Here is a 115,343-nt window from a genome sequence, read left to right as displayed (position 1 = left end):
TGTGAAGGGCTGTCGAAGGCACGGTCGGGGAGATCGGCGGTGTTGATGAGATCTTCCGGGTAGTTCCAATAAGCATCCTGCGTCGCCGTGAAGTCGACCCCCCAGGTACGGAACCAGCGTTCAAAATGAATGGGAGCCGGTTCGCCCGGGTCCACAGCCTGTTTGGGTGCGATCGGCTGGAACACGTGGAAGGTGCTGTAGTTGCGAATGGTCCACGGCACGAAGGGGAGTGCGGTCAGGACAACGCACAGCGTCGCAGGCTGCAGACGCTGCAATAGAGGCTTGTGCCTGCCTCCCATGAGAAGTACGGGCAGGAGGGCGACCGCGAGCAGTCCTTCGTCTGGTCGCAGCAGGACACTGCAGGATAAGGCAAACGCCAGTGGAACAACCCAGCGTGTGCGACGGTCGTCAAGCCAGTGCTGAAGCAGATAAAACGCCAGCGCGAGGAAGAAGAGCGTGAAGGTCTCGGTGAGCGGGGCGACCGCGTAGTTGGCAGTGAACGGGCAGAGGCAGGCAAGTGCCAGCGCTGCCAGGCCGCAGGCGGTTCCACCGATCTTTCGAGCCATGATGGCAACGATGCAGCAGGTAGCGAGGTCTGCGGCAATCTGTAGCCACAGCAGTGGCAGAAAGCTGCGCAGCGTGCCGGGCGTGGCGTGGAGAAAACGGTCAAAGAGCCACGAAAGTGCAGCCAGTATGGACGGATAGCCGGGAAGACGGATCAACGTGGCCCGTATCTGCACACCCTCAGTCAGGCCATAGATGTGGTGGTGCAGCCAGTTGAGCGCAATGTCTTGATAAAGAATCGAGTCGGCAGCAAGGAACGCGTGTTTTTGCAGGAAATAGAAGCGCAGCAGGAACCCGCAAGCGAGAAGGAATGCCGCAACGAGACCGCGGTGGCGCTGCTTGTCCGAAATGTCTGTCAGCGCGGCGTGCATCGCTTTGCATCATAACGGTTATCTTCTGCGGAAAGAGTCCATTACGGGCGCGCAGTTTTTCGCAAGGATGGATACCATAACGAATGGATATGGCAGAACCAGGTACGCGAGAACAGAAGCCGATTTTTTACGATGAGAAACGACGCCGGTGGAAGCGGCTGCGGCGAGTTCTGGACATCTCCGCGGCCGTCGGACTACTGACGTTCATCGTGTTCGTGCTGGGCGTGATCCGGATGCGGCCCCTGCCTGAGCTATTGCTGGAGCCGGCGAAACACAATTATCGCGCGCAGAACTCGCGGAACATCCTGTCCGATGACAAGGCAAAGAAGGTGCGTTCGGCGCACCGCAAAACAGACCGTAACGCTTCCGACATTACGCTGAACTCGGATGAAGGTCTGCGTGCCGCGTTCTACGTCGAATGGGACCCGGCCAGTTACAGTTCGCTGAAGGCTCATGCCAAACAGCTCGACATGGTGTTCGCGGACTGGCTCCACGTCATTACGCCAGATGGCAAACTGACCGGCTACAACAGCGAGTTTCAGAAGTTTGACGTAATCGATTCGTCCGGCGTGCATCCGGTGGACATTGGCCGCAAGGTAGAGCGGACGTTGACAGCCGCCGCATCGGGTACAGAGTTGTTCCCGATGGTCAGCAACTCCGTCATTAATGCGGACTTCTCGGATACCGTTGGGGCGTTTCTTGAGAGCCCTACCGCACGCCAGCATTTTCTGGATCAGTTGATGCGGTTTGTGACGTCGAATCCGCGCTATCGCGGTATTTCGTTCGACTTTGAAAGCATGCCTGCTGAGGCACAGCCCGGCTATCGGCAACTGATCAGCGACGCCTACATCGCTCTTCACGTGCGGGGCCTGAAGTTGTATATCAATACCCCTGTTGCCGACGATGACTGGGACCTGAAGTACATGGCCGCGCACTCTGACGGACTGTTGCTGATGAACTATGACCAGCATCAATCGGAGAGCGAGGCCGGACCGATTGCAGGACAGGACTGGTTTGTGAAAAACCTGCAGGATGTCCTAAAGCAGGTGCCAAAGGACAAAATCATCGTCGACATCGGTAGCTATGGCTATGACTGGATTACGACGTTGCCGTCCGCAGATCAGCCAGCGAAGAAGGGCCATCGCGCGAAGAAAACCGGGCCGGTAAAGCCGGAGTTGGTGCGCGTCGATAACATGTCCTTGCAGGGGATATGGCAAACAGCATCCGACTCAGGGTCATATGTCGATCTGGATGATGCGTCGCTGAATCCACACATCACTTACGACGATGAAGATCAGCACCAGCGTCATCAGGTTTGGTTCCTTGATGGTGTAACGATCTTGAACGAGATGCGCGCGGCACGACGGCTTGGACTGCAGACATTCTCATTGTGGCGATTGGGATCGGAAGATCAGTCACTATGGAAGATCTGGGATCAGCCGATGCGATCGAATCCGTTGGTTGAGCTTGCCGATGTTGCACCGGGATACGACCTGGATATTGAAGGCATGGGCGACATCATGCACGTCTCTGGCAGGCCGAAGAACGGCCGCCGCACGATGACGATCGACGATGACTCCAAGCTTGTCGACAGCGAGACGTTGACGAGTTATCCGCTTTCGTATTCGGTGGATTACTTTGGCTATCACCCAAAGAAGCTGGTGATTTCTTTCGACGATGGTCCCGATCCTGTATGGACGCCGCGCATTCTCGATGTGCTGAACAAGTACGGCGTAAAGGGCGTCTTCTTCATGATTGGAGAAGAAGCGGATAACAACGTCGGCGTGATGCAACGCGTGTATCGCGAAGGTCACGAAATCGGCAATCACACATTCACGCATCCCGATATCTCGGCCATTAGCAATCGCGAAGTAGACGTGCAGATGAATCTGACGGAGCGGTTGTTTGCTGCAAAGCTCGGCGTGCAGCCCCTGTACTTCCGTCCGCCCTATGACATCGACGAGCAGCCGGATACCAATGATCAGGCCGCGCCGATGGAGCGCGTGCAGGCTCGTGGCTACATTGTGGTGGGCAACAAGATTGACACAAATGATTGGCAGGAGACACCAAAGAAGACACCGCAAGAGGTTGTCGACAGTGTGCTCCAGCAACTGGATGACATGAAGGATCGCCCGGATAAGGCGGGTTCCATCATCCTGATGCATGACGGTGGTGGTGATCGTTCTGTGACGGTGGCGTCGCTGCCGCTGTTGATTACGACTCTGCGTGCGAAGGGCTATGAATTTGTCACTGTGGCAGATCTTGTAGGCAAGAGCCGTGAGCAGGTGATGCCGCCCATTAAGGGATGGCGCAACAAGTTCCTGGCGCAGGTGGATTCGCTGGCTTTCTTCGGGCTGGCAACGTTCAATCATTTCGTCGTTGCTGTCTTCTTCATTGGCGACATCCTAATGAGCGGTCGCCTCATCATCATCGGTCTCTTCGCCATCATTGATCGCTTCCGTCGCAGGAAGAACTTTGCGGGGCCGGACTATCAGCCTCGCGTTGCCGTGTTGATTCCTGCGTACAACGAAGAGAAGGTGATTGTTCGCACCATCCGCAGCGTGATGATGAGCACGTACAAGAACCTGCACATCATCGTGATTGATGACGGATCAAAAGATCGCACGGCAGAGATCGCGCGCGAAGCGTACCCCGAGGACATTGCCAGCGGACGTTTGACCGTAGTGAAGAAGGAAAATGCGGGCAAAGCAGAGGCTCTCAACTATGCGCTGCAAAACTATGTTCACGAAGAAATCTACGTGGGCATCGATGCAGACACAGTAATTGCACACGATGCCATCGCACGGTTGGTTCCTCACTTTGCTAATCCGCAGATCGGCGCGGTGGCAGGCAATGCGAAGGTAGGCAATCGCGTCAACCTGTGGACGCGCTGGCAGGCGCTCGAATACATTACCAGCCAAAACTTTGAGCGCCGTGCATTGGATCTGTTCGATGTCGTTGTCGTTGTGCCAGGGGCCATCGGTGCATGGCGCACAGAGGCGGTTCACAAGGGCGGCGGTTATCACTCCAACACCGTTGCGGAAGATGCTGATCTGACGATGATCCTGCTGGAGCAGGGGCTTAGCGTGATCTACGAGGACCGCGCACTGGCATTTACGGAAGCTCCAATCAACATGAATGGGTTGATGCGGCAGCGTTTCCGCTGGTCGTTTGGCATCATGCAGGCGGTGTTCAAGCACATTGGTGCGGTTACCAAGCGTCGTGCGATGGGGCTGTTTGCTTTGCCAAACATCATCATCTTTCAGATTCTGTTGCCGCTCGTGTCACCGTTGATTGACCTGATGTTTGTCGCCAGCTTCCTGAAGTTTCTCTATGACCACCATTTCCATCCGGAATCGGCTTCAAGCGCCAGTTTTGTGAAGCTGCTGTACTTCTTTCTGGCGTTTATGGTGATTGATTTCTCAGCGTCGGCGTTGGCCTTCCTGCTGGAGAGGAAGCATCCTGCCAGCAAAGGCGATATGTGGCTGCTGATGCATATCTGGATCCAGAGATTTACGTATCGCCAGGTGTTCAGCGTGGTGCTGTTCAAGACGATCAAGCGTGTGATCGATGGCCGCCCCTTCAGTTGGGACAAACTGGAGCGCACCGCGCAGATGAGCAAATCAACAGACCAGATGCTGAATGGTGCGCCGTCGCCAAAGTAGCGCGCACGTATAACGGTCTTTTGCAAAAGGATAAAATGGAATTATGGCAACGAATGCAATTCCCACCGTGCGCGAGCCTCAGGCTCCGCTGAAGACCTTCGTCAATGAGGCTTTCCAGAACTTCACAGACTCCGATGTGAAGGCAAACATGCAGGAAGCGCTGCGCCTGGTGGAAGGTGAACTGGGTAAGGAGTACCCGCTCATCCTCGGCGGTGAACGAGTGTATGCCGCGGAGAAGATTGTCTCTACTAATCCCGCGAAGCCCGCGCAGAAAATTGGCGTCCACCAGGAAGCAGAGCTGGCGCATGTGGAGCAGGCTGTTGCTGCTGGTGAGAAGGCGTTCAAGACGTGGAGCCGCGTGCCGGTACAGCAGCGTGTCCAGTTGTTGCTGGATATTTCGATGCTGGTACAGCAGCGCAAGAACGAACTCTGCGCATGGTTGACGTATGAGGTCGGCAAGAACTGGGCTGAGGCAGATGCCGACGTGGCCGAGTGCATCGACTTTTTGGAGTTTTACGCGCGCGAGGCGCTGAAGCTGGACCGCGCAACCACGCCCATCCAGTTTCCTGGAGAGAAGAACACGCTGCGTTACATTCCGGTGGGTGTTGGAGCGGTGATTCCACCGTGGAACTTCCCGCTGGCCATCATGGCTGGCATGACCATGGCTGCTGTCGTCAGCGGCAACACCGTGGTGCTGAAGCCCTCGCCCGATGCGGGCACCATCGCTTCACGCTTCTTTGCGTTGCTGGAAGAGGCGGGCATGCCGGAAGGCGTGGTGAACCTATGTCAGGGCACGGGCGACCGCGTTGGCGCCGCTCTCGTTGCTAACCCGAAGATTCGCTTCATCGCCTTTACCGGCTCGAAGAAGGTGGGGCTCATCGTGCATGAGACCGCCGCGAAGACGCAGCCAGGACAGCACTTCATCAAGCGCACGATTCTGGAGATGGGTGGCAAGGACGCCATTCTCGTCGATGCGGATGCGGACATCGACGCAGCGGTAGAAGGCGTTGTGGCCAGCGCATTCGGCTTCAGCGGCCAAAAGTGTTCGGCGTGTTCGCGCGCGGTGGTGGATGCTCGTATTTACGACGTTTTCTGCGACCGTCTCGTGGAACGCGTGGAGAAGATCAAAGTTGGCGATCCGGTAGAGAACTTCGCAATGGGCCCGGTTGTGAACAAGATCGCGTTTGATCGCGTGTTGAATGCCATTGAGACCGGCAAGACGGAAGGCCGGCTACTGACTGGTGGCGAGGCGTTTGCGAACGAAACAGGTGGCTATTATGTGAAGCCGACCGTATTTGCGGACATTGCCCCGAACGCACGCATTGCGCAGGAAGAGATCTTCGGACCTGTGCTGGCGGTGATCAAGTCTCAGAACTTTGATGAAGCGCTGGATATCGTCAACGGCACAGAATACGGCCTAACTGGCGCGATCTACTCCATGTCGCGCGAGCGGCTGGACCGCGCTGCAAAGGAATTCCACGTAGGCAACCTGTACCTGAATCGCAAGTGCACCGGAGCCATGGTGGGCGCGCATCCGTTCGGCGGATTCAACATGAGCGGAACAGATTCCAAGGCGGGTGGAGGCGATTACCTTCTTCTATTCACGCAGGCGAAGTCGATTGCGGAGAAGCAGGGTGTCATTGACGAGTCAGACCAGATGTCGAAGCCAAACGGCATTTAGCTCTGCTTCCGAGTCATACAAGGGGCATGGCGATTCGTCATGCCCCTTTGTTATGCAGGGAAGTGCAAATGAAGGAGGCGAGCGCCGAAGCACTCGCCTCCTTAAAATTCCGATTGGGGAATTGGTTACGCGTTGGTGCGTGCAACCTCGCGCAGACGGGCAGCCTTGCCACGCAGACCGCGCAGGTAGAACAGCTTGGCGCGACGCACTTCGTACGAACGAATCTTCTCAACCTTGTCGACAACCTTCGAGTTGAAGGGGAAGATACGCTCAACACCCTGACCGAAGCTCATCTTACGGACGGTAAAGGACCCCTGAGGTCCGTTCTTGCGAGCGATGCACATGCCCTCAAACGCCTGAAGACGCTCTTTGTCGCCTTCTTTGATCTTGACCTGCACGCGAACGGTGTCACCCGGCGCAAACTCCGGAAGGTCGGTACGCTCCAGCTTAGCTGCGAGCTTCTGCATGATGGGATGAATGGACATGATGCCTGAATTCCTTACTTAGTAATCGTTTACCAGTGTACCGCAAAAATCTGGAAAAGTGGGCATAAATCGCGTGTGCGTTGGTGCATTCGCGTTGCAGCTTTCGTCAATTCTCACGCAATGTTGCGAGGAATCGCCTGTCGTCCGGTGATAGAGCCGCAGTTTCCAGAAGATCCGGTCGATTCGCGGCCGTTTTGCGCAATGCCTGCTGCCGACGCCATTTGCGGATAGCGGTGTGGTCGCCGCCTGCCAAAACCTCGGGAATGGTGATGCCGCGAAACTCGGCGGGACGCGTGTAGTGCGGGTAATCGAGAAGCCCCGCTGAAGGCGACATGGCCAGTGGCGGAGCGTCTTCGGCCTGTTCGCTGTCATGCGCGTGGCCGAAGCTTTCATAATGCGCGGAATCGGGATTACCGAGTACGCCTGGTAGCAACCGGACGACCGAGTCCACGATGACCGCCGCACCCAGTTCGCCGCCGGAAAGCACGTAATCGCCAATGGAGATTTCGCGGTCGCAGTAAAGCGCATTCACGCGTTCGTCCACGCCTTCGTAACGCCCGCAGATCAGCACAAGGCGATCCAGAGACTTCAGTTCCTGGGCAACAGACTGGGTGAATGGGCGACCCTGGGCCGAGAGCAGGACCACGGACTCTTTCTGCGTGTCGCGATTTGGCTTTGGGGTAATGCCGAGGGATTCAATGGCTTCGCTTAGCGGTTCTGGCTTTAAAACCATCCCTTCGCCCCCGCCAAAGGGGCGGTCATCTACGGTGCGATGCCGATCGTGGGTGAAGCTCCGCAGATCGATGCAGTTTACCGAGGCAATCCCGGCGGACAGTGCCCGCGCCACCACGCCATAACGCAGTGTGCTTTCCAGGAAAGCAGGGAAGATCGTCACAATGTCGACTTGCAGGGCCATGATGGAGTCGCTATTCCTCAGCGTAAACGGAGGCGCTAGCCGTTCATCTCCAGCAGGCCATCCGGCAGGTTCATTTCGATTTTGCGAGCCGTTGTGTCAATGCTGGCGACAAAGGCGTTGGCGAACGGTATCAGTACTTCGTCTCCATTGGCACGCTCCACCACGAAGAGGGCCGCGGCATCTTCAATGCGCTTCCCAGTGGGATCCTGCGGGAAGTGCATGTCAACGACGGTGCCCACCATATCGCCATGGTGCACCATCTGGCAGCCGATCAAATCGCTCACGTAATAGTTTCCATCTGTGAGTGTAAGTCGCTGATCTGAAGATATTTCAATTGTTGCATTCAGTAGTTTTTCGGCATCGGAAATGGAATCGACACCGCGCAGTTTCAGCACGATGCGTCCAGCACTTCGCCCCGTGGGGAGCCACGAGTCTTCCACCACGGTGGGTTGAGGCTCACCCTCTGGAAGGCGAAGGAAGATATTGGGATATTGGCGAAAATGATCCGGAAAGTCCGTTTTCAGGTCGGCCAGTACTTCGCCTCGCCGTCCCTGCGGACGTACCACGCGCGCGAGCGTGCTCCATTCCACTGCCATAGGCCCTGCCTTACTCCGACTGCACGTCCAGGCTGTAGCGATGCTGTGCCTTACTTCCGGCGGCGCTGAGGATGGTTCGCAGCGACCTTGCCGTACGCCCTTGCTTGCCTATGACCTTGCCCAAATCGTCTGGATGAACGAAGAGGCGGATAACGGTTTCGGATTCAAAAGCTTCTGATTCTACCCGCAGGTTTTCCGGGTGGTCTACTAGGGCTTTCGCAATCCCGGTAAGAAGCTCAGAGATGTGGTTCACAGATTCAGGGGAGGAATGGTCCGTCATACGTACCTTGGAAGGGAATGAGATTTCACACCCGCTCAGCAACCATACACTACGCCGGGCAGCGAGACTCTTCCGAACTTAGATGATCCTGTACCGCCAGAAGTGACTGAAATAAGACAGCCGCGGAACTATGCAGGATATTGAGCGCATAGGACCGCGGCCCGAGGTTGAACGTCCTTACAGTGGTTTAAGCAGCCACTGCTTCGGTCGCCGGCGCGTTCTTGACGAGCTTCGCAACAATATCCGACATCTGGGCGCCAACGCCGGTCCAGTAGTCGATGCGGTCGCGCTTCAGGCTGACCGTTGCGGGTTCGGTACGCGGGTTGTAGGTACCAACCACTTCGATGGAACGGCCATTGCGGGCGCGGTCCTTTTCGATCACAACGATGCGGTAGTAGGGCTGCTTACGCGCTCCAACGCGCGCCAAACGAATCATGACCACTTGGTTACTTCCTCACTCACAAACAATGTCTTGGTGATGGCCGGTGCACAGGGCAGCGGAAATTGCGCAATGTCTGCCACCGACGGCGGTGCGCGCAACACATTCCAACCTATCTATTGTGGGCTATTGGGGCTAAAAATACAAGAAGGGGATGGGTAAGATCCTCCATAAACCGTCATTCCGATATCTTTTCACGTTGCTGAACACGGGCTTCTTGGCCCCTGCACGTTAAAAAATCGCGGATGAGGCCGAAGCAGCAACCTGCCAGAGTCGTTAGAAGGTATTCACCGTTATAGCGAAACCCATCGAGTATTCTTCCTGCGAAGGATGCCAGACGATTCGTCTTTCCGCGCCGTAAGTGCGTCCGAAGACTGTACTATGCGTCCATATCGATAGAGCACGGCATCCCACCTACTACCCGGAGGGCCGCACCATGCACCGCGAATACCACGTCGACTACTCCCAGTCCCTGGGGCGTTCCATGGAGTGGCTGGTCTTTGGGCAGGATGGTTTGCCGGTGATTGTTTTTCCTACCTCCCGTGGCCGGTTTTACGAATTTGAAGATCAGGGAATGGTAGGTGCGCTGGAGAGCAAGATCAATCGCGGCCAAATTCAACTATGGTGCGCTGATTCGGTCAACCACGAGAGCTGGTTTTCCGACGGTGCTGAGGGAAGTTGGTGTGTTGCACGGCATCTGCAGTATGAGCATCACATTTTGGACGAACTGCTTCCGTACATCCGGACGCGCAATCGGAACAAGATGCTGGCGGCGATGGGATGCTCCTTCGGCGGGTTTCACAGCATGAGCATGGCTCTGCGCCATCCGGACAAGATCAATGCGGCGCTGTCCATGGGCGGTGCGTTTGATGTTGGTCGCTTCCTCCACGGCTACTATTGCGACGACCTGTACTTCACGCTGCCTATGGATTTTCTTCCAAACCTGCACGATCACTGGTATCTGGATCGCTATCGTCACAACACTTATATTCTGGCGACAGGACACCACGACCAGTACTGGAATGACAATGAGCGCCTGGCAGCAATCATGCGTAACAAGGACGTTCCTGTGCGGTTGGATGTGTGGGGAGACAACACGGGGCACGACTGGCCGTGGTGGCGCCGGATGGTGCAAACCTACGTCTGAAGCGTTGTTGGCGATGTGTGCTTCAATGTTCCACACAAAGGAACGTTCATGCCGCGCGCGCTCAAATACCTTGCAGCATTTATTGTCATGCCTCTACTGGCGCAGAAGCCTTCCACTGACACGCCAACTCTAAAGACAGCAGCACGACTTGTTCTGGTCGACGTTGTGGTTACCGATCACAACGGCAAGGTGGTTCATGGCCTGAAGGCAACGGATTTTCGCCTGACGGAAGACAATGCGCCACAGGTGCCACGTAACTTTGAAGAACACGTCGCTGGTTCATCGGATCAGGTGGCCAGGATTCAGATGCCCCCCGGCATGTTCACAAACTTCACGACGACACCGCCGGATAACGTAACCAACATCCTGCTGATTGACCGCCTCAATACCGATCAGATCGATCAAGTCCATCTGCACCGGCAATTAGTGACGTTTCTGAAAGGGGCCACTAACGGCACGCGCATCGGCATTTTCGTTCTCGGATCGCAGCTTTCCATGTTGCAGGGACCTATAACGGACCTGACAAAACTGCGCGCCGTGATGCAGTCCGCTAGAACAAGGGAAACAATCCTGAAGCCCGACCAACTGCACGACTCCTTTGCTGACCAGATGGAGAATATGGGTGCATCTCCGGCGGTCGTGGCATCACTGCGACAGTTTGAAGCTCAAACGAATGCGAATCAGTTGGATCTTCGCGTGAAGTTGACACTGGCAGCTATGAACCAGTTGGGCCGCTATCTCTCTGGCCTACCAGGACGTAAGAATCTGGTATGGCTCTCGGGCTCGTTCCCACTGAATGTCTTTCCCAGCAGTATTCAGTTACCCGACAATCCCTTCGTTACCATGGCAAACTACGAATCCGAACTTCGTAAGACAACCAGTCTGCTGGCGCAGGCACAGGTCGCAGTCTACCCAGTGGGTGCCGCTGGGCTGCGTGTATCACCTGTCTTTGAAGCAGAGAACAACAAGAGCTATGCGAATCGCTTGCATAGCTCTCAACCCAGCCGCGCTGCAATCGATAATTCGGATTTTCAGGCGACCATTGTTGCCGAAAACGACACGATGAACCAAATGGCAGAATCCACCGGAGGACGGGCCTTTCACGACACGAATGGTCTTGCCGAGGCTGTCGCTTCCGCGCTCACAGATGGCGCCGATTACTACACGCTGACGTACACCCCGACGAATACAAAGACTGATGGTGGCTATCGCAAGATCAAGCTACAGCTTGCGAATTCCGCCTACACGTTGCGTTACCGGCGTGGCTACTTTGCGTCATCTACCAACGTTGCGGCACAAACTTCTGCGGCCATGCTTGGAGCAACTTCACTTGGTGCACCTGAACCGACGGAGATATTCCTGAAGTCGGCGGTCTTCCCGGCTAGTGCAGGCAATCCGGAAGAAGCTGAGGCAGCTCCCCACAATCTTCTGGCAGCCAATGTTGCCGGCCCATTCCAGCGCTACACGATCGACACCATTGTGAACCCCACTGACTTGGCGTTCGAACACGGCGACGACGATAACGTCCGCGCCAGCTTTGATGTTGCCGTGCTTGTATACAGTGCCGAGGGCGTGTTGATGAATCACTTGATCAACCAGCTTCACGCGTCTGCCACGCAGCAGGAGTTGCAGAAGGACATGCAGCAGGGGATCCAGTTTCACGAGGAGATCAGTGTTCCCGCCAAGGGAGATTATTTTCTGCGCATTGTGGTGCATGACGTCGCAACGGACAAGATGGGCGCGATCGAAGTACCAATCGATAGCGTCCGCACACTTACTCCGTTACATGCTGCGGAAAAATAAGAAATCGCCAGTAAGCAGAGCGCTTACTGGCGAGTCATCTTCCGTGAGCGAATTACTTCGCTGTCTTCAACACCACGACACTTGCGATCGGGTCGATTGCGTTCGCTGGTAGTGTCACGTCCACCGAGTCACCGTTCTGCTTGAACGTGAGCGGCTTCTTCGTCGCAAGCAGATAGGCGCCAGTGACCTTGCGCGGCATCTTGTCCAGGTGCAGCGTGGTGCCGGGCCACTTGAAGATTTCTATGTAGACCTTGTCAGCCTTGGTGGTAGAGCGCCATTCCCACGACGGAATCCACTTGGGCTGCTTGGTCTTCTCGTTGATCTCCGTTTTGCTGAAGCTACCTGCTTCCGGCCCGAAGAGTGTGGGCGAGGTGCCATAGATGGCTTCGCCATTCACGCTCATCCACTTGCCCACTTGTTGCAGGCGTTCTACTTCTGCAGAAGGAACAATGCCATGCGAGTCTGGTCCAATGTTCAGCAGGTAATTGCCGCCCTTGCTGGCGATATCGACCAGATTGCGCACCAGCGTTTCGGTGGACTTGAAGTTGTTGTCGTACGACTTGTAGCCCCATGTGTCGTTCATGGTCATGCACGATTCCCAGTCGCGACCGGGATATCCCTGCGGCGGAATGAACTGTTCGGGTGTTTCCGTATCACCTTGATACTTTCCTCCAAGGCGGTTGTTCCAGATCAGTTTCGGGTATTTGTTAAGAAGCTTAACGATCTCCGCGGAACGCTCCGGCGTCATCGCATCTCCAGGAGTGTCAAACCACACAACTACGGGATAGTCCTTGTAATTCGTCAGCAGTTCCGTCAACTGCGGAATGGCTTTCTTGTGCAGGTATTCATCAAAGCTGCCATCCTGCGCCTTGTCCCAATGATGTGTCTTGGGGTCGTGTCCGGGACGCATCGACGCTCCACCACCGGGCGCTGTCCAGTCCTGCGACTGCGAATAATAGAAGCCGAGCTTCACACCCTGCTTGCGGCACTCTTCTGCGAGTTCTTTCAATGGATCGCGATGGAATGGAGTGGCGGCAACGATGTTGAAGGGATCGGCCTTGGAGTCGAACATCGCGAAGCCATCATGATGCTTTGATGTGATGACGATGTATTTCATGCCTGCGGCTTTTGCCAGCGCGACGATGTCGTGTGCGTTGAAGCCCGTGGGATTGAATTGTGACGCGAGCGCCTTGTAATCAGCTACCGGGATGCTGGCGTTGTTCATGATCCATTCGCCAATGCCGGGAATCTGTTTGCCATTCCACGTGCCTGCGGGGATGGAGTATAGGCCCCAGTGAATAAACATGCCGAAGCGTGCGTCGCGCCACCATGCCATGCGTGCATCGCGTTGTGCGGGCGTTTCCGTGTCCTGGATGGCCTTTACAGGATGGTTCACACTTGCGGTGTCGATTCGCGATCCTTCAAGCTGTGCCTGTGCACACACACTCAAAGCTGCTACACATCCCGCTGCAACCACTGACTTCCAACGCATCATTCTGACCGTTCTCCCTGGCATCAAGCTTGAGGTTCGCAACGGCAAAAGCCAGCGTGCAAACCCCGGAGGATTGTAATGCGCACCTGCAGGAACTGACAGTTGTTTCAAATTACAGGGCGCGGTCTGCTTGATGCAGAGGATTTGAGATGCACAGAGACGCGTCCTTGACGAGGAATAGGGTATTTGCAACGAGCGTGCGTACAGAAGCGCGCCTCGCATTCCTGACCACTGCCTTGGCGATTTCGCTCTTTGTGTCATGTGCCGGGGCGCAGCAGGTCGGCCACTACATCGGTGGGTTTACTGGCCTGGACAATGGCACATCCGCGCCCCCGGGATTTTATGCGGCGGGATTCGGGCTTGTAGAACCGGTGAGCAGCATCAAGGGGCCCAATGGCAATACCGTGTTGAAGCCGGACATTAATGTGGGCGGAGCGATTGCTGCGTATAGCTATATATCGCAGAAGAAAATATTGGGCGGCGAGTATGGCGTGGCCTTCATGGTGCCCGTGCTCAATACTCGCTTCAACTCGAACTTGTTTGATAAATCGGCGCAGTCGGCCGGTGTCTCCGATATCTTGTTTGAGCCAGTGAACCTTGGATGGGCGAAGGGTGCTGCAAACTACACGCTGAACTATGCCTTTTATGCACCCACGGGAGACTTTGATCCAAGTTCCCCGCTGAATCCAGGACTGGGCTTCTGGGAGCATCAGGTTTCGGGCGGCATGTCTATCAGTCTGGATAAGAAGAAACTGTGGAATGCATCTGCGCTTACCATCTGGGAATTCAATCATTCGAAGCTGGGTGAAGATTTAAAGCCTGGGCCGATTTTCAATGGCGAATATAGTTTTGGCCATCGGTTTTTCAAGTACCAGATGAATGCTGGATTCGTTGGCTACGCTTCGCAGAAACTATCGGCTGATACGGGGTCTGCGGTGAGTCCTCTGACGCGAGGCTATCGCGATCGTGGATTCGGTGCGGGGGGTGAATGGAAGTTCACTGATATCAAACACCGCCTAGCTTATGACGTCCGCTTTGAACAGCAGTATGGCATGCAGCTACGAACATCCGGACGTATTGTCGTTTTCAGCATCACGTATCTCAAACTGACACCGCCAAGACCTTCCAAGTAGTCCATCGCAACAACCCTATTTCGGATTAGCCTCCTGCACTCGTTGACTGTGCAGGAGGCGGTTTTGTCTTTGCAGTAGAAAGGTTGATGTTCCAGCAACGCGATAGAGTCGTACATGCATCACTTGGACAGGAGTAGGCAGTGAAGTTGTTGGCGATGGTTGCGTTGGGAATGGTTACGCTGGCTCATGCACAGCAGCAGGCAGGCGCTTCCGGTGGTATTGCCGTGGCTCCTGTGCCGCAATCTTCTACTGCGATTCCAGTTCCGGAGAGCGCAGCACCCTACTCACATTCTTTCCGCATTCGTTTGCTGGATGGCCGCAACGGTAGTCCTATTGCGGGCGGACACGTCAAGCTGTGGTACGACGAACCGTCCGGCAACGGATACATCCTGGCGACCAATGGGCGTGGCGTTGCTCTGATGCCGGCTCCGATTGGAGAGCCCGTGCGCATCCTTGTGCGTAGCGATGGTGCAGTAGATTGCCGGCGTGCTCAACGCTATGGTCCGCCGGTTGGCTACAACCTTGCCGATATCGCGGCGAAGGGAATTGCTGCAGAGAATACCTGTGGTGATGCCGCTACGCGCGCAACTCCTGGTGAACTGATTTTGTTCGTTCGAGCAGAACGATGGTACGAAAAGCTGAATCAGAATCCCCGAGTCGATGTGCCCTGAAAGAACTCCTCTTGCGTTGGATTGCCGGGAATTTGATCGCGGGCTCCGCAATAGCGACGCCGATTTCGCGCACACCGAGATGGTTTGGATACCAAACTAATTTCTTTTGGGACTGCGAGCGATCTGCTTCGACGTAGACGCATACGACGTTTTGAAGGCTCCTATCTATGTCGTCGAGCATTCGTTTATGCAGTGAAATCAACCACATGCGCATCTGCAGCGGCGGGTGAGTGGTGACGGAATGTGCTCGCAAAAGAGCGAAACTTCACTGCGGGCAGAACGCCAGTTTGTAAGGAAAGTGAACTTTCCAGAAAATTTTTTAGAAATCCCTCTCCACGAATCGCCGGATTCACGCTATTGTGATTACACATCGACATACAAATCAGCCGTCCTGTGTGTCGGAGTCCGCTTCAAACACAGGTTTTCTTTGCAAACGCAGAGCCGCGTTGGCTTCACCGACGTGTACCTCCGATTCGAACACCGCAGTTCACCCTGAGGAGAGTCGTAAATGGATTTGAAGAACTTCGCTTCCGCCCAGCAGTACTTTTCCCGTCGTTCGTTCATGCGTAACGCGGGTATCGCATCGGCTGCAGCTGCAGCGATGCCGTCCTTTGCAAAAGCCATGAGCCAGCAGGCTGCCGCACAGGCTCCGGTAGATGGCCCGAACGGCCGTCAGCGTGGTGGCATGCGCATGCCGATGGCTGCTGACACCGTCATCATTTCCTCTAACGAGAATCCGCTTGGACCGGCTCCCGTCGCGTTGGAAGCGATCGGTGCTGCTGCCAAGAAGGGTGGCCGCTATGACCGTGAATACTCTTCTGCAATGACGAAGGCCATCAGCGATCAGTTCCAGCTCAAGCCCGGTTACGTTCGCGTGTACCCAGGTTCGGGTGGTCCGCTGGATCTCGCACTGTATTCCAACATCGGTCCGGATAAGCCGCTCGTTGTGGGCGATCCTTCGTATGAGCAGGGCTTCCGCGCTGCAGCGACTTGTAAAGCCAAGTGTCATATGATCCCGCTCGACAAGACGACTTACAAGTATGACGTGAAGGCGATGCTCGCTGCCGACCCCAAGCCCGGCGCCTACTACATCGTGAATCCCAACAATCCCACCGGCACCATCACTCCGAAGGAAGACATCGCCTGGCTGGTAAAGAACAAGCCTGCGGGTTCCGTCGTGATCGTGGATGAGGCCTACCACCACTTCTCCAATCAGGATTCGGTACTCGATCTGGTCGCGCAGGATCAGGACATTATCGTGCTGCGCACGTTCTCCAAGATCTACGGTATGGCTGGCGTTCGCGCAGGCTTCGCCTTCGGTCGTCCTGACCTGCTGGCACGCTTCGAGAATGTCACCGTTAACAATCGCCAGATTGGTTCCATCTCGCTGACCTCGGCCTCCGCTGCCGCAGCCAGCCTGACCGATCCGAACCTGGTGCCGCTGCGTCGCAAGATCAACCGCGACGTACTGGACGACACCCTGGCGTTCCTCCAGAAGAACAACTACACCTTTGTACCGGGTGCCCAGGCCAATATGTTCATGGTGGACGTGAAGCGGCCGGGTATGGAAGTGCAGAAGATGATGATGCAGGAGAAGGTGGCGATCGGTCGTGTATGGCCCATCATGCCTACTTACGTTCGCGTCACCGTTGGCACACCGGACGAGATGAAGAAGTTCCAGGTGGCGTTCCACAAGGTGATGAACGAACCGACAGTCGCGCATGCGATGCTGCATGAGTACGACATTCCGCACGAGCTTGATCGTGCGTAACCCTGCTACTTGCAGGTGATAAGAAGAAGCCCCGACGATTGCAGCGTCGGGGCTTCTTCTTTTGTTCGGTAGTAGGAAGGATCACCCGGTGGGTGGCCCTTTGTAATGGGGGAGGGGTGTGGGGTTGCCGCCGTGTCAAGTGGGCTTATTAGCGCACCTTGATGGATGAGCGGAGGGTGAAGCTGACCACGCTCTCTGCGGGGATGGTGACATCACGGCTTCCGGTATAGGCTCCGGCTGCTGTGCCTGCACCCGCACCTGCCAGACCACCGATGAGGGCACCTTTGCCACCACCGGCCAGACCGCCGATGAGGGCGCCTGCGCCTGCGCCGCCACCGATGAAGCCGGCAGAGCGTTTGCCGCGACCCTTAGCCACAGCAACGTACTCGCTGGTCTGGACGCTGTGGTTGCCGATGGCAGTCAGAGCGATGCCGAGGTTACCCTCGCCCTTGATGCGGCCACGGCCCTTGGCGCTGGTGATCTCGCCCTTGACCGCTGTTCCGCGCGGGAAGGCCGTAACACCCTTGACGACGATGGCGCTGTTGAGGGAGCCGGAGAACGGCGTTCCTACTCCACCGCTATGTTCTGCCGAGAGGGACTCGGTGGTGCGGATGGTCACGGTGATGCCGGAGGGGACTATCAGTGGTGCGGGTTCCGGTGGAGGTGCAGGTGCCGCTGCAACCGCCGGAGCGGCTGGTGTTGCTACCGGAGCGACGGGCGTCGTGGCGACAGGCGCGGGCACCGGAACTGCGGCGGGTGTGGTGGCTGTAGCCGGCGCTGGTGTTCCGGTGGATGGGTTCACCGGTGTACCGGTTGCCGGGGAGATGGGAGCGCTGCCGTTGCCCACCGCTACGACGGTGGAACCTACGGGCAGGGGTTTACCGGGAGGAATGACCTGTGTGGTGCCGTCGGGCAGGCGGACTGTGGTTGCGCCAGTTGCACTGGCATCGTTCGAATGGCAGCCCGCAAGCAGGCCGATGGAAAGTGTGGCACAGAGTGCAAAGGAACGAACAGATGCTGGCATCCGGATGGACCTCCTGAACCAACCGCTTCGTGCTGGGGGATAGCGCGGTGTCAATACCGTGAGATGCATACTGGCGGTTCGTGTCGCCTCTAAGCTGCAGGATTTCCACTCATCGGAGACAACCCGCTGGTTTCTATGGAGATTGCAGGAGCGTGTGAAGCACCGTGCTCAGCCTCCGTTGAAGGATGGGAGTCTCGTGGTGGAAGCTTGCGATGCCATGCGGAAACACGAATGCCGCGAACCATTCGGTATCGCGGCATCAGTTTCCTGGTACGAGTTGCGAAGTAGAGTTAGATCTTGGCTTCGCGGTAGGAAACGTGCTTGCGCACGACCGGATCGTACTTCTTGAACTCCAGCTTAGCGCTGGTGGTCTTGGGGTTCTTGCTGGTGGTGTAGAAGTGACCGGTGCCAGCGGAGGAGACGAGCTTGATGAGGGTACGCATGTTTGTGTCTTATCCCTTCGCCTGGAGCAGAGCGGCGTCAGCGCCGATCTTGTTAATGATGCGCAGACCACGCGCGGACACGCGCATACGCACAAACTTCTTCTCTGAAGGAACCCAAATGCGCTTCCACTGCAGGTTCGGCTCCCAGCGACGACGCGTCTTGTTATTCGCGTGCGACACTTTGTTTCCGCTCATCGGACGCTTGCCGGTGATGGGGCATACCTTTGCCATGACGATCTCCTGATGCCGGGTCCGATGTTTCAGACCAACCCTACGATTATGTCAGATTTTGACCAGATTTGCACGGAATTCTGCGATGAAGTTTGTGGAATCTGATTGGGTGCGTGGTATACCCACCCCCTCCCCCTTGTTTTCTAAAATCGTCTTTCTATTGGGGTTACGGATTGGGTGGCTGTAAAATCGTCTGCCCATTGGGTTTAGAGGCAAAATCGTCTTTCTAAACGAGTTAGGGCCGCGCTCGGCGCGGCCCCTTTCTCTTCTGTTTCTATTCTAGTCGTTCGGCGGAAATACCATGCCAACTGTATTTCTTTTGGTTTGTTGGGGTTGAGTCGGTTTGGGGCTTGACAGCCATTTCCGGCACCGCTACAACTTCGATCCGCCATCCACGGGGATGCTGGCACCAGTGATCCAGCGAGCAGCGTCAGAGGCCAGGAAGGCGACTACGTCGGCTACGTCTTCCGGTTTGCCGATGCGTTTGAGCGCCTGCATTTGGAGGGTGATCTCTCTTCCGGCTTCTGTCTTTGTAAAGTTCGACATATCCGTGTCGATCACACCCGGCGCTACGGCATTGACGCGAATGCCCTGTGGGCCCAGCATGGCAGCCCAATTCTTCACCAGGGTTTCGAGTGCTCCCTTGGTGGAGGCGTAGGCGAGGATCGAAGGCTTGTCCGGTGCGAGATTGCCGACGACCTCGCGAGCCACGACGGAAGTGATGGCGATGACACTTGAACCTTCGCGAAGGAACGGGAGCAGTTGCTGGACGAGCAGAAATGGTCCGCGAACGTTTGTCGCAAAGAGAGCGTCAAGATCCTCTGCGCTGTAGTCGGCGATGCGTGCCGCCTTGCTGATACCCGCGTTCAAAACCACGATGTCGAGGTGGCCTTCGGTGAGTGAACCCACCTGCGTTGCAATCTGGGCTGCTCCGCTAGGCGTAGCCAGGTCCGATGCCAAGGCCTCCGCCTGTCCGCCTTTGGAACGGATGGCTGCGACAACCGATTCGGCTTCCTGTGCGGACCGACCGTAGTGAACGAGAACGCGCGCGCCAGCCTCAGCGAGGGCAATGGCTGTGGCGCGTCCGATTCCTCTTGAAGCGCCTGTTACGAGAGCAACCTTGTTCTTCAATATCATTTGCGATTCCGTTGAAACAGTTCAGCGGCCTCCAGACTCGATGCCTGATGAGGCCGCTGTTTACTAAGCGTTGGTACCACCATCTACGGTCAAATTCGCTCCGGTGATGTAGGACGATTCCGAACTGGCGACAAATGCGACGAGAGCTGCGACCTCGTCCACATGTCCGTAGCGCTTGAGACCTGTGACAGCGATCTGAGGTGTTGCCCAGTCGCCATCTGCGGGATTGAGATCGGTGTCGATGGGGCCGGGCTGCACGTTGTTGACGGTGATACCGCGCGTACCAACCTCTCGCGATAAGCTTTGCGCGAACATTTTCACGGCGCCCTTTGTTGCTGCATACGCAGCCAGCCCAGGCGTGAGGTTTCGCTCTCCGACACACGAGCCGACCATGATGATGCGGCCGTTGTCATTCATGCGTTTCAATGCTGCCTGGGTGGTGACGAAGACGCCGCGGATATTGAGGTTGATGACATGTTCCATCTCTTCCAGCGATGTCTCTTCGAATGGCTTCGGGATTGCCGTGCCGGCGTTGTTGACGAGGATGTCGAGCTTGCCGAGTTCGCTTACTGCTTTTTCAACCGCTGCCACGCTTGCTTCGGGATTGACTGCGTCTGCCTGAATTGCGATGGCCTTTCCGCCTGCGTCCTGAATCGCTTTGACCACGACAGCAGCCGCGTTCGCGTCCTTTGCGTAGGTGATGGCTACGCTGGCTCCATCGGAAGCGAGACGTTTGGCAATTGCAGCGCCGATGCCGCGTGATCCGCCTGTGACCAGCGCGATCTTTCCTTCAAGAGAATGAGGCATGTTCCTTACCTTTCTGATAACCCGTGATGTCCTTCAAGATCAGGAGAAAGCGAGAGACCCTGAGTTTCAGGGGCAAGACCGCCATTATCCAAGGACCTGTTTTGCAAAAATAGCGCCGAAACGTCGCCAGAGGAATTGCTTTGTAGGCTGAGGGGCTATGCTTTTTGTGCAGAGGTGGCACTTGGAACTGAGACATCTCCGATACTTCGTTGCGGTGGCAGAAGCGCGAAGTCTGAAGCTGGCAGCCGAAAACAAGCTGAACACAACACAGCCTTCGCTTAGCCGCCAGATTCGTGACCTGGAAGAGGAGGTCGGCGCTTCGCTTTTTGTAAGAGGATCGAAGGGCGTTGAGCTAACTCCGGCGGGCCGAGTGTTTCTGGACCATGCGCGCGTAATGCTTTCGCAGGCTGAAGTCGCGGTGCAATCGGCGCGGCAAATTGCCTATCCGACGAAGCCGTCGTTTGCTTTGGGATTCATGATTGGCCATGACACCACGTGGTTACCGGGTGCGCTCAGGCTTCTTCGGGATGATCTGCCGAATATTCATATCGTGATTTCGACACAGAACTCTCCACAGCTTGCCACCGCTCTTTTACACGGCGGGATTGACGTGGCGTTTCTACGCAGAGAAGACGGCAGCGATGACCTGGCTTTCAGAACTTTGGTGGATGAGCCATTCGAAGTTTTTCTACCTGCAGATCATCCTCTTGCGGCCAAGAGCGCGGTCAGTCTCGCGGATATTGCGAATCAAACATTTATCAGTGTTTCCGGGACCGCTCTCAGCATCTCAGGCAAACAGCCTGCTCTACGTCGCGCGATTGATCGATTCATGCATGAGAATGACATGGAGATACGGCCCAGCCATGAGGTCGACAATCTGGGTGGCGTGGTGTCGCTGATTGCGTCGACCCGTGGCATTGCTCTGCTGCCCGTGTATGCGAAGACCTTTCTTCCTGATGCGGTGACGACTCGCCCGCTGGAGGGAAGCGGCCCCAAAATCGATCTTTCGATCGGTTATCGCAAAGCGAATCCGTCTCCCATTCTGAAAGTGTTCCTGTCGCGCTTGAATGAACTAACGGCCGACGTCGCAGCGCAGGCCAGAGTCGACAGGTAATGATCAGGCGATGGTGAGGCGGGGGTGAGCGGTTCAGGGAATTGTTCGTTCTTCTCCCAAGAACCGCTCGTGTGTTTATTCGTGTGATCCGGCGAATGCCGTGTGCATTTCGTGCAGTTTGGTTTCGTCGGCTGGGCTGAGCTTCATGGGTCCCAACTGAATGTCGACACGGTCGATTTTGCCAGTGAAGGGGTATGGCGGTTTATAGGTATCTGTCACCGGTGAGCCGGTGTCGGAGCCGACACCGAATGTGTCGATACCGAAGCGGCCAGCTACCGTGTTCTCAATGCGCGTTTTGCCGACGACTTTCTTGTTGATGGCAATCGTTACTTCGCCGCCTTTGCCGAGACCGCCTCCGTCATAAGCGAACTCCATGGTGACCGTGGATTTGCCAACTGGCAGTGGAATACTTGATACGAGATTGGTTCGTACTCGCTCGAAGTAGTTGTAGTGGTAGACGAGCCTGCCCTTTTGTACATACAGCGCGAAGCCCGCTGATTTACCGCCTTCCGCTACGATGACACCTTCGCCGCCTCTTGCTGGCATCTCGATGACAGCAGTGATGCGATGGGAGCGATTCTTCGTGTTGGGCGCAGCCGTTTCAGGAAGACGCGATGCGTTGGCGTAATAAGTGAACTTTGTTCGGTTTGGATCGGCGCCGCCGGGCGAGGGCTTGGGAACAGACAGGCGCTCTGCACCGCGATCGTCGAACGGATAGACATGGTTCTTGCGGGCCTCTTCGTCGAAGATTTTCTTCATCTTCGCGAGCCTTGCGGGATATCGGGCTGCGAGGTCGTTGGCTTCGCTGTAATCTTCGTCGAGGTTGTAGAGTTCCCAGCGATCCTTCTCCCAATGACCCGGCGCTACGTCCTGTCGCCATGGCAGCGTGTGTTGCGCGCAGGCGATCCATCCTTTGTCGTAGATGGCGCGGTTGGTGAAGATTTCGAAGTACTGGCGTTCGCGCACGGGCTTCGCGTCTGGGCTAGCGAAGGTGGACGCGATGGAAACACCGTCCATTGGTTTCTGTTTTACGCCATCGACTGATTTGGGTTGAGGGATGCCAGCTACATTGAGAATCGTTGGCACCACGTCGATGAGGTGTGTGAACTGGGTTCGTACTCCTCCGTGGTCTTTGATCTTTGCTGGCCACGCTACGACCATTGGGTTGCGCGATCCACCCAAGTGCGATGCGACCTGTTTCACCCACTGGAATGGTGCGTTGCCAGACCATGCCCATCCGAGCGGATAGTGCGGTTCGGTGTCGGGGCCACCGATGTCTTTGAGGATTTTCATGTTCTCTTGAAGGCTGGAAGGTATGCCGTTGAGGTTCATCACCTCATTCACGGTTCCGGAGAAGCCGCCTTCTGAGCTGGCGCCGTTATCACCCACGATGAAGAAGATCAGCGTGTTATCGGCATCCGGTAATTCCTGCACTGCCTTGAGCAATCGTCCGCACTCGTGATCAGTGAAGGAGAGGTAACCGGCGTAGTTTTCCATGAATGCGGCGTAGAGTTTCTTCTCGTTTTTGGAGAGCGAATCCCATGGCTCGACCCACTCGGGGCGCGGGGTGAGTTCGGTATCGGGCGGGATGACGCCTAGTTTGAGTTGGCGTTTATACGTTGCTTCGCGCACTGCGTCCCAGCCCGCGTCGAACTTGCCTTTGAACTTGGCCTTCCACTCTTTGGGCGAGTGATGTGGTGCGTGGGCGGCGCCGGGTGCGAAATAGCAGAAGAATGGCTTCTGCGGTGCGACTGATTTTCCGTAGTGGATCCAGTTGATAGCGCGGTCCGTCATGTCGGTGAGGAAGTGATAGCCCTCTTCGGGTGACTTGCCCGGTTCTACGGCGACTGTGTTTTCGAACAGCACGGGGTAGTACTGATTCGTTTCGCCGCCGATGAAGCCATAGAAGTAATCGAACCCCATGCCGGTGGGCCAGCGATCGAATGGTCCGGCGACGCTACTCTCCCAGTCGGGGGTGTTGTGATTCTTGCCGAACCAGCCGGTGTTATAGCCGTTGCCCTTGAGGAGTGCGCCTACTGTGGCAGTGCTCTTCGGGATCATGTTGTTGTAGCTGGGAAAGCCCGTAGCCCACTCTGCGAGAAAACCGACGCCGCAGTTGTGATGGTTGCGCCCTGTGAGGAGTGCAGCGCGTGATGGTCCGCAGATGGCGGTTGTGTGGAAGCGGTTGTAGCGAAGACCACGAGAGGCCAGCCTGTCGAGTGAAGGCGTAGGAACCGGACCGCCGAATGTGCTGACCTGGCCAAAGCCTACGTCGTCAAGAAGGATGACGAGCACGTTAGGCGCGCCATCCGGTGGCTTAGGTACCTGCGGCCAATCCGGTATGGAGTTGACATAGGTCTTGGCGACAACGCCTTTGAACTTCGATTCAGGTAAGGGAAGAGAGGACCGGTCGACCTGATCCTTCGTTGCGGTGCGTTTACGGGCGACGCTTTTTTTCTTGGCAACTGCCATGACTAAGATCCCTTTCGTTTGGACTGAATCGCCGCTTGATTTCTAAACGGTTGCCTTGGGTTTGAGTTCGATGGTGACCTTGTCGATCTTGCCGGTGAAGACGAATGGCAACTCGTAGGTGAAGTCGACCGGCGAGCCGATGTCGCAGCCGACGTCGAGACCTTCTCCAAGCGAGAACTGCATGGGGACGGTCTTTTCAAGACGGCCTTCGGCGATCTTCTTGCCGTTGGCTGACATGGTGATCTTGCCTCCCTTGCCGATGCCGCCGCCGTCGTATGCGAAGTCAACGACCAACTTTGTTTTGCCTTTTGGCAATGGGGCCTTCGCGGTGAAGGTTGGGCGATCGAGAGAGAGGAAGTTGTAGACAAAGGTGGGGACATTGTCGCGAAGGTAGAGGCCGTAGCCGCCTTCGAGTCCTCCGTGGGTAACAACCATGCCGTTCGTCTTGTCGCCGGTGAGTTCCACGTCGGCAGTGATCGTCCAGGATTTGTTGAGCATGGGTGGCGATGCCGCGTCGGGCAGACCGATGGTGCCGGGGTAGTAGGTCATGGTGGTGCGTCCGGCGATCAGGCTGGGTCTACCCATCGCTTCGGAGTTGAACCGCTCTGTGGCTCGCCAATCCAGCGGAAGGACGCTGTATTTGGCAGCTTCTACCCACCACAGATCCTGTAGTTGGCGCAGCTTTTCAGGGTATTTCTTGGCGAGATCGTTTGCCTGGGAGAAGTCCTCATCGAGCTTATAGAGCTCCCATGGAGCTGTATCAGGATCCCAGTTAGGACGATTCGATTCCCAGGGAACGAATGAAGGTGATGATGCGATCCAACCATCGTGATAGAGACCACGATTGCAGCCGATTTCAAAGTATTGCGTTTTATGGTGGCTTGGAGCCTTTGCATCTTCAAATGTGAAGGCGAAGCTGACACCTTCGATTGGTTTTTGCGCAACGCCATTCAGCTCGCGTGGTGCGGTGATTCCGCAGACCTCATAGAGCGTTGGCACGATGTCGATCACGTGTGTGAATTGCGAGCGCACACCGCCTTTATCCTTGATGCGGTCGGGCCAGGAGATGATCATGGGATTGCGCGTGCCCCCAAAGTGGCTGGCCACCTGCTTGGTCCATTGGAACGGCGCGTTCATGGCGTGCGCCCATGCTGCCGGGAAGTGGTTGAAGTGCTTGGGGCCACCGAGCTCGTCAATGACCTTGATGTTGTCCTGCCATTTTTCTGAGAAGCCATTGAAGAACAGGTTCTCGCAGAGTGAGCCATCGAGGCCGCCTTCGGCGCTGGCTCCGTTATCGCCTGCGATGTAAATGATGATGGTGTTGTCGCTGCCGGGCAGTGCTTTTACGGCGTCAACGATGCGGCCTAGTTCGTAGTCGCACTGAGCGCCGTAACCAGCGAAGACCTCCATCATGCGTGCGTAGAGGCGTTTCTGATCGGCATTGAGAGAGCTCCATGCGGGAAGGCCTTTGGAGCGTTCGGTGAGTTTGGTGTCCTTGGGGACGACACCGAGTTTCTTCTGGCGTTCGAGTGTTTGTTCGCGGTACTTATCCCATCCTTCATCGAACTTGCCTTTGAATTTATCGATCCACTCTTTGGGTGCGTGATGCGGAGCGTGAGTGGCGCCGGGTGCGACGTAGAGGAAGAAGGGGCGGCTTGGCGCAATGCTTGTGGCCTGTCGAACCCAAGCGATGGACTTATCTGCGATGTCTACGGTGAGGTGGTAGTCGGGATCGGTGGAGCGAGGGACGAGATTGCGATTCTCGTACAGGATGGGGTCCCAGTGATTCATGTCTCCGGCGTTGAAGCCGTAGAAGTAATCGAAGCCGTGCCCGTTGGCCCAGCGATCAAATGGCCCGGCGGCGCTGGTGTCCCATGGCGGCGTGTTGTGATTCTTGCCGATCCATGCGGTCATATAGCCGTTCTGGCGCAGGACTTCACCGATGGTGCCGCAAGACTTTGGCAGGATGCAGGTGTAGCCGTCGTAGCCGGTGGCGATCTCAGTGATGCCCGCGAAAGCTGCGTCGTGATGATTGCGGCCCGTGATGATGGAGGCGCGCGTGGGACTGCAGAGAGCCGTGGTGTGGAAGCAGTTGTAGCGCAGTCCTTCACCGGCGAGGCGATCCATGGTGGGCGAGGGGATGCCGCCGCCGAAGGTACTGAATTCACCGAAGCCGCAATCGTCAATGAGGATGAGAAGGATGTTTGGAGCGCCTTCCGGAGCTTGTACAGGCTTGGGGAATTTGGCCGGATCGGAGTCGAGATAGGTGCGGCCAATCTCGCCGGGGAAATGAAAGTCAGGTCGTGGAAGGATGTTGGGGGTGCCTACAGCAGCCGGTTCAGGAGTTGCGCTCGCTTGCGTCTTCGATTTCGCCATGGGTTTCCGTCGTCCCTTCACGGAAACGCTAGTGCGCGCTGTTTCAACCAACAACTGATGGTTTTTACAGGTGGCGGCTCAAAGCGCGATAGTTGTTCTGAGAGGCTTGAAGTAGAAGTTTTAGTTCGCCAATCGTTCGAAAACGCCATGAACAACGCGGTCGCAACGCGTGGCGTGGAACTGGAATGCGCTGCGGACACGATTGTCTGCAAGGTCAGACAGTCCCTGACGCAGAGCCGCACGAGCACGATGCAAGCGGACTTTGACGTTGTCTTCTGTGATGGACAGTGCGTGGGCAGTTTCGGTCGTATCCATGCCTTCGACTTCTCTCATCATGAAGACGACGCGATTTCCGTCGGGCAACGCGTCGACAAGGGTTTCCAGCAAGCGAAGCATTTCCGCGTGGATCGCCGCCTGCTCTGGCGTGGGCTGGGAGGCAGGAAATCGATCCATGCTGTCGTCTCCTTCGTTGAGTTCCTCGAATCGAGTTACGCCTCTGAGTCGTCCGAGTGCTTCGTTCACAGCAATGCGCGTTAACCATGCACCAAAGGCAGCTTGCCCACGGTACTGGGAGAGGTGCTCGTAGGCCCGGACGTAGGCATCCTGCATGATGTCTTCTGACTGCGTGTCATTGCGCACGATACCGCGCACGATGCGATAGACCCTTTGATTGTGGCGGCGCATCAGGATCTCAAAGAGCGCGGTTTCACCCGCCAGCACGCGAGTTACAACCTCTTCGTCGCTGATGGAAATGTTTGCGAGCAATGAAACGGGTGTTGCCGGCGTCATTCGAACATGCTCCCTATCCCTAACGATGGACGAGGTGAGGAAAGGTTACATCCAGAGAGGAAGAAATAAATTCTTTCGATAATGCGTAACCGATGCGCTCTTCGCGACTCATCAGGACAGCGGCAAGAATTTATTTTGCCGGGGAGAGTGGTTATGACAGTACGTATCGTTCTAGCAGGCGTGCTTGCGGGAGTTACGGCAACACTGGGAGCATCGGCGCGTGCGCAGGCTCCTACCGATCCACAGATTGTTGGCATTGTTCTGGCGGCCAACCAGATTGACATTGATGCCGGGAATGCTGCGCTGGCGAAGGCTCATAGCCCTGAGGTGAAGGCGTTCGCACAACAGATGGTGACGGATCATTCTGCTTTGCAGAAGTCAGTCAAAGAATTAGGCGCGAAGCTGCATGTTGTACCGGCACCCAGCCCAACCGCAGCTTCGCTGAAGAGCCAGGCCGCGACTACGGCTGCACGTTTGAAAACGCTTCATGGTGATGCGTACGACAAGGCCTATATCGACAACGAAGTGGCGTATCACCAGGCGGTGATTGATGCCGTCAGCAACGTGCTGATTCCGAATGCGCAGAATGCAGAACTAAAGAATGCGCTTGTGGGCGCAGCGCCCGCTTTTCAAGGACATCTGAAGCACGCGCAGATGATCCAGACCTCGCTGCACTAAGGCAATTCTTATGCGACAGCATGTTTCTCTGCTTGCTTCACTCCTGCTTTGTCTGCGAGCTGGTTCCATGGCGGCGGAGCTTCGCGCTCAGCCCGCTGCTGTGGAACCGCACGCGACGCATCGAGTGGAAATCAATCGCTTCGCGTTCCAGGCGCTTTCCACCTCAGTTGACGTGGACGACACGGTCGTTTGGGTGAATAGCGACATTGTTCCGCATACTGTGACCGACCAGGGTGGCGCTTTTGACTCTGGCACGCTTGCCCCTGGCGCTTCATGGAAGCTGGTGGCGAAAACACCCGGCACTTTTCACTACCTGTGTACGCTTCATCCCAACATGGCTGGGACTTTGATTGTTCGTCCGAAGAAGCCGACAGATAAGTGAAGCAGATTCTGCGAGTGGCTATGGATCAGGCGCCGGGGAGGCGGATGATGAGGGCCACGAGAGTGGCTCCGCCGAGCATGCTGAGGAGTTGCAGGAGGACGCCGCTGAGGGTGGCTTCGCTGGCGAGTTCCGGCATGAGGTTGACCATGGCGATGTAGACGAAGCTGGCGGCGCTGATGGGGAGTAGCCAGTCTGTTGCGGAGACTGCTCCGCCCAGCTGCAGATGGCCTGCCGCGAGGACGAGCGCTACGCCGAGCAGGGCTGCGATGCCAACGATGGTGATGAGGCGGATGGCGCGGCCTCGGCCTACCTTGAGGTGCGTGAGCAAGGCGTAGTCGCCCATGCGATGCGGGACTTCATGCAAGGTGATGGCGACGGCGGTGAGCCAGCCGATGCGTCGGCCGGTGTGGAAGGCAGCGGCGACGGCTACGCCATCGACGAAGCTGTGGAGTGTGCCGCCGAAGATGAGTGAGAGCGGGCGCGAGCCGTGGTGATGGTGCGGGCCGCAATCGGATTCGCCTGCGGCGGGTGTTTCTACCGGGTGGCCTGTGAGCGTGGCGAAGATGCGCTCGAAGCAGAACATGGCGAAGAGCGTTCCTGCGAAGACGAGCCAGAGCGCGGGCGTGTTCCCGAGCGTCGCAATGGAGTCCGGAAGGATGTGTAGCAATGCTGTCGCAAGAAGAACGCCGACCGCTAGCGAGACGAGGTAAGGCAGGCCGCGATCGAGCAGTCGATGGCGCGCGCTGAGCCACAGGGCCGCGGCGATGGCGATGGCCTGAATGGCGGCGACTGCGATTGCTGCTTCCAAAAAACTTTCCTTTCGTACTTGCGTCTGAGTTTCTGTTGTTCAGGCTGATGGCGCGGATCTTCGTTCTGCTTAAGCGTTGTGCTTAAGAATGTTGCCCTTTCGGTTCTATCACGCAGGGAGGGATGGGAGGTCCGAGGGGGACTTCCAATGGATGATTTCGCCGTCAGGAAGTTGCAGGGAAGTGACGGGGGCGGTGCCTCGCAGGGCGTTGCAGAGTGCGATGGATGTGGCGTTGCGCAGGTCGTTGAGGGTGAGTGTGCGTTCAGCGATCTGGCCGGTGGCGATGAGTTGTTCGCGATAGACGCCGGGGAGTACGCCGCTGCGGAGCGGTGGTGTGAACCAGCGGTCGTCAATCTTTGCGAGCAACGTCGCGATGCAGGTTTCTGTGACTTCGCCTGCGGTGTTGAGGAAGAGTGTGTCGTGGAAGCCGTTGGTGAGCGCGGCTTCGAGCTCCGGCTGGTACTCGGGGCGGAAGTTGGTCTTGTGGCGCAGGTGTGGGCTGTCTGCGCGTGTTTGTTGGTGGCTTAGGCGAAGGCGCAGTTCCTGCGGCCATGATGGTGCTTCGGCGATGGTGATTTCTGCTTCGCCGTTGCGGTGCAGTAGGAGACGCACGCGTTGCGGTGTTGCTTTATTGATTGCTGCGTGGATGGAGGCTTCGATTTGCTTTGTGTCGCATGTGAAGCCGAGCGCTTCTGCTGAGGATTGCAGGCGTTGCAGATGATGTTGCAACAGCGGGACGCTTCCGTTCTCTGCGCGCATGGTTTCGATGAGTTGGATGGGCTGCGAGGCGCGTTGCACGAAGGAGGCCTTGAGCAGCATCTCGCGGTACTCGGAGGTGGCTGTGGAGTCAGCGACGATGCCTCCGCCTGCGCCGAGTGTGAGTGTGTTGTCTTCGAGAACGGCGGTGCGGATGGCGATGTTGAAGCAGGCGCTGCGGTCGGGCGCGAAATAGCCGATGGCTCCGGTGTAGACGCCGCGTGGGTATGCTTCGAGTTGTTGAATGAGCTCGACGGTGTGGCGCTTGGGGGCGCCGGTGATGGAGCCTCCGGGGAAGAGTGCGCGGAAGACTTCGTACCACGGTGTGTCTGCGGATAACTGGCCGCGGATGGTGGAGGTCATCTGATGGACCGTGGAGAGGCTTTCGACGTCGAAGAGACTGGCTGCGTGGACGCTGCCGATGCGACAGATGCGGTTCATGTCGTTGCGCAGGAGGTCGACGATCATGACGTGTTCTGCGCGGTTCTTTTCGTCGTGTTGCAGGGCTTCTGCGAGGGCGTGATCTTCTGCTGGATTCGCGCTGCGCGGTGATGTGCCCTTCATGGGGCGGGTGGCGATGTTGCCTGCGGCGTCGACGTTGAAGAAGAGTTCGGGTGAGAAGGAGAGGATGGTGCTGTTGGGGCGCAGGTTGAGGATGGCGCCGAAGCTGCATGGCTGCTGCGCGTGCAGGGCGTCGTACACCTGCTGCGGTGTGTGGGGGCAGGGCGTGGTGAGCGGCGTGGTGAAGTTGACCTGGTAGGTGTCGCCGGCGGCGATCCATTGCTGGATGCGGTCGATGGCGGGAGTGTATTGCGCTGGCGTGATGGTGGGCATCAGCGCGAGTTGTAGCGGCTGTGTTTGTGGTGTTGTTTCAGGTTCGTGGTGTGCGGTGTGATCGAAGGTTTGCGGCTGGCGATAGATGCCGAAGATGGCCACGGGGCCTGATGTTGCGCGCGCGGGGAGTTGGAGGAAGTGTGCGCCTGCTTCGTAGGCCATCCATCCGGCTACCCAGTAGCCGTTTTGCGATGCGTCTTCGATGGCTGCGAAGAGTGCGGGGAGATCATTTGGCGCGTTGGCCGTGAGGATCTCGAAGGGGTCTTCAAAGAGCAGGGATGTGTGCTCAGTTGCGGAGGGCAACGAGGATTCGAGCAGGATGCTTCCGGGATTTGCGAACGCACGGGTGCGCCACGCAGAGGGAAGTGGCGACCACGGATTTGAAGATGCGGACACCTCTTCAGTGTCTCGCAGATGCGGCTAGTTGCGGCGGTGGCGGGTGATGAACATGGCGCGCGCGGTGTGGCCTGCTTCGCAGGTGTAACGACGGCGGCGGACGCCGTCGAGCCATGCGACATCGCCGGATTCGAGTGTGCGCGTTTCGTTTTCTGATACGAGCGTGAGGCGGCCTTCCATGACGAGTGTGAACTCGATGCCTTCGAAGAGGCGCGGCTGGAATGACACTTCCTCTTCCAGTGCGCGGAAATCGGCGATGCAGGGGCTCATGCTGGAGTCGGAGATGAGGGCGGAAAGGCTGTCCGTGACGAAGTTTGCGGTGGCGTTGGCGTTGCGCTGCAGACGCACACGTTCCTGTCGGCGAAGGATGCGGAAGGTGATGGGGGCATCGTCATGGAAGAAGTAGGAGAGGTCCTTCTGGAATGCCATAGCGATGCGGGCGAGGTTGCGTACGGTGGGAACCACGCGGCCGGTTTCAAGCTGAGAGAGGAAGGATGCAGAGAGGTCTGTCTTTTTTCCGAGTTCCACCAGGCCCATGGAGCGTTTCATGCGCAGACGCCGGATGCGCTCGCCCAGGGATTTCTGCTCAATGACTGCTTCTGCCTGTTCGGGCTCCACTACGTCGAATTCAGCGGATTGTTTATCCTCATCGACATTCATAAAGTGTTCGATGGCGTGCAAACGACAGAAGCTGCCTGAAAATGGCAGCTTCTGTCGTTTGCATTGAGAAAGAGGATGAAAATTTAGAAATCGTCTTCGAAGGCAACCTCGCCGCCGACTGCGGTCTGGTATGCGGAGACGCGGCGCTCGAAGAAGTTGGTGAGCTCCTGCACGTCCTGCAGTTCCATGAATGAGAACGGATTCTTCGTTTTGAAGTGCGGCTCGATGCCGAGGCGAACGAGGCGGGAGTCAGCCACGTAGCCGAGGTAGGCACGCATGTCACGCACGGAGAGACCGGCGACGCCACCCGAGAGCAGGTCTTCGGCAAACTGCGCTTCGGCGTCGATGGCTTCGGCCATCATCTCGCGGATCTGGTCTTCCAGCTGGGCATCCCAGAGATCGGGTTCCTGTTCGCGGACGACGCGGACGACTTCGAAGGCGAATTCGATGTGGCAGCTTTCGTCGCGGAAGACCCAGTTGGTGCCCGATGCGAGGCCGTGGAGCAAGCCCTTCGAGCGGAAGAAGTAGACGTATGCGAACGCTGCGAAGAAGAACAGGCCCTCGATGCAGGCAGCGAAGCAGATGAGGTTCAGCAGAAAGTTGCGGCGGTCGGCCTTGGTTTCCAGATGATCCAACTGCTGGATGCTGTCCATCCACTTCATGCAGAAGTCGGCTTTTTTGTTGATGGACGGGATGTTTTCAACGGCGGCGAAGGCTTCGGCGCGCTCGTTGGGGTCGGGAACGTAGTTGTCGAGCAGCGTGAGGTAGAACTGCACGTGCACGGCCTCTTCGTAGAGCTGGCGCGAGAGATACAGGCGCGCTTCCGGCGAGTTGATGTGCTTGTAGAGGTTGAGCACAAGGTTGTTCGACACGATGGAGTCGCCGGTGGCGAAGAAAGCGACGAGACGCTTGATCGTGTGGATTTCCGCAGGCGTGATCTTGGCGCGCAGATCGACCAGGTCGGTGGAGAAGTCCACTTCTTCTACGGTCCACGTGTTCTTGATGCCATCGCGGAACATGTCGTAGAACTGCGGGTACTTCATGGGGCGAAGCGTGAGGCATAGGCCCGGATCGAGGATGGTGTCGGGAACGGCAACGGATGATCCGTGCGTGAGGGTTTCGGTGGACATCGGTGGTTCTCCTAGTACTTCGTACTGTTCTCGACATTGCTTCGCAATGTGTCGTCGGCTGAGTGTGTCTCGTGGCCGATGGAAGTTTTCGGGCTGAGTTGAAGGAATGCAGGTCCTTCGACTTCACTGCGCTCCGCTTAAGATGGCGAACTAAAGAGGAGGCGCTCCGGTCGAAAGAACGGAGCGCCTTCGGATTACTGGCAGGCTTCGCAGCTCTCAGGGTTTTCGAGAGAGCAGGCGATGGCAGCGGAGGCGTCCAGCGGCTGCTGTTCCGGTGTGGGCACCGGGACGTTCTGCAACTGCTGCGACGGCGTGGCTGCGACCATGGAGCCCTTCTGCACGGTGGCCTTGGCAATCTTCGTTGCCGGGCGCGAGCGCAGGTAGTAGGTGGTCTTGAGGCCCTTCTTCCAGGCGTGCATGTACATGGAGGAGAGGCGGCCGATGTTGGGCGACTCGCTGAAAAGGTTCAGCGACTGCGCCTGATCGATGTAGGCGTTGCGGGCTGCGGCCATATCAATGAGCGAACGCATGGGGACTTCCCAGACGGTGCGGTAGATGGCCTTGAGCTCGTCGGTGAGTTCTTCGATGTTCTGGACGGAACCCTCGCTCATCTTGAGCTTCATGCGCATCTCTTCATTCCACATGCCAAGTGCTTTGAGCTCGTTGATGAGATAGCGGTTCACCTGCAGGAACTCGCCTGAGAGGGTTTCGCGCTTGAAGAGGTTGCTGATCTGCGGCTCGATGCACTCGTAGCAGCCGACGATGGAAGCGATGGTGGCGGTGGGGGCAATCGCGATGACCAGCGAGTTGCGCACACCTGCTTTCAGGATGCGCTCACGGAGCGCGTCCCAACGTGCCGGTTCAGAGGGCGTGACCTTCCAGAGATCAAACTGGAACTGGCCGTGGGCGAGACGGGTTTCGTCGAAGCTGGCGTGCGCGCCGTTCTTTTCAGCAAGCTCCGTGGTGGCCAGCATGGCGTAGTAGTAGATCTCTTCCTGAATCTTCGTGGACAGCGCCTGTGCTTCGGGCGAGTCGAAGGGAAGACGCATCTGGAAGAAGACGTCCTGCAGACCCATGACACCGAGACCCACAGGGCGCCAACGGCTGTTTGCCTTGGCGGCCTGCTGCACAGGGTAGAAGTTGATGTCGATGACGCGGTCCAGCATGGGCACGGCAATGCGTACGGTGTTGGCCAGCTTTTCGAAGTCGAAGACGACGTTGTTGTTTTCGTCGAGCTTGACGTGGCGGCCCAGGTTGACGGAACCCAGGTTGCAGACCGCGGTTTCGTCCTTGCTGGTGACTTCCGTGATCTCTGTGCAGAGGTTCGACAGATGGATCACGTTGCCGGGTGCGCCGGTCTGGTTGTTCTTGACGTTGCAGGCGTCCTTGAAGGTCATCCAGCCGTTGCCGGTTTCCGCGAGCGAACGCATCATGCGGGCGTAAAGGTCGCGTGCCTTCACCTGGCGGTGGTAGATCTTGCCTTCTTCTGCCTGCAGGTAAGCCTGCTCAAACTCTTCGCCGTAGAGATCGGGGAAGTTGGGAACGAGCTTGGGGTCGAAGAGCGACCACATGCCATCCTCGTCCACGCGCTTCATGAAGAGGTCGGGGATCCAGTTGGCGGTATTCAGGTTGTAGGTGCGGCGGGAAAGATCGCCGGTGTTTTCGCGGAGTTCGAGGAAGCTCTCAATGTCAGCGTGCCACGGCTCCAGGTAGACGCAGCATGCGCCCTTGCGCTTGCCGCCCTGGTTAACGGCAGCGACGGACGAGTCCAGCGTGCGCAGCCATGGGATGATGCCGTTGCTGAGGCCGTTGGTAGCGCGGATAAGCGAACCTTCGCTGCGGACGCGGTGGAAGGCGAGGCCGATGCCGCCGGAGAACTTGGACAACAGAGCGACGTCCTTATAGGAGTCGTAGATGGATTCCAGCGAGTCCTGCGGGGAATCGTGCAGGTAGCAGCTGGACATCTGCGGATGCTTGGTGCCGCTGTTGAACAGCGTGGGCGACGACGGCATGTAGTCATGCGCGGCGATGAGCTGATAGAACTCGATGGCTTCGTGCGGCGTTCCGGCCAGACCACAGGCTACGCGCAGGAAGAAGTGCTGCGGCGTTTCAATGACCTTGCGCGAGAGGGGATCGCGGAGCAGGTAGCGGTCATATACGGTGCGCAGGCCGAAGTATTCGAAACGGTCCGAGAAGTTCTCATCGATGGCGTGGTTCAGCTTGCGAGCGTGGACGGAGACGAACTCTGCCACGGCCGGGCCAACGACGCCCTGCTGGAAACCGTACTCGATGGACTGCGAGAAGGAGTGCAGGTTCTGCCCGGCGACTTCCTTCAGGATGGTGGCCAGGAGCAGGCGCGCGGCCAGCTTGGAGTACTGCGGCTCTTCCGCGATGAGCGATGCCGCGGTGTCAATGGAGATGGCGTCCAGCTCGCGCGTGGTGGCGCCGTCGTACAGGCCGCCGATGGTCTTGGAGGCGATGCGCATGGCATCGACGTGCGGCAGGCTCTGCGACGAACGCTGCACAGCACGGACGATCTTGTTTACGTCGACGGCTTCAAGCGAGCCGTTGCGCTTCTTCACGTGCATGACAGGGGTTTCGTCACGGACGGGGAATCCGGGAGTGATGTCAGAGAGGCTTGTTTGTGCCGTTGTCGCCAATGGGGGCTCCTTGCTTTTGCGCCCGCAGGGGCGCCGTTCTGGGTCGCGTTTTTGGGGGCTCGCGACTCCTGTATTTCGTGGGCGAAAGAGGCTTCCGCCGCCTCTTCCATTTTACGCTTTCTTTTCGCCAGGCGCGCAGCTCATTGGGCATACGAGGGTGACGTCACATCTGAAGTAGGAACACTGTAGCTTGCCCAGAGGGTGTGCGCAAGCACAAGATGTAGGGCAGAGGTGCAGGTCGTCGGCGGGCTCTTGTGGTTCTGGAAAGGTTGCCCAAACAGCCACCGAAATTTCACTTTACGCCTGTGCGAGGTGGAAATGGTGGTGGGAAATTAGGCTTGATTTTTTTAGCGATTGGGGTGTGGATTTCTGCAGAAAGTATTCAGGGCACTCTCTTGCGAAAGTGCCCTGAATGCCGCTGGTGATTGAGCCGGAGCGCTACTGAACGTCGCTGACTTTACCGCCGGTGAAGATGATCTTCATGTCGGGATACTTGTAAATCTTCTTTGCGCCAAGGTCGATGATCTGGCTGGGCGCACCCAGGATTGCAGTGACTTGATCGGGCGTCTGTCCGAGTCCAATGGTCGGAGCGGCGGCGGCAGGAGCGGCAGCTGGCGCAACCACTGCATTGCCAACGACTGTGCCTGTGGTTGTGGAAACAGCACAATGCGGTTCGCACGAGCGGGCCACCGTGCCGGAATCGCGTGCGCGGACCTGATCGGCTTGATTCACGGACAGAACGGCTTCAATCAGTTTGGAGGCATCGTCCGGAGACATGTGAGCAATGGTTCCGGAGGGGAGCTTGAACGCCAACGTGGTGGAGTAGCGCTTGGAAGTGCGGTATTGACCGTATCCGCTGCCAAATGTGGCCAGAACAGCGTCGGTCGTCAAAATCGTGACCTTCAGCGAATCCTCTTTGGAGTCCGCGCTGTCATTGATTTTGGTGATGTACACCTTCTGGCCCGGCTGCAGAATCTGCAGGTTCGAGCTCTTGAGAAAGCCGAGGCCCTTGGACCGCTGCTTCACCTGTCCATCGACGACCGGATTCTCAAACGTGATCATTGTGGGGTAGGGCTCGGCATTGATGCCGTCGGCCTCAATCGTCAATACAGTTCCAGGATTTGCGACGACTCCCTGGGAGTTGATTTCGGAGAGGCGGTACTTCTGCTTCAGCGCTGAGACAAGTGTGTCTTGTGCGAAGGAAGCAGGTGCCAGGCTTAATGCGAGTGCCAGGACTGAGAGAGCTTTTCCATAAGTGACTTTATTGGCGTACGACTGGGACATGGGGGACTTTTAACTCCTGCCAGATTTTTTTTGATCTTGTCGAAGGGGCAAAACTCCCCCAATGTATCAAAGGCGCTCCTTGCGGATGGTGTTCCTTAAAGGCATGACGTGAAATGGCGACTCGCGATGCGTAATCGAAAACGCGATTGGTGCGGAAGAGATGCCTTCTTTTTGGGACCACAAGAATGAGGAATGCGGATCGTTACCTTGCTTGGTTCGTCCAAATTGCATAGGTACAGGCGCGAAGGGGCCTCTGCATCCTAGATTGGTAACGTGAGGGTTTTCTTCCGATCCGGTTCTGCTCTGGCCGCTGTTGCGGTTTTGTCTTTGCCTTTGGTGTTTGCTGACGCGGTGCACGCCGCGGCGCAGAAGAAAAAGGCAACGCATTCGACTGCCTCGTCGACGCACAGCACTGCGAAAAGCAGTGCCACTGCCAAGAGCAAGTCCACAACGAGTCATGCGAAGAGCAGCAAGGCCTCGAGTAGCCATGCGTTGAAGAGCGGAACGCATGCGAAGACGACCCGTGTGGTTTCGGAACCGACGGTCCAGTCGAAGTCATTGCATACGGCATTTGTTGAGAGTTCGACGTTGCGGCCGATGGCGCAACAACTTGCGGCGGGACGTTCGACAGCGGCGTTTGCAGGTGTGCAGAACTATGCGGCTGCGCATCCGGGCGAGGGTGCTGCTGCGGCTTACCTGGCGATGGGGCATGCGTATGCCGCGGATCGTCACTATGGCGATTCGGTGACCGCGTACAAGCAGGCAGCGGCGCAGGGAAGTGCGCTGCGTGATTACGCTGACTACCTGGCGGCGCAGGCGGCATTGAACAATCGTGATGCTTCTACAGCCATTACTCTGCTGACCAACTTTGCGCAGAAGTATCCGGCGAGCATTTTTGTGGCGAGTGCGCCGGTGGCGCTGGCGAATGCCTACCTCTTAAATAACGATGCGAATAACGCGTTGCGGTCGTTGGCGATCCTGATGGGACAGCCGAAGGCGCAGAGTGCCGACTACTTGATTACCGAGGCGAAGGCGCACCAGATGGCAGGCGATACGGCTGCTGCGGTGTCGATCTATCGGCAGATTTTTGTTCGTTTGCCGTTTTCGCCTGAGGCGCAGCAGTCGCGCGTGGCGTTGCAGCAGCTGAATGCTGGACCGACCGCGGGCGAGCGCAAGCTGCATGCGGATGCGCTGTTCAATGCAAAGCGCTATGGCGAGGCTGGCGCGGAGTATGACGCGATCAAGAATGATCCATCGCTGTCGCAGGCGGATCGTGATGCGCTGGATATCTACGGTGCGATTTGCGATTTGAAGTTGAAGCATCTGTCGCGACGTGAGGCGGAGAAGCTGCCGGACACGGGCGATGATAGTGCGGCGTTGAAGCTGTATATCCTGGCGGAGATTTCGCGTAACGAAGGCGATACCGCGGGACACGCGTCGATTCTGCAGCAGATGGAACAGCGGTTTCCGAAGAGCCGCTGGCTGGAAGAGGCGCTGTATTCCGGCGGCAATATGTATCTGATCAAACGCGACTCGACGCAAGCGATTGCGCATTACGGGAAGCTGTTTGAGATGTTCCCGAACAGCACGTATGCGCCGAGTGCGCACTGGCGTTCGGCGTGGTTGAACTATCGCCAACGGAATTACTCCGAAGCGGCGCGGTTGATGGATGAGCAGATCATGCGCTTCCCGCTGGGGCAGGAGGTGCCGACCGCGCTGTATTGGCGCGGCCGTTTGCTCCGCGATGTGGAGAAGAATCCGGCACAGGCTGCGAACTACTTCACTGTGCTCTCGAACACGTATCGCAACTACTATTACGCGAACCTGGCGCGGCAGCAGTTGCAGCAGATGGGAGCGCAGACACAGACGGCTCCTGCGGATGCGCTGGGTTATGTGAAGACACCACCTGCGCCAACGCTGGTGGATGCGCTGCCGGAGAATGATCCGCATCTGATCAAGGCTCGGCTGCTGGCGAATGCGGCGTTGAACGAATACATCGGGCCTGAGATTCAGGCGAGCGGCACGGCGTCGCAATGGGGCGCACTGGCAGAGGCGGAGATCTACTCCAGCTACGGCGAGAATGTGCGTGCGTTGCAGGCGGTGAAGCGTAGTGGTTCTGGTCTGTATACGTTGCCAGTAAGCGAAGTACCGAATGCGTATTGGACGTTGCTGTTCCCGCGTCCTTACTGGAGTGACCTGACGGCGAATGCTGAGGCGCAGGGGCTTGATCCTTATCTGGTGGCTTCGCTGATCCGGCAGGAGAGCGAGTTTAACCCCGGTGCGATTTCGCGTGCGAATGCGATGGGGTTGATGCAGTTGCTGCCGGGCGTTGGCAAGCAGGAGGCGAAGCGTGCGGGAATTAAGAAGTTCACCGCGCCGATGCTGCTGAATCCGTCGACCAATCTGAAGCTGGGCACGATGAATTTGCGCGAAGTACTGGGTCGCTGGAACAACACGCCGGAGTATGCGCTGGCTGCATATAACGCTGGCGATGTGCCTGTGCGGAACTGGGTGGGTGAAGGGAATTACAAGGACCTGCCGGAGTTTGTGGAGTCGATTCCGTATACAGAAACGCGTGAGTATGTGCAGAGTATCCTGCGCAACCGCGAGTTGTATCGGCAGCTTTATCGGTAGCGTTTCCGAAAGGTGTAGGACAGGTCTTAAGGTTCCTGAAACGTTTCAGGAACCTTTTTTGCCACAAATGGCGAAAAACTGACAGATTTCTACACCCGACCTGTTGCAAAGCTTTCCGAAAATCTGTTTATATTCCGTGGTCCAACCATCATGACTGGAAGCGGTTCCGAATTCGGAATCCTTTCCATGATGGGAAGCGCTTCCGGAGGAAACACCCAGATGACGAATCGGTCACGTATCCCTATTGCTGCATGTGTGCTGTCGTTGGCATGCACGCTCTCTGCTTCTGCCCAGCTGAGTACCGCGACTCTTTCCGGTACGGTGGTGGATGCGGACGGCGCCGTTGTACCTAATGCTTCGATCACGTTGACGAACACGCAGACGAACTTCACACGTACCTTTCAGACGAAGGCCGACGGTAGCTACCGCCAGGAATTCCTTCCGGTGGGTTCGTACAAGATCGTCGTCAATGCTCCAGGCTTCAAAACGCTGGAACAGACTGGCGTGACGCTGAGCGTGCTGGAGTCTGCGGAACTGAAGCTGACCGTTACGGCTGGTGGCGGTGCAGAGACAGTGGAAGTAACAGCGGATACGCCGCTGGTGAATCTGGCGAACTCTACGCTGGGCAACACAGTGGAGAATCGCGAGATTGATAACCTGCCGCTGATCAACCGCGATGTGACTCGTCTGCTGCAGTTGGTGCCGGGTGTACAGAACGTGCAGACGGTGAACAGCCTGGGCTTCCAGGAATTGCACGTGATCGTGAACGGCGCGCCGGACAGCATTGTTGGCCAGACCTCGTACTACCTGGATGGCACGCTGAATATGACTGGCCTGCGTAATACGGGTAACCAGGTGCCGAACCCGGATGCGATCAACCAGTTCAACGTGGTGACGAATAACTACAGCGCGCAGCTTGGGCGCTATTCGTCTGCCGTGGTGAGCATCGTGACCAAGGGCGGTACGAACAAGTTTCATGGTTCCGTGTTCGAGTTCTTCCGCGATCGTAATTTCAATGCGAATGCGCACAACTCGAATGTGAAGAACGCCTATAACCAACACCGTTTCGGTGCTACTTTGGGCGGACCGATTCGGCGGGATAAAGACTTCTTCTTTGCGAGCTTCGGCGGATTCCGCTTTATCCAGAGCGCGGGTTACACCGGGAGTCTTCCAAGCGATGCACAGATGGCCGGTGACTTCTCAGAAAATCTTCCGACTGCTGCTGAGCAGGCGAGCTGCACGGCGACGCCGACTGCCGCCGCGAATACAGCGATTCACTTCCTGGTTTGTCGCCCAACGATCTTCTCTCCGACGACGGGTGCGGCATCCGCAACCTCTACGCCTTATGCGGGCAACAAGCTGCCCGGTGTGGACGCGACAGCAGTTAACATCGTTAAGTTTTTGAAGGCGAATCTGCCTGCGCAGCAGCCCGCACAGTTCGGCGATACCCGCTACACCTACCGCACGCGGTCCCCGTTGCCGGAGCAAAACGAAGAGTACCTGGGCAAGACGGATCATCAGCTTACACAGGCGCATCGCCTGACGCTGTCGTACTTCCTGTTGAACTATCGCGTACGCGTTGTTCCCAGTACGTTTGCACAGATCTGGTCGTATTCGAATTACACGAATAGACAGCAGAATGCGAGCATCAGCGATACGTGGACAGTGAGCAACCGCTCTGTGAACCAGTTCTGGGTGACGTATACGCGGCAGTACGGCGGACGTACCGCGGTACCGGCGTCTACGCTGGCCGATTTTGGTTCCGACCTTGGTGTAGTAGGAACGCCCTCGCGGCCGAATATCTCGGTCGCTGGTGTGGAAGCATTCACGCTGGGTCAATCCATTACGGGGCCCAAGGCTGGTGCGAACGTGTACGGCATTCGTGACGTATTCAGCACCACGCGTGGCAAGCACTCGCTGTATCTGGGTGGCGAAGCAGGATTGGAAAAGGACTTCCAGCAGACGTTGCTGAACAACTACGGAACGTTCTCGTTCGCTACATCGCCGGGCCAGCGTACGGGCAATGCAACGTCAGATTTTGTGGCGGGCATTCCTTCGGGCATGGGGCAGGACACGCCGCTGTATGCCAACGCGAGCTGGTACAGCTATGGGTTGTTCGCGCAGGATGATTGGAAGATCATTCCGAATCTAACGGTGAATCTTGGCGTTCGGTATGACTTCCAGCAAGCGCCAACCGATCCGCAGCGGATGCAGACGAACTTTACACCGGGTGTGCAGTCGCACGCGTTTAATGCAAGCATCCTGGGTAAGCCGGGATCGAACCTTGCTCCTGTCGGTATGTTGTTCCCGGGCGATCCGGGCGTGCCGAAGGGCGGTGTGTTCTCGCCGATGAACCATGTGTCGCCGCGTGTTGGATTTGCGTACGACCCATTGGGCAATGGCAAGACGGTGTTCCATGGAGCGGCGGGTCTGTTCTTTGGCGGTATCTCCGGCAACATGTGGGAGTACCCATCGAACTATGCTCCGTACGCCGTGCGTAACAGCGGCTATGCAAAGGTGAACTCACTGACGCATCCGTATCAGAACGATCCGACGGAATTCCCAACAGGCACGAATCCGTATCCTGGCCTGGTGTTCAATTACGCAACCAAGACAGCGACCTTCCTGCCGCTGAACCAGGTCGTGGCGTTTGATCCGAACTTCCGCTGGCCGTATGCGATGCAGGTGAACTTTGGTGTGCAGCACCAGTTGCTGCGCAACACTGCAGTATCCATCAACTTTGTGGGTTCGTATAACCGCAAATCGCCCATCTACAACGACATTAACGGGCCGGTGTTCAACATCAATGCGGCGGGTGCCAGCGGCGCAAGCTGCACGAATCTGGCGCAGACCTGCGGCTATGCCAATACCAGTGGCACGGTGAACAACCGTCGTCCTCTGAATGCCATGTATGGCGCTTCTGCAGCGAGCCCGATCTACAGCAACGTGTGGATCATTCGTTCGAACCAGAATTCTAATTACAACGGCTTGCAGGTGTCTGTGGAGCAGCGGATTGTGAAGCACATCAGTGCTCGCGGTTACTACTCGTGGAGCAAGACGCTACAGTCGAACTTCCTGGACAGCACAGGTAGTACAAACGGCATCTTTGTGGATTCGAACTATCCACAGCTGGAGTATCGTCAGCGTTCGGATCAGGATCGTCGCCACATGATGACTGCATCGTTTGTATGGGAGCCGGACTACTTCAGCAGCTATAACTTCTTCGTCCGCAATGCGCTTAATGGGTGGAAGATTACGGCGATCTGGACGGCGAATAGTGGTCAGCCTTTCACCATCACTACCGGTGTGGACAACTACTTCTCCGGCAACGGCAATAACCGTCCTAGCGTTGTTGCGGGCAAAGTGGAGCGCGTGTTGCCGAACAACGGATCACGTGTGGCTGCGATGAACCAGTGGTTCGATACGAGCGCGTATTGCACTGCGGGTGTGAACGGCTGTCCGGGCGTTGGGCCGCTGAACCTGCTGGGTAATACACGTCCGTATACGCTGGATGCACCGGGGTATCGGAATGTGGATGCTTCGCTGTTTCGCGACTTCAGCATCTATCATGAGCTGCGCTTCCAGCTACGCGGTGAGTTCCGCAACGTGTTTAACCTGACCAACCTCGGCACACCAACGGCTACCATGAACAACGCGAACTTTGGCAAGGTTACCGGAACTGGTGGTGATAACCGCATCATTCAGATCGGTGGTCGAATCCTGTTCTAAGACCTACTTACCCTTACAAACGGGAGCGGCATGTCAGTGGATGACATGCCGCTCTTTTGTCTTCGACTAAGGCATTCATTGCGTGATCGGGCAGCCGCAATCGATGTGACAGGTTTTTCCAGTGGGGGATTCAGGTGGAGGCATTACGGCGAAGTTCGCACGTCGAAAGCGAATCGCTCTCTATGCATGTTGTCAGGGCAACAGATGCGCAAAAAAAGCGTGGGGAGTGCAACGCATTGCACGTTGCTCTCCCCACGCGCGGTGAAACCTATTCAACCGTAACGCTCTTTGCGAGGTTTCTCGGTTGATCGACGTCGCAACCCCGCTTGACCGCGATATGGTACGCGAGCAGCTGCAACGGAATGACTTCAAGTAATGGCAGTAATACTTCGCGAGCCTGCGGCACGTAGATGGTGTGCTCGACCAGCTTCGCGATTTCGTTATCGCCCTCTGCGGCGATTGCGATCACACGCCCCCCGCGTGCGGTCACTTCCTGGATATTGCTCAGGGTCTTTTCGTACTTCAGTACGCTTGACGGGTCGTGGATGTCCTTGGTGGCTACGCAGACGACTGGCAACGTCTCATCGACGAGGGCGTTGGGCCCGTGCTTCATCTCACCTGCCGGATAGCCTTCTGCGTGGACGTAGCTGATTTCCTTCAGCTTTAATGCACCTTCCAAAGCGATGGGGTAGTGAATGCCACGTCCGAGGAAGAGGAAGTCGCTTGCGTCGGCAAAGATCTCCGCAAGAGATTCGCAGACGGGTTGGCAGGAACGCAGCGCGCTCTCCATGAGTGCAGGCAGCTGCTGCAGATCGTGCGAGAGTGTTTGGATTTCTTCCGCGGTCATGGTGCCGCGGCTTTGCGCTGCGTACAGGCTGAATGCAAGCAGTGCCGCGAGTTGTGCGGTGAATGCCTTGGTGCTGGCCACACCGATTTCCGGTCCGGCATTGGTGGTGATGGTGCCGACGGCTTTGCGAGTGAGAGCAGCGCCAACCACGTTGCAGATGGCCACGGTCTGCGCGCCCTTTGACATCATCTCTGCCTGTGCGGCCAGCGTATCCGCAGTTTCTCCGGACTGACTGATGAGCAGACCGATGTCACTGCCGCTTACGAGCGGATCGCGATAGCGAAATTCGCTGGCGTAATCCACTTCCACAGGGATGCGGGCCATACGTTCCAATAGGAATTTTGCAGCGAGACCTGCATGCCAGCTTGTACCGCAGGATGCGATGAGGATGCGCTGCGCCGATTGGAATGTCTCGGGGCTTATGTTGATCTCTGGTAATTCAATGACACCCGATGCGTTGCAGAGTCGACCTGCGAGCGTGTCGCGCACGGCACGCGGCTGCTCGTAAATCTCTTTCAGCATGAAGTGGGCGTAGCCATTCTTCTCTGCCTGTGCCGGATCCCACGTGATGTGCTGCGGCGATCGGACAATGGGCTTTCCTTCAAAGTCCGTGAAGCGGACACCGGACTTCGTTAGAACGGCAAGATCTCCGTCCTGAAGGAAGACGATTTCGCGCGTGTAATGGAGGATGCCGGGTACGTCAGAAGCGAGGAAGTATTCGTTGTCGCCAAAGCCAACGATGGCGGGCGGTCCACTTCTGGCGGCGACCAGTTTGCCTGGGTCTTCATGCGAGATGACGCCAATGGCGAAGGCACCGGTGAGTTTGAGGACGGCGCGACGCACCGCTTCTTCCAGCGGGATGTCTACATCCTCGTTGCATCGCGCGTTGGTGTTTTCCTCTTCGATGAGATGAGCGATGATCTCCGTGTCGGTCTCCGTAAGGAAGACGTGACCCTGCGCGGATAATTCTTCTTTCAGCGCACGATAGTTCTCGATGATCCCGTTATGGACCACGACCAACGAGCCCGTGCAGTCACGGTGCGGGTGGGCGTTTGTTTCCGACGGCCTGCCGTGCGTTGCCCAGCGCGTGTGACCGATGCCGTAGTCGCCACGCAGAGGATCATCTGCCAAGAGAGCTTCAAGGTTGCGTAGCTTGCCCGAAGCGCGCCGGATGGAGAGTCCACTCTCCCCTCCACCCAGCGCGATGCCAGCCGAGTCGTAACCGCGATATTCCAGACGCTTCAGTCCATTCAGGATGACTGGAACTACTGGTTTGGTGCCGATGTAACCCACGATTCCGCACATAGCTGGGATGCCTTTCGTTCAAGAAGTCACTGAGGAGTTAGCCCACCATACGGTACTGGGCGGACTTGGTAATGGCTGAAGCTTCCTGCTCCAGGAACCATCCCACTGTCTTTGCCAGGCCGTCTTTGAAACTGTGAATCGGTTCATACCCGAGCGTCTTGCGCGACAGGGTAAGATCCGCCTCCGAATGCAATACATCGCCCAGACGCGGCGCGGTGTAGAGAGGCGCCTTCTTGAAGGAGAGATAGTGCGCCATGAGGTCGTAGGTCTGGTTCAGGGAATGGCTCTGGCCCGTACCGACGTTGAATACGCGTCCTGCTACATCTGTTGCCGGAGCCATGCATGCCAGCATGTTGGCCGATACGACATTGTCGATGTACGTGAAGTCGCGGCTCTGGTGTCCGTCACCGAAGATGAGCGGCGTGTTGCCCTTCAGAATTTCAGAAGCGAACTTCGCAATGACGCCAGAGTACGGTGAGTCAGAACCCTGCCGCGGTCCGAAGACATTGAAGTAACGCAGGCAGACGCCTTCCAGTCCATATACGTGCCAGAAGCTCTTCACGTAATACTCGCCGGCCAGTTTCTGGGCCGCGTAGGGCGAGAGAGGCGACGGGATCATGTCCTCGTTCTTCGGATGCGACGACTTGTCGCCATACGCGGAAGAGGATGCAGCATAGACGACACGCTTGACGCCTGCATCGCGCGCGGCGATGAGAACGCTCAGGGTTCCGTCTACATTGGCAACATGCGTGACCTGCGGCTCACGGATGGAGCGTGGCACGGAAGCCAACGCTGCCTGATGGAGAACATAGTCGACGCCTCGGCAGCATTCGCGTAGCCGAAGGGTCTCGTTGATGTCGATCACGCGGAAGTCGATGTCTCGAATGATGTCATCCAGATTATGGACATCGCCGCCCACTAGATTGTCGATGCCAATTACTTCATGGCCTTGCTGCAACACGTGGTGGGCTAGAGAGGAACCGATAAATCCGGCGACTCCCGTAATTAGATAACGTGCCATCCTCATGCACTCCTTAAGCGTGTGTTGACTGGTTCGCACTTACGCAATTGCATTTGCCATGCCATTGGAGAAACAGGGGGTGGCGCGGCGCATCTGCATGTAAAGTCCCAATGAATTGCAGGAAAGCGCCGGATTATGGCTCCCAGGGAGGTTGCGTAACCGCTGAAGTCGACTGCCGACGCGCGCGAAAAGTATGCAAACCCTTGCATTGTGTGATCCCCATCGGCAGGACGGTGCAACGGCCATATCTGCCTGAATTTCGCCGAAAACCCGCCCATCCGCGCGATTCCTGATCTGGCCGCCGACGTGCAACAGCATGGGGCAAGGTGGTCTACACCTGCGAAATGGGGGACAAGAATGGAACCGGTACGGATGCTGAATTTGCAGAGGCAGTACGCTTCACTGCGCGATCAAATCGGAGTGGCGATGGAGAGTGTGCTGCAGAATCAGCACTTCATTCTTGGTCCGGAGGTCGCTGCTCTGGAAAAGGAAATGGCCGAGTACTGCAATGTGGGCTATGCAGTGGGCGTTGCGTCGGGAACCGATGCGCTTCTGCTTTCGCTCAAAGCTGCAGGCGTTGGCCCTGGCGATGAGGTCATTGTTCCGGCGTTTACCTTCGTTGCTACTTCGGACACGGTAGGCCTGTTGGGTGCTACCCCGGTGTTTGCCGACATTGACCCGATCACCTACACGATGAACCCCGAGCAGCTGGAGTCGCTGGTGACGCCGGCAACCAAAGCGGTGGTCGCTGTTCATCTGTATGGTCAGGCAGCGGACATCACTGCAATCAGCGCATTTGCCACGAAGCACGGCCTGGCTCTTCTGGGTGACACGGCTCAGGCTTTGGGCGCGCGTTATGAAGGTGATCCGGTCTGCTCGTTCGGCGATTATGGCTGCATCTCGTTCTTCCCGAGCAAGAACCTTGGCGCGTATGGCGATGGTGGCATGATTGTTACGGGCGATGCGGAAAAGGCTCAGTACCTTCGCATGGCTCGTGCACACGGCAGCGCCAAGAAGTATCGCAGCGAATTTCTGGGATGGAACAGCCGCCTGGATGAGCTGCAGGCCGCGCTGCTGCGCGTGAAGCTGCCTCATCTGGATACATGGAACGCTAAGCGTGCCGACCGTGCTGCACGCTACAGCGAAGGTCTTGTGGATGTGGAAGAGATTGTTCTGCCGCAGGCCGCTCCTGGCCGCACCCATGTTTTCCATCAGTACACGATTCGCGTCCAGCAGCGTGATGCAGTGCAGCAGTTCCTGAAGGAGCAGGGCATTGAATCGGCTGTTCACTATCCGATTCCGCTGCACCGTCAGCCGATGTACGCGGAGCTTGGCTATGAAGAAGGATCGTTGCCGGAGGCAGAACGCGCCGCTCGCGAAGTTCTTTCGCTGCCGATCTATCCGGAACTGCGCGACGACGAGGTTGATCGCGTTGTGAACGCACTCAAGCAGGCAGTCAGCACTCTGAAGCCAGAGGCTACGCCGGTGGTTGCGGAACTCGTTTAGGAGACGACCATGAAGATAAGCGGAAAGGCCCTCCCACCGAGGGCCGCCCTTCTTCTCACGTTTGATTTTGTGGTGCTGGTAATCGTGGCACCGCTGCTGTTCGTTTTGCCTTTGGTGGCAGTAGAGCCCAATCGCTCTCCTGGCAGTCTTGTGCTTGGCCTATTGCGGCTGATGGCTGCCGGGCTTTTGTGCCAGATGATTCTGTACTACCACGAGCTCTATAACCTCAATGTGGTTCGCATGGGGCGCGACACACTGGTGCAGGTGATGCGCGCTTTCGGCGTTCTGTTCCTGCTGCTTGCTGTTGTCTCGCTGCTCATTCCTGTTGCCAGGCCCGTGCTCTCGCGCACGGTAATGTTCGCGGGGATTGTTGCTGCGGTCACACTGGTGTCCAGGCGGCTGGCACTTCCGCGAAAGCGCGAGCAGGTTCTGATTGTTGGTGCAGGTGATGAAGCGGGCGAACTGCAAGGAGTGATCGCTTCCAGTCCCGAATGGAATATGGAAGTGGCGCGTATTACGCTTCCGTCGCAACTGCGTTCCGCGTTGGACACTACGAAGAACGGTACGGAACATTTCGATCGCGTCATCGTAGCAAACGCGCAGGCGCAGTCGGATGCCAACTTGTCGCTTCTTCTTGATCTGAAGATGGCGGGCCATTTCGTTGAAGATGCGCAAACGTTCTTCGAGCGGGCGACAGGGCGTGTGCGTGTGGATCAACTGCGTGCGCAGGACTGTATCTTCAGCGAACACTTTGTAAATCGTGCGACCAAGCGACTGACGAAACGGTTCCTGGATGTGGCGCTGGCCGGTTCGTTGCTGCTGCTGGCGTCGCCTGTGATGCTTGTTACGGCGCTTCTCATTCGTTTGAGAAACGACGGTCCCATTTTCTTCCGGCAGCAGAGGATCGGACTCTTTGGCCGTCCGTTCAGCATTCTGAAGTTCCGAAGCATGGCGCCTGTGAAAACGGGAGAGCAAACTGGCTGGGCCGGTGAAGAGACAAACCGCATCACGACGCTGGGACGTCATCTGCGGAAGTATCGTATCGACGAACTGCCGCAGCTACTGAATGTTCTGAAGGGTGAGATGAGCCTGATTGGGCCTCGGCCTGAGCAGCCTCATCTGTGCTCGATCCTGGAAGACCATATCCCGTTCTATCAGCATCGTCATTCCGTATTGCCGGGACTGACTGGATGGGCGCAGGTTCGGTATCACTACGGATCAAACATTGAAGAGTCGCGGCGCAAAGTGGAGTACGACCTCTTCTATGTAAAACATCTTTCTATCTGGCTGGACTTTGCCATCGTGCTTGAGACGGTAAAGGTAGTTTTGGTAGGAAGAGGGGCTATCTAAAAAAGGGGCGACAAACTTCGTCGCCCCAGCGACTCCAAGATCGCTATTGATATGCACCCACGGAAGGCCGCGAGCCGCGTGCATTTCCGAGGATGTCGAACGGTGACATGATCGACGTTGTTCCGGCGCCGCTTGCGGGTGACAAGCCCAGCAAGGAGTAGATCGCCGACAACAAGGGATTCAACGTGATGGGAGCGGAGTCCCACGAGGGAGCGGCACCGGCACCATACCAGAGGTTGTTGCTACCACTGACGTTGGTCGATCCTTTCTCAATGTAGGGCTGCGAGGATGACGGCTGAGAGCAGATGTTGTTTGTGAGGTGCATACCAGCACCACTCAGAACAACTCCGAAGCAGCCATTCTGGTTGCCAAGGGTATATGCGCCAGCGTTCACGACGGTGTTGTTGTAGACCTCGACGTTGCCGCTGCTGCCGCCGCCGGCAGGATCCGTATTGATAGCGATGCCTGCTTCATTCGCGACACCGTAGGGGTTCGATGCGAGCGCAGCATTCGATACGACGTTGTTGTAGACCTCGACGGTACCCAGAGAAGGATTCACCGAAGCCAACGCAATGCCGTCGCAGTAAGAGTTGGTGACGATGTTGTCGTGGACGTGAAGGTCATACTCGTTGTTGCCGAGTGTTGCGTGGAACATGATGCCGCGGCAGTAACCCTTGAAGTTCTGACCGACATTGTTCCAACCCACATCTGCGTGGTTCACGTTGCTGGAGAAGTAGACAGCGTGGTAGGTCTTGTCGACGTTACCGCCCGTGTCGTGCACGTTGTTGCCCTGGAATACCCATGTCTCGGTGGGATCGGTGGTTTCACCCAGGACGCAGGCTGTGCCACCTACGCCAGACGGAGGAGCCGGGCAGGAGATGCTGTTGTTGATGATGCGGACGTCGCCCGCCTCAGCATCGATTGCCGAAACCTGTCCGACGATGTTGAGGTTTGCGATGGTGACGAAGTTAGCCCATCCGTGCACGCCATTGGTGATGGAAGAGCTACCCACGGTCACGGTGCCGCCGGGATAACCCACGATGGAAAGCTGGCTGGTAGCGGATGAACCGCCTCTGTCCGTGGAGATTGCTGCCTTGTATCCACGGCCGTCGTCGAAGGTGACGTCGGTTCCGGGTTCCAGGTAGATCACGGTGTTCTGCGATGGCGACCTGGAATCGTTCGAAGTTGCGGAATTGAACGCCGCACGCCAGGTCTTGAACGGCGATGTAAACGAACCGCTGTTGGAGTCAGAACCATTTGGAGAGACGAAGAGGATTGTCGTCGGCGTAACGGTGAAGGGCACTCCGTTGGATTGCAGACCGTTGACTGTTGCGACGACTTGTCCTGTGGTTGCGGACGAACCGAGTTGAGCGATGATCTGCGTGTCACTCCACGAGCACAGCGCGCAATTGGTAACGATAGAACCGTTGCCGATTGTGACGTTGCTGGATCCCTGGCTGGAACCGAAGTTGGCGCCGAAGATTCGAACGTATACGCCGTTTCCGTTGTCGCCGCCTGTACCGCTGCCAACGTTGAGATCGGTGTAATTAATGTGCGGTGCTCCCGAGGGAGTGTTTGAGGGGGCTGAATTCACAACGGCAGTGACATTCGCTGTTGTGGTGTTGGCTGGGGAACTGGAATCGGACGCTTTGATGGAAAGAGTGAACGATCCAGCAGTTGTCGGAGTGCCAGTGAGAGTGCAATTGTTCAGTGTCAATCCAGCGGGAGCCGAGCCGCTGGCAAGCGAGCAGGTGTACGGCGCGGTGCCTCCGCTTACGCTGATTGTTCCGGTGTAGGCCGTTCCAACTGTGGCCGCCGGGGGAGCAAAGAGTGTGAGCGTAACTGTCGGCGCGGCGTTGATGGTTACCGTGATGTTTCCAGACGTAGAGACGGGAGTTGAGGAAGAGTCTGATACACCAATTCCCAGTGTGTAGGTTCCTGCTGTTGTCGGAGTTCCCATGAGAGCGCATCCGCTCAGGGTGAGGCCAGGAACTGTGCCGCTGGTGAGCGAGCAGGTGTAAGGCGCGGTGCCGCCACGTACGCCGATTGTGCCGCTGTACGTGGTGCCTACCGTTCCTGCCGCAGGAGAGGTCAAGGTCAGTGCGACAGCTGCATTGACTCGGACCACGATGTTGCCTGTTGTCGAGATTGGCGTTGCGGAGGAGTCTGATGCCCTGATCGACAGTGAGTAGCGTCCTGATGTTGTGGGTGTACCTGCCAGGGCGCAGCCGTTCATCGTGAGGCCTGCAGGAAGTGTGCCGCTGGCCAGCGAGCACGTATAGGGTGCAGTGCCGCCGCTAACGCCGATGGTTCCGGTGTATGTGGAGCCAACGGTGGCTGTGGGAGGTGATGTAAGCGTGAGTTGACCAGCCGCAGGATTTACCACGAAGGAAAGCGTTGATGTCCTGCTATTCGGAGTGGCACTGGAATCCTTCGCATTAACTGTGATTGAGAAGGTGCCGGATGCCGAAGGAGTTCCAGTCAGAGCGCAGTTGTTCTGTGTGATTCCTGCAGGCAGATTGCCGCCGGTGATCGTGCACGTGTAAGGCGCAGTGCCACCGCTTACGCCGATGATGCCGCTGTAGGTAGTGCCCTGTGTTGCTGCGGCAGGAGCAGTCAGAGTCAACGTGACGGGTGCGGCATTAACCTGGACCAAGATGGTGCTGGTCGTGGAAATGGGCGTGGCGGAGGAGTCTGTTGCCTTGATCCCAAGCGAATAGCTTCCTGCCGTTGTGGGTGTACCCGAGAGGTAGCATCCATTGAGGGCGAGCCCTGCAGGAACTGTACCGCTCACGAGTGAACATCTGTACGGTGCCGTACCACCGGTGACGTCGATTCTTCCGCCGTACGACGTACCAACGGTTGCGGCCGCTGGTGCTGTGAGGTTGAGCTGACCCGCTGCGGCGTTCACTACGAACGACAGAGTCCCTGTCCTGGTGTTCGCGGGGTTGGCGGAATCCGTTGCCCTGACTGCGAACGAGAAGGTACCCGATGCCGTGGGAGTTCCTGTCAGAGAGCAGTTATTCTGCGTGATGCCTGCTGGAAGAGCTCCGCCAATGAGCGCGCACGTGTAAGGCGCGGTGCCACCACTTACGCCGATGGTGCTGCTGTAGGACACCCCAACCGTTCCTGGTGCAGGAGAGGTCAATACCAATGTGACCGGGGCGGCGCTGACTGTAACGACGACGTTTCCTGTTGTGGAGATGGGCGTCGAGGAAGAGTCCGAAGCCCTGATTCCGAGCGAATAGCTTCCCGCTCTTGTTGGTGTTCCGGTCAGGGTGCATCCATTTAGAGCGAGCCCGGCAGGAAGTGTACCGCTGGCGATCGAGCAGCTATAGGGTGCAGTGCCGCCGGTGACACCGATTGCGCCGCTATAAGCCTTTCCGACAGTTGCTGCCGCGGGTGATGAGATGTTGAGTTGCGGGGCGGCGTTCACCGCCATGTAGAGCGTCCCGGTACGGGTATTTGCAGGACTGCTGGAGTCGGTGGCTCTGACTGCGAAGGAGAAGTTGCCCGATGTCGTGGGGGTTCCCCTCAGAGCACAGTTGTTCTGCGCGATGCCCGCTGGCAGAGCTCCGCCAATGAGCGAGCATGTGTAAGGCGCAGTGCCACCGCTCACACCGATGGTGCCACTGTAGGCCATTCCAACCGTTCCCGCGGCCGGGGAAGAGATCACCAGCGAGGCTGCAGCGGAATCAACTGTAACCACGATGCTTCCAGTTGTGGTCGTGCCGGAAGAGTCCGATACCTTGACCCCAAGAGGATAGCTGCCCTCCGTTGTGGGGATGCCTCTGAGGGCGCAGCCGTTTAGGCTTAGTCCGTTGGGCAATGTTCCGCTGGTGATTGAACAGGTATAAGGCGCGGTTCCACCGGTAATGCCGATGGCTGCGTTGTAGGTCGCACCAACGGTTGCTGCCGGAGGTGATGCGAGAGTTAGTGGTCCCGCGGTGCCGCCGACGACCAGGGAAAACGTTGCCGTCGCGGTGTTCGCAGGATTGCTGGAGTCAGTAGCGTTGACTCGAATCGGGAAGGTACCCGGTGCCGAAGGCGTTCCTGTCAGAGCGCAGTTGTTTTGAGTGATGCCTGCCGGCAGTGACCCGTTGATCAGCGAGCAGGTATATGGACCTTTGCCTCCGCTGACTGAGATGGAGGAGTTGTAGGGGACACCGGCCGTAGCGGATGCTGGAGGCCCGATCGTAAGCTCTGTGGCTGCATCGACGATGTTGACAACGATGGTTGCGGTAAACGAATTCGAGGGAGAAGCAGCGTCCGTCGCGGTGACGTCAAATGGATAGCTGCCTGCAGTGGTAGGCATACCCGTGAGGACGCATCCATTCAGAACAAGACCGTCCGGGAGGAGTCCGCCAGCAACGGAACAGTTATACGGAGCTGTACCGCCTGACACGCCGATAGTTCCGGTGTAAGCGGTCCCCACAGTGCCCGCACCAGGTGCGCTGATTGTCAGTGGCGTAGAAGGAGCACCGCTATCGAGGATGAGAAGTGTTAGAGGTACGGAACTGCTTGAGCCGGCGCTATCGGTGATCTGTGCCGTAAAGTTGGCGGTGCCAGCGGCGGTGGGCGTTCCGCTTATCACTCCGTCGCCGCTAAGCGCGATCCCCGCAGGCAAAGAACCGGAGGCGATGGTCCAGGTATATGGAGTCGTCCCACCATTGGCAGTCAATACCGCGCTATAAGCGAGGTTGACGATGCCCACATCGAGCGACGACGTCGTGATATTGACAGAGGAAGTTTGCGAACTGGCGAGTACTCGAACGGTGGTCTGGACCGTCGTGGCTGTGCCGGCGACACTGGCATCGGTCGCCTGGAAGGTCACAGGATAGTCGCCCGCAGTGGTTGGTGTTCCAGAGATCAGACCGCTCGATGCATTGAACTGCATACCGGCGGGAAGGGCGCCCGATGAAAGCGCCATATGTGTTGGGCTCGATCCACCGCTGGTCGATACGGTTGCTGTGTACGCAGTGTTGACGGTGGCATTCTTAAGCGATGCATTGACTTTGAGCGCAGGGTTGACGGTTGCCTCAAACTTGCCTGTAGTGTCATCCGTCGCCGCTGTCACGTGGATCTGCGACTGAACCGTCGCGGGAGCGGTATAGGTGATGGAGTTAAGGCTTGGCTCGATAGTTCCGCAGTTCGCCCCATTGCACCCGATACCGCTCAGCGTCCACTTGGACGAATGTGTGGTGGCTTGCGGAATCTGAACCGTTTGGCCGGCGTTCATTGTGACGGAGGTGCTCGAAGCGGTGGCGACTACGCCATACCCTGATCCGCATCCACTCACCAACCCAAATGAAGCAAAAAACATGGCCAGAAGAGCTACTTTTGCGACTGGCCTAACCAAAACGAGCTGCAAAAAATGGTTGGAGGTACTGCGAACGTGCATATTGCTGACTCCGTCTTTTCAAACGCGAAATGACTCTTGACTCGCGGCAAAGCGAGACCGGGACATCTTGGATCGATATGATCGTGTGCAACAAATTGCAATTTCGGAGCCTTTTCTTCCAGGCTCTCTAAGTTGTTGATTTCGCGTACAACTCACGCGAAATAAGGAATTTATTTCTATCCGGGGAGGAAAAAATTCCTTGGCGATGCGGTTGTTTAGGATGGCGGCCTACGTGCAATGAGTTGGTTGGGGGACATATTTGATCTCAGATTTTCAGACAGATTGCGCCAGGTATAAAGCTTCTGGCGAATCCGGACGCCGAATGGCTCTCAATCCGGCGGTATGGTGCCTTCTCTGGTATCGACTAGGGAGATGGATTTATGCGCCTCGAAAGGCCCGGGTCCTTTGGTTGCCACTGAAGGTGATTCACGTACTCGGCTCAAGCTTCATTGAGGCGTTCCTACAGATGCGCCTGAATGTACAGGCACAGATTGGGCCGGGGTTGCTGATAGCGCATTGTGGAGGTATTACTCTCCACCCGGATGTCGTGATTGGTAGCAACTGCGATCTGGCGCACCACGTGACCCTGGGTACCCGAGGCGTCGGCTCGCGTGGGGTGCCGCGGCTGGGAAATAACGTATACGTGGGAACGGGCGCTGTACTCATCGGTCCTATCGTGATCGGTGACGGCGCACGGATCGCTGCCAATTCGCTTGTGACCCGTGACGTTCCCGCGGGAGCCACGGTCATGGGGGTGCCCGCCGAGATCGTGAAGCGACGTCCGCCATCCGACGCACAAATTAAGGAAGAGTGCCTGATCGATGCCTGACGAACGTCCGCTCCTGCTCTTTGTCGCGCCATACTTTGCTCCGGGGTATCACGGCGGCGTGGTTCAGATTTACCTGGGGTTGCTGCGACAGTTCAAGGGCTTCCGCATTGTCGTGGTTGCAGACAACTGGAAGGTGGATCCTGAGACGGCACACGCCTGGGATGGCATGGCTGTGGAGACCCTCGGCTTTTCGGTGGAGCGGATGGATGCGTTTGAGTTTCATCTGCCGCAGAACGCGCGTTCGCCTCTTGCGAAGGCATGTCTGTTGCTACCGTCGCTGGCACGGTTTTTTGTGCGAGGCAGAAGGCAGTGGAAGGCGCTCTGCAGAAAGTACTCACCGTCCGTCATCGTCTGCGGAGGTACTTACTCTGCCGGTTGGCTGATGCCGGCAAATCCGTCCCGTTCACTTCTGGTGAACTATGTTCATGGTGAAGAACTCACAATGCAGGTGGCTCCTGCGTTTCTGCAACCGATCATGCGTGCCTATCAAAGGCGTAGTTTGCGCGATGCCGATATGAATATCGCTGTGAGTCGCTACACGGCAGACCTGATTGCGCGTATCTCCGATCGCGTGACTGTATTGCCGAACTTTATCGACCATGATCGTTTCTATGTATCCGGACGGCGAGAAGAAATTCGCAGCCGTTATGGATGGAACGACAAGAAGGTGTTGCTGACGGTAGCGAGGCTTGAACCCAGAAAGGGAATTGATCAGGCCTTGCGAGCGCTTGCTCGGTTAAAACAGAGCGGCGATTTGCAAAGTGATTGGCGCTATGTGATTGCGGGTAAGGGATCGGAGTTGGGAGCACTTCAACGTCTGATCAGCGAGCTGCAGCTTGAAGATGTGGTGGAGTTTCTAGGTTTCGTCTCTGACGAAGATCTGCCGGGATGCTATGAAGCCGCTGACGTTTTCCTGCAACCCAATCGCAATCTGAACGGAGATACGGAAGGCTTTGGGGTGGTCTTTCTTGAAGCTGCGGCTTGTGGCCTGCCTGTTATTGGTGGCGTAGCTGGAGGCACAGGTGATGCGATCGATCATGGTCGCAATGGACTGCTTGTCGATGGTGAATCGGTCTCTCAAATTGCAGACGCGATTGCGCTTCTAATGTCTGACGACGAATTGCGAAACCGATTCCACGTGCATGGACTGGAATGGGCGTCGCGTTTCGATGTTGAAAAGGGACGCGCCGGCTTCGAGAAGATACTGCTGCAGCTCCTGCAGCAGAGCGATAGGTCGCAGGTAGCCTCTTAAAAGGCTCCGATGCTATCGGGGATTTTGGAAGTTCGCGCACGTCCATCCAATGTCCAGTTCAATGCAGTGGGGACGCCTCGATGCAGCGCCGGGCTAGCGTCTGAGAGACGAAAATCTCCGCTGGCGGGATTGCGCAGCATAGGATTCACAAGCTGAAAACCTTCCGGAAGATGCGATCGTGCATCCTTTCCTGGCTGCAGCCACCAGACCAGATTTGCTTGTGCTTGAAACGGCACTGGTCTGCTGTTGGGAGAGAAAAGCGGGACACTGCCGTCGAGAACGATGATGTTATTTCGTAGCCTGATAGCCTGTCTCGTCGATCCGCCGGCTAAAGCGATGGCGCCGGAATCTGTGTTGCGTCTTCCTCCGCAACGAAACATGGTGTTGTTGTAGACATCGACAACTCCACTGCTTGTGGGGCCGGCGTTCGAGCCACCTTGTATATAAATGCAAGCGTAGTTTGCGCTGCCATCCTGAGGATCAGGACCCTGGCCGGTGTTGTAGAGAAGATTGTTGAATACCTCAACGGGGCCGGCAGAGGGATTGATCGTTGCGAGGTTGATGCCGTCGCAAGCGGTGTCGTGAATCACGTTGTCATGAATGTGTATGTCGTACTGATTAAGTCCGGTGCCGGGATCGGTCGGTGTGGAATGAAATTGCAGGCCGCGGCATCCGCGCACGTTTGCGATTGTGTTCCATCCGACGTCGATGTGATTGCTGTCAGTGCTGAAATAGACGCCGTGATACACCTTCGTTGTTCTTGGCAAGCCTACGTCATGGACATTGTTCCCTAGAAATGCAACGTCAGAGACCTGCGACATTTCGACGCAGCCTGTTGGGCCGAATCCACGCGGGCAGGTGAAGTCGTTACCCACAACCCGCCAGTCCTTGGAGTCGGTAATGTCCATCGCCTCTTGGTTGCCAACGAAATGTAAACCTGCGATTACCCAGTGATCAGAGGTTCTCTCGACATTCGGAGTTCTGGCTGCGATGTGTGGGCCATCGACTGAACCGATTGTTACGTTGGCACCAGGGTAAGCAACGATCGCAATGGGGCTGTCTTTGCGGCCACTGCTCATGATGTTCCATGACGATTCGTAACGATCAAGTGCATTTACGGAGACGCCATCGCGGAGATAAAGAATGTCTCCCGCATGGAGCTTGTCGACTGCAGACCGAAGTGTTTCACCCTTTCTTTCTGGATAGAAATGGATGTGTCCTGCTCGGACCGAAATGTGAAGTTCGTTCGATGCGCCCCTGTCTGTGTGAACAACGACGGGGCCGGACTGAGAGCGGCTCGACAATTGGAAGGTGAGCGTGCGCTCAGACCAGATGGGATAAGCGAATGCGCGCTCTCCACCAATGGTGATGTAGCCTGCTCCGCGCTTGTCGCCGAAGCCGCTTCCATAGAGCGTGATGAATGCGCCTTGATCTGACTCGCCGCCTGTGGCGGGCGCGCTGGTCAGGTCGCTATAGGAGATGTGCGGCGGCACCTGCTCTGCGCCTGCTCGTGTTGTGGCGAAGCAGAGAAGTGGCAATAAAAGAGCCAGTGCTCTACAACGAACCCGCCAATAGTGGCCGTAGAAATAGCGCGTATTCCAGATAGCTTTCATCGAATGTTCCTTCTGGCGACAAGACAGATCCGTCCCACACGTTGACCCGGGGAATTGCCAATGGCTCATTTTCCTTGCGCCATAGTCCGGACACTGTCGTAAATCCGTAGTGGTATCCGCATTTGGCCGTTAATTCTCGGACACGGTTATCTGTGAAGCCGTTTGGATACGCAATCCAGTGCCGCTCAGTGTGTTCCGGAATCATATGCTGCTGAAGCGCGGTGGAAGAAGTGGTAAGTTCCGAAGCGACTTCATCGGACGTCAACTGCGTGAGTAAAGCATGTGTTGCAGTGTGCGATCCGATCGTATGACCCGCGCGTGTCAAGGTACGCATCTCGTCCCAGGTCATAAGCCGCTCCAGAGGGTCTGGTTGGCGAGTGTTCATGGCGAGACTTCTTTCAGCATCATCGATGGCTGCACGAATCGTCTCAGGTTCAAACTGCTTTAACCAGGTAAGGAGTTCCTCTTCTCGAACAGGACCGGCGGGTAAAGGAGTGCCGTCAGCATCGACAAGGTGTGAGAACAGGTCCTGCAATGAGATTTGGTTCTTCGAATCATGGAGGGCACGAATGAATCCCAAGGCTTTTTCGGGCCAGAAAGGCTGCGTGCGGCCAGCATAGTTAGTCACAGCAAAAAAGCAGGCGGACATTCCAAACTGGGCCAGAAGAGGAGCGGCGATGGCGAGGTTGTCGAACCATCCGTCATCGAAGGTGATCATTACCCGCGGACGTGTGTCCGATGCTTCCGGTCGATCGATGTCGCCAGGCTTCACGCAGACTGCATGTTCGCTGAGATAGGTGAGCAGGCTGCGGAATGCACTCTCGCGGATGACCATGCCGCGGGGCGAGCGACAGGATTCCATTGCATCGTCCGGCATGACACGATGCAACATCAATACGAGCGTGGCTCCTGACGCGCCTACCTTCTTACGCGCAGACTTCAAACTGCCGGATTTGCTCAGCGATTTGAGAAAAGCGTGCCGCAGTGTTTGACGTGAGCTCATTCCCATATCAACCTGCGTGCGATGTTTCGCGTTGTGGCTTCCACACGGCGTAGCGTTGTCCGCGCATGAACTTTACAGCTCCCCAGAGGGCTGCAGCATTCATCACGCAGAAGTACATCGGCAATGAAAATGCCTTCTTCTTTTGCAATGCGGGGATGGCTGCTGCCAAGGCGGCCGTGCCGTAGAACGCAAGTTGGAGCGCGAGAAGAATGCCGTAGGCCATGGATGCTCGCAGCATCCATGATGATGCGAGCATGCCTACCAAGAAGAGTGGAACGGCGTATCGCAGCAGTTTGTGAGAGAGAAGCTGTAGCGCAATCCACGGGTGCTTCCAGGGAGCGAGCAACTGTCGCACGCTTGAAAGGCCTGTCAGAGCACGCGCAACGACTCGGACGCGCATGGAAAATTCTTTGCCCGCATTGTGTCCCACATCTTCGCGTGCCAGGGCCCGTGGCTCAAACTTCACCTTGGCACCCTGCAGCAACACATGCATTGGTTCTACGAGGTCGCTGATGATGCCGGGCTCAAGTGGCGTATACAGGTTTCTGCGCACTGCATAGATGCATCCGCAGCATCCGGTAAGGCTTCCTGCGGCGGACTGCATTTCACGGATGCGATTGTCATATCCGGCGTAAGCACGCGAACCTTCGCCCACGGATGAGCTGTTGAGGTCAAAGTAGGTATATCTACCTGAAACGGCACCAACATTCGGATCGGCAAGTGATCCCGCTATGTATTGCAATGCGTCTGGGTGGTACTCGGTCGTGGCGTCAGAGAAGACGATAATTTCTCCTCTTGCACTTCGCACGGCCACGTTTTGCGCATTCGTCTTACCAGCTTGTTGTGGCACGACGATGAGCTCTACGCCTTCCGGAGCGAAGAAGCGGACGATGTCTTCGGTCTCATCTGTCGATCCGTCAGAAGCGACGAGGATCTGAAGCTTGTCCTTCGGATAGTTCAATTCGAGGCATTGGAGAAGTTTTCTTCCAATATTGGCAGCCTCGTTATGCGCGCAGATAAGGAGCGTCAATGTGGGTGCGGTGGATGGAGGTACGGCGCGGTGTTTCTTGAAGCGTGTCACGATCCAAAGCAGCGTTGGATAACCAATGTAGGCGTAACCGATGGCAGTTACACATATCCAGAAGGCAATGGACCAAGGCGATATTTCCGACACACTAAGTAGCGAGAAGGGCATCGTACACCTCCACATGTTGCGAAACCATTGCCTGAATCGAGAATCGTTTCTCTACAAGCTCGCGGGCGGTGTTTCCCATGTATGCCCTGTGTGTGCGGTCATTCAGTAGCGCGATGATGTGGTCTGCGGCGGCCTGGTGGTCTTCGTTGGGAACCAGGTAACCTGTTACTCCGTCGACAACCGCCTCTGAGGTTCCACCCACATCCGTCGCCACAACTGGAAGTCGGGCCGCCATCGCTTCAATCACGACGTTTGGAAATCCTTCCGAACGGGAAAGCAGCGCGAATACGTGGGAGTCGTGAAGTAAGCCGGGGATGTCTTCTACGCGGCCTAGGAAGCGGACGCAATCATCCAGGTTTGATTCGCGGACCATGTCACGCAACTGCTGCAGATGTTCCTGATCCGTCCAGTCGCCCGCAACGGCAAACATGGCCTTGGGATTCTGGCGATGGACAATTGCAGCCGCCTTGATGAAGACGTCGACGCCCTTCCATGGATTAATGTTTGCAACAGTTGTGACAAGAAGTGCATCTTCCGGAAATGCGTGGGCAATCCGCAACTCTGACGTGTGTGCAGACAGCTCGTAGCGCTCGAGTGCGACACCGTTGTGCACGATGGACACCTTCTTCGCGGTAATGCCGTCCTGTTCACGGTGCCAGCGTGCCACTTTTTCTGAAACTGCAAAAACATGGCTGTAGAGCGGGGTCAGCAGCCGATAGAGCAGGTTGTGCTTTGCCGTCCGCAGAATTCCCATATCTCGGCGGCTGGAACAGATGGTGGTTACGCCGGCGAGGCGACTCGCGATGGCACCAAAGAGATCGGCGCTCTCGAAGTACGTCTGTACAAGGCATACGTTGCGCTCGCGGAGCAAATCGCGCAGCTTGCCGAGGGTTTTCAGGCCCTGTAATGAGAGGCAGGAGCGCGTGGGCAGCACCACGATCTCGTCGAAGAGTTTGTAAGCTTCGGGGCTGGGATTGTCCCGCAGCGTGACCACGGTGACCTTGTATCCACGCTCGGGAAGGGAGCGTGCCAGAGCGAACATCATGCGCTCGGCACCGCCCAGTTCCGTGAGCTGATCAATGATGAACATCACCGATCGCGATTGTGTGGATACGGGTTTCATACTGCATCTCCATGGACCAGTGGCGGATTTGGCGTATGCCAGGAATGGCGCTTCTTCGCCTTTTGCTTCACTTGTTCCGTGACTACCGGCGCCTTCACACTAGCAATTGAAATGCCACACAGTGTGCACCCGAGAAGGATCCAAAGGTTGGAATCAACCTGAATGAACATCCACCGGTCGCCAAAGAAATTGACGATGGCAGCCGTCAATATCAGGCATGCAAAGCCTAGGCCCACCAACGAGAGAAAGGAATCTCTTGCGCGGCTGAATAGTTGCAGCCCGGTCCGAGCGAACAGGAGCAGCTGCACGAGGAAGAGCAGGAGCCCGGCCAGTCCCGTTTCTACCAGCATTTTGAGATAGAAGTTATGCGTGTCTTTATAAGAGCCGACGCGGCCCATCAATGCGTAGGTCAGGAACCCGGTGCCTACAACTGGATTGGCCTTGAACATATTGATCGCGTCTGTCCAGAGCATTACGCGCTCCTGTGCGGATGCGTCCAATGCTGCGTCTTGTCCCGCGTCTGGCTTGGTATAGGTCATGGCAATGCGCTCCTGCACTGCGAGCGGCAGGATGGCTTGCCAGGAGACAACGAGCAGAAGAATCGGTATGAAAAGCCATCGAATCTTGACGACTGCCAGGAAACAGAGGACTAACGCCAAAGCGAGGTAGGCTTCGCGCGAGTAAGAGAACAGAATGCAGGTAGTATTTGCGGCGACCACGAGGATAATGCCAGCGCGTACCAGTGTCTTGCCTTTGAGCGCGAGCAGCGGTAGCAGAAACGCCGTTGCCTCTACGAGATATGAGGCTAGTCCGTTCTCACCTGCATATCCTAGGGGACCGGCATCGCGCGTCTCTTCGGCGTAGTGCGAAAAGTCACGTCCGGCTGCGCCCTTCAGATAACTGAAATCTACGGCGAGTGCTGTTACGCAGCAGAGTGCAATGATGATGGCGATTTGCTTGCGTGTGCGGATGGTTCTGGTGACAGCGACTACGAGCATCGGCATTACGATGAAGTTCTTGTAATCCACAAGACGCACGTCGTTAAACCAGATGGGGAATCCTCCGCCCAAATAGAAGGCGCCGCGCCATAAGGATAGATAGTAGAACCCGCACATCAATCCAAGGAAGGCGAGAACAGAAGTTCGTTTTATCAAGGGCGCTTGCGGACGAAGGACACTGCCAAGCAAAGTGCAGATGATTAAGATGTCTACGATGTTCGATCCGAGAGGGAACGCGTGCAGGTGATAACGCGTCGTCTGCAACGGCAGCAGCACCGAAAGCAGATAAATCCCGAACTCGGACTTCCACAGGATTGTAGCGAGTGCACCCGCAACAACAGCGGAGTACATTGCGATTGCGCGTATGCTTGTGAGCGCGCCGGGCGAGGTCGACTCCAAAATCATTCCGCACCTCCTTCGCCTGTCGCTGCGGTCGAAGGAACACGCAACGGTGAGATTGTGCCAATGGGCAGCTTTGCAATGACCTTTTTAACGGCCTTGCGGAAGTCCGAAGACATGATGAAAAAGCATCCGGCAAAGATTGCGCTATACGCTGCCGCACGGCCCAGTAGCTGCGCGATGAGCAACTGCGAATGGATGAAAGTTGGCAGTGGGTACGCGCACAGAAGTGCTACGACTCCACTGATGGCAAGTGCCGGATTCACATGCAGAGGCAGAATGTCTCGGTTCACGACGATCAGTGTTCCGACCATGACCGCGTAGCTGAGGAACGTAGCGGCTGCCGCTCCCATCAATCCGTAGCGAGGAATCCAGGCGAAGTTGGCTGCGATGTTTACGGCGGCGGCGACGACGACAATGATTGCAAGCAGGGTGGTGCGCTTCTGCAACACCAGACCTACGTTGAAGAAGATGTGCAGCGCATAGACCATCAGCGCAGGCACGAGTACCTTGAGCAGTCCTTCCGCACCGGCGAAGCGAGTGGACGCGAGGAAGACAAGGGCGTCGCCTGCGCAGAGCGTTGATAGCCCGGTGATGAAGAGCGCGATCACCACGAACCATGAGAGCGACATGGAGAGGAAGCGTGATGTCGCTTCTTTACCCTCTTCGTTCCAGAGGCGCATATAGATAGGGAAGAGCGCCAGGTTCAGAGGAGTCATGACGACATCCTGCAGATATCCCGAGATGCTATAAGCCGCGGAGTACAGGCCCAGCGAATGATCGCCCATATAACGCTGGACGATGATGCGATCTGCTGAGTCCAGAACGAGGCTGGAGAGTTCGTATGCGATGAGAGGCATGCCGAACTTCAGGCTGGTACGGATGAGATCCCAATCGATGGCGGTGGGGTGAATCAGGCCCCGGCGGAGCACGTCGCCCAGTTGAACTGCAACTACGATGGCTTCAGCCGTCATGGTTGCGAGTACCACAGGGAATGCGCGATGTTGGCCTGCCAAAGCGAGCGCGATGAGGCCGACCATCGTTGTGACCTTTGTCATAACTTCAACGATGGTGTGAAGACGGCTTCTGCCTTCGTTGCGCAGGAAGCTGAGAAGCATCGACTGCAGCGTGCGAAGTACGACTGCGACTGGAGCGAGCAGGAGGCAGTGAAAGAGCTGGATGTCTCTACGCAGCTCCGAGCTGCTAAAGAGTACGGCCATGTAAATCGCGGAGAAGAGCAGCGATGTGATAGTCGGTCCAATGAGCAGTGTCGAGTAGAATCTGCGCTGTCCTGCAACGTCCGACTTTGATGCGTCGTAAAAACGCGCTGCGGAATACTGGAGGCCACACTTCGATAGGACGACAAGCAACAGCACCAGTCGGAATGTTAGTGACAGAATGCCGTATTGTTCGACTGGAAGAACTCTTGTGAGCAATGGAAACGTAACGAATCCAAGGAGGATTAACGATCCTCGACCCACAAGATAATTTCCGATGTCTCGGATGAAGTCTGGCTTACGACTCATTGCTGTCCCCCGTTGGCGTTCGGGAAGCAACCGACACCGTGCATCGCCGGGTCACGCAACACCAGATAGTTGGGCGACTCATAGATCACCTGGAAGCGCGGGTCGACCGGAGCCGTTGCCAACAGTTGGCGATAGGCAGTTTCGTATTCAGCGGCTGCGTTGATATGTGCCCAGTCCTTATCGAGTACCAGGTACTCATAGACCGGGTGGTGGTACTGATACAGCCGATGTGTCTGATATAGGCAATCGCGATTAGCAACTGCGGGAAGCATATAGCGCGGAGCGGCGAGCGATGCATCCGAAGGAATCATTGCTGCGACCTTGTGTGCCTCTGCGTCCCATGGCTGTTTAGAGATTTCGTCGAACTGTGCCTTTCCAGTAGCAAAGGCGAGCGTAGCGACGGTCAGTGCTAGCGTGATCAGCGGAGCTACGCGCGAGCTGCTGAGGCGAAGCCGCGAGAGGCTTGCCAACTTGCTCTTGCTGTTGGTGGAGAAGAGAAGCGCAGCGATGAACAGTACCGTAGCGGGTACTACCGAGTATTGAGCATAGATAACAGTCGTGATGCACTTACCTGCGCCAGCGAGAAGGTTGATGGCCAGGAAGGGGAATGATGCGATGACGAGCGAACTGCCGAACGGAAGAAGGAGTCCGGTGGGCGTCAGAAGCTGTTTGAGATAGACGATGTTATTGCGTGTCAGAACGGTCGTCTGCGGGCTGCTGCACACGTGGGTGAGCATCTCTGTGGGGGTTGCGCCCAGGTGGCTGAAGCATGCGTCGGTGACGAATGATGCTCCGTTCAATGCGTGTGGGAGCACAACCTTATAGGAGAGAACACCCCATACGAGGCCTGCGATCAGCGGCAATGCAATCCAGCGCATCGACTTACGCTGAACCAGCGCAACGACGGCGAGGCACACGGCGAAGAGCGCCAGATCTTCTCGCACCGCCAGGGTGAAGAAGAATGCAATCGTGAAGGGACGGAACTTGCCTTCGAGGTAGTAAAGGATCGTGAACAGCACGGGCAGTGCGACGAAGCTTAGGGGATAGAAGTCAAAGACGGACTGATAAAAGATCACCGGCACGAGCAGGAAGGCCACTGCCCAGATGCGGGCCGCCCGATCCGTGGATGACAACTTCGCAATGCGGAACACGGGATAGGCACACGCGACCATTGTGATGTTGCGAAGGACCAACAGAGTGATCGGGCTCTGGAAGATTGCGTAGAACGGTAGGAACAGGAACATGATGGGCGAGTTATGCCCAGCGAAATCCGTTGTGACAGGGTGCGAATAGAGCACGTCCTGCAGCAGGGAGCCCCAGAAGAGGTGTCCGTGCAGTGTGGTGTGCATGATCTGGCCGAAGTAAGCGAGGTCCTGGCCAACGTATCCGAACACCAAGTACTTCTTGACTGCGAAATAGGTGAGACCGGCCAGCAGCACGGCTGCTTCAAGAATGGGCCAGCTTGTGTTGCGAGGTGTTTCCTCGTCCTGCGAGTCGGCTTCCTTAAGACTGTCGCGGAAGAGCGCGGCCCACAGACCGATAAAGATCGCGAGCAATATTGCCGAACGCACAAAGGGCGGGCGAACTCTGGCTGCGTATTCCGGAACAAAGAAGAGAAGGAAAACAAAGACTGCTGCACAGCGCGCGAGTTCGCGCTGCAGTGCTGGAGATGTTGTCTTACGAAAGACCAGGGAGAGAGAAGGACTATACGCGAGCAGTGTGAATGCCACAGCGAAAACGATTGCAGTTAGCAACGCACCAAGGGTGTGCATGGGGCGAAGAAAAGCCAGCCAGATCCAGATGCTGAGTGAAGCGGCGCCCAGGGCGACCGGCAATGTGATTGCCGGTCGCTTCGGGAACTGGTTCGTTTCAGCTTGGATGTAATCTGTCGCGATAGTCGAGGTCGACATTGTTCTAGGGACCCTTACTGTTGAACAACTACATTGCTGAAGGAGATGGGCTGCGAGGAGACATCGAGTGCGATACCACCCGAAGTCAAGGTGCCGTCCGTTGCCGAAATGATCAGAGTGTTGTCGTAGTACACCCGGATCTGATTGCCAACGAATTGCAGGCGAATGGTGTGCTTGTTTGTGTCGAGCAACATGGTGGGGGATTGTCCCACAAGAGCCAGACCGTCGGAGTCGATTGCCCATGCCGTGGAGCGCAGGAGCTTGATCGTGTTGTCACCCGGATAGAGCCAAACAGCGTAGGATGCGCCAGTCGTGAGGTTTACACGACCGCGGAGACCGCCCGGATAGTTTGAGGTATTGGTGAGTTTGACGTCTGCCGATACTGTGTAATCCGTCCAGGTCTGGCTACCCGCATATTGCTGCGTGTGGCCGTTGCCGTTGTAGTTGAAGGCTCCGTTCGACACGCTCCAGTTTGAAGCCATGCCGAGCGGCGACGCTGTCCACTGCGACGAACCAGAAGCGAACTGATCCTGGAACAATAGATTGCCAATGTTGAGTGTCACAGGAACGGTGACAGGAGTAGTGGCATTCGTTGAGCTCAGGGTAACGTTGCCCATGACCGTTCCCACTGCCAGAGCCGCTGTGGATGGCGTCAGGGTCAACGTTCCAGCAGCAGATGAAGAAGAGGGTGAGGGCGTGAGCCAGGAAACATTGCTGGTAGCAGTCCACGGCAGCGCTCCGGTACCCGAGTTTTGAACGGATACAGTTGCGGCAGTGGGCGACGATCCAACGGGACTAAAGAGATAGAGAGAAGAGGGGACAGCATTGATGACTGCGCTCGGTGAAGCCGAGACCGTCAGCGTTACGGGAATTTGTACTGGGCTGCCACTCGATGGTGTCAGTGTCAGGGTTCCCGTGTAGGTGCCCGCGCTCAGGGTTGCAGCGCTGGCAGTGACTGAAACTGTGGCCGGTGTAGCGGTTCCGGACACCGGCGCCGCGGTCAGCCATGCCGCGTTGGTTGACGCGGTCCATGACAGGCTGGACGTGGACGTGAGGTTGACACTCTGTGCCGTTGCGGTTGCACCCGGTACGGCGCTGAAGGTCAACGATGTGGGCGATGCTGCCAGGGTTGCTGCCAGGCTGCTTGCATTGGAGACAACCACCGAGTTGTAAGAGACAACCTGGTTGGAAGGATCCAGTGCTACGAGGCCGGAAGTATAGGTGGAGTCGGTTGCGGTGAACAGCTGCACACCATCTCGCGATACGGTCAGGTTGCTGCCCTTCATCGAGAGTAGATAGGTATGTGCATTTGCATCGAAGACCAACGAGTTGTAGGTGCCGATCAGCGTGTAGCCGTTCGAGATGTTCCAGTTCACTACCTTGTACAGGTTGACTGTGTGGTCGGAAGGATAGAACCAGAGTGCATAGCCCGATCCGTCGACTGGGTTTACGCGAGCGCGGAAACCACCAGGATAGTTTGAGACCGGCATCGTCATGTTGACCGACAGGTCGTAGTCAGTCCAGGCTGCGCTGCCCGCATAGATGGGCGCCACGCCGGCTCCGTTATATTTCAGAGCGGAACCAGTGCTGGACCAGTTGGTGAGACCGCCGAGGGGCGAGATCGTCCACGAGTTCAGGTTAGAGGTGGAGATGGTGACCGGAGCAGCCGTGACCGTGAATGTGACCGGGATCAGGAGGGTCAGTGCTGGCGACGTCGACTTGATGGTGATCGTGCCGCTGTAGCTGCCCGCCGTGAGCGAACCAGCCTTGACGGAAGCGCTGACCGTTCCAGGCGTACCACCGCTTGCAGGTGTCACGGTCAACCATGACGCGCTCGAGGTGGCAGTCCAATTCACATTCGTGGTGCTTGGGTTGGTGATGGAGACGGTCTGTGCTGCTGATGCGGTTGTAGTACCAACCTGCTGCGTGAAGGCGAGCGAAGCTGGGCTTCCTACCAGCGAGGCGTTGGTCGGGATGACCGTCAGCGTTACGGTTACGGTGTAGGGGCTGTAAGCGGCTGTCGTGGAGCTGACGGTGATGGTGCCGGTATACGTGCCCGCTGCCAGGCTGTTGCTGCTCACCTTAACCGTTACAGTCGCGCCCGATGAGCCGCTGGTCGGTGTGGTGGTGAGCCACGATGCGTTGCTGGTTGCGGTCCAGGTGTAGGTTCCCGAACCCAGGTTTGTTACGGTGACCGTCTTCGAAGCAGGAGAGGTTCCGACGCTTGTCGAGAAGCTCAGCGATTCCGGCGATACCTGCATCGTCGGCGGTGCCTGATTGGTGAAGGTATACGTGCCGCCATTGCTGAATCCGGGAACGGAAAGCAGCGTTCCTTCATCGTCGCCGTAGAAGATGTAGCTCTTCGTGGCGATGAGGTTTCCGTCTGCATCCGTAGCGGCTCCAGTGAAGGTCAGGCTGACGGTGGAAGGTGTAACCGTACCGCTCTTCAGCAGGGAGTGGTTACGTGCACGGAGGTAGTCACCCATGCCGTCCATGAACTGGTGGGTGCCCTTGTTGGTCTTGAACCAGGTGGAGAGCTGCGAGATGAAGCTCTGACGATCAGCGACCGTTGATTGATCAAGGTTGTTGCCGTCATGTGTGTAGATCTGAACAGGCTCCATGCCCGACCAGAAATGCCACATGTAGTACTCCCATTGATTCAAGCTCTGAGCCACGGTATAACCGTTGGTCGAGCTCGGCCACAGTGCGTCTGGGCGCGTGAAGCGTCCTGCCATTTGTCCAACCTGTGTGGCAAAACCGAAAAAGGTCTGTGCAGGTTTTCCAGCAACGCTGTGAACTACGACGTCATCGGCGTAGAAGAAAGGAAATGTCTCGTCGTAATCGACCGGATATACGGGAGGTTGCTCATATATCCGGAATGGTCCGAGTGGGGTTCGTCCCGCTACCGTCTTCGGATAGTCAAAGTAATATGTCCCTGCAGCTTGCGGAGAGGTGATGTAACGGATGTTCAGGCTGTTGTACATTTCATAGCCTGTGTTATCCGAGATATCCCAGTAGTGAGCAACCATGGAGCGGCTCAGCTTCGGGAAGGTATCTGTTCCACCCGAACCAGCCTTCCAGCTGAGAGCAGATGCCACGTTTGCTTGCCACTGTGCGTCTGTGGTTGGAACGGTCAGGTTCCAGTACATGTCGCCACCGGAGCCATAATCCAAGCCGTGGATCGATGCATGGAGGTTGTTTGCGTTGATGGCGGTGATCATCGGCGCACGGTCGGTGTCTCCAGTTGCGACGGAGCTAACCTGCAGATTGAGCTGGGGCATCCATGGGCCGCCCGTGCCATCCGAAGCGACCGTGCCTGTCAGGCTCGTGTTCCACATATCGGGAATGCGGGACATGACGCCAACTTCGTTGTCATCCATCTGAATTGCAGCGATGCGAGGATAGCCACGCAGCACGAAGGGCTTACGAGCCGCCCAAACGACGCTGCGCCAGAACAAATCATCGATGCCCTGCACAAATCCGAAACGGTCGGCATGCATGTAGTCGTAGGTCGTAAAGTCTACGATTCTGCCGCGGCCGTAAGTCGATGTGAGGATCAGCGGATCCGTTCCGAGTTCCGCAACAACGGTTCCAGTTGCACCAGTCAGGAGCGTCGCGTTGGACGCGATCGTGGTCACGCCGTTGCCGTGATAGTTGTAGGTGATGTCGCCAGGATCATCATTCAGCCAATGCCGTTGCAGTGCAGCGATGTAGTGGGCCTGAGCTCCCCCCACCTGCACTGCCGCGGGAATGGTGATGCTGGTCTGAGCTTGACCCAGCGTTGCACCGGTAGCGTGAAACAGGGTCTGAATATGGGTCTGGGTGCCGATGCCGGTGTCGCTATCCAGGTTCATGAAGCCCGTACCGTTTGCCACAGCAGCAACGATTGCGTTCTGCCATGCAACGCTGGGGTTCAGTCCGTTGTGACCAGCGATGATGAGCTGCGAGGCCGAGAGGTCGATTGCAGCCGTCGTGCTGACGTCAACGACCTTATACGGCACCTGAAGGTGGACGAGGTATCTCTCCGGACCCATCTGATAAGTACCGGGAGTAGTGGTGTTGGTGTTGTATCCGGTTGTGTTCGAGGAATTCACCAGAACAACAACGGTTAGATCCTGGCTTTGGGCCAATGCAGACGGAGGTAGAAGAAAGATGCCCGTCAGCAAAAGACTGCTGAGAAGCACTAAGTAGAGATTACGAAGACTTCTGTGAAGGTTCATATAGGTTTCCTTGCAAGAAATAATTAATTCAGGCGTTACTTTTGTCCGTATGAATCTGAAAGCAGTGCATCGTTGTAAATCACAAAGTTCAGGCGTTCGCCCATTCGTTCCGCCGCGCGTTCCAACATCGCACGCGGTGTTCCGCGCTCGCGCACAACCATCAGCGCGAGATCTACTTTGGGTAGGATTTCTTCCACGTCTGATACGCCAACCACCGGCGGACCATCGATGACTACCCAGGAGAAAGTCTGATTTGCCCACCGAATCAGTTCAGTGAGCTTTTTGGAACGTAGTAGACGAATAGGACGTGCGGCAGGCTTATCGACTCCCAGATAGAACAGTGGAAGCTCATGCAAGCGGCGCACAGCGGCATGCCCAGAGACATCGCCCAGCAAAACATCGTTCAAATCGTACGGGGGATTCTCTGGAAGGTAACGGTGCAATGCAGGACGGCGAAGATCGAGCTCCAATAACAACGTGCTGTGCCCCGCTTCCGCGAGGGCCCATGCAAGATTGTTTGCATTCGTGGTCTTACCGTCGCCGATTCCCGGGCTGGTAAGTAACACGCTTCCGCCTGCAGGGCGCAGGTTGCTTAGACGGCGCTGCATCAAGCGAAACTGCTCTGCGGCCGTCCCGTATGGATCGATGTGAAATACGGAATACTGCTGTGTGCTGTCGGCTCCGTCGCCCTCCAACAGGGGAATACTATCCAGATATTCTTCATCATCGACGTGGATATACTCCTGCGATAGCTGAGCAATCTCGGCTTCGTCGATTAACTTCAATTCGCGACGTGTGTGCGTCACAGATTCATGCTTGAGGGACAGCGAAATCATTATTGACCTCCCAGCAGAAAGCGCGCTTGTGGAAGGCTCCTGCGGATCGTGGGAACGGTTTGCATTCCCGGTGTGGTTCCCAGCAAAGGAATTTCAGGCAGACAATCCCGTAGTTCGTTTTCCGACTTGACAGTGTTATCGAGGGTTTCAGCGAGGAGCGCTATTCCAATTCCCGCAGCGATCGCGAAGAAAAAGGCGCCTAGAAGCAAGGGAATACGCTTCGGCCCGATTGGAGCGTCGGGAACACGCGCCTGGTCCAGCATGGTGAAGTTTCCACTCTGCTGTTCCTGTTCGAGCTGCGCGGCCATTTGTGCGGAGTAGGTTTTCTCCAGAAGTGCCCGGTAGTGATCGCGCGCAGTACCGTAGTCGCGAAGGAGCTGCGAGATCTCTTGTTCGTGCACGGGTGCAGAGTCGATCCTGGACTGATAGCGGCCGATGGAGCTCTGAATCTTGCGCTGTTCGTCCTGCAGCCGGTTGCGGTCGCGATGGATCAGTTGTAACCGAGGATTGGCACTGGTTGCTGAATCGGCGGTTGCGGTTGCCGATGGAGCGGGATCGGATGGCAACGCAGCGATTTGCGCGTCGAGAGCGCGAATCTCAGCTTCTTTGCGGCCTACATCAGGGAAGCTATCCGTGTAGTGCTTGTGCAGTTCAGCCAGGTCCGTCTGCGCTGCGTATCTGTCCGATGTAAGCTTCTGACGCATCGATGACGACGTAACCGGAGCGGAGGAGCGCTGGGGGCTTGTGTCTGGCAACGAGGAAGTGAGGAGCGCTTCGTGATCGAGACGGCTCTGTGCTTCTGTGTTTGCTTGCAGTTCCACTTGGAGGCGGGACAGCGTCTGCATGTTTGCATCAAGCTGATCAGGAAGCTCTCCGAGGTGCTTCATCTTGTAACTACGGAGCTGCTCCTCAAGGTCATCTAACTGAGACTTCGTTGTCGATAACTCATTGGCGAGAAATGTTGTCGTAGCTTTTGCTTCCTGCTCGCGGTCTTTGAGGTTCCACGATATGAAGGATGCAGCAAGACGATTCGCAACTGTCGATACTTCTTGTGCGGACTCACCGGTATAGCTGAGTGTGAATGCGCTCAGGCCTTCCGCGTTGTGTTTCAGCTCAATGCCGATGTTCTTCCGCATGCGCGCGATCAGTTCGTCGCGGCTCACCTTCTCCCTTAGTTTGGGGAAGAGGTGAAGTTCATCCATGATGGTTTCCAGACGCGATGAACTGAGAATCTGCTGGCTCAAAGTATTCAGGCGTTCACTGGCATCCATGGTCGCGATACTGTTCACGTACTTATCCGAAACACGCTGCGGGTTCACCAGAATCTGTGTGGAAGCCTGGTAGACATCGGGCATGCTCATCACATAGGTCACTCCTGCCGCCAATACGACGACGGCGACGAAGATGATGAGTCGATAGCGATAACGAATTGCACTCAGTAGCGTGTAAACCGCAGCGAGTGGTGATGCTTTGCGCTCATCGGCCATAGCGTCCTCCATTTTGTTTGTTCCAGTTAAAGGCCACGAAGAAGACCGTGCGTGAAAGATCCGCTACGGGAGTCGCGCCTACAGGAACCGTGCTTGCTGCTGAGCGCTCAAAGTGACGTGCAGTGAATGTCCATTCCGCATTGTTTGAAATGGGACGATGAAGTTCGACGGAAACGAAGTAACCACTCAGATCGTTGTTCTGAGCCGTTACAACTCCGCTGTGATAACTGGTGTATCCGCCATTTAAGGCAGCAGTGAATTGCCGCGGATTGCCCACCTGCATTCCACCGAATCCAGAAGTCTCCCACAGGGAGCCCGCGACGTCTCCATTGCCACGCTTACGGCTGGTTCCAACGTAAGCGCGACGACCACGATAGCCCTCTGCCGATAGCACCACCTGGTATTGATAGCTGCCGGTGCATTGCGAGGCTCCAAAGGCAGGGCCCGCGCCACCGTCGAGTTTGACGGAGTTCGTCAATTGCAACGTAGCGAATCCCAGAACCGTTGACGTTGTGCAGCTTCCGTTGCCGTAGTATTGCTGCACGCCGTCTGCGCGCACACCGACCAGGAAGGCTTCGCTGAGATACTTGCGAACGGAACCCGTCACGTCATACTGGCGCGTGGATGGAGCAGCACCCAGGAAGTTCTGAAAGCCTAAGTTGGCACCGAGAGAAACAGCCGAAGTCTCCGACGTCTGGTGGTCAACAATTGCTGATACATATTGGCGCAGTGTGTTTCCGGAAATGACGCCGGCAAGAACGCTGTTGTTATCAATGGCTGTCGTGTTTACGGCAGCAAGGCTCAAAGAGCTGCTTGCGCGTGCAGCGTCTGCGCCGTAACCGTTCGCAGCATTCACTCCCCACGTGGTTCTGCGCGAAGGCGAGTGGGTGAGATTCAGCGTTGTCCATTGATACTGCTGCATATCCAGACCGCTGCCTGGAAACAACTGGAACGTGGCGTCGTGGCGCAACGAAAAGTAACTCGTGCGGCTTCTGGAAGCCATGCCGAGTGTTCCCTGAAGGCTGGTGAATTGCGACGACACATTGGGAATGTTGTTTACGGCTGTATCGTAGCCATAGCTGCCGGCCACGCCAACATTCAGATCGGAACGTTCACCCATGGCGACGTTGGAGCTGATCCAGGATGGCTTCAGTTCCTGCGACTCCACCTGCGTGCCGCTTGTCGCCGGAGACTGACTTGTATTCTGTCCCAACAGCGAGAGGGGAGTGCAGAGCAGAGCGCTCATCGCAACGAGCATGTGCCTGGAAGTAATCATGGGATCACCACTGTGTCACCGGGATTCAAAATCACGTCGCTGCGGCCATCTTTGGATTGCGTCATGGCTTTGTAGTTCAGGAGTTGTTGATCGCGCTTATTGTTTGCGCGGATCACCTGAATCTTCTTTTTCGAAGCAAACTCTGTAAGGCCGCCTGCCTGTGCAATCAGCTGCAGCACTGTGATGGGCGTATTGAGTGGGTATGCACCGGGACGAGCTATTTCGCCCGTGATATAGACCATGCGGCTGTGGATCTCAGTAACTGTGACCGTCACGCGCGGTTCAACCACCATGGACTGGAGACGGCTCTGAACCATCTCTTCAACCTGCGATGGCTCTTTGCCGATGACCTGAAGGTCGCCCAAAAGGGGAAGGGAGATCTTGCCGTCAGGACGAACGACAACGACCTGGCTGAGTTCCTTCTCTTTCCATACCTGCACGTTCAACACATCACCGCTGCCGATGGTGTATGCAGTGGTTGCTGCTGAAGAACGAGTGTCCGGCAATCCTGAGGTCGACACCGCCGACTTCGTCACATTCGCCGTGGCCTGCTGGCCGCTGCAGCAAACTGTGCAGAGCAGGAGCAGCGGTATACGTAGTGCGCTCCATATTGTTTTCCGCATCGAATCCATAGCCCTTTCCTTCCCACCCCTGGGAGATGCAACCGGAGAGCCAAAGTCAGATAGCGTGAATATGGCCAATTCAGGGCTTTCTTGCTGTGTGTAGGGAATGAACAAGAAAAAGATGTGCAACTGACTGCACACTTCCTTTCATAGGTTTGGCACTAGTTCCCGATAGACGGAAAGTGTCTGTTTTGCGATTCTGTCCCAGCTTGTGTAGAGCCCCTGATTTTGTGCAGATCCAGCAGCCAATGTTCGATATAAGGAGTTGGTTTCTCCACCGCTATTCAGGCCCAACAGAAGGGTTTGGAGCGCTTCGGTCAGGGAGTCCACGTCGCCCGGTGAAACCAGAAGCGCGTTTTCTTTATGCCGGAGGAATTGACGGAACGGCGGCAGATCGGATGCGATGATGGGTTTTCGGTAGGTCAACCCGGTAAGAAGTGCACCGCTTGTCGTGATCGCCCGATAGGGATAGACGAGAGCATCTGACGCCTGAAAAAAGAGCGGCAACTCGGCGGTTGTGATGTAACGAATCTCGCTGCGAATGGTGTCGGGGTGCTGTTTCGCAGCTGCGTTCACCTGAGTCGCTTCCGTTGCTGGACCCGTCCCGGCAATCAATAGCAATGGCTTGGTCGCAGTGTTCGGCCACAGCGACACGCATCGTTCCCATGCCTGCAGCAGCAGATCCAGTCCCTTGTACGGAGCCATCACTCCTTGCCAGAGAACTACCGGACGGTCGTGTTCAATGTTCAGGCTGGTTCGCGCGCGACGCCGATCATTCAAGGTTTCGCCTGGAGCTTCAAACAATGGGCCGTGCGGAATGACGGAGATGTTGTGAGCGTTGACTCCGAATTCTTTTGTTAATCGCTCTGCCACATCGGGGGAGTGGCAGATGAGTCGATTCACGCTTGAGTAGAGTCGTTGATAGGTGGCTCGCAGTTTGTCTCCGCTGTCGTGTGGCAGCAGATTGTGCACCGTGTGCACGACTGGTATGCCGAGACCCTGCGCGCACGCGATAGTGCGAAAGTCATCATGGATTCCATGGTTCAGTGCAGGCAATTGTTGGAGATGCAGCACATCGGGACGTGTTGCAGAGGCATCCTTTAACTGCCGTCGCAGAGCTGCCGCGTTCGTCATCGCCGCGAAAAGCCGCGCCGCCTTTCTGGCTGGCGAAGGCAGCTTGCTCGCATACGGAAAGGAAAACGGGCCAGGATTCGGGGCGATTCCCTGGGATCGAAAGTACGCTGGCTCGCCAGCGACATCCGTAGCGATAAAGCGTACGGATGCCCCGGTATTCATGAGCGCTTTCACGAGCGCTGCGCTGTACCAGGGGGTAAAGCAGAATGCGTCAGAGAGCCAAATGTTCCATCCGCGATCATTTCCCGCAACATTTGATCCGGATGGTGATGACATAAGGGTAGGCGCAATCATGCCTTCATATCCATACGGTCGGCATGTGCCAGGTTTCGTTGATGATGGTGGCTGGAAGCCACTGTGCGGTAGACCTTCTGGTATTCCGCAGTCATCGTCGCGACGTCGAATTGCGCGGCGGCCTTTTGTGCAGCTCTGCGCTCCACGCTCTGCCGCAGAGCTTCGTCCTTTAACAGCGTAAGGACCGCATCTGCGAGTTTCTCCGGACTGTCTGGTGGCACAAGCAGTCCCGCATGTCCGTCTTCGAGCAGGCGAGGGATCTCACCAACTGCGGAAGCGACGATCGCCTTGCCCGCAGCCATTGCCTCCAGAATGGCCAAAGGCATGGCCTCCATGCGCGATGGCTGGACCGCGACGGTGCATAGCTTTAAGAAGTCTGCCGTGTCATCGCAAAAGCCTGGCATGTGAAACGAGTTGGCAACGCCTAACTTAACGGCCAAGGCTTCTAAATGGGCTCGCTCCGGCCCTTCACCTGCGACAAAGCAATGCAGGCTCGGATATTGGTCCAGGATCCTCGGTAATGCCCAGAGCAAGACATCCACGCCTTTTTCCTTGGAAAGACGCGAAAGGCAACCGATGACAAGAGGCTGATTGTGTCCGGAATGATTACCTGAGGCCTGGTACTTCGCTACATCGATGCCGTTGGCAATCATGCGAATACGCCGCACCTTGTTATGACGAAGCTCAGTTACGATGCCCTGCGAGACTGCGATAACAGTGTCGAACCATCGCAAAAAAAGCTGATCCAGTGCCGCATATTTTTGAAGTGCGGAAGTACGTTTCGTCCAGTTGTGACACGTGGCAACAATCTTGCATCCCGCGAGTCTCGCAGCGAGGAAACCATAGATATTGGCCTTGTAGCCGTGTGTATGCAGGACGTCAATCTGGTTGATCTTCAGAAAGTTGGCCAGGTCATGAACCGCGCGCCAGTCCCAGCGTCCGCGGCAACGCAGTCCCCAGACCGGTATTTCCTTCTGGTCAGCTTCGCGAACGACCTGCGCACACGATGCCGAGTCTGCATTGAACAAGCCGAGATAGACCTGTTCTCCCGCTTGATTCAGCGAGCTGGTCAAGAGGTTGATCATTCGCTCCGCGCCGTAGAATCCCGAACTGGAGACAAGCTGTAGTACGCGCATACTGCCCCCTAATTTGGTGTAGCTCGGAACAAGTGTGACCAAAGCTTCTGGTAAGCGTCATCGCCAAGCAGACGCTTCACGCCGTTGCGTGCCTGATACATGGAGTGGATCCTTCGCACGGTCCTCCAGTCACCACCCGCATAGCCGCTAATAGCTCGTAAGCTGGTTCGGCGCTGTACGGCAAACCGCCCGATGACGGCAGGCGTCCGGAACTGCTCGGTGTCCATTGCAGGCCGATAGAACCCAGGCTCCGACGTATACACCGTTTCGTAGCCGGCTAAAGCGCACGCTCTCAGCACCATTTCATTCCACCTGCCACCTGGCATGGAAATCGATGTAACGGGTGCGCCCAATCGATCTTCGAGTGTGTGGCGCGACCCCGCTAACTCTTCGTACATCGCGGCTGCGCTGCAGGACGGAAGAAAGGCGTGCGTAGCGCTGTGCGATCCAATCCTGTGCCCTCTGGATGCCAGGTTTCGAACATCATCCCAGCTCATGAATTCGCGACGATTGCCGATCCATGTACTTGGTAGGAAGAAAAGGCCACGAAGCGCGGTGGATTCCAAAATCGGCGCTGCGAATTGGAAATTGGAATAGTGTCCATCGTCGAATGTGATCACCAGGGACTCGAGCGTATCGCGGGCAGCATCACGCATGGTCCACAGATGTTGCAGGAAAAGCTCAGGAGTAATGCAGTACACGTCGTTCACGGTTACATCGTGAATCTCGTGATAGGCAACCACGCGCATCTGGGAGTCTTCCGTATCGATCGGCGTATTCATGCTCTGCCATCTTCCACGCTATGGTTCGAGATGGGCGCTTTTGGAGCAGCAACGGCCACACGATTTCTGCGATCGAGAATCATGGAGCCTAAAATCAGTCCGCCAGAGAGAAGGAAAAGGCAAAGGGCTGGGCTGCGGCTCAATAAGTCGTCCAGCACACGAAATGAGCTTTCAAAGAGCAACGTCATGCTGTACATGCGGCACGTACCTCCTGCGTCTCCGTGAACAGCGGAGATTTCTCTGCAACTTTCGCAGCGCTTTCCACGTGTCGTACCGCCGGGATGTCCTGCATGAGGGCGTCGCATGTCGTTTCGGCAATGGAAGTCATTGCGTTGTTGTTGAGTGTGTTGTTGATGATCTGTGCGGTGTTCGCCAAATAGACTCCGGCAACAGGTGTGCGGGCCGGTGGCGCAATTGTCGAGTAGTCGATGGTGGGTACAGGCTGAACGTCTTTGTGGCGGAAGACGAAACGGCTTTCAATGTCTTCTTCCTGCAGGTCGGGGAAGATCCGCTTCAGGTCCGGCTGAATAAATTCCCAGATAGCGTCGTCAGTTGCTGCAAAGAGTGGATCCGTGGGTGATGTGTATCGCGGAAGATAGACCAGGTGGCGTCCATTGGTTTCCTGTTGCGGATCAATCAGGTTGGTCATTTCAATGACTCCTGTAAATCCGATCTTCTCCGCGACATTGGTCACGTAGTAAGGCGAAAGCTTCCGCTTGAGGACCAGCACTGTGCAAACAATGCCAAGGTATGTGACCTGTCCAAGGCGCTCTTTGTATAGGTGATCTTCCACCTGAAGCATGTTGGCGACAACACGATTGGGAGTCGTAAGTACGACGCCGTCGACATAGATATCCTTATGCCGCGCGCGGATGAGTACGTTTTCTCCCGGGACATCGCTGTTGCCCGGGCCAATGCTGCGAATATCGACGCCGAGGCTCGTCTCACCATGCAGGGAATTCACAGTGTGCTGCAGACGCTTGAAAAGTGTCTCGTATCCCCCATGCATGTAGCCCAGGCATTCCTGCGTTCCCGGACCCTTTTCGCGTGTGGACGCTAGCCTGACGATGGTCCCCCAGAGGAATGCAGCGGAAGCATACTTGCGCATCTCGCCCAACTTGCAGCGTAGGAGCGGTTCCCAGATCTGGGAATAGACGTTCTTTCCAAAGAGGCGCCGCGTCCATTGGCACAATGGGATGCCTTCCAGCTTGCGGCCATTCGTGAGGCGGGTGATGTACCACGTCATGATCGCCAACCGAGCTTTCGAGAGCAGGGAAAGATGGCGATAGCGAAGCAGGTCGGTAGGCCCCGTCATCCGATGGAGCTCACCGTGAGCAAACAAACCTACTTCTGTCTTATTCCACCGAAGCTGGTCTTCGAGACCGAGATCCTTGATCAGGCCCAGGAGCGGTTTGTCGGATGTAAGGATGCAGTGGTAGAAGCGATCCCAGTTGAATGAGCCGTAAGATTGCGTTGCGCTCAATCCACCGAGTTCGACTTCGCGTTCCAGAATCGTTACGCGATAGCCGGCGCGTAACAGACGGAAGGCGCAAACCATGCCTGTAAACCCGCCGCCGATAACAGCAATATGTGACTGTCGGACTTCAGCATTCTGCATATCTAGACGCTCCCTGCCACCATGGCGGCCCCGCATGTGATTAGTCCCACCGCAATCCACCGCCACTTTGTAACGTGTTCCCGTAAAAGAATTGCTGCCAACCCTGTTACGACGACATAGCCCAAACTCATCAACGGATACGCGATGGAGATATCCAGTCGACGCAGCGCAAAAATCCAGAAGACCATTGCGCCCGCGAACAGCAGACCCCACAAAAGCAGCCAGGGGATTGCACGATATCGCTGTTTTACGACCGAGAGAAGATTTGTCGTGTGCTTCAACGTGATCTGAGCGAAAGACCCCATCGCGATACTTACTGCGAGAGAGCCCCAAGCAAAGGAAAGAGAAGAGGTTTGGATCAGCATTCGCTTTCCTTTGTGTTGGTTTTCGATAACAGCACGATGCCGCTGGTCATGACGAAAATTCCGCACCAACGTAGCGGGCCCATCCCCTCATGCAGCAGGAAGTGCCCGATGAAACCCATCAGCACATAGTTGATCCCCGCGAGCGGGTAGAGGTAACTGATGTTGCGCTGTGCCACAGCGGCGAACCACATCACCGTTCCCAATCCGTACACGCAAAGGCCGATGACAACACCGGCGGTGAGAGCCAGGGGCCACTCCAATAACGTCCTGGAGAAAGCCCCATGTCCCGTGAGCCCCAGCTTGATCAGTGTTTGACCAGCCGCGGCCAGCAGCACAGAACCGATCACCAACAACTCTGTCTTGTATCCGTTCATGTGATTCTCGCCCTTAGGAAACTGCCACCACGGGAGCGCGCCCTGCAACCGGCATCTGAGGCGTCCACTGGCGATCCATGGGATTGAGTTTCGGCATGCGCTTACGTGCCAGGCCGGACTTGAGCGAAATCGGCAGTCCATCGAGTTCCAGCGATTTCTGAGCTGCTTCCAGAATGCGCACCACGCGGAGACCATCCTTCGCATCGCTGCGAGGTGTCAGACGCTTGTTCACGCATTGAATGAAGTGCTGGAATTCCAGCTTCAACGGCTCAGTGGTCGCGAGATGCGGAATCTGGATATCTCCAAATCGCACCTGGATTGCTTCGCCGTAGGACGAGGTTGCTTGCTGCTGGGCTCCGCTGTCATAAATACGCAGCTTTTCCGTTGTGGCGGCGTCGTCGAACACAAGCATCTTCTTGCTGCCGACCACGGTGGTGCTGCGCATCTTGTGCGGGTCGAGCCAGGAAATGTGGATGTGTGCCATCCGGCGATTCTTGAAGAAGAGGCTCAGGAACACCACGTCTTCAATTCCGTCCTGGATGTAGGACTGACCGCGGGCGCTGACGTCCACCGGCTCTTCGCCCAGGATGTAAAGGATCTGGGAGATGTCATGCGGAGCAAAGCTCCACATCGCGTTCTCATCTCCACGGATGCGGCCAAGGTTTACGCGCTGCGTGTAGATGTAATAGACATCCCCGAGCTCGCCTGCCTGCACAATGTCGCGAATCTTATTCACGGCAGGGTGATATTCGAGAAGGTGACCCACCATCAGCACCTTGCCGCGCTCTTCCGCCAGTGCCATCAACTCTTCCGCGTCAGCGACGTTCAGCGTGAATGGCTTTTCGACGAAAACATCCTTATCTGCGAGCAGAGCCTTCTTCGCCAACGGATAATGCAAGACTGCCGGCGCCGCGATGGCAACTGCTGTAATTTCCGGGAATTGCGCGATCATTTCGTCAAGAGATGCAACTGTTTGCACACCCCAGTTGCGCTCCGCCATCGTGCGGCGGTTCTCGCTCAGGTCGCTGCAAACCACCAGATCGCAATCAGGCAACTCATATAGGCAACGTGCGACGTTGCAACCCCAGGCTCCAAGACCCACCACACCCAACTTCAAGCGTGTATCCATGTCCGTTCCGTCTCCCCAATCTAGGAATCGTTTGCTTATGTCTGTGCAATTGTTGTGCCAATGCAAATGCCGGTTTACGGGGCTGGTTTTGAGGCTTCGTGGCCGAAAGCAAAAGAGAGACGCAAACTTCTGCATACTCTTTGCACACCGTCACGTTACTTTCCGGTTTAGTTAGTCGATGGAAGTTACGAAAGTATGGATATTGCGCGGTAATTACTAAGCTCTTGCGATGGATTTGGGTTTGGCCCGACCCGTGCAACATGTCCCGGCATGAACAGCGCAACTCTCGCATCACGTGCCCATCAAGTGGAGCGTCAACTCGATAAGCTCCAAGCGAAGACTGCAAAGGTTGGCGTCATCGGCCTTGGATATGTCGGTCTGCCTCTCTCACTCTTGTTCTCGGAAGCGGGTGTCGCTATCCAGGGATTTGACATCGATACGGCTAAAGTCAGCCAACTTGAGGAAGGGAAGAGCTACATCTTCCGTATTCCTCCGACTGAAATCGAGATGGCTCGTTCGCAGGGATTCCGTGCGACGACCGACTTCTCGAAGATCTCCGATCAGGACGCAATCATTGTTTGCGTACCGACTCCACTCACAGAGCATCGCGATCCCGATCTCTCCTTCATCGAACGCACCGCGGAGTCCATTGCTCCCTGGCTGCGCCGTGGACAGCTCGTTGTGCTTGAGAGCACAACCTATCCCGGAACGACGGAAGAAGTGCTCATCCCGATTCTGAATGCCGGCAGCCCCGAAGGACTGTGCGCGTATGAAGAGGGAATGGATCCGGATGGCGATGTTTTCTTCGTAGCCTTCTCGCCGGAGCGTGAGGACCCAGGTAACAACACGGTCGCACGTCGAGATATTCCCAAGGTCATCGGTGGGCATGGCGCACATTCTGGACGCCTGGCATCCGCACTCTACAACAACATCTTCGCCAAGACTGTGTCGGTTTCCTCCACACAGGCCGCCGAAATGACGAAGCTTCTTGAGAACATCTATCGCTGCGTGAACATCGCGCTTGTGAACGAACTCAAGATTCTTTCGCAGAAGATGGGAATCGATATCTGGGAAGTCATTGATGCCGCGAAGACCAAGCCGTTCGGCTTCCAGGCCTTCTACCCGGGCCCCGGCCTCGGCGGTCACTGCATTCCGATCGATCCGTTCTATCTGAGCTGGAAGGCGCGCGAGTGGAATTTCCACACCCGCTTCATCGAGCTCGCAGGTGAGATCAACGAAGGCATGCCGCGCTACGTGGTACAGGCTGTGGCCAATGCTCTCAACTCGCATCGCAAGTCGATCAATGGCTCCCGCATCCTGGTGCTCGGTATGGCATACAAGAAGGACATTGACGATCTTCGCGAATCTCCTTCACTCGAGATCATCGAGATGCTGCAGGACGAGAAGGCACTCGTGGAATACAACGATCCTTACTTCGCGACAGTCGGCCGCGGTCGTCACTACGACCTGGGCATGACCTGCACGCCGTTGGATCGTATCGCAGAGTTCGACTGTGTCGTCATCGCCACGGATCACTCGGATTACGATTACGCCTCGATCGTCAAGAACGCACAGCTTGTAGTGGACAGCCGCAATGCAACCCGCGGAATTGAGTCCACGAAGATTGTGCACTGCTAGTCGGCGCCGATAAGCGAGAAAGAGAGATATAAATCATGGCCCGCGCGCACACACAATCCCTTCCAAGGGTTGCGATAGTCGTCCCTGTCTGTAACGAACAGGAGAGTCTGCAGGTTCTAAGGATTCGTTTGGCGGAACTGCAGCGCGGTCTCCAGGATCGCTTTATCGTCTTCTACCTTTTTGTGGACGATGGCAGTACTGACCGCACCGTGGAGCTTATTCCACGGGCGGTCCCTGACGGCGCGTCTTTTCAGATCGTGTCGCATGGAACGAATCGCGGCCTGGGGGAAGCGTTTCGTACTGCATTTCAAACCGTGGGAACCGCAGAGATTGTTTGCACCATCGATGCAGACTGCAGCTATCGTGCAGACAATCTCATTCCCATGATTCAGTGGATTATCGAAGGCAAGGCTGATGTCGTTGTGGCTTCTCCCTACCACCCGCAAGGTGGAGTGGACGGAGTACCGGCGTGGCGGCTTGGTCTGAGCCGCTGGTGCTCGCAGCTTTATCGCGTGGTCTCGCCAGTCAAGCTCTACACCTACACCAGCATGTTCCGTGCATATCGCGGTTCGTTTGTACGAGAGGCTCAATTCCAAAGCACAGGATTTGTCTCGACGGTGGAGATTCTCATGAGCGCGTCTTACATGGGCTATCACATTGAAGAGTTTCCAGTCGTACTGCATCGCCGTGTAGCTGGCACAAGCAAGATGCGTATTCTCCGCACCGTTGGTCAACACCTTCGTCTTGCGGCCGGTTGCATCTTTTCGAGGGATCGTGGCTACCCCTTTTTTTGTTCGGAAAGCCACGACGCGGAAGTCTCAGCGGACAGCGAGACAAGACATTTTATGAAAGTCGCAGGAAATAGCCGCTAACTGGCGGCAGTCCCGGGGTGATAAAGAACTATGAAAGCAGAGTTTGTTGTTTCTGAAAACACTCTTCTGGAAGAACAAGACAGAAATCGCCAATATCCCGACGTCAGCTTTGGCAAGCACGTTGTTGTCGGTCAAAACGTCAGTATTGGTGAGGGGACTGTCATTGGAAATCATGTTGTCCTACATAGCCACATCAGCATCGGAAGAGATGTCCGCATCGATGACGGTGTCGTGATCGGAAAGAAGCCGATGAAATCGAAGGCGAGCGCGACGACGAATATTCGCGAACTGATGCCCACCTTCATCGGAAACGGATGCTTGGTTGGAAGTAACGCTGTTATCTATACCGGATCCATCGTTCATGACGGCGTGTTGATCGCAGATTTCGCAAGTGTTCGGGAAGACACCACTATCGGTGAGCTCACGATCATTGGTCGCGGCGTGGCGGTGGAGAATGAAGTAACGATTGGCCGGTGCTGCAAGATCGAAACCGGAGCGTATATCACCGCGAAATCGACAATCGGTGATTTGTGCTTCGTTGCGCCGGAGGTCACGTTCACAAATGACAATTTCGTTGGACGAACCCAGGAGCGTTTCAAACACTTCGGTGGAGTAACGATGCATCGCGGTGCTCGCGTCGCGGCGAATTCCACAATATTGCCAGGCATCACCATCGGTGAAGATGCGCTTGTTGCGGCTGGCTCTGTTGTGACGCGCGATGTTCCTTCAGGCGTGGTGGTGATGGGATCTCCTGCACGTGCCATTCGGCCAGTACCCGATGAGCAGAAGCTTCAGCCACCTGCCGATAAGAAGACAGGAGCCAACTAATGAAGCTGCTTTCTGTTGGTGGAACGAGACCCCAATTCGTCAAGATGGCGATCATGTCGAAGGCGATTGAGGAGTTCAATCAATTTGCGTCCACTCCGATCCAGCATCGCCTGCTTCACACTGGACAACACCGTGATCCCGGTATGTCTGATATTTTCTTCAGCGAACTTGGTATGCCAAAACCGCAGGTGCTGAGGAGTACTCCGGCACATACACCCGGACTACAGACCGCAATCATGCTCGCTGGTATCGAAGCGGAGATGATCAGCTGGAAGCCGGACGCTGTGATCGCGTATGGAGATACGAACTCAACCATTGCCTCGGCCCTGGCAGCAGCGAAGTTGCATATTCCGCTCATCCATCTCGAGGCTGGTTTGCGCAGCTTTAATCGCGTCATGCAAGAAGAGATCAATCGCATCGTCACGGATCAGGTATCAGATCTTCTCCTTTGTCCCACGCATGCCGCGGTGGAACAGCTTCGACAGGAGGGGCTTGGTGATCGTGCCGTGTTTGTGGGCGACATCATGCTGGATGCTGTTGAACAATTTGGCAGCCAGCACCGTGAAGCCGCAACGTTACGCGATCTTCCGGTAAAAGCTGGCGGGTATGCGCTGGTCACACTGCACCGAGCAGAAATGACCGATGATGCCGCGAAACTGTCTTCGATTCTGAACGCGCTTCGTCAGATCGATATTCCGATTGTTTTTCCGATGCATCCACGTTTGCGGAACCGACTGTCGCAGACCGAGAACGCCGTCTTCCTGGGAAGCCATGTTCATGTTGTGGAACCTGTGGGGTATCTCGAGATGCTTGCGCTACAACGGAATGCCCGCTTTGTCATGACCGACTCGGGGGGCCTTCAGAAAGAAGCATATTTCACTGGAGTTCCGTGTCTTACGCTTCGTGAAGAGACGGAGTGGCGCGAAACCTTGCATGGTGGATGGAACATGCTCGTGGGCAGTGCCAGCGAACCAATTATTCAGGCAGCAAATGCATTAGTGCATGGCGGTCCATCGGCCGAGCCGCGCAACCTCGATCTATTCGGGGGAGGACTAGCCCGCAAACGTAGTGTCGATCAAATCGTAGAAATGGTGAGGGCAGCATGAAGAGAGTACTTATTACGGGAGCCGCAGGATTTCTGGGATCTCATGTGACGGATCGGATGCTCGCAAAGGGCTACGAAGTAATTGCGGTAGATGATCTGTCACACGGTCATATGCGCAATCTCGAAGCTGCCTCGTCGCATCCGTCTTTTGAGTTTCGCGCAGTTGACGTATGTGATCTCGCAGCTCTGCGAGACGCAGCCGGCAAGGTCGACAGTGTTATTCATCTGGCGGCCTATAAGATTCCGCGATATGAAAACCCAAAGAAGACGCTACTCGTCAACTCGATTGGCACGCAGAACGCGTTGCAGGTAGCAATCGAGAGTGGGGCGCGCTTCACTATTACCTCCACTTCTGACGTCTACGGTAAGAGCCCGGATGTGCCATTCGCGGAGGATGGAGTCTGCGTTCTGGGACCAGCCACGGTAGCTCGCTGGGCATATGCAGCGTCGAAGATGTTCGATGAGCACCTGGTTCTTGCGATGGCGGAAGAGGCTGGCATTTATGCCACAGTTCTTCGTATCTTTGGTTCGTATGGCCCACGTCAAAATCTGACATGGTGGGGCGGCCCGCAGTCGGTATTCATCAATGCAATTCTGAATGATGAAGTTATCCCGATTCATGGTGACGGCCAGCAGACGCGTTCCTTCACATTCGTGGAAGACACGTCACGTGGCATCGTTGCGGCGGCTGAAGCGACCACTGCAAATCTGGAGATTGTTAACATTGGTAATAACCGAGAGATAACGATCCTTGATTTGGCCCGTGAAATCCACCGGTTGTGCGGCAAGCCAGGCGAGCCCAAGATCGACATGATTCCGTACGACGCTATTGCTGGACGTAAGTATGAGGATGTCTTGCGGCGCGTTCCAGATATTCGGAAAGCAGAACGGCTCTTAGGATTCCGCGCTTCTGTGCAGTTGGAAGAGGGGCTCATCCGTACGATCGAATGGCAAAAGGAACAAATAAAGAAGGAACGAGAAAAAGCATTGGTCAATGCATAGGAAAAGGGGAGGGTATCCTCCCCTTTCTTAGCGCTAAATGCATAAGAAAAAGGGAGGGTGACCTCCCTTTTCTCAGTTCTGTATCTATCTGGAACACCAATGCAGTTACTTTAGAGTAATTTTGTGGCGTTACCTTAGGCGGGAAGAGAAGTACCGCTGTTCTGCACATCGAAATGCATTGGTACGCGGGTTTCTTTCAACCGGTAATGCTCAATCTTATATAACAAAGTGCGATAGCTGATCCGTAGAGCCAGGGCCGCCTGTCTGCGATTCCATCGAGCCTCTTCCAGCGCCTGCTGAATCAGGCGGCTTTCCGTTTGATCTTTGAAATTTCTGACGATCGACCGCATTTCGTTCACACTTACTTCCGGCTCGGGCGCATCCTTGCTGCAAGACTGGACCTTTGCAACCTTACCCAGGACCTTGGTCTCGATGTCGGAGATTGAGGACTCCTGTCCTTTAAGTACTTGCATACGAATAACGGCATTGCCAAGTTCGCGCAAGTTACCAGGCCATTCATATTCCTGCAATATCGACATCATGCGGGGAGAAATATAAACCGGGTCCTGATGGAACGCCATTGCCTGCCGTTTCACCATTTCCTCAATTAAATATGGTATTTCTTCGCGGCGCTCGCGGAGCGGCGGCACTTGAATTGTGAATGTGCTGATGCGGTAATAAAGATCTTCGCGGAATAACTTGTCTGCAATTGCACTATCAATATTTACATTGGTGGCCGCGATTACACGGACATCAGCGGTTGATACAGTGCGTGCGCCCAGGCGGGAATAGCGACCATCTTGCAATACATGCAAGAGTTTCGCCTGCATCGGGGCGCTCATTTCGCCGATCTCGTCCAGTAGCAGTGTTCCTTTGTCCGCCTGTTCGAACCGGCCAGGCTTTGCCTTGACGGCTCCAGTAAAGGCTCCCGCTTCATAGCCGAAGAGTTCGCTCTCAAGTAGGTCGGGAGGAAGAGCTGCACAATTTACGGAGCAGAATGGGTGCGCAGCACGGCGGGAATGCTTGTGAAGAAGGTTAGCGATAACATCCTTACCCACGCCGCTTTCACCCAGAATGAGTACTGGCGCATCTACTTGCGCGAGTAAACGAATGTTTTCGTAAATCCGCATCATCGAAGGGCTGGCCGCCAGAAAATAGCGGTTATTGGGAAGATCCTCGATGTGCACAGGACGCGACTGTGCGGGTTCAGCTTCGTAAGAAGCTGGGGAAGATGGAAGCTCCTGAAGATAAGTCAATACCTCTTCAAGTTCAGCCGAACGAAGGGGAACGCCAAGTGTATGTCGAATGCCGAGTTGTTCCGCATCTGATGCCCAGGGGCTTACGCCTAGTGGTAGAGCGATCCAGATCCTATCCTTCCCCGCAAGTCTGACGATATTGGCTAAAGAGCGTTGATCACGTGGTGGCCGCGCAGATACATCGATGACAACTGCATCGAATGATCTATTTTGCATTGCGCCGAGCGCTTCTGTGAGCGCCTCAAAAGCGACAACGTCATGACCTTCAAAGGTCAAGGCAGTTACTGCGGCTTGCAGGAAGGGAGTAGAGGGGCTGATAAGAGCGACCGTTCGAGTACGGAGCATAGTCGAGATCCTTGAGACCTATATATCGGGGAGAAGTGAAATAGCTATCGGAAATCAATTTTTGGGAGTATCGTTATAACGTTTCGATATTCCCCCTAATCTTGGTCGCAGAAAGCGAAAGCTTCCTATGCGTAAACCTGACTTCGCAGCTCAAGATTATTTATGGCGACAAAGTTCCTGCGAGAAGCGGAACTTGAATTGCACAGCCATTCATTGGGCAATATGAGGCAGACAAGTTGCATGAGTACTGATACAACCGCTGACAGAGTTCCGGGCGTCGCACGTATAAATGCCGCCTTGAATATGGACGGTGTTGTGACACCTATCAAGGTTGCAAAGAACGGAATGTAAAGAAAGAAAACCAGAGCCCGACCGAAGAGTCGGGGATCGACGCAGAAATTGCTCGCGAAAAGCAGATGGAACACTTTACTGGCAGACATTGGTAACACTCCTAAGAGTTAAAAAGGGTAAAAACCCTCAAAGAACAGAATTCTCACCGTTGAGACTGACCTACGGCTTCGTAATTCTGGGAACTTCTTCACGCTAATGTTTGGCGCGACGGAAGTCCTCAAATGAACGATTGAGGTGGATCAAAAATCAACGGATTTTCTCCAAGGTCCCTGATATGAAGCAGATACTGCATTTTGGTGAATACACGTTTGAGGCCAACCAAATGGTTGTCATGCGTGGGATTGAGATAATTGATATGCCGCAACGCCAAAGAGAGGCGTTGTCACTGCTCTTAAAAGCCGAAGGAAAGACAGTAAGCCGGGACGAATTTCTCGATACTGTCTGGAAGGGCGTGGTCGTCGAAGAGCACAACCTTACACAAACAATATTCATGTTGAGAAAGGCCCTGGGTAAGCTACCGAACGGCCGGGAGTACATAGAAACAGTACCCAAGAAGGGGTACCGTATATCCCTAGGGGCCCTAAACCAGGGTAACTCGTCATCATCACCATCTTGGACAAACTCAGACTCTGATGTTCTTGATAAGTTGCGAGTGGATTTCGCCACTAACAGGTTCAGTCAAAGTTCGCACCAGGTTGTGACTGTAAAGTCTTCCTTGTTGATCGGATTGATTGCATTGTTTGTTTTTGCCGTGGTTCCGATTCTTGGAAATGTTTACAACCCGAAGGAAGACCTTCGCGCAGTGACGAAACTCACTCGGGATGGATTTGGCAAAGTCAATAGAGCCCCTTTGATTCTCAATAAAGGGATGCTCGTCTTTACTGAACTCCGCGGAAAGAAGCCCTATCTGGCTTCGGTCTCCGTTGACGGGGGCACTATCGCTGCAGCTCCGTTGAATGCTCCAAATGAATACATCTCGGGGGTTCGTTCGGAGCGGGGCGAAGCGCTAATTTCCGGCGGCGATCAGGATGGTCCCATCACCGCGGTAACGCTCCAGGGACGACCCTCGCGACCGATGGCCGAAATATTCGGCCGATCGGCCTCCTGGTCCCCGGACGGCACACAGATCGTCTACGTTTCTCAACAGCAAATCATGTTGGCAAATAGTGATGGTCAGAACGCGTCGGTGCTTGCGACTCCCTCAGGCACGCCCTTTTGGCCAACCTGGTCTCCAAATGGCAAATCAATCCGCTTCTCAGTTCACGAGGCGAATGACCAAAAGAGCTTGTATGAGGTCAGCCTTGCAGATCGTAGTGTTACCCCGGTCCTAAAAGGAGACCCTCACGAGCATCATGCCTGCTGTGGTTCGTGGAGTACCGACGGAAAGTATTTTGTATATGTCGTGGATGGTGAGAGTTCCTCGTCGATTTGGGCTAGACGGGAAAAGTTCCTACGTTGGAAAAGCAAGGGCGATCCTTGGGAAATCGCCGCAGGGCCGGTTGATTTCTGGCGATCACCCATGCTCAGTCCGGATCTCCGCCATCTCTATGCAATGGGCGTACAGAGCCGGCTCTATTTCACGATGTTGAGTCGTAACTGCGAGCCGCTACTCCGGGATCTCTCGGTTTCGTCGTTGAGTGTGTCGCATGACGGTGAGTGGATTGCCTACACGCTGCATCCTGAAGGCAGTCTCTGGAAGAGTCGGCTTGATGGTAGCCAACGTGTACAACTTTCTGCCCCAGGGGAATTCGTCAAATTTCCCCAATGGTCCGCGGACGATCGTACTCTGATCTACATCAGAGAGCGAAATGGCGAGAACACGATTGGCCGCGTGAATGCAGCTGGTGGAGGAACGCGGACCACCGTTGCGGCAATACACGATGTGCGAAAGATAGCCTACGCACCAGTGGGCGAAACAGTCGCATTTGAGTCTCAGTCAGGTGGCAATCGCTTGGAGAATGCAATCTTCCTTTTGACACTAGGGGATCAGAAAGTAGAACCACTTCCTGGCGGATCGGGGCTCTCATCACCAAAATGGTCGTCTGATGGACATTACTTATCGGCAGTAACAAACGACCAATCGAAACTGAAGTTATTTGATGTAACTTCCCGGACCTGGCACGATGTTTCTTCGTCCACCGTGATCGGCGCGCAAGCGTGGGATCGGAAGAAGAACATTCTCTATTTTGTCGAGGCCCATGACGGGAGCTACGTACTTATGAAGTATCTCGTTGATGGTGGGAAAACCATGGAGATACAGAAGATGCCCGAACGCTACGACGAAGACTATTCCTCAAGCGTGCTCGAAGTAACGCCTTCCGGAGAGCTTCTGTTCGGCTATTCAGTGGGTGAAAATGAGGTATATGACATATCGGTCGATCTTTCTTGACCTTTGTGTCGTATATCAAACAGAGTTTTCTGACCTAGAGCACTTCTGTTACCGATCGTTCAAGCCTGTATTAGCGAATTCCTTCATGCTGTCGAGCCGAGTGCTAAATCATATGATTCAGCACTCGGCTTAAATTATGAGTCATGCGCAACGTTGTTACGAGATACGTAATACCGAGAGGTTGGTATTTGTATTCTGGTAAACAACTGGGGACATGAAGGCGATTCCAGGGACGTCAGTGTAGAAAAGAAGTGCACCGACGCTAACTGAGTGGTACCCGAGGAGCAGCAAGCTCTATCTCAACTATCTCTTGTCATGGATTGTCACTGTAGGTTGCCACTCAAGCACGTGCTTTGTTTTGAGTGGCGGGGACGACGGGGCTCGAACCCGCGACCTCTGCCGTGACAGGGCAGCGCTCTAACCAACTGAGCTACGTCCCCAAAGTGCGTTCACACTTTGTTGTTTCTGGGTGCTCGAGGATTGTCCCTTTTCAGGTCCAGACCGAACTGCCCAACAACAAGATTGAGTGTATCAGGTTTGCTCTGCGTTTACACGCCTTGTCTGAACCTTTCCCTGTGCATTTCTTTCCCGCTCCTGGGACAGACGTTATCTATCAGCGCTTTCTTCGGATTGCAGTTTGGCCTCCAGGGTAAGGGGAAGCTGTTCTGCGTATTTGCTGCTGCGGATGCGCTGTGCGTGATAAATGCCGTCGTGTCCAGAGAAGAGATAGCTCAGGATGCAGGCGATGGCGGCGTAGGCACCCGCTTCGGCCCCGAAGAGCTCCATGGCCATCAGTGTGGACGCCAGGGGTGTGTTGGCAGCTCCAGCGAAGACCGCCACGAAGCCCATGCCAGCGAGGAGCGAAGACGGCAGGGGAATCACCGAGGAGAGGGCATTGCCCATTGTGGCGCCGATGAAGAACAGGGGAGTGACTTCGCCACCTTTGAAGCCGGTGCCCAACGTGACAGCGGTGAAGACGAGCTTGGCGGCGAAATCGTAAAACGGCAGATGCGTGTGGAATGCCGCGACGATTGTGGGAATGCCGAGTCCCAGATATTTTCCAGTGTGCGCGTAGCCGATACCGAACACTGCAGCCGTGACCAGAAGTCCTCCAACGACCGGGCGGAGTTCGGAGCGGTGGATCAGGCGGCGCATGGTGCTGGCGATGGTGTGAGTGATGCGCGCGAAGAGCATCGCGACCAATCCAAAGAGCACGCCTGCGATCGACGCATAGAGGATGGTGCGCACGTTGAATGCTGGTACTTCAGAAACGGAGTACACCGTGTGATGAATGCCGGGCAGGATGGGTTCCCATGCGCGCGTTACCAGATCACCCACGAAGGCGGCGAGGAAGCAGGGGGCAATAGCGTCGTAACCGATGGCTCCGATGGCAAGCACTTCCATACCGAAGACGCCGCCAGCCAGGGGGGTCCCGAAGACCGAGCCGAAACCTGCGCTGACTCCGGTCATCAAGAGGATGCGGCGATCCTGGGGCGATAGGCGCAGCGGGCGCGTGAGTTGGTCGGCGAGGGAGGCGCCGGTCTGTACGGCCGTTCCTTCGCGGCCTGCAGAGCCACCAAAGACGTGTGTGAGGAAGGTGCCGATGAGGATCAACGGCGTCATGCGGAAGGGGATGACGTCTTTGGGATCGTGAATCTGTTCGAGGATGAGGTTGTTGCCGCCTTCGACCTTTTTGCCGAAGTGGCGATACATCAGGCCCATCAGCCATCCAACGGGGGCAAGCAGAAAGATGACCCAGATGTGGCTCTCGCGCAGATTCGTTGCGTACGTCAGCGACGCCAGCAGAATGGCGGACGCTGTTCCCCCAGCGATACCGACGGCACAGGCAAGGGGAATCCAACGCAGCAGGTGACGCACCATGCCGAAGGGTTCATTAAAAATGTATCGGAAATCGATTTTGAGCAATGGGCCTCCTACAGTCGTAGGAGTCATCAGCTCCAGCCTGTGGGCTGGGCATCAAGGCGAACCCCATCGCCTCTTGGTTGTTTGCAGCGAGAACGGTGATGATGGTGGGCAAGGAGGGATTCGAACCCCCGACATCCTGCTTGTAAGGCAGGCGCTCTAACCAGCTGAGCTACTCGCCCGTTCCTGATACAGAATAACAAACTTACTTGAGAATGTATGGTGTTGCCGGTGGAAGAATCTCATCAGGGATCTTCGGAAGGACAGATGCGGGCAGTTCTACTGCTCCTGCAAGGCCTTTGCCGGTAACGTTTTTCGTCGCCAATAGTGGGCCGTTGAAGCCGGTGACCGTTACATTGCGAATGTCGACGTGAGTTGCATTGGCTATCTCCATGCCCTTACGGCAGGTGCCAGAAATATTTGCGAGAACGAGACCGTCGAGCGGCTTCTTCGGGTGAATCTCGGTTGCAACGACAAGCTGTGGCACATCCTGCACGCGGATGTCTGTGAAGCGTAGATTGCGTAGTTGCGGCAGTCCTTCATCGCCGGGAACGGGGTCCTGGTCCTGCAAGCCGCTGCCGAGGCTGTTGAGTCGAAGGAAGCCTTCTCGACAGCCGGCGACATCCATGTCGCGGAAGATGACGTCTTCAATGAATGCTCCGCGTCCGCTGCGTGTCTTGATGTAGACGCCGTGCGTGTATGCGGAGAGGATCTTGCAGTGCTCCACCACCACGTTGCGCACGCCGCCGGACGCTTCTGAGCCAATAGAGACACAGGCCCAGCGCGCGTCGGTGAAGGTGCAGTTGGAGATGTGAATGTTCTCGGATGGACGCGCCACGCGATAGGCTTCAGAGCCTCGTCCGCTCTTGATAGCAATACAGTCATCCACGGTGCGGAAGGTGCAGTTGTCGATGATCATGTTGCGGCACGAGTCAGGATCAATGCCGTCCGCGCCGCTTTCAATCGTGACGTTGCGAAAAGTCACGTTGTCACTGAGTAGCGGATGGATCGACCACATGCCGAACTGTTTCGTGAAGATGTTGTCCACGGTAACGTTGCGACAGTTTGTGAACTCAATCAACGCAGGCAGGCGCATGCGCGTGCCTTTTTCAAGGCGTCCAACAATAGCGGAACTGCCGACGATGCGGCCCGGCCCAGTGATGCGAATGTTGGATGCATCCACTGCGTTGATAAAGGCCGAGTAGCCTTTGATGAACTTACCCTCCCATCGCACCTGCGCCAGCGGATAGTCCAGCATGTCGGGTGAGCCGGTGAGTGTTGCGCCTTCTTCGATACGCAGTGTGGTGTTGGAATGTAGCTGCAGCGCGCCGCTTAGATACTCACCTGCGGAGAGAATGACTTCACCACCGCCAAGCAGAGAACAACGATCGAGCGATTGCTGGAGTGCGAGTGTGTCTTTGGTTTTGCCGTCGCCGGTGGCACCCATCTCTCGCACATGGATCGTGACTCCCGATGTCTTAGGAGTTGTCGGAGTCTTTGCATGTTGCGCCTCGTTCGCGATCCACGGAAGTGTGGCCACGGCGGCTGCGGTGGTCTTGAGAAATGTGCGGCGGGGAAGCGGCGTCATGCCCTGCAGCTTACTGCTTCGTTACAGCGGAAATCTACAGGTGCATGGCGAGTGCGATGCGATATGTGGCGAATGACGCGCCATAAGCCAGCACCGTCATGTACGCAAATTGCAACAGAGGCCACTTCCAGCTATTCGTCTCGCGGCGTACGACGGCGAGCGTTGCCGTGCACTGCATGGCGAGCGCGAAGAAGACGAGCAGCGCGATCGCGCCTGCGAGGCCGATCTCCGAGCGCAGAGCCTCGCCCACGTTGACCTGACCGTAGAGTGTGGCAAGGGTGCTGACGACACTCTCGCGCGCTACGAATGCACCCAGGAGCGAAATGCCTACGTTGCGATTCAGACCAAGGGGATGCAGCAGCGGCTGAATCACATCGCCGAGCCGCGCGAGATAGCTTGCACCCACGTCGCTGGGCAGACCATTGTGGAATGGCATGTGCGACAGGAACCAGATGGCCAGGTTCAGCACCAGAATGACCGTTCCCACCTGCTTCAGGAAGACGATGCTGCGGTCATAGATGGCCAGCGCCACTGTGTGCAGGCGCGGCATGCGGTAGTTCGGCAGTTCAATCGCGAACATGGACGCGCTGCCTTTAAGCGCGCTGGAATGCAGTAGCTTCGCAGTGAACAGCGCCGCGAGAAGACCAACGGCATAGAGCAGCATCAGAGTGACAGCTTGCAGCCCGAGAAGATTTCCAAGAACCTTGCGCTGCGGAATGAACGCCGCAATGAGCAGCGCATACACAGGCAGGCGAGCGCTGCATGTCATGAACGGAGCAATCAGGATCGTTGCCAGGCGGTCGCGCTTGGATGGGATAGCCCGTGTGGCCATGATGGCGGGAACGGCGCAGGCATAGGCGCTGAGTAGAGGCAGGAACGAGCGTCCATTCAGGCCTACGTGGCCCATGGTGCGGTCTGCAATGACGGCTGCACGCGCCATGTAACCGGAATCCTCAAGCAGTGTGATCACGAGGAACATGCAGAGGATGGTGGGTAGGAAGCCAAGGATGGAAGCAATACCGTTCCAGATGCCGTCGACGATGATCGCGCGCAGGATCGCGTCAGGAATGTGTGCACCAGCCGCGATGCCGATATTGCCAAGCCATGTGCTGAGCCACTGGCCTGCGGGATAGGCGAGGCGGAACATGATCTGAAATGCCGCGGCGATGAAGAGAATACACATCAACGGCCCAACGACCGGATGGAGCGCCCAGCGATCAAAAGCACGTGTGAACTTGGAGTGATGCGGACGACGATAAGCGCCGGAGCGAGTGAGTGTGTTGCAGTCCGTGGCGCATCCGGGAGCAGCGTTGCCACCCGCCTGCAGCACGGGCAGAATCTGCGCTGCGGCGTGCTGCGCATTCAGGAAGTGCGAGATGGCGTCCATGCCGGTGCCGCGTGATGCGCTGATCAGCGCCGTGGGCGAACCCAGTTCACGTGCTACGGCAAGCGGATCAATGTAACCATTGCGAGCCACCAGTTCGTCCGCCATGTTGATGAGCACCATGGTGGGAAGGCCACATGCCAACACTTCATGGATAAGGCCCATGTAGCGATGCAGCGCTGTGCCGTCGACGACGAGCAAAACAGCGTCAAGCTTCGGCACACCAAGCTGCGTGCCGTGCAGAACGTTGACGGCGATCTTCTGGTCTTCGCTCTCGGGTGTGAGTGACCACACGCCCGGAAGGTCAATGACGGTCTGACCTGATTTCAATTTGCCGGAGCGATGCTCTACGGTGACGCCGCTGTAGTTGCTGACCTTCTGACGCAGTCCTGTCAGGCGATTGAAGAGCGTGGTCTTACCAACGTTAGGTGGACCGATGAGACCGATGGTCTGAAACGCCCCCGCAGGTCGGGCCGATGTGGACTTCTCCACGGCGATGACCGTTGCGGTGCTCACAAGGCACTCTCCATACGAATCTTTACTGTCGATGCGGTTTCGCCGCGCAGGGCAATATCAAAGCCATCCACCCGAACGATGAGAACAGTGCGTCGCGAGAGGGTCCGTACTACTTCAACTTCTGCTCCGGTGTTCAGCCCCAGGGCGCACAGGTGGCAATAGGCTTCGCCCTGTGCCACACCCAGCACCGTGGCCTTCTCTCCATGCTTCAACTCTGCCAGGTGCACTGCGCGGGCCCTTCTTCCAGAAACTTCAGCGGGCGTAATGCACGCTTCTACCATCGTAACGCAATCTACGACAGAATTAGTCCTTGATTGTGATGAGCTTGTTCCCGGAAAGGACTCTGGTTCTTTTAACGACCGAAGATGCGGCGCCAGAAGGAGGGCTTGTCATCGTCGTCATCATCGTCGCCGAACTGCTGCTCAAAGAGACCAATTGGCGCGGGTTGCGACGGCCAAGGTCTCCCTTCAAAGACAGTAAGGGGATTGGTGACGCAAAGACGCTCTGCGGTTTCCGTGCCAAGCCGTTCGGACACAAGTCGATACGCGGAACTCATGTGCGGTGGCCGGCGGTCCAGGTTGTGGGCGTCGGTGGCCAGGAAGTGAACCCAGCGCTTCTCCAGCAACTCCCATGCGAAGGTTTCCGCAGTGCTCCCGAAGTGGCCAGTGACGGATCCCGCCGTTATCTGCAGAAGCAGGCCGCTTTGCATCCATTCGCGTAGACGATCACGCGAACGTTGCAGTGTGGTGTTGCGCTCCGGATGCGTCAGGATCGGGGTTAGACCATCCACGCGGAGTTGGTATAGCAACTCGTCCATGCGGTTCGGAATGCCGACATCGGGTAGTTCGACAAGAAGATATTCCGTTTCGTTGATGGTGTAACGGCGCTTGTGAACGTGCGCGTCTTCCGTGTTCTCCCAGTTCATATGGAAGTCGCAACCAAGGCCTAATGTGATCTTTGCGGCGACTTCTGCTGGTAACGCTTCACGTAATTGCTGAAGCAGTTCTGCGTTGCGTTCACGGTTGTACTTCCACGTATCGTCGGCGTGCGGTGTGGCGACGATATGCGTGATGCCATCTTCCACCGCCATGGTGACCATGGCAATGGATTGTTCGAGGCTCTTGGAGCCGTCGTCGATACCGGGTAGCAGATGGTGGTGAATATCAATCATGCAAATTAGGCGGTCTGCAGGCTCGCGATAAGTCCCTGGAAAAGCTTAAGTCCATCTGCGGTTCCGAGGATGGACTCACTGGAGCGGTCAGGATGCGGCATCATGCCCAGCACGTTGCGGCCCTCGCTCAGTACGCCGGCGATGTTTTCCAGCGAACCGTTCGGGTTGGCATCGGCTGTGATATCGCCGGTGGGCGTGCTGTAACGGAAGGCGATGCGATCCTGCTTCTTCAGCGTGGCCAGCGTATCCGCATCGCAGAAGTAATTGCCTTCCATGTGGCCGATGGGCATCTGGAGAACTTCGCCGCGTTGCAGCAGGTGTGTGAAGGGCGAGTCGTTCGTTTCGGTGCGGAGATTGACCTGCTTGCAGATGTAACGCAGGCCCGCATTGCGCATCAGCGCGCCGGGCAGCAGGCCGCTCTCGCAGAGAATCTGGAAGCCGTTGCAGATGCCCATAACTGGGCCGCCCTGCGCAGCAAACTTCTTCACCGACCCCATAATGGGGGCAAAACGCGCGAGCGCGCCGGTGCGCAGATAATCGCCATACGCGAAGCCACCGGGGACCAGGATGGCGTCGCATCCCTGCAGATCCTCGCTGGCATGCCAGAGAAAGGTCACAGGCTGTTGCGCGACGGCATCGATCACGTTGTAGGTGTCGTGGTCACAGTTAGAACCGGGGAAGACAAGCACACCAATCTTCATGACTCTAGGGTAACAAAGGCTACTCAAAAATCGGTGCATAGACGCAATAGCCGCGGGGCGGAGCAGGGAATTCGCCGTTGCCTTCCTCGTCGGTGCTGCGTTCGTCAGGATGTGCCTGATCGTGACCGTCCCACGCCACGGGGATAAACCGCGTGTTGGGCCACTTGGTTTTCACGGTGGTACCGCTCCACTGGTTGCCGAGGTTGTTCAATACGTAAATCAGGCCGGATTGGTCTTCCGTGCCGCCACGTTGCGAGATATACAAATCAGGGTCAGCGTGCAGGATGCAGCTCTCGCCACCGGCATGTTTATGGTGTGCCTGTACCAACGCGTCGATGCCATTAGGTGTGTCGGGCCGTGCCAGTTCGTAGTTGTAGTAGTCCCTCCAGAAGACGCAGGGATAGCCGTCCTGGGTGAGGATGAACGAATAGCCGAGCATCTTGTCGTTCGTGACAAAGTTGTCGTTCATGTCGTGGTTGTCCACGAACGTTACGGCGTTGAATGGCCGCGCTGCCGAGACAGACGTGCCATCGGTCAGGTTGCGTAGATCGTAATTGAGCGTGTCGCAAACATCTTTGAGCTTGTAACGAAGAGGGAAGTCGAACGCGGCGATCTGCGAATCCGTTAACGTGCTTACCGCGTCCAGCCAGTCGTGAATGTCATCCGGGCCACTCCAGTATTCGCCTACGACAAAGGGCGAGAAGTTGGGGTTGTCCTTCTTCTGATACTGATACTTCGCCAGCAGGCCGATCATCCACGCACCGAAGCCTTTGACAAAGTCGAAGCGGAAACCGTCGAAATCAAGGTCTTCGATGATCAAGCGAGCGTATTCATACATCGCCGCATAGACCTTCGGATTGCGATGGCACAGGTGTGGAAAGCCTGCGAAGTTCTCGCCTTCCAGCATGACCTTTTCATAGCGCGAGGGGTGGAAACAGTCCCAGTTACGCGGAAATTTCCCACTCTTTGGATTGAATTTCGTCCAGCGCTTCTGGCCATCCAGGGGATTTTCTTCTTCCTCGTCCGCGCCGCTGTTGTGATTGATCACCATGTCCGCGATTGCGCCCATGCCGTTGTCATGGATGGTCTTGATCAGGCTTTCCAACTCCGCGCGATTGCCGAAGCTGGTCTTTACCGAGTCCTTCTGGTCAAAGTCTCCAAGGTCGAAATAGTCATAGGGGTCATAGCCCATGGTTCCCGGGCTTGCTCCTTTGCTGATTGGTGGCAGCCAGATGGCGTCAAAACCAATGCCTTGTTTGCCAAGCGACGGGATCTTTTCAGCGACGTAATTCCACCACTCGCCCAGCCGGTTTTCTTCCTTGGCACAATCCCAGTAAAAGCCCTGCATCATGACAGCCATTCGTTTCCTCGCGGACGGTTCCCGAAGCGTCGCGATCTCTTGCGATTCGCTTTGCGGATTCACCTGTCGTTCGACTTGCTGTGATGCATCCTATGGTGTGTGCGTTTGTCGCATGAGGAGCGTAACGTGGCGGACGAGCAATATCCTTCCCGGCTGGCGAACTCTTACCAGCCTCAGCCGTCAGACCATCTGCGCACGGCGGGTACCGCGCTGATGGGATGGTGGCGTGCCGCCACACTGGACGCGCTGTGTGTGGGCCTGATGTGGTTTGTGGGCCTTTACTTCATCCATGTGCCCTGGGCGCCGCTGTGGGCTCTGGTGGCTGCTGTCTGTCAGTTTGTTCCGGGGATCGGAACGGCGCTTGCCGTATGCGGTCCTGCGATTGCTGCATTCTTCGCATCCGTCGACACGGATCTGGACAAGCTGTGGTGGACGCTGGGGCTGTATGCGTTCATCGCGATTGTCGATGGAGCGCTGATTCAACCGCTGTTGCTGAAGCGCAGCACGCTGGTGCCGTGGTGGGCGGCGATGTTGGGACCGATTGTTGGAGGCATCCTACTGCCGCCGTGGGGTGCGTTGCTGGCTCCGCCGATACTTGCAGTGATCTATGCGTTTCGAAACGCAAACAAGAGCCGTTAAGCGCCGAGGCGATACTTCGACTCGGCAATGCGGAACAGCGGACGCCACACCAGACGGTTGATCGTTACCACCATCAGTGCCATCACGATCGTAGCTAACAACAGTACTGCAAAGTTGCCGGCGTCCGTCGCAGCGCTGATCTGTTCGCCCAGGCCGAAGGCCGTCATCGTCTTACCCTTCAGGCGGAAGTACTCTGCGATGATGCTTGCATTCCATGCGCCGCCGCTGGCTGTGATGAGGCCGGTCAGTAGGTAAGGAAAGATACCTGGCAGAATGATGGTCTTCCAACGTTGCACCGTGCCGAAGTGAAAGAGGCGCGAAACCTCTTTGAGATCGGTCGGGATCGCCATTGCACCGGCGATCACGTTGAACAGTACGTACCACTGCGTGCCAAGCAGCATCAGCAGAATGGCCGCTGTGTTCATGCCTCCACCGCTACGCAGTAGAAGAAGCAGAATGACTGGGAACAATGCAGTGGCAGGAACGCTGGCCGCAATCTGTGCCAACGGTTGTGCAATGCGGGCGAGTCGCGGATGCGATCCAATCGCCACGCCAACGGGCACTGTCCACAACGTTGCAAGAAACAGGGAAGCGATCACGCGCAGCAGTGTCATACCTGCTCCGCCAAGGACCAGGCCAAATTCCTTACGGTCGACGGAATGCAGAAGATGCAATGCCTGTATTGCCGCATAGGCAACTGCTGCGAAAATTACGAGTCCCACAACGACTTGCGCAAGAGCGGAAGGAGAGCGTTGATCTGCACCATCCATCGTGACATGGGTTGGACGATGTTTCGCTTCGTGTCGATACAGCTTCTCCAGCACGGGCGAAAGCGTAACGTGCCGCATCCGCTTCACAAAACTCGACTGCTGCAGGATGGCCAGGAGTGGTGAACGTACGTGACGCGCGCTTTCCACCTGCTCGAATTTGAAGCGATCGCTCCATGCGATGACGGGGCGCCACAGTAACTGATCTGTTGCAACGATGATGAGGATCATCGTGAACAGCCCCCACAAAATGGCTGGCGTGTTGCCTTCACTTGCGGCGGTCTGCAGGTAGCTGCCGAGACCGGGAAGACGGAAGTCGCGCGAACCCAATACGAACATCTCGCAAGCCATCAGGAAGAACCATCCGCCTGCAACGGAGACCATGCTGTTCCAGATAAGACCGATGGCGGCGAACGGCAGTTCAAGCTGGAAGAGGCGCTGCCACCGCGAATATCCATAGATAGCGCTGGCTTCAGTCAATTCGCGGGGAAGGCTCTTCAGCGACGAATAGAACGAGAACGCCATGTTCCACACCTGGCCGGTAAAGATAAGTACGATGGCGCCCAACTCCAAACCAAGCTGACGAGAAGGGAACAGCGCCACCATCGCGAGCATCACGCCCGGAAGAAAACTCAACACCGGGATGGACTGCAGAATGTCGAGCGCTGCAATCATCAACGCTTCCATCCTGCGGCTGTACGCTGCAACGTAGCCATAGCCGATGGCGAAAACCAGGCTCAACAGGTACGCGAGGAACATACGCACGACGGAATAGAGCGCATAGAGCGGCAAGGCTCGCGGAGATAACGACAACGTCACCTGCGGCTCTGCATGACCCAGCCAAAGGCGCGCAATCTGGACCACTCCGTAAAACGCAGCAAGGCCAATGCTGGCAACGATCAGATCGAGAAGAAAGGGCCAGCTTCTGCGTACTGCTTGCGAACGCGCAAGCGTGCGCGGGATGACCATTTCACCCCGCGATCGCAAATTGCTGAAGCTGCCGGGCAGCATCTTCATTCGTGCGTCTCCACGGCAGGTTCAGCGACGTGCGCCAGGATGAAGCGGTGGCGCTGCGCGTCAAAGTCGAACAGTTCCGCATAGCGGCCCCAGTTAATAGCCGTCTCAAGCTGACGCAACGTTTCTTCTTCGCTGAATTGTTCGTCCAGCATGTCGTGGAAGAATTCTTCCGGTACGGAACCGTCGCTCTTGGCTTCCAGTGCACGCATGATCTGGCGCAGCAACAGCACGTGTTCGAGCGCGGCCTCGCGGAAGATTTCTTTCTGCCGAAGGATTTCGGCATTGGCGTATTCCGTGCCGTTCGCAGTGAGTGTGGCGTCGCCTTCCGTAACAGTTAGGAAACCTAACAATGAGGCTGCGTCAACGATCGGCAGCAAGTCGTCGACTTCGAAAGCGAGATCATCTGCCAGACGATAGATGTCTGCTTTACCTGCGTGATCCACCATCAATTCCAACAGGCCGGCGATGCCGCCGGGACGCGCATGTGGCAACATCTGGTAGCTCATCAGGCGCTGATCGCGGACGCGCTTGCCGCCTGCGGTACGTGGCAGCTCTGGCGGCTGCGCTTCGGGCTGCGTGAGCACCTTGTAGATGTAGTCCACCAGTTGTGTAAACGCTGCGGCCTTGCGGTCGCGCGGATGCTGCAGTGCGACGCGGAAATCGGTGCGCACGTGGCCTGGATTGCGGCCCAGAACGATGATGCGATCTGCAAGCAGCACGGCCTCTTCAATGTTGTGCGTCACGATGAAGATGGCCTGCGTTGGCATCGTCTTTTTCTGCCAGAGTTCCAGCAGTTCCGAACGCAAATTCTCTGCGGTGAGCACGTCAAGGGCAGAGAATGGCTCATCCATAAAGAGCACTTCTGGCTCGACAACAAGCGCGCGAGCAAAGCCCACGCGCTGACGCATCCCGCCGGAGAGTTCTTTCGGGTAGGCGTGCTGGAAGCCGTCAAGACCGACTGTATCCAGCATCTTCATGGCGCGCTTGCGACGCTTCGCGGGTTCCATACCGCGTGCCTGCAGCGGTGCTTCCACGTTCTCCAATACAGTCAGCCAAGGGAATAGCGCAAAGCTCTGGAAGACGATGGAGACGTTGATTTCTGTTTGGCCAATGGGCTTTTCATGCCAGTAAACCTGGCCGCCTGAAGGCACAGAAAGTCCCGTAAGCATGCGCAGCAACGTCGACTTGCCAGAGCCTGAGGGCCCTAGCAGTGCGACAATTTCACCCGGCACAATGGACAGGTCTGTCGGCGAGATGACCTGAATTCGGTTCTCGCTCGGCTGAGCATAATATTTTTCAACGCGTTCGGCGCGAATGATGGCCTGTTGCATTGGGCGTCTCCATTGGTGGTGGAGCCGGATCAGTGACCGGACCCTGAAAGTTTTGTGGCTGCGCGGCCGGCCGAAGATGACCGCAGGGCGTCCTCTGAGGGTATCATCCTCCCGTGAAACAACAACTTCCAGAAACTTGCTATATCGTAGCGGGTAAAGTAGAACTGTGATTGATATGACAACCCCCAGCAAACCGAAGGTACTGGTTGCCGACGACGAACAGGTGATTGCAAACACGCTGGCAATCATCCTTAATCAGGCAGGCTTTGAAGCCAAGGCCGTGTACTCCGGCGAGTCTGCCGTAGAGACCGTTGATGAATTTCAACCCAACATGTTGATTTCAGACGTGATCATGACCGGCATGACGGGCATTGAAGCTGCCATCAAAATCCGGGAAAAACTACCCACCTGCAAGATTCTTCTGTTTAGCGGACAGGCTGCTACGGCTGATCTGCTGGAGAAGGCACGTGCGCAGGGACATGAGTTTGAAATTCTGGCGAAGCCCGTCCATCCGACCGACCTGTTGGCGAAGCTGCGCAGTTAATCGATTGGCGATGTTTTACGACAAATAAGTATCAGGGTCTCCTCAAAGGAGACCCTGATCTTTTGGTCGGTATTTACTGCGGATGTTGCCTAAGTTCGCGTGTCTTCAACACAATGAAATATTCGTAAATCGATTGAAGTAAAGCGTAGGTCAGTCCTGCGCTGCCATCCAAAAAGCCTCGCTTTGCGAAGTAAATCAATATGAACTTCAGAATTGGGCGACCAGGCAAGCGATAGAACAACTGCTTCTGTTGTTTCCGACGCGTCTGAAAATCTGAGGCGAAGAATGCATCACGCAGCCGAAACGCGGGAGCATCGGCCTGATTCAGCATCAGTTGCTGCGCTTCTTTCGTGCTGTAGTCATTGTGCCGCTGTATCCAATAGGTGACACCCTTGCTGAACGGGAAGTGATCCAGATAGCCAGCGATGCGCCCGGTCGTTCCGTCCACCACAGAGACAGGATTGACCAGGCGTTCGTAATGCATTTTGGAAGGCTGAAAGAGGCGCGTGTACCAGGCGGAAAGCTGAACGTGTTTCAGCCATGTTCCGTTCAGGAAATCGCGACGTTCCACTTCAAATGCGACATGTCCTCCCGCTGCTGACACAGCCTGATGGATAGCCTCGCGAAGCCCCTCTGTCATGCGTTCATCCGCGTCGATATAAAACACCCACGGATGTTTGAACGGAATGTTTTCCATGGCCCAGTTCTGATGAGCGGCCCAGTTATCAAACTTGCGCTGGATCACGCGGGCACCGGACACCTCTGCAATCGCAGTGGTACGGTCGGTGGACAAAGAGTCAAACACCCAGACATCGTCGGACCATGCCACGGATTCAAGGCATCCAGGCAGGTCGTGCTCTTCATTCAGAGTGAGAACCATGACGGAGATCATGCGGGTGTGACTCCATGTGTGCGTTTACGTTCTTTGACCATCCGCGCCGGAGAACCAGCGTGGACCGTCCATGGATCAAGGCTGCGTGTGGCGACGGACCCCAGTCCGAGCACGGCACCTTCGCCCATGTTGGCGCCAGGTCCTACGATCGCCCGCGCACACACCCACGAGTAGGCTCCGAAATGCATCTCGTAGGCCAGCAATGGAAAGGCAGCGGAGTTGTAGTCGTGCGTCGCGCCACAAAGATAGGCGTCCTGCGACACGATGGCGTGAGAACCAAAGTGCATGGGCGCGGCGTTGTAAATCTCGACGCCATCTGCAGCTGTGACCTGATCCGCACAAAACAGATTCCACGGAGCCCAGATTTTTGACTTTGGATAGAAGTGGCAATTCGAACCCATCGTGGCTCCGAAAAGACGCAACAAAAAGGAGCGCCAGCCATGCATGGGCCGTGGCGACGGGCGATAAAGCAGCAGCCATACGACGCCCCAAAGCACACGCATCACACGATTGTGCAGCGTGAACGCCGGACGCAGATACGGGTCAGCGTGTTCGCTTTCGTCGATATGGTCCGTGGCCACGTAGGCGGCTTCGCGCGGCATTCAGCTTGCTCCTTCGTTCTTCGCCTGCTGGAAGAGAGTCATGATGGTTTGTGCGGTCTCCACCATGTTGAAGCGTGTTCGAAAACATTCTTTCGCAGCTGCGCTCATGCGCCGCTTTTCTTCCGCTGATAATCCAATCCAGCGCTCCAGTAGCAGGCGTGTCCCTTCAAGGGTGTCTGGCTCAATGAGAGTACAGCCTTCGTCGCGGATCATGTCTCCGATGTTGACCTTATCGCTCAACAAAACAGGCTTGCCCGCTCCCAGTGCCTCCGCAACAGCAATGCCGAAGTTTTCCTGGTGAGAAGGAAGGATGAATGCTTCCGCGGCACGGAACGCGCCCCACTTTTCTGAACCGCGCAAAATCCCCGGCCAGTGAACGCGGTCACTCAAACCTGCGTTATCTACGATCTTTTGTAGCTCCGGTATCCAGCCGGTCTCGTCCGGGCCGGCCATGACGAGATGCAGGCCGGGGTCGCTGGCGGCAACGGAGGCAAACGCCTGTAGTAACTGGTCGCACCCCTTCTTGGGATGGATACGGCTCAGATAGATGAGGAAACGCTTGCCTTCTACGGCAGGAACCACACGAAGGAATGCAGCGATGTCCTCAGCGGGATCGCTCTGGGGCGCACGAATGCCGTACGGGACTACCTGCGATTTCCATTTCCAGAAAGCAAAGCTTTCTTCCGCCAGCTTTTCTTCGCTGGTGGTGGTGAACAGCACACGATAGGCGTTTCTCAGAACCCAATATTCCGCGGGATACCAGTAAATGGCTTTCTTCAGATGTTTCAGCGGAAAGCGACGTTTAAAGTACGGGTCCAACATGCCATGCGAGAACACCATATACGGCGTGTGACCGCGCATGGCTAGCATCGTGGCAAGACCCGTGTATTGCCACAAGCCATTGACGATCACGCCGTCATACCGATCGCGGTTTTCGCGCAGCCAAGGCAATAGCTTTGCCGTGTAGCCATAGGTGGAGGTGCGTGGGCCGAGTGGATAAACGGGAAAGGGAAGTCCCTTCAGATAAGGCGCGTCGGGCGCGTCGAAGGTCACGGCTTCGCCCTCGTAACCTTCGTTCTTATATCCGAAGAGTGTCCGCACGCCTTCGATCGGGCCGCCTGCAGCGGGGTCCAGTGTGGCGATGACATGAAGGATGCGCATGGCTTCAGGCTCCTGCCTGTCTACCGGTTATGTGGCGCAATGCGCCCTTCAGTGCGGTGAGATCTTCGGCGTAACTCCAGCCCGAAATGATCTCGCGGCTTCGCTGTCCCATGCGCTGTGCTTCACCAGAAGACAAAACCTTTTCAAGCGCATTGCGAAGTGCGTCGACGTTTCCAACGGGATACACGTAGCCATTTTCGCCATGCGCGACCAGATCGTCTGCGCAGCCGACATCGTCGCTGACCACCACTGCCAGCCCTGCGGCCATGGCTTCGTTCACGATCAAACCATAGGCCTCATGGCGGGCAGGAAGGACAAACACAGTACTGAGATCAAAAAAACGGGGTAGCTCACTCTGGTTGCGGAAGCCTGTGAAGCGAACATCCTCGGTTGCACACGCCGCGACTGCTCGTTGCTCCAGCATCTCGCGCAGCTCACCATCGCCAACAATGAGCAGGTACGGTCGTGGAGTGGTACTGTCTCTGAGCTGCAGGAAGGCTTCCAGCAGCTGGTCTGCGTTCTTGCGGCGAATGAGTTTCGACGCGTAAAGAATCACCGGTCTCTCAGGATCGAGACCCAGTTCCTTCTGCAGTTCTCCACGAAGCGGAGTGGCCTGAACTGTCTTCCGCGCAAAATAGGCGTTGTCGACAGCGTAGGGCATCAGAAACACCGGAAATTCGTCACCAAAATAGTATTTCCAGTAGACTGCGTTTCGCTGTCCCACCGCGAGGATGCCGTCTACCATGCAGCGAAGCGCATCGAAGAAAAGACGTTTGATGCGCAGCTTATTCGCCGTGCGTGGCCTCTCACCCAGCCACGAGTCTGTACGCAATAGAACAGGAATACCGAGCGCCTTTGCGGCCAGGAAGGCATGCATTGAGTTCATGGTCGAGTATCCGTGGACCCACACTGCATCGAACGGCTTGCCATCAATGCCTCGAAGGAAAGCCCGAAAGAAACCTCTCGAAATAGGCCGGGTTGGCGACGGAGTATGAGTATCGCGCCAGCGAGGAAGCACTGTGAACCGATACCCCTCCGTCAGGGGAATATCCCATTCCACACTCACCCCAAAACCTGCGTCCTTGTAGCTTCGCAAAGAAAAGTCGGAGCAATAAAAGACGTGCAGATCTATTCCCGGCTCTGTAGCGATGCGCCGCAGCAGTTCCGCCTGGTATTGAATCGGATGGCTGACGACATACGCCAGCCGAACCCGTTCATTCGTTGAAACCATCGATCTCCTGTAATGCCATCAACCGTCGAAACGACTAAGCATTAACGTAGAAGCGCAGCCATAGATACGGCGAGGCTAACCAAAACGGTCGCGTTGCTGGGGCGGAAGATGCTTCTGAGCACACTCGTGGGAACAAGAATGATGTCGTTCGCCTGCAACACGGGGTCGGCCGCTTTACCTTCCTGAATATCTTTCAGGTGTAGAGGAACGACAGTGCGAGTATTTCCGGTTGTGCGAACGAGAACCGAATCGTTCCGACTGGCGATTTCTGAGGTACCTCCGGCGGAGGCGATAGCCATGGACACAGTTATAGGCCGCGATCCCGACAAAACGTGTGTTCCCGACGCGAGAACTGCGCCCACAACATAAAACGCTCCCACATTTCCAGTGGTAATGACATCGCCCGGGAAAATAGGGATGTTAGAGGCAACACTGGTGGACGGATCATTTCCCAGATCCACATAAATTGGCTCAGCCAATCCTGGCCGATCTATTTTGATGACGGTGCTGGCAGTTTCGGGCAGACCACCGGCGAGGGAAAGCACGTCCAGAAGACGGCGTTGACCGACGAGCGGCAAGGTTTTGCCGATGGCTCCTACCAGTGTGACGACATGGTCAGGCATTTCGGAGATCACCAGATTTACCTGTGCGTCGTGGAAAAGCCCTTGGTCCTCGAGAAGACGAGCGATCTTCTGTTCTGCGGCCGTAATGGTCAGGCCTCCGATACTAACGATTCCGGCCAATGGGAGATGAATGTTCCCATCGAGCGACACCCGCTCCGTATCCAAATAGGAAGGAGTAACGCCAAAGACGGAAATACCCACGACATCATTTGGGAAAATCGTCATGTCCTGCTGTGGAGGAAACAGGACTACCTGATCCGTGGTGAGGGGGTGGCGTACATTCAGCCCTGGAGCAGAAGTGGCCGCGACGCCCGTAAATTGCGCGTGGCACCATGCCGTTCCACCCAGCAAGAGAGACGCAAGAAAAATGAAGTCATAAAACTTCTTCATGCTTCGTCTCCTTTGTTGTTCCGTTCGCTGTCGTTTCCGTGCGATTCCCATGATTCCGAGTCGATGTTGGAGTAGCTGTATCCCGAGTATCCGTAGTAGCCGTGGTATTCGGGGGCGTTGATGTCTACAGAGTTCAGGACAACTCCGGTCACGGCCGCACCGGACCGTACCAGGAGGTCACGCGCACGCCGCACGACGTTGCGGCTGCTCTTACCGTGGCGCACCACCATGACGATGGCATCCGCGTAGTGGGCCAGAATGACAGCGTCCGTTACGGAAAGGATCGGCGGGGAATCGATCACGACGTGGGTGTACAGTTCGCCACATTGCTTCAGAAGATTCTGCATGCTCTCGGACGAGAGCATTTCAGTGGGGAAGGGCGGCACCGGACCGCTGCAGAGCACATCCAGATTCGGAACCTCGGGAACGTTCTTCGCTGCTTCTTCCAGGGTGGCTCCGCCGGACAGCACCGTGGACAGACCAATGCGGCCGTTCAACCCAAAGCGATGGTGCACATTGGGACGTCGAAGATCCGCGTCGATGAGCAGAACCCGAGTTTCCCGTTGCGCCAGAATCGCGGCAAGGTTTGTTGACACAGTGGTCTTGCCCTCGGATGGCGTTGAACTGGAGATAAGGATGAATTTTGGGGGATGGCCCGTCGTTGCCAGCAGCAGAGCGGTTCGAAGAGATCGAAATGCTTCCGAGAACTGGGACTTGGATGTGGCCAGGACTCCGATATTCGTCTGGGCCACCGTCATGGCCCCCGAGCCGTCGGATGACATTCGACGCACGCGAGGGATGATACTGAGCGACGGAAGTTGTGTGATGTGTTCCACTTCCGCAACACTACGGATGCCGGTGTCGAGGCTCTCCAGGGCAAATGCAAGCATGACACCCAGTACCAGGCTAATGATCAGATCTCTGCCCAGGATGCTGGAGCGCGGCGTGATGGTGGGTCCAACCGGTTTGTACGCAGGATCGACGACGTCGATCTCAAGAGCGTCAAGACCGGCCTGAACACTGGCACTTCTCAGCTTGGCAAGCAGTGCTTCATAGAGCGCTCGGTTGGTCTCGTAGTCACGCTGACGGAGTGTGTATTCGACCAAATCGTCGCGTAGACGGTAGGACTGGTTCTTCTGATCTTCGAGTGCCGCTTCCGTCTGGCTTTCATTTGCCTGTGCTGCCACCAGGGCCTGCTTGGCATCGGTAACCATGCGCGTTTCTTCGGTCTGGATTTCCCGGTCCACTTCACGCAGGTGAGCCTGCAAGGCGAGAATCTGAGGATTCTTCGGCCCCAGGGTGACACTGGTTTGCGCGATCGTCGCTTTCGTCTGCGAGGCGTCATCCCTCAACCTGGAGAGTTCGGATTGCCCCTGCCCCTGCCCCTGCGCTTGGAGGTTGCTTTCCATCAGTGTGGGGTCGGAAGAAGATAGGACGCGATAGCGAGATTCCGCTAGGATGCGTTGCACCTTAGCCATGATTGCAGCGTTGCTGAGTGCTTCAACAGCGGCTGTGACCTGAGTGGTGACGGGTTTACTGGCGTCCGCCCCTAGGCCCAGCACACCGATCTTCTTTTGAAGATCCATCAACTGTTCTTGAGAAGCTTCTACCTGCTGCTTCAGGTCGTCCAACTGTCCCTGCAACCACTGCGAGACTCGTTGGGTTGAGGCGAAGCGGCTCTCAAAGGAACGCTGTTGATAGGCATTGATGAGATGGTTGACCAGATCGGCAGCAAGTTGAGCCTTGCTGGCGGTCACCGCGATGCGGATCATCTGCGTTCGGGGAATCGACGCTACTTTGAAGGAATTCGCGAGCTTGCCAACAACAGCCGCGCGGACGATCGGATCGTTGATGTTCCGGTACGGGCCGGGTCCCATGAAATCTGGATTGTTCGCCAGATTCATTTCCTGCGCGACGCTCAACATCAGCGAGTCGCTGCTGATGATCAGAACTTCAGTTTCCAGGTCTTCCGACTGCAAGCTGCCCGTGAGGTTTCCGGTCGACACGCCCAGGGATGCTTGTCCATTCGGTCTGGCCACTTGAATTCTGCCGCTGGCGGTATAGACGATGGGCTGCGTGGCGGCCTGATAAACGGCATACAAAATGCCGAGTATTGCCGCAATAATGAGGACCCATTTGCGTTTTCGCAGCACGTTCAGGGCTTCCGAAAGTGCACTTTCTGCGGTAATAGCGCTGAAACTGGCGTTGGCTTCAGGCACTCCGCGCTCGGCTGGCTGATTCGTGAGGGGCGGCATCTCTCAAGATCATAACCTTCTTTGTTGCAACTGGAGTGAATGCCCAACGGAGGTCCTGGGACCTACGGCTAAAGACCCCTCTGTGGACAATGCTGTGAGGTATGCTGTCTTCATGGGAAAGACTGTGGATATCGCGGTTGTAGGTTCCGGTTACGTCGGCCTTGTGGCTGCCGTTTGTTTTGCTGAGATGGGGCACCATGTGATTTGCGTGGACAACGATCCCGCAAAAGTAAAGGCCCTGCAGGGCGGAGATAGCCTCATTCATGAGGAGCATCTTCCTGAATTACTGAATCGTTACCGCAATAATCGCGTTGAGTTCACCACCGATCTGGGCGCTGCAACCGAGAAAGCTGCAGCGATTTTTATTGCCGTGGGAACCCCGCAGTCTGAGACAGGCGACGCAGATCTTTCCTACGTGGAAGCCGTTGCTTGCGAAATCGCACGCCATCTGAAGACGTACAAGGTAATCGTCGAAAAGAGCACCGTGCCCGTCTATACCAACGAGTGGATCCGCCGCGCAATCGAGCGTAATGGTGTGGATCGCAGCCTGTTTGATGTTTGCTCGAACCCCGAATTTCTGCGCGAGGGAACCGCTGTGTCGGACTTCCTGCACCCGGATCGCATCGTTGTAGGTGCGGATTCGGAGAAGGCAGCCCGGTTGTTACAAGAAATTTATGCTCCGCTGACCTCCGGCGATTACTACAAGCAGGAAGGAATTATTCCCGGAGATTTCACATCAGACGCGCCGCCGCCGCTCCTGCTCACTTCCACGAAGAGCGCAGAGATCATCAAGCACGCATCGAATGCCTTCCTGGCGCTGAAAATTTCATTCATTAATGCTGTCTCCAGCCTCTGCGAAGCCACGGATGCCAACGTGCAGCAGGTGGCGCAGGGAATGGGCCTGGACACGCGCATCGGACCGCGCTTCCTCCGCCCTGGTATCGGCTACGGTGGATCCTGCTTTCCGAAGGACGTAGCTGCGTTCCGTTCTGTTGCAGAACAGATGGGCGTGGACTTTTCGTTGCTGACAGAAGTCGAGCGTATCAACGCAAACCAGAAGAAGCGCTTCCTTGCGAAGGTGCGTGCAGCCCTGTGGACGCTCCGCGGGAAGAAGGTTGCCGTCCTTGGACTGGCATTCAAGGGCGATACGGACGACATCCGCGACAGCCCCGCCATTGAGATGGTGAAGATGCTGATCGCGGAAGGATGCTCGATCACTGCCTACGATCCGGCTGCGATGGAGCGTACACGCGCTGTACTGCCTGAGTCGGACAAACTGCGGTATGCCGATGGCATCTATACGGCAGCAGAAGACGCTGATGCGTTGCTCATCCTCACCGATTGGAATGAGTTTGGCGCGCTCGATCTGGAGAAGCTCCGTACGGCGCTGCGTTATTCCATCATTGTCGATGGTCGCAATATGTACGACCCGGCAAAGGTCGCGGATGCGGGCATCACCTACTACAGCGTGGGACGCCCGGTGGCGCATCCTGTCCGCGAAACGGTCAACGCGTAAGCGAGAGGATTGCAAGACATGGCGCAATGGAAGCGCGTTCTGATTACAGGCGCGGCAGGTTTTCTTGGATCGCATCTGACGGATGCTGTATTAGCCGAAGGTGCAGAGGTTGTCGGCGTCGACAATCTCTGCACGGGCTCGCTTGAGAACCTGGCGCACCTGAAGTCAAACTCAAAGTTCTCGTTTGAGCAGCAGGATATCTGCAAGCCGTTTGATTTTGGCCAAGTGGACTTCGTGTTTAACTTCGCGTCACCTGCCAGCCCGGTGGATTACATGAAGCTGGGGCCGGAGACGTTGCGGGTTGGTTCCGATGGCACGGTGAACGCGCTGGAAGTGGCGAAGAAGTACGGCGCCGGATTCCTTCACGCGTCTACTTCGGAGTGCTACGGCGACCCCGAACAGCATCCGCAGAAAGAGACCTACTGGGGGAACGTGAATCCCATCGGTCCGCGCTCGGTCTACGACGAAGCGAAGCGATTCTCTGAGGCCACGATCATGGCCTATCACAACTACTACAAGGTGCGGACGAGCATGGTGCGCATCTTCAACACGTATGGCCCGCGCCTGCAGCCGAACGATGGCCGTGTGATCAGCAACCTGATGATGCAGGCGCTCCAGGGACAGGATCTGACGATCTACGGTGACGGATCGCAGACGCGTTCGTTCTGTTTCCAATCGGACCTGGTGCGCGGCATTGTGGCGCTGGCAAAGAGCGGCGAGCCCCTGCCGACGAACATTGGAAACCCCGAAGAGTGGACCATTCTTGACTGCGCGAAAACGGTGCTTGAAGTGACCGGGTCCAGCAGCAAGATTGTTTATCGACCCATGCCACAGGACGATCCAAAGCAGCGCAAGCCTGATATCACCAAGGCAAGAACGTTGTTGGGATGGGAGCCGAAGGTGAATCTGCGTGAAGGTTTGGAGCTTTCCATGGATTACTTCAAGGGGCGGGTTGCTGCAAGTGCATAGCTCGTCCTACATATAAATAAGAAGGGCATGGCAGACGCCATGCCCTTCTTATTTACACGGACTTCATTGTCACGCGAGCTTCTGAGAAGCGTCTAGATCAGACCGCGAGCGCGCAAGCGTTCTTCCATTCCCGCCACGGAATCAGCCGCCCCGGGAACCGCGATGGCGTGAATGACCGAGCCGCCCCAGCCGTTGCGAGCACGCAGCAAAGACTCCTGCATCACGCGGCATACAGCCACTGCATCTGCTGCGTCTGCCGGGAGTATCGGAACCTGGGTGGACCTCATACGCTTTTCCGCAACAGCTCTTGATTCCGCTTCGCCCTTTGCAATCACGAGCAGGGGCAGATCGTTGGACTCCATCAATTTCAGAGTCCCTTGGAGTGCAGGAAAATCCTGGAGCAGAACGACGGTCACAGGCTTCGGCTCACGTGTGGCATCCATGGACCGCAGTGCCATGCCGGCTGCGACCGAAGCGCATTCTTCAGTTGACCCGTTACAGACGACGGTGTGAAGCGATGCAACGGAAATGGGAAAGTAACTTTCCACAGCAGTCTTCAGGAGCGGAAGTTCACCAGCCGTGACTACGGTGTCGCGGCGATGCAACTGCGAAAGAATTCCGACCAGTAGTGATTCCGGCTCTGCCATTGCGGATGCCTTGGCATTTCGCGTTACGCCCGTCCATGTAGGGGCATCCCGCTTTGCGCTGCGAAGCGCCTTCATGGTTTCGTACATCTTCCGCATCGCGGCATCGCTGATCGGTGGCTTACCCAAGCAGGCGTTCTCCCAGTTCTGGTGGCAGTGTGAAGTTCGAGTATCGCATTACAAGCGCCTTCGCTCCATAGCGATTACGCATGAAGTTCGTTTCTTCGAGATGGATTGTTGAGAGGCGCAGATTCAAGGCGGTAGATTACTCGTCTTCGCTTAGCGCAAGGTCTTCTGCTTCCGTCTTGCGGCCTCGTTGCAGAAGGACCTGAACACGGCCTTCCGCCGCATCCAACTCCTTCTTGCAGGATTCGGACAGAGCGACACCTTGTTCAAAAAGCGCGAGAGATTCTTCCAGGGGAA

At 56.3% G+C, this 115,343-nt stretch carries 87 protein-coding genes, 2 tRNA genes and 1 riboswitch (2 of these 90 only partly in view); of the genes, 26 read left to right on the top strand and 63 right to left on the bottom strand.

Annotation, left to right across the window (positions count from 1 at the left end; genetic code table 11):
- Positions 1 to 935, bottom strand: partial view of a glycosyltransferase family 39 protein gene (locus tag M504_RS04335; RefSeq protein WP_052200379.1) — the 5' portion only. The gene continues 496 nt to the left of window position 1, outside the view; 935 of the gene's 1,431 nt are visible here — the first part of the coding sequence; the start codon lies at positions 933 to 935; its stop codon lies beyond the left edge, outside the window.
- An 89-nt stretch (positions 936 to 1,024) separates the two neighbouring features.
- Between M504_RS04335 and M504_RS04330 the strand changes: the two genes are divergently transcribed.
- Positions 1,025 to 4,600, top strand: a complete 3,576-nt coding sequence (locus tag M504_RS04330) for a glycosyltransferase (protein WP_047493432.1) — start codon at positions 1,025 to 1,027, stop codon at positions 4,598 to 4,600.
- A 43-nt stretch (positions 4,601 to 4,643) separates the two neighbouring features.
- Positions 4,644 to 6,281: an L-glutamate gamma-semialdehyde dehydrogenase gene (pruA, locus tag M504_RS04325; RefSeq protein WP_047488390.1), complete on the top strand. Its 1,638-nt coding sequence runs from the start codon at positions 4,644 to 4,646 to the stop codon at positions 6,279 to 6,281.
- 125 nt (positions 6,282 to 6,406) lie between these two features.
- Here the strand turns inward: pruA and rplS are convergent, their stop codons facing one another.
- The 5 genes from rplS to rpsP form a co-directional block, all read right to left on the bottom strand.
- The gene (gene rplS / locus M504_RS04320) at positions 6,407 to 6,766 is read right to left on the bottom strand and encodes a 50S ribosomal protein L19 (protein WP_047488387.1); all 360 of its coding nucleotides are present in this window, start codon (positions 6,764 to 6,766) and stop codon (positions 6,407 to 6,409) included.
- 106 nt (positions 6,767 to 6,872) lie between these two features.
- Entirely contained in the window at positions 6,873 to 7,676 is an 804-nt protein-coding gene (gene trmD / locus M504_RS04315) for a tRNA (guanosine(37)-N1)-methyltransferase TrmD (RefSeq protein WP_047493429.1), read from the bottom strand.
- A gap of 41 nt (positions 7,677 to 7,717) precedes the next feature.
- Entirely contained in the window at positions 7,718 to 8,278 is a 561-nt protein-coding gene (gene rimM, locus M504_RS04310) for a ribosome maturation factor RimM (RefSeq protein WP_047488384.1), read from the bottom strand.
- Between the two features lie 10 nt (positions 8,279 to 8,288).
- Complete coding sequence (locus M504_RS04305) at positions 8,289 to 8,558, bottom strand: KH domain-containing protein (RefSeq protein WP_198137521.1); 270 nt, start codon at positions 8,556 to 8,558, stop codon at positions 8,289 to 8,291.
- A gap of 187 nt (positions 8,559 to 8,745) precedes the next feature.
- A complete protein-coding gene (gene rpsP, locus M504_RS04300; RefSeq protein WP_047488381.1) occupies positions 8,746 to 8,994 on the bottom strand; it encodes a 30S ribosomal protein S16 in 249 nt (82 codons plus the stop codon).
- 439 nt (positions 8,995 to 9,433) lie between these two features.
- On the opposite strand from rpsP, the gene M504_RS04295 reads away from it, so the two are divergent.
- Together M504_RS04295 and M504_RS04290 are read left to right on the top strand one after the other, a co-directional pair.
- Positions 9,434 to 10,144, top strand: coding sequence for an esterase family protein (locus M504_RS04295; RefSeq protein WP_047488377.1), 711 nt, complete (start codon positions 9,434 to 9,436; stop codon positions 10,142 to 10,144).
- 48 nt (positions 10,145 to 10,192) lie between these two features.
- Entirely contained in the window at positions 10,193 to 11,947 is a 1,755-nt protein-coding gene (locus tag M504_RS04290; protein ID WP_156993510.1) for a VWA domain-containing protein, read from the top strand.
- A 52-nt stretch (positions 11,948 to 11,999) separates the two neighbouring features.
- Here M504_RS04290 and M504_RS04285 read toward each other — a convergent pair whose 3' ends face one another.
- Complete coding sequence (locus tag M504_RS04285) at positions 12,000 to 13,442, bottom strand: alpha-L-fucosidase (protein ID WP_198137520.1); 1,443 nt, start codon at positions 13,440 to 13,442, stop codon at positions 12,000 to 12,002.
- 164 nt (positions 13,443 to 13,606) lie between these two features.
- On the opposite strand from M504_RS04285, the gene M504_RS04280 reads away from it, so the two are divergent.
- The 3 genes from M504_RS04280 to M504_RS04265 all read left to right on the top strand — a co-directional run bounded on the left by M504_RS04280 (position 13,607) and on the right by M504_RS04265 (position 17,014).
- Positions 13,607 to 14,572 (top strand): transporter, encoded by a 966-nt coding sequence (locus M504_RS04280; RefSeq protein WP_198137519.1) that lies wholly within the window; start codon positions 13,607 to 13,609, stop codon positions 14,570 to 14,572.
- Positions 14,573 to 14,712: 140 nt separating this feature from the next.
- Positions 14,713 to 15,243, top strand: coding sequence for a hypothetical protein (locus tag M504_RS04275; protein WP_232296151.1), 531 nt, complete (start codon positions 14,713 to 14,715; stop codon positions 15,241 to 15,243).
- Positions 15,244 to 15,751: 508 nt separating this feature from the next.
- A complete protein-coding gene (locus tag M504_RS04265; RefSeq protein ID WP_047488363.1) occupies positions 15,752 to 17,014 on the top strand; it encodes a pyridoxal phosphate-dependent aminotransferase in 1,263 nt (420 codons plus the stop codon).
- A gap of 148 nt (positions 17,015 to 17,162) precedes the next feature.
- On the opposite strand, the gene M504_RS21075 is transcribed toward M504_RS04265, so the two are convergent.
- The 5 genes from M504_RS21075 to M504_RS04240 all read right to left on the bottom strand — a co-directional run bounded on the left by M504_RS21075 (position 17,163) and on the right by M504_RS04240 (position 20,656).
- Positions 17,163 to 18,038 carry a hypothetical protein gene (locus M504_RS21075; protein WP_052200373.1) on the bottom strand — a complete coding sequence of 292 codons (876 nt, stop codon included), beginning with the start codon at positions 18,036 to 18,038 and terminating at the stop codon, positions 17,163 to 17,165.
- A 290-nt stretch (positions 18,039 to 18,328) separates the two neighbouring features.
- The gene (gene rpmG / locus M504_RS04255) at positions 18,329 to 18,481 is read right to left on the bottom strand and encodes a 50S ribosomal protein L33 (RefSeq protein ID WP_047488360.1); all 153 of its coding nucleotides are present in this window, start codon (positions 18,479 to 18,481) and stop codon (positions 18,329 to 18,331) included.
- Positions 18,482 to 18,490: 9 nt separating this feature from the next.
- Positions 18,491 to 18,712 (bottom strand): 50S ribosomal protein L28, encoded by a 222-nt coding sequence (gene rpmB / locus M504_RS04250; RefSeq protein ID WP_047488357.1) that lies wholly within the window; start codon positions 18,710 to 18,712, stop codon positions 18,491 to 18,493.
- Between the two features lie 372 nt (positions 18,713 to 19,084).
- Positions 19,085 to 19,849 carry an SDR family NAD(P)-dependent oxidoreductase gene (locus tag M504_RS04245; RefSeq protein ID WP_047488355.1) on the bottom strand — a complete coding sequence of 255 codons (765 nt, stop codon included), beginning with the start codon at positions 19,847 to 19,849 and terminating at the stop codon, positions 19,085 to 19,087.
- A 63-nt stretch (positions 19,850 to 19,912) separates the two neighbouring features.
- Positions 19,913 to 20,656 carry a 3-oxoacyl-ACP reductase family protein gene (locus tag M504_RS04240; protein WP_047488353.1) on the bottom strand — a complete coding sequence of 248 codons (744 nt, stop codon included), beginning with the start codon at positions 20,654 to 20,656 and terminating at the stop codon, positions 19,913 to 19,915.
- A gap of 181 nt (positions 20,657 to 20,837) precedes the next feature.
- Here M504_RS04240 and M504_RS04235 point away from each other — a divergent pair, with 181 nt between their 5' ends.
- Complete coding sequence (locus tag M504_RS04235) at positions 20,838 to 21,770, top strand: LysR family transcriptional regulator (protein WP_047493420.1); 933 nt, start codon at positions 20,838 to 20,840, stop codon at positions 21,768 to 21,770.
- Positions 21,771 to 21,845: 75 nt separating this feature from the next.
- Here M504_RS04235 and M504_RS04230 read toward each other — a convergent pair whose 3' ends face one another.
- The 3 genes from M504_RS04230 to M504_RS04220 all read right to left on the bottom strand — a co-directional run bounded on the left by M504_RS04230 (position 21,846) and on the right by M504_RS04220 (position 27,407).
- Positions 21,846 to 24,242: an arylsulfatase gene (locus M504_RS04230; protein ID WP_052200370.1), complete on the bottom strand. Its 2,397-nt coding sequence runs from the start codon at positions 24,240 to 24,242 to the stop codon at positions 21,846 to 21,848.
- Positions 24,243 to 24,284: 42 nt separating this feature from the next.
- On the bottom strand, positions 24,285 to 26,618 hold the full coding sequence (locus M504_RS04225) for an arylsulfatase (RefSeq protein WP_052200368.1): 2,334 nt from the start codon (positions 26,616 to 26,618) through the stop codon (positions 24,285 to 24,287).
- A 120-nt stretch (positions 26,619 to 26,738) separates the two neighbouring features.
- Positions 26,739 to 27,407, bottom strand: a complete 669-nt coding sequence (locus tag M504_RS04220; protein ID WP_047488351.1) for an RNA polymerase sigma factor — start codon at positions 27,405 to 27,407, stop codon at positions 26,739 to 26,741.
- Positions 27,408 to 27,560: 153 nt separating this feature from the next.
- Between M504_RS04220 and M504_RS04215 the strand changes: the two genes are divergently transcribed.
- Both M504_RS04215 and M504_RS04210 read left to right on the top strand, forming a co-directional pair.
- The gene (locus M504_RS04215; protein WP_052200365.1) at positions 27,561 to 28,085 is read left to right on the top strand and encodes a DUF4142 domain-containing protein; all 525 of its coding nucleotides are present in this window, start codon (positions 27,561 to 27,563) and stop codon (positions 28,083 to 28,085) included.
- A gap of 10 nt (positions 28,086 to 28,095) precedes the next feature.
- On the top strand, positions 28,096 to 28,467 hold the full coding sequence (locus tag M504_RS04210) for a plastocyanin/azurin family copper-binding protein (protein WP_052200362.1): 372 nt from the start codon (positions 28,096 to 28,098) through the stop codon (positions 28,465 to 28,467).
- 25 nt (positions 28,468 to 28,492) lie between these two features.
- On the opposite strand, the gene M504_RS04205 is transcribed toward M504_RS04210, so the two are convergent.
- From M504_RS04205 to M504_RS04180, 6 genes are all read right to left on the bottom strand, one after another.
- Positions 28,493 to 29,275, bottom strand: a complete 783-nt coding sequence (locus M504_RS04205) for a ZIP family metal transporter (RefSeq protein ID WP_047488341.1) — start codon at positions 29,273 to 29,275, stop codon at positions 28,493 to 28,495.
- A 108-nt stretch (positions 29,276 to 29,383) separates the two neighbouring features.
- The gene (gene pabB / locus M504_RS04200; RefSeq protein WP_052200360.1) at positions 29,384 to 31,261 is read right to left on the bottom strand and encodes an aminodeoxychorismate synthase component I; all 1,878 of its coding nucleotides are present in this window, start codon (positions 31,259 to 31,261) and stop codon (positions 29,384 to 29,386) included.
- A gap of 24 nt (positions 31,262 to 31,285) precedes the next feature.
- Positions 31,286 to 31,921: an XRE family transcriptional regulator gene (locus M504_RS04195; protein ID WP_084214377.1), complete on the bottom strand. Its 636-nt coding sequence runs from the start codon at positions 31,919 to 31,921 to the stop codon at positions 31,286 to 31,288.
- An 83-nt stretch (positions 31,922 to 32,004) separates the two neighbouring features.
- Complete coding sequence (locus tag M504_RS04190) at positions 32,005 to 33,051, bottom strand: ribonucleotide-diphosphate reductase subunit beta (protein ID WP_052200357.1); 1,047 nt, start codon at positions 33,049 to 33,051, stop codon at positions 32,005 to 32,007.
- Between the two features lie 194 nt (positions 33,052 to 33,245).
- On the bottom strand, positions 33,246 to 35,711 hold the full coding sequence (locus M504_RS04185; protein WP_047488335.1) for a ribonucleoside-diphosphate reductase subunit alpha: 2,466 nt from the start codon (positions 35,709 to 35,711) through the stop codon (positions 33,246 to 33,248).
- A 438-nt stretch (positions 35,712 to 36,149) separates the two neighbouring features.
- Positions 36,150 to 36,995, bottom strand: a complete 846-nt coding sequence (locus M504_RS04180; protein ID WP_047488332.1) for a hypothetical protein — start codon at positions 36,993 to 36,995, stop codon at positions 36,150 to 36,152.
- Between the two features lie 273 nt (positions 36,996 to 37,268).
- On the opposite strand from M504_RS04180, the gene M504_RS04175 reads away from it, so the two are divergent.
- Both M504_RS04175 and M504_RS04170 read left to right on the top strand, forming a co-directional pair.
- Positions 37,269 to 39,629 carry a transglycosylase SLT domain-containing protein gene (locus M504_RS04175; protein ID WP_047488329.1) on the top strand — a complete coding sequence of 787 codons (2,361 nt, stop codon included), beginning with the start codon at positions 37,269 to 37,271 and terminating at the stop codon, positions 39,627 to 39,629.
- Between the two features lie 219 nt (positions 39,630 to 39,848).
- Positions 39,849 to 43,358: a carboxypeptidase regulatory-like domain-containing protein gene (locus tag M504_RS04170; protein ID WP_052200794.1), complete on the top strand. Its 3,510-nt coding sequence runs from the start codon at positions 39,849 to 39,851 to the stop codon at positions 43,356 to 43,358.
- A gap of 268 nt (positions 43,359 to 43,626) precedes the next feature.
- Here the strand turns inward: M504_RS04170 and glmS are convergent, their stop codons facing one another.
- Both glmS and M504_RS04160 read right to left on the bottom strand, forming a co-directional pair.
- Positions 43,627 to 45,510: a glutamine--fructose-6-phosphate transaminase (isomerizing) gene (glmS, locus tag M504_RS04165; protein WP_047488327.1), complete on the bottom strand. Its 1,884-nt coding sequence runs from the start codon at positions 45,508 to 45,510 to the stop codon at positions 43,627 to 43,629.
- Positions 45,511 to 45,547: 37 nt separating this feature from the next.
- Complete coding sequence (locus M504_RS04160; RefSeq protein ID WP_047488324.1) at positions 45,548 to 46,531, bottom strand: NAD-dependent epimerase/dehydratase family protein; 984 nt, start codon at positions 46,529 to 46,531, stop codon at positions 45,548 to 45,550.
- 357 nt (positions 46,532 to 46,888) lie between these two features.
- Here M504_RS04160 and M504_RS04155 point away from each other — a divergent pair, with 357 nt between their 5' ends.
- Both M504_RS04155 and M504_RS04150 read left to right on the top strand, forming a co-directional pair.
- Positions 46,889 to 48,037: a DegT/DnrJ/EryC1/StrS aminotransferase family protein gene (locus M504_RS04155; protein ID WP_052200351.1), complete on the top strand. Its 1,149-nt coding sequence runs from the start codon at positions 46,889 to 46,891 to the stop codon at positions 48,035 to 48,037.
- Between the two features lie 9 nt (positions 48,038 to 48,046).
- Positions 48,047 to 49,387 (top strand): sugar transferase, encoded by a 1,341-nt coding sequence (locus tag M504_RS04150; protein WP_047488323.1) that lies wholly within the window; start codon positions 48,047 to 48,049, stop codon positions 49,385 to 49,387.
- 43 nt (positions 49,388 to 49,430) lie between these two features.
- On the opposite strand, the gene M504_RS04145 is transcribed toward M504_RS04150, so the two are convergent.
- Complete coding sequence (locus tag M504_RS04145) at positions 49,431 to 54,710, bottom strand: Ig domain-containing protein (protein ID WP_052200348.1); 5,280 nt, start codon at positions 54,708 to 54,710, stop codon at positions 49,431 to 49,433.
- A gap of 544 nt (positions 54,711 to 55,254) precedes the next feature.
- On the opposite strand from M504_RS04145, the gene M504_RS22460 reads away from it, so the two are divergent.
- A complete protein-coding gene (locus tag M504_RS22460; RefSeq protein ID WP_232296150.1) occupies positions 55,255 to 55,617 on the top strand; it encodes a serine O-acetyltransferase in 363 nt (120 codons plus the stop codon).
- Complete coding sequence (locus tag M504_RS21070) at positions 55,610 to 56,869, top strand: glycosyltransferase family 4 protein (RefSeq protein WP_052200346.1); 1,260 nt, start codon at positions 55,610 to 55,612, stop codon at positions 56,867 to 56,869. Before M504_RS22460 ends, M504_RS21070 begins: the two co-directional genes overlap by 8 nt.
- On the opposite strand, the gene M504_RS04130 is transcribed toward M504_RS21070, so the two are convergent.
- The 19 genes from M504_RS04130 to M504_RS04035 form a co-directional block, all read right to left on the bottom strand.
- Positions 56,866 to 58,482 (bottom strand): right-handed parallel beta-helix repeat-containing protein, encoded by a 1,617-nt coding sequence (locus M504_RS04130; RefSeq protein ID WP_198137518.1) that lies wholly within the window; start codon positions 58,480 to 58,482, stop codon positions 56,866 to 56,868. The two genes, M504_RS21070 and M504_RS04130, sit on opposite strands and share 4 nt — an antisense overlap.
- On the bottom strand, positions 58,424 to 59,485 hold the full coding sequence (locus M504_RS04125) for a polysaccharide deacetylase family protein (RefSeq protein WP_198137517.1): 1,062 nt from the start codon (positions 59,483 to 59,485) through the stop codon (positions 58,424 to 58,426). The genes M504_RS04130 and M504_RS04125 overlap by 59 nt, the downstream gene beginning before the upstream one ends.
- Positions 59,486 to 59,492: 7 nt before the next feature.
- A complete protein-coding gene (locus tag M504_RS04120) occupies positions 59,493 to 60,680 on the bottom strand; it encodes a glycosyltransferase family 2 protein (protein WP_084214077.1) in 1,188 nt (395 codons plus the stop codon).
- Complete coding sequence (locus M504_RS04115; RefSeq protein WP_047488315.1) at positions 60,661 to 61,803, bottom strand: glycosyltransferase; 1,143 nt, start codon at positions 61,801 to 61,803, stop codon at positions 60,661 to 60,663. Before M504_RS04115 ends, M504_RS04120 begins: the two co-directional genes overlap by 20 nt.
- Positions 61,800 to 63,206: an O-antigen ligase gene (locus M504_RS04110; RefSeq protein WP_047488311.1), complete on the bottom strand. Its 1,407-nt coding sequence runs from the start codon at positions 63,204 to 63,206 to the stop codon at positions 61,800 to 61,802. Before M504_RS04110 ends, M504_RS04115 begins: the two co-directional genes overlap by 4 nt.
- Positions 63,203 to 64,726, bottom strand: a complete 1,524-nt coding sequence (locus M504_RS04105) for a lipopolysaccharide biosynthesis protein (protein ID WP_047488309.1) — start codon at positions 64,724 to 64,726, stop codon at positions 63,203 to 63,205. Before M504_RS04105 ends, M504_RS04110 begins: the two co-directional genes overlap by 4 nt.
- Positions 64,723 to 66,636, bottom strand: a complete 1,914-nt coding sequence (locus M504_RS04100; protein WP_047488306.1) for a DUF2079 domain-containing protein — start codon at positions 66,634 to 66,636, stop codon at positions 64,723 to 64,725. Before M504_RS04100 ends, M504_RS04105 begins: the two co-directional genes overlap by 4 nt.
- A gap of 14 nt (positions 66,637 to 66,650) precedes the next feature.
- Positions 66,651 to 70,856, bottom strand: a complete 4,206-nt coding sequence (locus M504_RS04095) for a BACON domain-containing protein (RefSeq protein ID WP_047488303.1) — start codon at positions 70,854 to 70,856, stop codon at positions 66,651 to 66,653.
- Positions 70,857 to 70,891: 35 nt separating this feature from the next.
- Positions 70,892 to 71,692 (bottom strand): CpsD/CapB family tyrosine-protein kinase, encoded by an 801-nt coding sequence (locus tag M504_RS04090; protein ID WP_047488300.1) that lies wholly within the window; start codon positions 71,690 to 71,692, stop codon positions 70,892 to 70,894.
- Positions 71,692 to 73,179, bottom strand: coding sequence for a Wzz/FepE/Etk N-terminal domain-containing protein (locus M504_RS04085; RefSeq protein WP_052200344.1), 1,488 nt, complete (start codon positions 73,177 to 73,179; stop codon positions 71,692 to 71,694). Before M504_RS04085 ends, M504_RS04090 begins: the two co-directional genes overlap by 1 nt.
- A complete protein-coding gene (locus M504_RS04080; protein WP_047488298.1) occupies positions 73,169 to 74,455 on the bottom strand; it encodes a hypothetical protein in 1,287 nt (428 codons plus the stop codon). Before M504_RS04080 ends, M504_RS04085 begins: the two co-directional genes overlap by 11 nt.
- Complete coding sequence (locus tag M504_RS04075; protein ID WP_047488294.1) at positions 74,452 to 75,087, bottom strand: polysaccharide biosynthesis/export family protein; 636 nt, start codon at positions 75,085 to 75,087, stop codon at positions 74,452 to 74,454. The genes M504_RS04080 and M504_RS04075 overlap by 4 nt, the downstream gene beginning before the upstream one ends.
- Positions 75,088 to 75,225: 138 nt before the next feature.
- A complete protein-coding gene (locus M504_RS04070) occupies positions 75,226 to 76,488 on the bottom strand; it encodes a glycosyltransferase family 4 protein (RefSeq protein ID WP_047488291.1) in 1,263 nt (420 codons plus the stop codon).
- A 14-nt stretch (positions 76,489 to 76,502) separates the two neighbouring features.
- Entirely contained in the window at positions 76,503 to 77,591 is a 1,089-nt protein-coding gene (locus M504_RS04065; protein ID WP_232296149.1) for a glycosyltransferase family 4 protein, read from the bottom strand.
- Positions 77,592 to 77,650: 59 nt separating this feature from the next.
- Positions 77,651 to 78,424 carry a polysaccharide deacetylase family protein gene (locus tag M504_RS04060; RefSeq protein ID WP_047488282.1) on the bottom strand — a complete coding sequence of 258 codons (774 nt, stop codon included), beginning with the start codon at positions 78,422 to 78,424 and terminating at the stop codon, positions 77,651 to 77,653.
- Between the two features lie 184 nt (positions 78,425 to 78,608).
- Positions 78,609 to 80,042 carry an NAD(P)/FAD-dependent oxidoreductase gene (locus M504_RS04050; protein WP_047488277.1) on the bottom strand — a complete coding sequence of 478 codons (1,434 nt, stop codon included), beginning with the start codon at positions 80,040 to 80,042 and terminating at the stop codon, positions 78,609 to 78,611.
- A gap of 2 nt (positions 80,043 to 80,044) precedes the next feature.
- Positions 80,045 to 80,407 (bottom strand): EamA family transporter, encoded by a 363-nt coding sequence (locus tag M504_RS04045; protein WP_052200342.1) that lies wholly within the window; start codon positions 80,405 to 80,407, stop codon positions 80,045 to 80,047.
- Positions 80,401 to 80,781 (bottom strand): hypothetical protein, encoded by a 381-nt coding sequence (locus tag M504_RS04040; RefSeq protein ID WP_047488275.1) that lies wholly within the window; start codon positions 80,779 to 80,781, stop codon positions 80,401 to 80,403. Before M504_RS04040 ends, M504_RS04045 begins: the two co-directional genes overlap by 7 nt.
- Positions 80,782 to 80,794: 13 nt before the next feature.
- On the bottom strand, positions 80,795 to 81,910 hold the full coding sequence (locus M504_RS04035) for a Gfo/Idh/MocA family protein (protein WP_047488272.1): 1,116 nt from the start codon (positions 81,908 to 81,910) through the stop codon (positions 80,795 to 80,797).
- 270 nt (positions 81,911 to 82,180) lie between these two features.
- Between M504_RS04035 and M504_RS04030 the strand changes: the two genes are divergently transcribed.
- The 5 genes from M504_RS04030 to M504_RS04010 are packed head-to-tail and all read left to right on the top strand — an operon-like array spanning position 82,181 to position 87,355.
- Positions 82,181 to 83,548 (top strand): nucleotide sugar dehydrogenase, encoded by a 1,368-nt coding sequence (locus M504_RS04030; RefSeq protein WP_047488268.1) that lies wholly within the window; start codon positions 82,181 to 82,183, stop codon positions 83,546 to 83,548.
- A gap of 35 nt (positions 83,549 to 83,583) precedes the next feature.
- A complete protein-coding gene (locus M504_RS04025) occupies positions 83,584 to 84,420 on the top strand; it encodes a glycosyltransferase (protein WP_084214074.1) in 837 nt (278 codons plus the stop codon).
- A 30-nt stretch (positions 84,421 to 84,450) separates the two neighbouring features.
- Positions 84,451 to 85,248 carry an N-acetyltransferase gene (locus M504_RS22630; protein ID WP_084214073.1) on the top strand — a complete coding sequence of 266 codons (798 nt, stop codon included), beginning with the start codon at positions 84,451 to 84,453 and terminating at the stop codon, positions 85,246 to 85,248.
- A complete protein-coding gene (gene wecB, locus M504_RS04015; protein ID WP_047488265.1) occupies positions 85,248 to 86,354 on the top strand; it encodes a non-hydrolyzing UDP-N-acetylglucosamine 2-epimerase in 1,107 nt (368 codons plus the stop codon). The genes M504_RS22630 and wecB overlap by 1 nt, the downstream gene beginning before the upstream one ends.
- Positions 86,351 to 87,355: an NAD(P)-dependent oxidoreductase gene (locus tag M504_RS04010; RefSeq protein WP_047488262.1), complete on the top strand. Its 1,005-nt coding sequence runs from the start codon at positions 86,351 to 86,353 to the stop codon at positions 87,353 to 87,355. The genes wecB and M504_RS04010 overlap by 4 nt, the downstream gene beginning before the upstream one ends.
- Positions 87,356 to 87,489: 134 nt before the next feature.
- On the opposite strand, the gene M504_RS04005 is transcribed toward M504_RS04010, so the two are convergent.
- Positions 87,490 to 88,956 carry a sigma-54-dependent Fis family transcriptional regulator gene (locus tag M504_RS04005; RefSeq protein WP_047488259.1) on the bottom strand — a complete coding sequence of 489 codons (1,467 nt, stop codon included), beginning with the start codon at positions 88,954 to 88,956 and terminating at the stop codon, positions 87,490 to 87,492.
- Between the two features lie 625 nt (positions 88,957 to 89,581).
- Between M504_RS04005 and M504_RS04000 the strand changes: the two genes are divergently transcribed.
- Entirely contained in the window at positions 89,582 to 91,696 is a 2,115-nt protein-coding gene (locus M504_RS04000; protein WP_156993507.1) for a winged helix-turn-helix domain-containing protein, read from the top strand.
- A gap of 363 nt (positions 91,697 to 92,059) precedes the next feature.
- On the opposite strand, the gene M504_RS03995 is transcribed toward M504_RS04000, so the two are convergent.
- From M504_RS03995 to M504_RS03955, 9 genes are all read right to left on the bottom strand, one after another.
- Positions 92,060 to 92,136 (bottom strand) — tRNA-Asp (locus M504_RS03995).
- Positions 92,137 to 92,302: 166 nt separating this feature from the next.
- Positions 92,303 to 93,649, bottom strand: coding sequence for a voltage-gated chloride channel family protein (locus tag M504_RS03990; protein ID WP_156993504.1), 1,347 nt, complete (start codon positions 93,647 to 93,649; stop codon positions 92,303 to 92,305).
- Positions 93,633 to 93,702, bottom strand: a riboswitch (Fluoride riboswitch). (Overlaps the previous gene by 17 nt.)
- Positions 93,703 to 93,724: 22 nt before the next feature.
- A tRNA-Val gene (locus M504_RS03985) sits at positions 93,725 to 93,801 on the bottom strand.
- Positions 93,802 to 93,824: 23 nt separating this feature from the next.
- Entirely contained in the window at positions 93,825 to 95,207 is a 1,383-nt protein-coding gene (locus tag M504_RS03980) for a glycoside hydrolase family 28 protein (protein ID WP_047488250.1), read from the bottom strand.
- Between the two features lie 34 nt (positions 95,208 to 95,241).
- Complete coding sequence (locus M504_RS03975) at positions 95,242 to 97,107, bottom strand: ferrous iron transporter B (protein WP_052200336.1); 1,866 nt, start codon at positions 97,105 to 97,107, stop codon at positions 95,242 to 95,244.
- Positions 97,104 to 97,334: a FeoA family protein gene (locus M504_RS03970; RefSeq protein ID WP_047488247.1), complete on the bottom strand. Its 231-nt coding sequence runs from the start codon at positions 97,332 to 97,334 to the stop codon at positions 97,104 to 97,106. Before M504_RS03970 ends, M504_RS03975 begins: the two co-directional genes overlap by 4 nt.
- 125 nt (positions 97,335 to 97,459) lie before the next feature.
- Positions 97,460 to 98,278, bottom strand: a complete 819-nt coding sequence (locus M504_RS03965; protein ID WP_047488244.1) for a tyrosine-protein phosphatase — start codon at positions 98,276 to 98,278, stop codon at positions 97,460 to 97,462.
- Between the two features lie 5 nt (positions 98,279 to 98,283).
- Positions 98,284 to 98,979 carry a phosphoribosylformylglycinamidine synthase subunit PurQ gene (purQ, locus tag M504_RS03960; protein ID WP_047488241.1) on the bottom strand — a complete coding sequence of 232 codons (696 nt, stop codon included), beginning with the start codon at positions 98,977 to 98,979 and terminating at the stop codon, positions 98,284 to 98,286.
- 19 nt (positions 98,980 to 98,998) lie between these two features.
- Positions 98,999 to 100,339, bottom strand: a complete 1,341-nt coding sequence (locus tag M504_RS03955) for an alpha-amylase domain-containing protein (RefSeq protein ID WP_047488237.1) — start codon at positions 100,337 to 100,339, stop codon at positions 98,999 to 99,001.
- A gap of 126 nt (positions 100,340 to 100,465) precedes the next feature.
- Here M504_RS03955 and M504_RS03950 point away from each other — a divergent pair, with 126 nt between their 5' ends.
- Positions 100,466 to 100,978: an AI-2E family transporter gene (locus M504_RS03950; RefSeq protein ID WP_232296148.1), complete on the top strand. Its 513-nt coding sequence runs from the start codon at positions 100,466 to 100,468 to the stop codon at positions 100,976 to 100,978.
- Here the strand turns inward: M504_RS03950 and M504_RS03945 are convergent.
- Together M504_RS03945 and M504_RS03940 are read right to left on the bottom strand one after the other, a co-directional pair.
- Positions 100,975 to 102,762 carry an ABC transporter permease subunit gene (locus M504_RS03945; RefSeq protein WP_047488234.1) on the bottom strand — a complete coding sequence of 596 codons (1,788 nt, stop codon included), beginning with the start codon at positions 102,760 to 102,762 and terminating at the stop codon, positions 100,975 to 100,977. The genes M504_RS03950 and M504_RS03945 overlap by 4 nt on opposite strands.
- Positions 102,759 to 104,093, bottom strand: coding sequence for a nitrate/sulfonate/bicarbonate ABC transporter ATP-binding protein (locus M504_RS03940; protein WP_047488231.1), 1,335 nt, complete (start codon positions 104,091 to 104,093; stop codon positions 102,759 to 102,761). Before M504_RS03940 ends, M504_RS03945 begins: the two co-directional genes overlap by 4 nt.
- A 175-nt stretch (positions 104,094 to 104,268) precedes the next feature.
- Here M504_RS03940 and M504_RS03935 point away from each other — a divergent pair, with 175 nt between their 5' ends.
- Positions 104,269 to 104,637 (top strand): response regulator, encoded by a 369-nt coding sequence (locus M504_RS03935; RefSeq protein ID WP_047493363.1) that lies wholly within the window; start codon positions 104,269 to 104,271, stop codon positions 104,635 to 104,637.
- 73 nt (positions 104,638 to 104,710) lie between these two features.
- Here M504_RS03935 and M504_RS03930 read toward each other — a convergent pair whose 3' ends face one another.
- Genes M504_RS03930 through M504_RS03905 form a run of 6 tightly spaced genes read right to left on the bottom strand, consistent with a single transcriptional unit; the run spans position 104,711 to position 111,791 of the window.
- Positions 104,711 to 105,529, bottom strand: a complete 819-nt coding sequence (locus tag M504_RS03930; protein WP_047488228.1) for a glycosyltransferase family 2 protein — start codon at positions 105,527 to 105,529, stop codon at positions 104,711 to 104,713.
- Positions 105,526 to 106,131: an acetyltransferase gene (locus M504_RS03925; RefSeq protein WP_047488225.1), complete on the bottom strand. Its 606-nt coding sequence runs from the start codon at positions 106,129 to 106,131 to the stop codon at positions 105,526 to 105,528. The genes M504_RS03930 and M504_RS03925 overlap by 4 nt, the downstream gene beginning before the upstream one ends.
- Complete coding sequence (locus M504_RS03920) at positions 106,132 to 107,292, bottom strand: glycosyltransferase (protein ID WP_047488223.1); 1,161 nt, start codon at positions 107,290 to 107,292, stop codon at positions 106,132 to 106,134. It abuts the gene before it with no gap.
- Positions 107,293 to 107,296: 4 nt separating this feature from the next.
- Positions 107,297 to 108,523 (bottom strand): glycosyltransferase family 4 protein, encoded by a 1,227-nt coding sequence (locus M504_RS03915; RefSeq protein WP_047488220.1) that lies wholly within the window; start codon positions 108,521 to 108,523, stop codon positions 107,297 to 107,299.
- A 41-nt stretch (positions 108,524 to 108,564) separates the two neighbouring features.
- Entirely contained in the window at positions 108,565 to 109,536 is a 972-nt protein-coding gene (locus M504_RS03910; protein ID WP_052200334.1) for a polysaccharide biosynthesis/export family protein, read from the bottom strand.
- Positions 109,533 to 111,791, bottom strand: coding sequence for a polysaccharide biosynthesis tyrosine autokinase (locus M504_RS03905; protein WP_052200331.1), 2,259 nt, complete (start codon positions 111,789 to 111,791; stop codon positions 109,533 to 109,535). Before M504_RS03905 ends, M504_RS03910 begins: the two co-directional genes overlap by 4 nt.
- A 112-nt stretch (positions 111,792 to 111,903) precedes the next feature.
- Between M504_RS03905 and M504_RS03900 the strand changes: the two genes are divergently transcribed.
- Together M504_RS03900 and M504_RS03895 are read left to right on the top strand one after the other, a co-directional pair.
- Positions 111,904 to 113,307: a UDP-glucose/GDP-mannose dehydrogenase family protein gene (locus tag M504_RS03900; protein WP_047493353.1), complete on the top strand. Its 1,404-nt coding sequence runs from the start codon at positions 111,904 to 111,906 to the stop codon at positions 113,305 to 113,307.
- Positions 113,308 to 113,325: 18 nt separating this feature from the next.
- Positions 113,326 to 114,276 carry a UDP-glucuronic acid decarboxylase family protein gene (locus tag M504_RS03895; RefSeq protein ID WP_047488217.1) on the top strand — a complete coding sequence of 317 codons (951 nt, stop codon included), beginning with the start codon at positions 113,326 to 113,328 and terminating at the stop codon, positions 114,274 to 114,276.
- Between the two features lie 92 nt (positions 114,277 to 114,368).
- Here the strand turns inward: M504_RS03895 and M504_RS03890 are convergent, their stop codons facing one another.
- Both M504_RS03890 and xseB read right to left on the bottom strand, forming a co-directional pair.
- On the bottom strand, positions 114,369 to 115,049 hold the full coding sequence (locus M504_RS03890) for a hypothetical protein (RefSeq protein WP_156993501.1): 681 nt from the start codon (positions 115,047 to 115,049) through the stop codon (positions 114,369 to 114,371).
- Positions 115,050 to 115,185: 136 nt separating this feature from the next.
- Positions 115,186 to 115,343, bottom strand: partial view of an exodeoxyribonuclease VII small subunit gene (gene xseB, locus M504_RS03885; RefSeq protein WP_047488211.1) — the 3' portion only. Its footprint extends 67 nt past the window's final position; the window shows 158 of its 225 coding nt (coding positions 68-225); its start codon lies off the right edge, out of view; it ends in the stop codon at positions 115,186 to 115,188.

The organism is Terriglobus sp. TAA 43, from assembly GCF_000800015.1.
Lineage (GTDB): Bacteria > Acidobacteriota > Terriglobia > Terriglobales > Acidobacteriaceae > Terriglobus.
Note: the sequence above shows the minus strand (reverse complement) of the source record. Positions and strands in the feature narration are given on the sequence as shown.

Excerpts from the sequence above, each read along its gene's own strand:
- M504_RS04330 (WP_047493432.1), top strand. The coding sequence starts at position 1,025 with ATGGCAGAACCAGGTACGCGAGAACAGAAGCCGATTTTTTACGATGAG.
- pruA (WP_047488390.1), top strand. The coding sequence starts at position 4,644 with ATGGCAACGAATGCAATTCCCACCGTGCGCGAGCCTCAGGCTCCGCTG.
- rplS (WP_047488387.1), bottom strand. The coding sequence starts at position 6,766 with ATGTCCATTCATCCCATCATGCAGAAGCTCGCAGCTAAGCTGGAGCGT.
- rimM (WP_047488384.1), bottom strand. The coding sequence starts at position 8,278 with ATGGCAGTGGAATGGAGCACGCTCGCGCGCGTGGTACGTCCGCAGGGA.
- M504_RS04305 (WP_198137521.1), bottom strand. The coding sequence starts at position 8,558 with ATGACGGACCATTCCTCCCCTGAATCTGTGAACCACATCTCTGAGCTT.
- rpsP (WP_047488381.1), bottom strand. The coding sequence starts at position 8,994 with ATGATTCGTTTGGCGCGCGTTGGAGCGCGTAAGCAGCCCTACTACCGC.
- M504_RS04295 (WP_047488377.1), top strand. The coding sequence starts at position 9,434 with ATGCACCGCGAATACCACGTCGACTACTCCCAGTCCCTGGGGCGTTCC.
- M504_RS04290 (WP_156993510.1), top strand. The coding sequence starts at position 10,193 with ATGCCGCGCGCGCTCAAATACCTTGCAGCATTTATTGTCATGCCTCTA.
- M504_RS04285 (WP_198137520.1), bottom strand. The coding sequence starts at position 13,442 with ATGATGCGTTGGAAGTCAGTGGTTGCAGCGGGATGTGTAGCAGCTTTG.
- M504_RS04265 (WP_047488363.1), top strand. The coding sequence starts at position 15,752 with ATGGATTTGAAGAACTTCGCTTCCGCCCAGCAGTACTTTTCCCGTCGT.
- M504_RS21075 (WP_052200373.1), bottom strand. The coding sequence starts at position 18,038 with ATGCCAGCATCTGTTCGTTCCTTTGCACTCTGTGCCACACTTTCCATC.
- rpmG (WP_047488360.1), bottom strand. The coding sequence starts at position 18,481 with ATGCGTACCCTCATCAAGCTCGTCTCCTCCGCTGGCACCGGTCACTTC.
- rpmB (WP_047488357.1), bottom strand. The coding sequence starts at position 18,712 with ATGGCAAAGGTATGCCCCATCACCGGCAAGCGTCCGATGAGCGGAAAC.
- M504_RS04245 (WP_047488355.1), bottom strand. The coding sequence starts at position 19,849 with ATGATATTGAAGAACAAGGTTGCTCTCGTAACAGGCGCTTCAAGAGGA.
- M504_RS04240 (WP_047488353.1), bottom strand. The coding sequence starts at position 20,656 with ATGCCTCATTCTCTTGAAGGAAAGATCGCGCTGGTCACAGGCGGATCA.
- M504_RS04230 (WP_052200370.1), bottom strand. The coding sequence starts at position 24,242 with ATGGCAGTTGCCAAGAAAAAAAGCGTCGCCCGTAAACGCACCGCAACG.
- M504_RS04225 (WP_052200368.1), bottom strand. The coding sequence starts at position 26,618 with ATGGCGAAATCGAAGACGCAAGCGAGCGCAACTCCTGAACCGGCTGCT.
- M504_RS04220 (WP_047488351.1), bottom strand. The coding sequence starts at position 27,407 with ATGACGCCGGCAACACCCGTTTCATTGCTCGCAAACATTTCCATCAGC.
- M504_RS04215 (WP_052200365.1), top strand. The coding sequence starts at position 27,561 with ATGACAGTACGTATCGTTCTAGCAGGCGTGCTTGCGGGAGTTACGGCA.
- M504_RS04210 (WP_052200362.1), top strand. The coding sequence starts at position 28,096 with ATGCGACAGCATGTTTCTCTGCTTGCTTCACTCCTGCTTTGTCTGCGA.
- M504_RS04195 (WP_084214377.1), bottom strand. The coding sequence starts at position 31,921 with ATGAATGTCGATGAGGATAAACAATCCGCTGAATTCGACGTAGTGGAG.
- M504_RS04190 (WP_052200357.1), bottom strand. The coding sequence starts at position 33,051 with ATGTCCACCGAAACCCTCACGCACGGATCATCCGTTGCCGTTCCCGAC.
- M504_RS04180 (WP_047488332.1), bottom strand. The coding sequence starts at position 36,995 with ATGTCCCAGTCGTACGCCAATAAAGTCACTTATGGAAAAGCTCTCTCA.
- M504_RS04170 (WP_052200794.1), top strand. The coding sequence starts at position 39,849 with ATGACGAATCGGTCACGTATCCCTATTGCTGCATGTGTGCTGTCGTTG.
- glmS (WP_047488327.1), bottom strand. The coding sequence starts at position 45,510 with ATGTGCGGAATCGTGGGTTACATCGGCACCAAACCAGTAGTTCCAGTC.
- M504_RS04160 (WP_047488324.1), bottom strand. The coding sequence starts at position 46,531 with ATGGCACGTTATCTAATTACGGGAGTCGCCGGATTTATCGGTTCCTCT.
- M504_RS04155 (WP_052200351.1), top strand. The coding sequence starts at position 46,889 with ATGGAACCGGTACGGATGCTGAATTTGCAGAGGCAGTACGCTTCACTG.
- M504_RS04150 (WP_047488323.1), top strand. The coding sequence starts at position 48,047 with ATGAAGATAAGCGGAAAGGCCCTCCCACCGAGGGCCGCCCTTCTTCTC.
- M504_RS04145 (WP_052200348.1), bottom strand. The coding sequence starts at position 54,710 with ATGTTTTTTGCTTCATTTGGGTTGGTGAGTGGATGCGGATCAGGGTAT.
- M504_RS22460 (WP_232296150.1), top strand. The coding sequence starts at position 55,255 with ATGCGCCTGAATGTACAGGCACAGATTGGGCCGGGGTTGCTGATAGCG.
- M504_RS21070 (WP_052200346.1), top strand. The coding sequence starts at position 55,610 with ATGCCTGACGAACGTCCGCTCCTGCTCTTTGTCGCGCCATACTTTGCT.
- M504_RS04130 (WP_198137518.1), bottom strand. The coding sequence starts at position 58,482 with ATGAAAGCTATCTGGAATACGCGCTATTTCTACGGCCACTATTGGCGG.
- M504_RS04125 (WP_198137517.1), bottom strand. The coding sequence starts at position 59,485 with ATGAGCTCACGTCAAACACTGCGGCACGCTTTTCTCAAATCGCTGAGC.
- M504_RS04120 (WP_084214077.1), bottom strand. The coding sequence starts at position 60,680 with ATGCCCTTCTCGCTACTTAGTGTGTCGGAAATATCGCCTTGGTCCATT.
- M504_RS04115 (WP_047488315.1), bottom strand. The coding sequence starts at position 61,803 with ATGAAACCCGTATCCACACAATCGCGATCGGTGATGTTCATCATTGAT.
- M504_RS04110 (WP_047488311.1), bottom strand. The coding sequence starts at position 63,206 with ATGATTTTGGAGTCGACCTCGCCCGGCGCGCTCACAAGCATACGCGCA.
- M504_RS04105 (WP_047488309.1), bottom strand. The coding sequence starts at position 64,726 with ATGAGTCGTAAGCCAGACTTCATCCGAGACATCGGAAATTATCTTGTG.
- M504_RS04100 (WP_047488306.1), bottom strand. The coding sequence starts at position 66,636 with ATGTCGACCTCGACTATCGCGACAGATTACATCCAAGCTGAAACGAAC.
- M504_RS04095 (WP_047488303.1), bottom strand. The coding sequence starts at position 70,856 with ATGAACCTTCACAGAAGTCTTCGTAATCTCTACTTAGTGCTTCTCAGC.
- M504_RS04090 (WP_047488300.1), bottom strand. The coding sequence starts at position 71,692 with ATGATTTCGCTGTCCCTCAAGCATGAATCTGTGACGCACACACGTCGC.
- M504_RS04085 (WP_052200344.1), bottom strand. The coding sequence starts at position 73,179 with ATGGCCGATGAGCGCAAAGCATCACCACTCGCTGCGGTTTACACGCTA.
- M504_RS04080 (WP_047488298.1), bottom strand. The coding sequence starts at position 74,455 with ATGATTACTTCCAGGCACATGCTCGTTGCGATGAGCGCTCTGCTCTGC.
- M504_RS04075 (WP_047488294.1), bottom strand. The coding sequence starts at position 75,087 with ATGGATTCGATGCGGAAAACAATATGGAGCGCACTACGTATACCGCTG.
- M504_RS04070 (WP_047488291.1), bottom strand. The coding sequence starts at position 76,488 with ATGTCATCACCATCCGGATCAAATGTTGCGGGAAATGATCGCGGATGG.
- M504_RS04065 (WP_232296149.1), bottom strand. The coding sequence starts at position 77,591 with ATGATCAACCTCTTGACCAGCTCGCTGAATCAAGCGGGAGAACAGGTC.
- M504_RS04060 (WP_047488282.1), bottom strand. The coding sequence starts at position 78,424 with ATGAATACGCCGATCGATACGGAAGACTCCCAGATGCGCGTGGTTGCC.
- M504_RS04050 (WP_047488277.1), bottom strand. The coding sequence starts at position 80,042 with ATGCAGAATGCTGAAGTCCGACAGTCACATATTGCTGTTATCGGCGGC.
- M504_RS04045 (WP_052200342.1), bottom strand. The coding sequence starts at position 80,407 with ATGCTGATCCAAACCTCTTCTCTTTCCTTTGCTTGGGGCTCTCTCGCA.
- M504_RS04040 (WP_047488275.1), bottom strand. The coding sequence starts at position 80,781 with ATGAACGGATACAAGACAGAGTTGTTGGTGATCGGTTCTGTGCTGCTG.
- M504_RS04035 (WP_047488272.1), bottom strand. The coding sequence starts at position 81,910 with ATGGATACACGCTTGAAGTTGGGTGTGGTGGGTCTTGGAGCCTGGGGT.
- M504_RS04030 (WP_047488268.1), top strand. The coding sequence starts at position 82,181 with ATGAACAGCGCAACTCTCGCATCACGTGCCCATCAAGTGGAGCGTCAA.
- M504_RS04025 (WP_084214074.1), top strand. The coding sequence starts at position 83,584 with ATGGCCCGCGCGCACACACAATCCCTTCCAAGGGTTGCGATAGTCGTC.
- M504_RS22630 (WP_084214073.1), top strand. The coding sequence starts at position 84,451 with ATGAAAGCAGAGTTTGTTGTTTCTGAAAACACTCTTCTGGAAGAACAA.
- wecB (WP_047488265.1), top strand. The coding sequence starts at position 85,248 with ATGAAGCTGCTTTCTGTTGGTGGAACGAGACCCCAATTCGTCAAGATG.
- M504_RS04010 (WP_047488262.1), top strand. The coding sequence starts at position 86,351 with ATGAAGAGAGTACTTATTACGGGAGCCGCAGGATTTCTGGGATCTCAT.
- M504_RS04005 (WP_047488259.1), bottom strand. The coding sequence starts at position 88,956 with ATGCTCCGTACTCGAACGGTCGCTCTTATCAGCCCCTCTACTCCCTTC.
- M504_RS04000 (WP_156993507.1), top strand. The coding sequence starts at position 89,582 with ATGAAGCAGATACTGCATTTTGGTGAATACACGTTTGAGGCCAACCAA.
- M504_RS03990 (WP_156993504.1), bottom strand. The coding sequence starts at position 93,649 with ATGACTCCTACGACTGTAGGAGGCCCATTGCTCAAAATCGATTTCCGA.
- M504_RS03980 (WP_047488250.1), bottom strand. The coding sequence starts at position 95,207 with ATGACGCCGCTTCCCCGCCGCACATTTCTCAAGACCACCGCAGCCGCC.
- M504_RS03965 (WP_047488244.1), bottom strand. The coding sequence starts at position 98,278 with ATGATTGATATTCACCACCATCTGCTACCCGGTATCGACGACGGCTCC.
- purQ (WP_047488241.1), bottom strand. The coding sequence starts at position 98,979 with ATGAAGATTGGTGTGCTTGTCTTCCCCGGTTCTAACTGTGACCACGAC.
- M504_RS03955 (WP_047488237.1), bottom strand. The coding sequence starts at position 100,339 with ATGGCTGTCATGATGCAGGGCTTTTACTGGGATTGTGCCAAGGAAGAA.
- M504_RS03945 (WP_047488234.1), bottom strand. The coding sequence starts at position 102,762 with ATGAAGATGCTGCCCGGCAGCTTCAGCAATTTGCGATCGCGGGGTGAA.
- M504_RS03940 (WP_047488231.1), bottom strand. The coding sequence starts at position 104,093 with ATGCAACAGGCCATCATTCGCGCCGAACGCGTTGAAAAATATTATGCT.
- M504_RS03935 (WP_047493363.1), top strand. The coding sequence starts at position 104,269 with ATGACAACCCCCAGCAAACCGAAGGTACTGGTTGCCGACGACGAACAG.
- M504_RS03930 (WP_047488228.1), bottom strand. The coding sequence starts at position 105,529 with ATGATCTCCGTCATGGTTCTCACTCTGAATGAAGAGCACGACCTGCCT.
- M504_RS03925 (WP_047488225.1), bottom strand. The coding sequence starts at position 106,131 with ATGCCGCGCGAAGCCGCCTACGTGGCCACGGACCATATCGACGAAAGC.
- M504_RS03920 (WP_047488223.1), bottom strand. The coding sequence starts at position 107,292 with ATGCGCATCCTTCATGTCATCGCCACACTGGACCCCGCTGCAGGCGGC.
- M504_RS03915 (WP_047488220.1), bottom strand. The coding sequence starts at position 108,523 with ATGGTTTCAACGAATGAACGGGTTCGGCTGGCGTATGTCGTCAGCCAT.
- M504_RS03910 (WP_052200334.1), bottom strand. The coding sequence starts at position 109,536 with ATGAAGAAGTTTTATGACTTCATTTTTCTTGCGTCTCTCTTGCTGGGT.
- M504_RS03905 (WP_052200331.1), bottom strand. The coding sequence starts at position 111,791 with ATGCCGCCCCTCACGAATCAGCCAGCCGAGCGCGGAGTGCCTGAAGCC.
- M504_RS03900 (WP_047493353.1), top strand. The coding sequence starts at position 111,904 with ATGGGAAAGACTGTGGATATCGCGGTTGTAGGTTCCGGTTACGTCGGC.
- M504_RS03895 (WP_047488217.1), top strand. The coding sequence starts at position 113,326 with ATGGCGCAATGGAAGCGCGTTCTGATTACAGGCGCGGCAGGTTTTCTT.